A 111904-nucleotide genomic window follows, 5' to 3' on the forward strand; every position below is an offset into this window, starting at 1 on the left:
GACGACACGGCGTACGCGATCTCACGCGAACTCGACTCCTCACGATCGAACATCGAGGTAACGCTCCGCGACGGCGCCCCAAGATCTGTGCCAGAACCGAGTTTGCTGAGCGCTTTGATTGCCCGACTGAAGGCGGCCCCGGAAGACCGGGTGTCCGTGAGGGCGGCGTTCGGCGAGGACGGCGTCCTTGTGTCACCGCCTCCGTCTCCACATCGGGTCGGGCGACCTTGGCGATCTTGTCGCCCTCGCTGTCACATGCCGTCAGGATCAGGGCTGCGGTCAAGGCAAGCGCGACGCCCATGGGCAGACAGCGGCGCTTCAAGTCGGGCCCCCTGTAAGGCAAAAACGCAGTCAAGGGCCCTGACCGTAGCGGTCTTGTCGGAGGTTTCGCCACTGCGAACCAACTCCACGGCCAGTGAGTGCCAGGTGCTGCCCGGCAAGATCCTGTGGATCGGCTCGATTGCGGCCCGCTCAGAGGCGGGCCGCAGTCAGACGTCCGTCATACAGAGTCGGGCGCATGGCCGGTACTCGCCGGGGCCCCGACCAGTGCCTGCAAGCTGCGGACCAAGCGCGTGGCGTCTGTGCTGGAGAGCGGGGCGAGGAACCGGCGTTCCATCTCCTGGCGGGCCAGTTCGGCGCCGCGAAGGCGCTCCCGTCCGGCCGCCGTCAACTGCACGATGTTCTTGCGCCGGTCACTGGGACTGCGGCGCCGCTCGACGAGCTCCTTGCCCTCCAAAGTGTCGATGAGGGCCACCATCGTGGTGCGGTCGATGCCCAACTTGCCCGCTGCTTCCAGTTGGGACAGCTCGTCATGCGCGTCGAGGACGGCGAGAACCGCCAGTTCACGGCCGTCGATCCCGTGCGGCGCCAAGGCCCGCGCGGACTCCTCGGCCAGCCGTAGGTGCGCGTGCTTGAACAGATAACCGAGGCGCGAGGTGAGGACCTCGGGCGGTGCGTCGCGAGTCATGGCCGAAGCGTATCCAACGACTGATAGTCAGCTCGACTGATGATCCGCTACGGTGATGATGCCGTCGTCAACGGCGGCGCGTCGACTCGAAGGGCAGTGGCAGACCATGTCCGACCAACATCTCCCCTCGGTGATATTCGGAATCAAGACCACCCCGATGCGGGTCCCGTACCAGGACATCCTCCGTGCGTGGCAGGAGGCCGACGAGCTGCCCGAGATCGCGGACGCCTGGCTGTGGGACCACCTCATGCCGATCGCCGGCCCCAAGGATGGACAGATCCTCGAAGGATGGACGCTGCTGAGCGCCCTGGCCGCCAAAACCCAGCGGCTGCGCCTGGGTCTGCTCGTGACGAGCAACCGGATCCGCCCGCCCGCCGTCCTCGGAAAAATCGCGACCACAGTCGACGTGATCTCCGGAGGCCGCCTGATCATGGGCCTCGGCGTGGGCGGCACCGTGCAGCCACCCGACGCGGGCGGTATCGCCGGTGACAACCCGGCCGTCGCGGAGTACGCAGCGTACGGCCTCACGCTCGTCCCGCCCGCCGAGGGCATCGCCCGCCTGGAGGAAACCATCGCGATCCTCCGCGGCATGTGGACGCGGGACGTCTTCGACTTCGACGGGCGCTACTACACCCTGACCGGCAACCACAATGAACCGAAACCCGTTCAGCGGCCGGGCCCACCCCTGCTGATCGGCGGTTGGGGAAACAGGACGCTCCGCCTGGTCGCCGAGCAGGCCGACATCTGGAACATCCCCGGGCCGCCGCACAACACCGTGGACCACATCATTGAGCGCAGCGCCGTTCTGGACGACCACTGCGCCGCCATCGGCCGTGATCCGCGGACCATCACCCGCTCCGTGCAGTACATCGTCTCGTACGACGACCCGGCCACCGACCGCAAGGTCATCAGCGAACTCATCGCCGCGGGCGTGACGCACATCGTACTGAGCCTGCGGAGCCCCTATCCCTCACAAGCCGCCCGATGGCTCGCCGGCGAGATCATCAGGCCTGTGCGCAGCGCGATCGGAGCGGTCTGATGGCAGTCTGATGACTTGGCCGTCCGCCGCCCGGCAGGAAGCTTGTGTCTGCCGAGGTCGTCCGAGCTGACTCTGTTAACCCGCCGCGACATCTGTCCCTACGGCGCGTTCAACTCACCGGCATTTCTCCGCCTTGGTCTCGACGAAGACCTTGGATGCCTGCCACAACCCCTCAGTTGTGGGGTACTTGACCATGATGATCTTAAAGTAGCCGAAGTCCGCGATGCTTGGCTTGGTCATCAGAACCTTCCCGGTCTTGACTTCCTTGCTGTAGAACTCGCTCGAGTCGACGCAGAACGCCACCTCTACGGAATTGCCGTTCGAGGCGGACCGGGCCGTCGCCTTGTAGTGGCGCCGAGTGCCGGTGGCTGTCCAGCCGCCGTCCACCCTGCTGGCGATCTGCGTCTTCGCGTAGTGCAACCCGTCGCCCGTGGAATAAGCGATCACGGCGGCGTTGTCGCTCGTGCGTTTGTCGACGCCCTGGTAGATGGCGCGGATGTAGTTGGCGGCGTCGTCCATCGCGGCCGCTTCATTCTTGTTTGTCGGTTTGGTCCAGTCGAAGACGAGGTTCATGTCCTTGGGGAGAGACACGTCCACGCCGTCCGGGTTGAGCTTCGCCGCTGCGGCTGAGGGAGCCGCCGATTTCGGCGCTGTCGTTGTGCTCTGTTCGGGACTGGCGATCCTGCCGCTGTCGGTGGACTTGCTTTCTTCGCTGCCGCAAGCCGTCAGCAGCAGGGCTGTGGTCGCGGTGAGTGCGGCGGTGACGGACAGAGTGCGGCGCTTCACAGTGGGCTCCCCGTGGGACGGATGCACCCTCAAGAAGTGCTGGGCGTATCCGTGCGGCGGCGGTCGTTTGAGGTGGTGGGCGAAGGGATCCCGCGGCCGGCTCAGAGAGTTGAACCGGCCGCGACTCGTGTGTTTTCGTTCAGCGGTTGACGGCCTGGATCTCCTGGACAGTGATCGCCTGTTCGCTGCCGAACGTCCCGTCGGGCAGGTTGCCGCCCGGGACGCCGGTGCCGGTCCAGGTGATGTGCCAGGTGATGGTCGCCCTCAGCTGGTACGTCCCCTCTCCCGAGGAGCGGAGGTACTTGATCCCACATGGCGGGGTCTGGCTGGCCTTGCCCTGGGCGTAGGGCTCGCCGATGGAGTCGTCGGCGTTGATGGCGCACTCGCCGGAGGCGGGGTAGACCTGGGCGTCCTCGGTGCCCGGCTCCAGCTTGAGGGAGACCGGCTTGGCGGTGGTCGTGGCCTGGATGTTGAGGCCGGGGGCGTTGAGGGCGGCGGTTGCCTGGACCTCGTTGAAGACGGCTTTGTCGAGCCATGCCCAAGTCGGCAGGTTCACCTTGGTGTTGGCTGCGGGGGCGAGGGTGACCTTGGTGTCGGGGAGCTGCATGTGCTGGTAGGCGAGGCCTGCGAGTATTTCCGGGCGGATGGCCTGTTCGTACTGGGGCGGTGGGGCTTCGCCGTTGTCGACCCAGAAGGGGAGGTCGCTGCACGCGCTCCGCTTGAGGACGTCGGGCTCGTTGGGGTTCTCGACCCCGGCCCAGAACATCCCCTTGCCGTCCTTGTCGACGTTGTAGTCCTTGTAGCCGGGGGTGTCGGTCCAGCCGAACCCGTCCTCGTAGTGGCTCTTCGCCTGACCGAGGGCCGAGCCGGCGGTGCCGCCCATGCCGGGTGTGTTCAGCTGGTCCTCGATGCTTTTGGACATCTTCGCCTTGAAGTCCTTGGCGCCGAGGTAGGGGGCGTACCAGCAGGCTGGGGGCGTCCAGTTGACGTCAGTCGACGTTACGTTGCCGGTGCCGCCGCCTTTGGCGACGGAGCCGGAGTACTGGATTTGGGCAGCTGCGTAGATGCCGGTGCTGTCGCTGCCGCCCTTCTCTTCTGTGCCTCCCGAGCCCGTATTCACTGGTTCCGCAAAGGCGTTGGGCGCTGCAATGGCGAGAGCGCTGAAGGCGAGGGCGAGTGCTGCGGCGCCGGCGCTGAGGGTCGTACGCCCTGATGTGTTCACTGGCACTTCGCGGCCGCAGTCTCGATGTACACCTTGGACGCCTGCCACAGGCCTGTATCCGTAGGGAACTTGACCATGATGATCTTGTAATAGGCGAAGTCCTTGAGGCTGGGCTTGGCCTCCAGGACCTTCCCCGTCTTGACATCCTTGCCGTAGAACTTCCCGGTGTCCGCGCAGAACGCGACCTCGACGGAGTTCCCGTTCGGGGCGGACCGTGTAGTGGCGTCGTAGTGACGGCGGGTGCCGGTGGCGGTCCAGCCGCCCTTGATCCATTCGTTGATCTGCACTTGCCCGTAGTGGAGTCCGTCGCCTGTGGCGTAGGTGGACAGGGCTGCGTCCTTCGTTGTGCGCTTGTCGACGCCCCGATAGATGGCGCGGAGGAAGTTCGCGGCGTCAACCATCGCCGCCGCCTCGTTCTTGTTCGTCGGCTTGGTCCAGTCGAAGACCAGGTTCATGTCCTTGGGCACAGACACGTCCACACCGTCCGGCTTGTCCTCCGCCTCCGCTGCCGCTGTTGCCGAAGGCTCCGCCGACTTCGTCGGGGTCGGCGTGCTCTGTTCGGCGCCGGCGATCTTGTCGTTGGCGGTGGACTTGTCGTCTCCACTGCCGCAGGCCGTCAGCAGCAGGGCTGCGGTCGCGGTGAGCGCGGCAGCAACGGGCAAGGCTCGGCGCTTCAAGGTGGGCTCCCCGTGAGATGTCGATACAACTGAGAGCCCTGACGTTATCTGGGGGGTCTGTGCGCCTGCCACGCTGAACCGGCTTCACAGTGGGGGCCTTTGTGAATCTATCGGGGCGAATTAGATGCGTCCTGTGTCCTGATCGTGTTCACCCAGAAGCGTGCTCATCCCCGAACGATTGGGCAGCGTACGACGGCGAGCCGTCTTGTTCGTTTCGCGGGAGTTTTCTGCCGGGCGTGTATGCCTCCGCCGGACCACAGGACACGATCCGGCTGCCGCTTACGCGTCCCGCGTCGGGAAGGTGCTGGTATCGACCTTCACGCGTTCACCTGTGGCCAGAGTGAAACTGACCGGCTCTCCGTACGGGGTCTCGACCGTCCGTCCGTAGCCGGAGGAGTGCGGTTCCGACAGCAGAGTGACCGTCCTGCTGAAGGGGTCGGCGATCATGTAAAAGTCGATGCCGAACCGCCCGTACTTCTGTACGTTCCGGACGTAGTCCTTCTCGTCGTCCGGCTCGGACGGGACTTCGACGACGGCCAACACGTCAAGACAGGAGTAGCTGTTCTTCCGGCGCTCGGCGTCGAAGTCGACGATCGTCAGATCCGGCGCCGCGTCGTTCTCGCCAGGGAAGGTGACCAGGACGTCACCGAAGACGCGTTCCCGAGCGATGCCCGCGGCTTTGACGGCGTCCTTGACGTCAGACACGGTCCAGTCCTGCTCGGGGCTCTGCGGGGTCATGATCACCCTTCCGTCGAAGATCTCGACCTTGTATCCCTCGGGGATACCGCCTCGCTCGATCAGATCGCTCATGACAGTCATGGCAGCTCACCTCCTGAGAGCAGTATGGCTGGACGGAGCCGGGTCCTTCGGCGTGGCGGTGCCTCGATCTGCGTATCGAGGCCGGCCCGCTCTGGCCGCCCTGCACGTGTTCACTTCACCGGTATCCTGCAAAATGTAGGATTTGCTCCATAGATGCCTCTTACATGCTTACGGATGCCCGGAACAACCTGGGCAAGGTCGTCAATGAAGTGCGGCATGGCGGTAGGACTGTGGAGATCACGGATCACGGCACTCCCCGTCGCGGCTGTGATTCCGATAGAGCTGCTCGACTACTTCCAGCAACTCGAAGACGAGCGTGATCTCGCGGCCGCGGAGGAGAGCAAGACCGGCGTCAGGCGCTGGGTGTCCCATGCGGATGTTGCCGCGCGCTTCGGTTTGAACGCTGACGGGACGCGCAAGCGGTGACACGTCCTCCTCACCGCACGAGGCCGTTCATGATCGCGGTTTCGGTGACCCTCCGTGGCCCTGGCGCTGAAAGTGATCCAGAACCCAGGTTCAGAGACCGCCGACGGTAAGTCGTTTGTCGGTTCGAGCGGTAGCTGTCCGGCGCGCGTATGCCCCACCGGAGCACAGGACGCGATCCGGCTCCCGACCTTTTACGCGTCCCGCGTCGGGAAGGTGCTGGTATCGACCTTCACGCGTTCACCGGTGGCCAGAGTGAAACTGACCGGCTCCCCCTTCGGGGTCTCGAGCGTGGGTGTGTAGCCGGAGGCGTGGGGTTCCGACAGCAGTACAAGGCTCTTGCGGGTGTCAGTCGTTTCCTGATCTTGCCCGAGCAGGTGATGGCCCCGGAGGCGGGCTCGCGAAGATCCTTTGCTCGCCCTTGATGCTTGTCTTGTCTCGCTCTTAAGCGAGCTCGCTAAAGTCCCCCGTTGGCATGCCCATGGGGGGCACGGTGAGGGTGGAGCGGCTTGTCGGACAGTCTCGGGCGATGCGTGACATCAATGAGTGACATCAAGATCTATGAGTGACATCAAGGCGGACACCAAGCGGATCAAGGAGTGCTCGCGTGCGCTCCAGCGGATCTACGACGCCTTCACCAACCGTGCGAACCCCGCCGAGGAGTTCGCGACCGCCGAACTCGGCAACCAGCTCGTCGCCGACGCCTTCCAGGACTTCGCCGACAACTGGAAGATCCACCGCAAGGATCTCGCCGAGCAGATCAGGACGCTGGGCACCATCACCTGGGACGCCGCGAAGAGTTACGACGCGATCGACTCGGAGCTGGCCGCGGCCCTGCGCCGACAGGACGCCAAGGCGGGGAAGTGAGGCGTCCCCCCGTCCATGAGTGGTCCGTGTTGGGGGAGGACGGTGACCCGGTCCCTGGTGACCCTGACGCCATCGCGCTGCTTGGCCAGTCGCTGCGTGACGTCGCCGACGACATCCGGGGCGAGGCCGGCGACGTGGAGGCGCTGTCCGCTGTCGAGTCGTGGAAGTCCAAGGCCGCCGACACTTTTCGCGACACCGCGAAGGACACGTTGGGGCCACTGCGTAAGGCGTACCACCGCTACGACAAGGCCGCGCAGGCCATGGGCACGCGTGTCCGGGACGACAGCACCGCCGACTGGGCCTCCGCCCTGGAACACGCCCAGCACCTGGCCGACCGGGCGCTGCGGGACGGCCATACCGCCCACGATGACCACGAGTCGGCCAAGGCGGCCATCGACAAGCTGCCGGACGGCACCCCTGACGACGACCCCGAACTTGCCCGGCTGAAGGAGAAGCGGGACCGGGCCGCCGACGACCTCACGGCCGCGCAGACAGCGCTCCAGCACGCGAAGAACGTGCGGGACAGCGCCGCGAAGAAGGCCGCCGGTGTGATCCAGCGCGCCATCACCCACGACGGGATGCACGACTCCGGGTGGGACAAGGCCGGTGATCTGCTCGGTGACATGGGGGACGCCCTGGAGGACGTGGGCGAGGTCGTCGTATCGGATCTCGCGTCCATCGGTAATGCCATGGTGGACGACCTCGGCTCCACGATGACGGTTCTCGGGGGCCTCGGCCTCGCCGCCCTCGGTGCCGGCGAGGAGGTCGGCGGTGGGCTGTTGGACGCCACGGGCTTCGGGGCGGCCATCGGCATCCCCATCAACGTCGCCGCCGCCGCGCAGATCGGTGTGGGGCTGTCCCTGGCAGGAGCCGGGATGGCGAACATCATGCAGGACGCGGCGGGGCCGGACCGGGTGGACATGACGTCCGACGGGAACGGTGGGGGAGGCGGAGGAGACGGTGACTGGGACGCATCGGCGGAGGCGGGTCGTACGAAGCCGTCGGGTGAGCCTGATCCGGCGGCCCGGCCACGTGGGAGGCCGGAATCGCTCAGCAGGAACGATGACGCCGAGACGGTACGGGCGAAAGGCCGGGAGGTGCATTCCGCCGATACCCTGGCAAAACAGGGCTACGACGTGGAACAGACGCCGGGTACGATCAACGGGAAGAATCCTGATTTCCGTATCGAAGGCCAGGTATTCGACAACTACGCTCCGACCGCCAAGAATCCCCGTTCTATCTGGTCCGCCGTTCAGAAGAAAGTGGACGCAGGCCAGACGGACCGGGTGGTCCTAAATCTGGGAGACAGCGACGCCGACCTCGGAGCATTGCAGTCGCAGTTCCAGGACTGGCCCATGGACGGGCTGAAAGAGGTCGTGGTCATCGACCGTGCCGGCAATGTAGTTCACCTCTATCCGTAGGATCAGCATGGCAATCTCTTACGACCTCGAGTACGCGACGGAGTCGTCGGCGACCGAGGTCGCGGCTCGGCTGGCTGAGATCGGTAAGGGCATCGGTGTATTCGATGCCACGGTCACTCCCGACCTGCTCCTGGACCCGGGCGTGAACACCCGGCACGGCACCTCGATCCGGGTGACCCAGGAGCGAACACCGCACCCCTGGCACCCCGTTGTCGCCGATCTGAACTTCACGCCGACGGTCTCCGCAGCGTTCCGCATGGCCAAGGGCGTCGAGGTCGGCGTCCAGCAGGACGACATGCTCCGCCTGGTGCTTCCTTTGCTGGAGCAGATCGACGGTGAGGCCGTACTTCACTTCCAGTACGAGTCGATCTGGCTGCTTCGGAAGAACGGCGAGCTGATTCTGAGCGAGAACGACGACCTCTGGCGACCCCACCGGATCCCCTTCGTGCTCCAGCCCTACAAGCGCGAGACTCATCGTTTCGAGGACTGAGGGCGATTCCGGTCGCTCACCTGCTGAGGTATTCGGCGCCGAGTTCGCGTTAGGGGTCGCGATCCTTCATGACATGCCAGATCGCGATGGCGAGCTTGTGCATGACGGCGACCAGCGCCCGCTTACCTCCTCGCCTGGCCGCCGGCCGGTAGTAGTAGTCGCGCAGGTAGGAGTTTTTGTTCCGGATGGTGGTCATGGCGGTCATGGCGGGCGGTCATGGCGGCGACACCCGGCAGACGCTTGAGGTTGCTGTTGCCGACGCGAGTGCGTCCGGACTTGCTGACACCGGCGGATTCGTTCTGGCCGGGGCAGACTCCGATCCAGGAGGCGAGGTGGTGCGCGGTGCCGAACTGGCTCATGTCGCCACCCGTCTCGGCGAGGATGATCTCGCGGCGAGGCGGCCAGTGCGGCCAGTGCGGGGAATGGTGTCCAGGTTGTCCAGGGCCTGCACCTATGAGCACCGGGAAGCGGTGGCGGACCACTGGAACCCGGACAACATGGAGGCCATGGAGAAGAGCAAGAACTCGCGAGTAGGAGCCATGATGAACGCCAGATACAGCCAGGAGACAGGCCCCAACTACTCGTGCTCCTGACCGGTACCCACCTCCCGGTTCTCCCGCCTCCCCGCTCCCCACCCCTGGAGGGAACCATGGATCTACAGACCACCATCGCCGCTTTCCCCAACGTCGCCCCCCTCGACGGCCTGGACGGGGCATGGCGGTGGAGTCTCAACCCCGTACTGCACTTCGCCGGCGCTCTGACCGACGACGGAAAGCGGCTCCTCCAGACCAACCAGCGCGGCAAGCACGATGAGAACCTCGCTTGTGAGGTGCTGTCCTTCGCCCGCGCCCATGAGCAGGAACTGCTGGGGGCGGGGCGTTTCCTCGGCTTCATGGAGGGCCTGCGGGTCCCCGGCTACGAGTTCGACGCCGTCGCGGTGGCCGTCCCCGAGGTGCACGGGCATCACAAGGCCCAGAATCCCGACCTCACCTCGGTGACCTACATCGTCTTTCCCGCGTACGCCTGCGAGTTCTCCGGTGGAGAGACCCTCGCCGAGACGGAGGCCCGGTACACAAAAATGCTCCATCCCGCAGAAATCGGGCGCGAGTCGGTGCCGTTCGTGAAGATGAGCTTCGACAACCACCGTACCGGTGGCGGGAGTACCAATCCCGGGCGAGCGTTGACGTACCCGCGGATCGTCCGCCAGGAGATCCCCGAGTTGGCGAACTCCTCCGGCGGGTTCGTGGAGTTCGAGAACCGCTTGGGCAAGGTCTGGCGAGTGGAGTGGGACGGTGGCTGGACTGTGTCGGGAGAGGTGCCGGGAGGGCCGGAGCGGCGTGAGCTGAGTCTGGACGAGGTCTTGGAACTCTTCGAAGTGGCGCTGCAGGAGGGCACGGGCCAGTAGTGAAGTTCCTCGTAGGACGGAACCGGTCCACCCCCGTCGCGTGAGCGAATCGTGCAGGCCTCATGAGTGACCCGTGGCGAAGGTGGGCGCGGTGGCCGCGGTTTGCTGACCTGCGGATGTCGGGTCGGCAACAGATTCGCGCGTGCACAGCGGGGGCGGTAACCGGATCGCTGTGCCCAACGGGGAACCGTACGGCCGTAGTTGCACGTGAATAACGTTGTGCTCCTCGCTGTTCACGATCCAGAACGCGCCTTGAGGGGCTTATGTGCGGCTGATACGGTGCCATCGCTTGACACTCACTCCAGCGCTGGCTGATTGGCCGGGTCGGCCGGTACGTCCCAGCGAGGGCGGATCGCGTGGATCACGCGTATCGCGGGTGAAGTGTCCTATTTGGCGATTGAATTGGCAGAATTTTTCTTGGGTGTACGGGGAGCTGTTGCGTGAAGATCCAAGAGCGTACGGGTGCGGGCGGCGGCCGTTCCTCGGTGCCCGCTCAGCCGATGTCCGGTGAGCGGCTCCCGACGCCGCCTCGCGAGCGCAAACCGGCTCTTGCCGCTCTTGCGGTCCTTCTGATCCTGGTCGGTGCGCTGGGCGCGACGATGCTGGTGCTGCGGGCGGGGGACCGGATCGAGGTCGTCAAGGTGACCAAGCCGATTCCGGCCGGAGGCTCCGTCAGCAAGGCCAACACGGCGTCCGTCCTGGTGGCGGCCGACAAAGGCATCGACTACATCCCGTGGGAGCAGTTGACCGGCCTGATGAAGCTGAAGGCCGTCAGCGCGATCCCTGCGGGAGTCGTTCCCGTCGGGCAGATGTTCACCGGCGAGACCGGCCTCGTCGCCGGTCAGGCCCTCGTGGGGCTCTCCCTCAAGGAGGGGCAGTACCCGAGCAGCATCAAGCAGGGAGACCTCGTCGCCGCCTACCGTGTCACCTCCAACGGCACCGGTACGGGCTCCAGTACGGGTTCCAGCAGTTCCTCCTCGACCGGCGCCGGCACCAGTTTGATCGTGGACAAGGCGAAGGTCACCGAAGTGAAGAACGCCGATGACAGTGAAGTGATAAGCAGCACCAACCTCCCCGTCACCCTCACAGTCGACGCCACCAAAGCCGCCGACCTCGCCCAGGCCGCCGCCACCGGCCAAGTGGCCCTCGTGCTCATCCCCAGCAGCTGAAGGCGGCCCCGGAACCATGGCGCTCATCGTTCTTGCCGCCGACAAGGGCTCACCCGGTGTGACCACCGCGGCCGTCGCGCTCGCGGCGGTCTGGCCTCGGCGGGCCCTGCTCGCCGAGACCGACCCGGCCGGCGGCGACCTCGTCTACCGCAGTGCCGCCGCGCACGGCGGGATGCTCAACCCGAACACCGGCATGCTGTCCATCGCCGCGACCGCGCGGCGCGGCCTCGTCCCCGATCAACTCTGGGACCACGTACAGCCGTTGAGCGGCGGGCTCGAAGTGCTCGTCGGGCTGGGAATTGCTGAACAGGCCGCCGGGCTCGCCGGGCTCTGGCCCACTCTCGGCAGTGCCTTCGCGCAGCTCGCCGACTCCCCGAACGCGCCCGCCGACGTCATCGCCGACTGCGGACGCATCAGCGGGGACACCCCTGTCGTCGAGCTGTTCCCGCATGCCGCGCTCGTGCTGCTCATCTCGCGGACCGAACCGGAAGCCATCGCGCGTGTGCGCGACCGTGCCGCCGCCCTCTCCACCAAGCTGCACGGCGGTCCGCGCGGCGCCGCCAGCCTCGCCACCCCTCTCATCGGGGTCATCCTCGTCGCCGACCCGAACAACTCGGGCAAGTTGGTCAACCAGGTCAACGACATGCTCGTACACGCGCAGACAGGTGCCCGTGTCGTCGGCACGCTCGCCGAAGACCCGGCCGGGGCCGAGCAGTTGGCCGGGCGCAAGCGCGGGCGGCTCGACAAGTCGATGCTCATCCGGTCGGCCCGCAAGGTGACTTCGGATCTGTATCAGCAGTACGGCGCGGCGTGGTCCGTACCCAGTCAGGTCCAGCAGCAGGCCGGCGGTCACCTGCCCGGCCAGCAACAGGGCCAGCAGCATGGCCAGCAGCCGGGGCAGCAGACCGGGTACTCCGGTCATGCCGGAGCCGGGCGATGACCGCTGTCGACCACTCGTTGGTCAAACGGTTCCGGCAGGACGCCGGTGACCGGATCGCCGAGCAGCGTCGGCTCGACCAGGCCTCCAATGTCACGCCGATGTCCGGCGAGGACGAGCGGCAGTACGCGCGGGCCGTCATAGCCCAGATCCTCGAGGACTACGCCCGCACCGAGATCAATGCCGGGCGTACGCCGCTGGATGCCGAGACCGAGGAGCAGTACGCGGCTGCCGTGCACGCCGCGCTGTTCGGCGTCGGGCGGCTGCAGCCGCTGCTCGACAACGTCGACGTCGAGAACATCGACATCAACGGGTACGACCAGGTCTTCGTCGGGTATTCCGACGGGCGTGAGGTCGCCGGTGACCCGGTGGCCGAGTCCGACGAGGAGCTCATCGAGCTGATCCAGGTGCTCGGCGCCTACTCCGGACTCTCCTCCCGTCCCTTCGACTCCGCGAATCCGCAGCTCGACCTGCGGCTGCCGGACGGGTCCCGTCTGTCGGCCGTCATGGATGTGACCCGGCGGCCGGCGCTCTCCATCCGTCGTGCGCGGATGGGCAAGGTCTTCATCTCCGACCTCGTCGGGAACGGCACCGTCACTCCGGAGGTCGCGCACTTCATGGCCTGTGCCGTGCGCGCCCGGAAGAACATCATGATCGCGGGTGCTACGAACGCGGGTAAGACCACGCTGTTGCGCGCCCTCGCCAACGAGATCCCGCCGCACGAGCGACTCATCACCGTCGAACGTGCGCTGGAGCTCGGCCTCGACCAGTTTCCCGAACTCCACCCCAACGTCGTCGCGTTCGAGGAGCGGCTGCCCAACTCCGAGGGCCAGGGCATGATTTCGATGGCCGAGCTGGTGCGGCGGTCGCTGCGTATGAACCCGTCCCGCGTCATCGTCGGTGAGGTGCTCGGCGACGAGATCGTGACGATGCTCAACGCGATGTCGCAGGGCAACGACGGCTCGCTCTCCACGATCCACGCCAACAGCTCGCACGAGGTCTTCAACCGTATCTCCACGTACGCGCTCCAGGCGCGCGAGCGGCTGCCCATCGAGGCCAGCCAGATGCTCGTCGCGGGCGCCGTGAACTTCGTCGTCTTCATCCAGCGGCGCAACAACTACCAGACGGGCGGCCGGCTCCAGCGCATGGTGACGTCGGTCCGCGAGGTCAACGGCGTGGACGGCCGCGTGCTGTCCAGCGAGGTCTTCGCCGAGACCCCGGACGGCCGCATCGTGCCGCACGCGCCCATCTCCTGCCTCGACGAACTGGTCGCGCACGGGTACCGGCTGCCCGGCGGGAACTGGGGGTGACCATGACCATGATCATGACGACACACAGCGGTAATGCGTCGGCGTACGCGTCGGCCTACGCGTACGGGGACACGTACTCGGTGGCGGTCGGCTCGCTCGGCTCCATGGGCGGACTGTTCTCCATGGAGGTCCTGTACGCGCTCGTGGCCGGCATCGCCGTCGGCGGCGGGCTCGCGCTGCTCGCGATCGCGATCCGCGGGCTGCCCGCAAAGCCCGAGCACGAGAAGCAGAAGGCCAGCGAACGGGCCAACGAGCTCATCCGGTTCGCGGGGCAACGCGGTTCGCTCGCCGCGCTCGTCGGACTCGCCGTACTGGTGCTCACCCGGTGGGCGGTGGCCGGTATCGCGGCCGGCGTCCTCGTCTTCTTCTGGGACCGCCTCTTCGGTGGCGCGGCGGAAGAACGGGCCGGAATGCGGCGCGTCGAGGCCCTCGCCTCCTGGACGGAGTCGCTGCGCGACACCATCGCCGGCGCGGTCGGTCTGGAACAGGCGATCCCGGCGTCGGCCCGCGCGGCGGCCCCGGTACTGCGTCCGCACCTGGATGCGATGGTCGACCGGCTCCGCTCCCGTACCCCGCTCCCCGACGCGCTCCAGCAGCTCGCGGACGAGATCAACGACGCGTCCGCCGACATCATCGTGGCGGCGCTCATCCTCAACGCGCGGCTGCGCGGCCCCGGTCTGCGTCAAGTCCTGGGCGCACTCGCCAAGTCGGCGCGCGAGGAGGTCGACATGCGGCAGCGCGTCATGGCGCAGCGGTCGTCAACTCGTCGGTCCGTACAGATCGTTGTCGTGGTGTCGGTCGGCTTCGTCCTCGGACTCGCCATCTTCAACCGGGAGTTCGTCGAGCCGTACGGGACGCCGATCGGGCAGGTCGTACTCGCGTGCGTCTGCGGTCTGTTCGCGCTCGGCTTCTGGTGGCTGCGCAAGCTGTCGACCATCGAGACGCCGGAGCGCTTCCTGGTACGGGACGACGCGTCGGTGCAGTTCGTGCGGCCCAGGACACCTGCCCAGGCCGCGCCGGGGCAGCCCCCGTTCGGGGCCGGGGCCGCCGGTGCTGAAGAGGGGGTACGTCGATGAACGACCTGACCATGCCCGTGCTGGTCGGCGCCACTCTGGGCCTCGGGATCTACGTCCTCGTACGGGCGTTGATGCCGTCGAAGCGGAGTGCGGTCTCGCAGGTCGCGCGCATCGACGCGATGCGGGCACGGGGAGCGGCGTACGAGTCGGCCCATCGCACGCAGGACGCCGGCCGGATCGGCTCGTTCCGGGCCCAAGTGGGCGCCCGTGTCTCGGACTTCTACTTCCAGCAGGGCTGGGAGCAGCGCTCCCTGCGGGCCGACCTGGCTGTCCTGGACCGGAGTTGGGAGAACTTCCTCGCGACGAAGGTGCTGCTGGGCGCGGCCGGTCTGTTCTTCGGCCCGTTTCTCTTCGTCATCGTCTACACGCTGAGCATGGCCAGCAGCCCGGCCATCCCGGTCTGGCTGGCGCTGCTCTTCGCGCTGGTCTTCTTCTTCCTGCCCGACCTGGAGGTACGGCGGGACGCGGCCGAGAAGCGACGCGACCTGCGGCGGGTGATCGGGGCGTATCTCGACCTGGTGTCGATGAGCCTGGCCGGCGGCCGGGGTCTGCCCGAGGCGCTGATGGCGGCGGCGGAGGTGTCGGACGGCTGGGCGACCCAGCGCATCCGCAACGCCCTCGCGGACGCCCGTATCACCGGTACCAGTCAGTGGCAGGCGCTCGGATCACTGGGCGAGGAACTGGGCGTCGAGGAACTCAAGGACCTCTCCGCCTCCCTCGCCCTGGTCGCGGACGACGGCGCGAAGGTGCGCGAGTCGCTCGCCTCCCGCGCGGAGACCATGCGGCACCGCGAACTGGCGGAGATCGAGGGCAGCGCGGGCGAGAAGTCACAGTCGATGCTCGTGGCGCAGCTGCTGCTGTGTGCGGGGTTCCTGGTGTTCCTGATCTATCCGGCGGCGATGCGCGTGTTCCAGGTCTGAGCCCGCCACACAGAACTGCCCCCACAACTGCCCCCCACGACAGCTTCCTTCAACTTCAGCTTCTGCTCTTCCCTGAGAGGACAACTCACCATGAACGGATTGAACGGACGGAACTTCAGCACCGGTATCCCGGCGATGGACTTCCTGGTCACCTTCTTCCAGGCCCGCGTGGAGCGCGCTCGCTCCGGCGAGCTGGACCGCGGTGCGTCCGCGGTCGAGTGGGTCATCATCTCCGCGGTCGTCGTGGCGATCGTCGGCGTGGTCGCCGCGATCATCAACACCGCGCTGAGCGACGGCGCCAACAAGGTCGGCGACTGCATCAAGGGCGCCAAGGCGAGCGGCACCTGCTGATCGCGCGTACGAAAACGGGGTGTACGGGGCCGAGTTGACGGGGTTGTTGCTCGTGGGTGGCGCAGACAGATGGGTACGCCGCAGGGTGGAGGCCGCACGCAAGTGGGCGTCCGCCCGCGGTGACGCCGGCACGGGCGGGAGCCGGGACTCCGGCTCCGGCGCCTCCGGTTCCCGCACGCCCGGCTCTCCTCGTACGTCCGGCTCTCCCCGCACGTCCGACTCCGGCATGACCGCGATCGAGTTCGTGCTGCTGACGCCCGTACTCTTCTTCATGATCTTCGCGACCGTGCAGTTCGCGCTGTACTTCTTCGCGGACCACGTCGCCCAGGCGGCGGCCCAGGCCGGCGCCCGCAAGGCCCGCGCCATGGCGCACGACCAGCCGGGTGTCTGGCGGGGCGAGGCGCAGGACGTGGTGGACAGCTACATCCAGCAGCTGGGCCCGAGCCTGGTCCTGGCACCGAACGTGACGATGCTCCAGCCGGAGCAGAACACGGTGGGCGTGGAGATCACGGCACGGGTGCCCACGGTGTTCCCGGGGTTCGATCTGACGGTGCACGCGCAGTCGGTGGGTCCGGTGGAGCGGTTTGTGCGGGACGGGGGGAACTGATGGGCTACTTCTCCTCCCTGCGGGACCGGTGGGACCGGCGTGACCCAAGTGATCTGGGTGACCGGGGTCTGTCCACCGTCGAGGTGGTGATCCTCGCCCCGGTGATGATCATGTTCATCCTGGTGCTGGTGGCCTTCGGCCAACTGGTCGACGGGCGCGGGGCAGTGGACGGAGCGGCGCGCGACGCGGCCCGTGCCGGGTCGATCCAGAAGGATCACGTCACGGCGATGGCCGAGGCCAGGCAGGCGGCGGAGGCGGACCTCACGGATATCTGCTCGGGCCCCGTCACGGTGACCCAGACAAGCGCCGGCTTCGAGCCCGACACCATTTTCACGGTCGAGGTGAGCTGTGAGGTGCGGGGTCTGGCGATGCTGGGCCTGGACATCCCCACGACGCTGACGGCGAGCTTCAGCTCACCGCTGGACCCGTTCCGGAGGACGGCGTGACGCTGAGACCGAGGATGCCCTCTGCCGTACGTGACTGGTCCGGACGTCGGTGCTCCCGTATGGACGACCGCGGCTCGGGCGCCGGTGCCGTGATCATCTTCGCCCTCCTCTTCCTCTCCCTCTCCGCCTTCGTGATCGACGGCGGCATGTCCATCTCGAAGCGGGAACGGGCGGCGGACATCGCGGAGCAGGCGGCGCGTTACGCCGCCCAGGACATAGACCTCGACGCCCTCTACGCCAACGCGGCGGGCGGCGCCCCGATCAACTTCCAGAACTGCGACGCACGCGTGAAGGCCTTCGCCCAGGAGATGGGCATGTCGGCCGCGGACACGGGCGCGTCCCATTGCGTGGTGGCGAACGCCAACGAGGTGCAGGTAGAGGTGCAGTTGACGTACTCGCCGGTGTTCACAGGCCTGTTCTACGGCGGGGATGTGACGGTACGGGGCGAGGCGGTGGCGGAGAACGAGGTGGGGTGAGGACGGCTCAACTCACTTGTTGCCGTTGCCGCCAGTGCCCCCACTGCCCTGCCTGGTGTCCTTGGTGGTCATCTTTTCGTTGACCTGCTTGGCGAGTTCGTCGTCCAGTTTCTTGAACTCGCGTACGACGGCGTCCGACATGTCGGCGAGGGCGTCGAGCTGCTGGGTGATGTCCTCGCGGCCGTCCTCCCAGTTGGACTCGAAGTCCTCCAGCGCGTCGTTCACGCTGCCGTCGCCGATGTCGTCCTTGTAGGACGCGAAGAGCTTCTTGGTGTGGTTCAGCCGCGTCTTGATGGAACGCAGCCGGCTGCCGTAGTCCTCCAGCTCGCTCAGCGGAAGCGTGAGGTCGGACTTGCCCTTGCCCATGTGTGAGTCCCCCTGGACCGCCTCGTAGTCTGATCGGCGTCTGACCGACGTCCGACCGGCACCGTACAACGGAACGGGGCCGGCACGGCAGATCGAGCGAACGGGGTGGAGCAGAGGACATGGCCCGCTACAGCGAAGCGCAGACGGTCGAGCGAGGCGGCTTCCGGATCAAGGTCCCGGAGTCGTGGTGGGAGTTCGACGTACGCCCCGAGTCACGCGACGACTCCATCCGCCGCATGGTCGACGAACGGATGCGGCAGCGCCCGGAGTTGGCTCAGCACCGCGACACGTACACGACGTTCCTCCAGAAGGCGGCGGTGGACGCGTGGAAGTCGGGCGCGCTGTACTGCGGTTGCATGGCTGAGAGCTTCGGCGGCGACACCCCGATCACCGGCTCGGTGACGGTCTCGATGGTCGGCGGCCGCGCGCAGGACGGTACGCCGCTCTCGACCGACCCGGCGGTCATCGCGGGCCAGTTGGCGGTCAAGGAGGCGAAGCGGGAAGGGGACAGCTGGCGGAAGGCGACGACCGTCGACATCCCCGGCGTCGGCCCGGCGGCGCGTACCCACGGCATCGAGGACATCGCCGTACCGGGCGACGAACTCGGCCGCACCATCCGCGCTGTGCTGATGCAGACGTTCATCCCGGTCCCGGGCCAGGAGGGCAAGGTGGCACTGGTGGCGGGCAGCAGCCAGGTGCTGGACCTGGCGGAGTCGTTCTTCGACATCTTCGACGCGATCACCTCGACGTTCCGGTTCGCCGAGTAGCTGCTTCACATCGAATGGCCGAAGCAGAAGGTGCTCCCGCCACCATGCGACTGATTTCGATGGAAGGAAAGTCGGCTGTGGCGCCCAATTGGGACTGGGACTGGGACACCGGCGAGGGCGTGTCGCATATCGACGACCCCGCCGAGGTTGACGCCGCCTTCGAAAGGGGTGAGTGGCCACTGGGTTCGGCGGTGATCGGGTTGGCCTTCAATTGTTCGCTGGAGGAGGCGTTGCCTCGGATCCTCCGGGCGACGCAGTTGCCGGACATCGCTCAGCGCGGGTTCGCGTTCACCGCGGCCGGTGCCGCGGCACGGCTCAACGGCAGGCTGACGCCGGAGTTGTACGAGGCACTGCGCGCGGAGGGGCACGGAGGCCTCGCCGAGTACGCCATCGACGACACGCTGGCCTTCGTACCGTTCCGCAGGCTGCCGCCGTGGCTCAAGTGGCGAAAGCTGTGGACTGGAGTGCGCGACAAGTTGGAGAGTTGGTGGCTGCGGTCCGGGGAAACGGTCGAAGAGGCATGGCAGGCCCTGCGCCGACGTAGCTGACCTCGGGAGGAGGCGAACAAGGTGTCCGGGTGGAACTGGGACGGCGACGAGAGCGTGCTGCGTTTCGACGATCCCACTGAGTGGGACAAGGCGTACGAACGGGGCGAGGACTCACTGGGGTCCGCCGCGATCGGGCTGGCCTTCAACTGCTCTTTGGCCGAGGCCTCGCCGCGCATCATCAGGGCGATGCAGTTGCCGGACGTCGGCCAGCGGGGGTTCGCGTTCACCGCGGCGGGTGTCGTGGCCCGACTCAATGGTGAGTTGACACCAGAGCTGTACGCCGCGCTGCGGGCGGAGGGCCCCGGCCGCAAGAGCATCGCCGGGAACGCCATCGACGACACTCTCGACTACGTGCCGTTCCGGCAGCTGCCACTGTGGTTCAAGTGGTGGACGGTCGTGTCAAAGGTGCATGACAAGCTGGAGACCTGGCGGCTGGAGTTTACGTACGCGGCTGAGGACGCCTGGCGGGCGCTGCGTGGACGCCGTTCCTGAGCGGGCGGGTCCAATAGCCGCGCCGGGTGACGCAGTGGCCGACGACGCACTGATGGTGCGGGCGGACGGTGTCGTCGCCGGCCGTGGATACGTGGGCCGGGAGAGAGCCGCTGAAGTGGCGGCGGCGGTGCCCGAGTCGAGCACCCGAATTCTCGACTGGCTGCGGAACCTGTCCGGCGATGGCGACGGCGACTGGCGAAGGTTCGAACGGCTCGCGGGAGTGGCGGTCCACCTGCATCCGGACGGGCTTGCCCCGATCCTCACGTCGGTGCTCGCCTCAGGCGCGCGGGGCGTGACCGCGGAGGACCTGGTCGACATGCTCGGTGAACTGCGGGCCCCCGAAGCGGTGGAGGCGATCAGTTCCCTCGTGCAGGGGAGGAAAGACTCCGACGGGCCCATGTACGCCCTGTGTGTCAAGGGAATCCAGTCGCTCGGAGAGATCGGTACCCCTGAGGCGAACCGGTTCCTGAAGGGCATCGCCACGAGCGAGCCGAGCGCATGGCCGGCCCCGCTGAGGTGGCACGCGGCGGAGGAACTGGGCATTGAGGATGAGCTCGGGTTCGACGAGGACGAGATGCTGGGCGGGTATAGGCAGCCTGGTGTCACTTGGAGGACCGAGGGATTGGGTTGATCGAGGGATCAGGAGGTCGTGAAGGGCCATGGACATTCGTGCCGTAGTGACCGGCTTTCGTGGCGCGGAGCCTCTCCCCGGCTTGCCCGACAGCTGGCACTGGTCGCCGGCGCCCGGCATCGACTTCGCGGGGGCGCTGTCCGCCGACGGGAAACGGCTGCTCCAACTGAGCGGCCGTAACTCCTACGACCAGGACCTCGTCGTCAGCACCCTCCGCTTCGCCCGGGATCGCGAGGACGCGATCTTCGCCCGCAACCCCTTCCTGGGCGCCCTCGGCGGCTTCGAACCGCCCGCCGGACGTCGTTTCGACGCGGTCGTGGGCATCGCGCCCGAGGTCCACCGCTTCTACGGCGTAGAGAATCCGGACCTGACCCCGCACGTCCGGCTGACCTTCCCGGCGTATGCCTGCGAGTTCTCCGGCGAAGAAACTCTCGACGAAGCCATCACCCGGTACCGCATGCTGCGCCTGAACCATCTTGACCGGGAGCCGCTCCCTTACCTCAAGATGAGATACGCCAACACGCGGACCCGGGGCAGGAGCACGAACCCGGGGCGGGGCCTCACCGAGCCGACGCGGCTTGTGGAGGAGCTGCGACTGATGGACGGTGGAACCGGGAGCTTCGTCGAGTTCGAGAACCGGCACGGCGATGTGTGGCGTGCCGAATGGCATGGCGCGTGGTTCGTCGCCGAGTGGAACACCCAGAACGGCACACCAAGGGAAACCGGCCTCGATGAACTCGTCGAGTTCGCCATCGCGCGGCTGTGACACGCGTTTGACGTACGGAAAGTGAATTCAGATTGAGAAATGCGGAGTTCCTTGTCGAACTCGACGAGGGAATGCTCGACTACTTCCGGCAGATCGCCGAGGAGATGGTCAGCCGGTTCGGAATCTCCCGAGCCGAAGCCGTGGCCAGGATCAACTCGAAGTACAAGGGTGCCCGGATCGATCCGTACCCCGACCTCATGTGTCATGAGACGCCGGAGTACTGGGCTTACGGTCTCTACTTCCAGCCAGTCGGCGGACAGTTGCCATACGGCGCGCCTGACGAGAACCTCTCCGCATGGGAGGTGCGGCCGGCTCCCTCCAGGAACTCGCATGTCTGGACGATCAGGGAGTGGTTGGCGTCCCCGGCGTCATCGACCTCTCGAACAACACAGGATCGAGTCAGGATGAGCAGAACCTTCAACTACCGTTTCCAGAGCCCAATGGGTGGTCTCGCTGCCGACCTGACGGCAGAATGCGTCCCTCCTGGCACTGGTGAGGAATTCTTCCTACAGGTTGCTCGATACGTGCGTCTGTCGCTGCCCCAGGGCGTCTATTGGCGGGACGCGTCCTGGCTGGCCTTCGGTCTGACGGTTCATGCGCCCGATCTGATCTCCCGGAACCCTCAAGGCATGCTGGTCCGAGTCACATCGGTTGATTTCCCGCTCGCGCACTTCCGGTCGGAAGTGGCGGCCCTGGCCATGGACGGTTGGATACGGCAAGAATTCGACCTGCCCGATCGTGGGCTACGGGCGTTCTTCGACTCGGAGAGGGGAAGCTACGGCTTCCAATGGGGAGAGCATGCCGAGCCGTTCCCGGACGATCTCCCGAAGTAGACCCAGAGGAGAAACGAGGCTGAACGGAATGTCCGAGCAGATCATCCGCATCTCGGAACCAAGGCTTGCGCGTGCGGTGTTCGGTCCACTTGGTGGCGTGATCGAAGTCGGCGCGGTGAACTCCACCGGCACCTGGGAACTCGCCGACGTCTCGGTGGGTGATTTTCTGGCGTGCAGACCGGGCGACGTGGAGCGATTGCTCTACGGCATTCGGTCGGTCTGCCGATTCAGCGATGCGGCGATGGCTGTCACCGACGAGCTGGGCCGGTTCCGCGACCATGAAGTGCCAGCGGCGTTCCTGCTCCTGTGGTCAGCGGGGGTCACAGGAGTTCCGCAGCCTCTTGAGGAACTTGCGGAACCTGCCGTGGTGCGACGCATGTGCCGTATGGCTGCGGATCTGCAACTGACGTACTTCTTGCAGGCCTTGGTCACAGCAGCCGTCGCGGCAGGAACGGAAGTCCGGCAGGGGGCGGCCGGAATTGTCGAGATCCTCGGCGTCGCAGCGGACTTGGCGGATGACAAGGGTGGCAGTACGCCGTTGGACGTCTTCAGGATGTGGCGCGTCGCCCATCTGCCGGGCATCCTTCGCCCCGAGTCGGACGCGCCGGAGAGCGGAAAGGCAGGCTTCCGGGCGTACGACGAGATGCTGGAGGACGTACTGAGGACCACTCCCTGATCTGGAGTACTCGGCACGCTTTCGCTCACTGGTCAGGCGAAGAACTTCAGTATCTCCTGCGGAGGGCGGTCGTCTCTCTTCCACTGAGCCAACAAGTGGCCGGCCATCAGCGGAAACCCTTTGAGTATGTCCAGGTCGTCGCCGGTCCTCCCGTCCCCCGAGATGTTCCCGTCGCTGAGACTCATGCGAACCGCTGCGACGGGATTGCCGTTGGCGTCCGTAGGCCGGATCGAGTCGACTGCCTCATCCTCATCGAGGGTCAGGAACAACTCGTGGGTGCCGTCGACCTCGGCTTTGTAGAGGAAGGTGGAAGACGAAAGCTCTTGCATGAGGGTCAACCGGAAGAAGTACATTGCTGCTCAGATGAACCGGAACGTTCCGGTGACGGCGTCGAAGATGTCGTGGAACGCCTCCGCCAGGTCCAGCACAGGGCTGGCCCCGGAGACTAGGACGACCTGATCGGTGGTTCCCGGGACCGGGAAATACGTCTGGGTCAGCACCATCCGGAGGGTACGGCTGTCGCCCTGCGCGACAGGTACGTCCTCGACGCCGAATGTCCGGGCGGCGACGCCGACTTCCGGTATATCGACGGTGGTGACCGTACGCCAGGCATCACCCTCTCGGCGAGGTGTGATGGTGCGGAGGCTGTCGGCGATGGCGCGGGGGTCGGTGGACAGGGCGACGCCCTGCGTGTTCTTGGCGCCGAGTACGGAGACAGTCACGGTCGCGGAGAGCGGGACGCCGTCGAAGTTCTCCGCCATACAGCCCAGATATAGGGCACCTGACTCATGGGCGTCCTTGGCCATCTTGCGGAGCATTGCCGTCAAGTCGGAACGGTAGGGGGCCAGTTCGGGGACTCCACGAACCCGTTCGTCGACCAGAGCACGAACGGTTGCCTCCCTGCCCTCGGGGCGGACGTCGAACTCCCACCAGGAATCGGGAACTGCTAGAGAGAAACTGGGCATTAGGAACTCATTTTCTTTCCGGCTAGTCCATGGTGATTCCGAGATCCTGTGTCAGGATCTCGATAAGCTTTGTTTCGGGAACGTCTGGGGTCCTATAATTAAGCGCCCTAATGTGTGTTACGAATTCGGCTGGAAGGGACACGTGATACTTGGTCACGTAGTGTGCCAGGTCCTCGCGCCAGATCCAATCACCATCCGTGTAAAGCGACCCGATGCCGGTAAGGATGGGGGCTTCAGGGTCCAAGACGTCGTGTCCTGCGCTCATTTCACTCCAGATCCCTGTGCCGTTTCTGAGGTAAGTGACGAAATTCTTTTCGTCTGGCTCACCGGTCGAGTTTACGGCGTCCTTGATCGATCCAGACAGAGGAAGCCCCCAGCCGGGGGAGAGTTCGATAAAAAAGCCTGCGGGGCGAATCATGAGAACTCCTCGATCGTGCCACTGCCCATTGTTCAGGCCATCGGGAGGAATGTAAGCCATACTCCCCCGTCCTTGATGTGAGGTGTGAACGGACCTTCGCCGATGCTAGGCACACCCACCGCGTTCGTCGGAGCCTTGACGGGCACACCCAGGGAGTTCGCCATGCCTTGGACGATATGGGGTTGGGCTACTCCCGAATGGCAGGTGAGCATCCTGACGGGTTCGCCGTTGTAGCCGGGTGTTTGTCGGATGGTATCAAGGATATGGTTCGGGTGAACAGCGTGGCCGCCCGCCCTCAATCCTGCACGGTTCGCCTGACCGGCAACCATGCGTCCGTCCGTCGTTCCGTGAATGATGACGTCTTGATATCCGGGTAGTCTTTTTGCGACATCAAAATTCCTGAGAGTTGCGGGGTCGTATCCAATGGCGACTGCACCATCCTTGCGATAGATCGGGATGTCGGAAGGGAGTGCGTCATCGGCAGCTCTGCCCGGTGGGCCTACATGTGGTGAGTCGGCTTTCCACCATTCCCTCTTGCCCATCATGCTGAAGGTCGAGAAGCGGACGTCTCGTAGCCCGCGAATGCTGTTCGCGAGGTTCTTCAGACCGCCGCCGATACCACCCATGAATCCGACACCCAGGGCTTTGAGGCCGCCGATCTTCCACAGCTTCCCGATCTTGGCAAGGCTGGTGAAACCTTTTGTGGCAGGTATGCAGTCCAGTACAGCCCATGCCAAGTCCCCCCAGCCCGCAGTCCCGTTGAGTACTTTTCGTACCGTGTCTGCCAGAACCACGAGTGCGGCGGCGAACACAAGCCACCCCAACGGCCCGCCGATGATCATCACGATGATGCCGACGACGGTCACGACCCATTTGCAGACCGTGACGATCTCGTCCCAGTTGTCGGTGACCCAGTCGCCGATCTCCTCCCACCAGTGACGGTTGGGGATACCGGCGTCGGAGGCCTCCTCCAGCTTCTTCACCGTGCGGCGGGCGGCCTCTTCTCGCAGCCCCCGCGCCTGATTGGCGAGTTTCTTCGCCGCGTCCAGGGCGCTTTGCGCGCTCGCGACATCCCGCTCGGCGGAGGCCTGCTTCTCCTTGGCGTGCTGGGCGTTGCGCGTAGCCCGGCGGACCTCGGCCTCGTCGGGCTTCGGGACGTCCTTGCTCGGGCTCTTGGCAGGGTCGTAAGAATCCGTCTTCTCGGTGGCCGTGCGTACCCAGTCGTTCGCGCCGGAGAGGGCCGACTGCGCCGAGGTGAGATCCGCCTGTGCCGTGCGTCCGTCACGGAGGGCCTTGTCCGCCTTCTCCTGGGCGACTTCCAGGTCCGGCCAGAAGGAGGCGAGGGCGTCACCGGCGAGGTCGTACGACTTCTTGAGCTTGCGGAGTCTCTTCGGCGTGTCAGCGAACTCCTCCGCGAACACCTCCGCCGTCTTACCGGCCCACGAGAGGATCTCGTCCTCCGTGGCCAGGCCCTTGATGCTGCGCAGCGCCTCGGAGACGTCCTCGGCGAAGTCGTGCAGCGTGCCGGCGAGTTTGCGGATGCGTTGGGGGTCGCCCGGAGTGGGGTCCTGGTCCAGGTCGAGTATGTGCCAGTCCGCCGGCCTGTGAGACACGCGTATCCCGCCCCCGTAGCACCTGCAACGCTTATATCCGTACGCGCGTGTGAATCTATCGCACGTCCGCTGTGAGGCTGCTGATGAACGTGGTGAAGCTGCGGGTGGGGAAGGAAAGGGTGCCGCGGGCGGGTTCTTTGGAGTCGCGTATCGCGATCCGGGTACGCAAGTCGGCTATCTCCACGCAGGTGTTGCCTTCGGCGCCGCCGGAGAAGCTGGACTTCCGCCAGTTCAGGGACTGGGTCATGGGACGCGCCTCACAGTTCCTTGGACAGCCGGTGGATGAATTCCCGGGACGCCGTGGGATCCAGCGTTGCCCCCTCCACCTTACGGAAAAGGGTTCGGAGCGTACTCAGTTGGGGCTCTACGTCGATGAACGCGGTGTCGGCTGCACCGTCCCGGAACCCGGTGTCGAGTTGGGGTACCCGCCCACCCATGTACATCATCGAGGCGCCAGCGCCACCGAAGCCGTCCTGGTCGGTGGGGATAACGCGCACGGTGACGTGCCCCTGCTCGATCTGGTCCAGGATCTGCCCGAGTTGAGCGCGGGAGACCTGGCGGTCGGCCACCCGGATGCGCAGTGCGAACTCGTGGACGATCGTCTCGTACGGGGTCGGGGCGTCTCCCTGTACGACAGTGCGGCGCCTCATGCGGTGTTCGACCCGAGGCGCCAACTCGCTCTCCGGTAGCTCCGGGCGCATGTAACCGAAGACCGCGCGGGCGTAGTCCGGGGTCTGGAGGAGCCCGGGAACCTGCGTGATGACGATCTCGCGCAGGAAGGTCGCGTGGTGCTCGGCCTCCGACACGTCCAAGTTCACCTGGGGTAGAACTCCTCGGTACTTGTCCCACCAGCCACGCGCGCGGTCGCCCGTCATTCCCGTCAGAGCGTCGATCAACGCGGTGTCCGTGCAGCCGTAGTGGGCCGCCAACTGGCGGATGCGGTCCGCGCTGACGCCCGCGATGCCGGCTTCCATCTGGCTTATCTGGGCTGAAGTCGAGTTGAGGAACGCTGCCACTTCACGGGCTTTCAACCCGGCGGCCTCGCGCAGCCTGCGCAGTTCCGTCCCCAGACGCACCTGTCGTGCGGTGGGGTGGCTCCTTGGTGCCACGCACTCTCCCAATTTCAACAGCCGCGAAGAAATGCCTCGTTCGGGTGTCAGGCTACGGCAAAGGGTTGCATGGGCAGAAATTACTGCCTTACCGTCGGTGCTGCGACGCACACGCTGCGGAATCACTGGGACCCCGGAATCGCACCGCCCCGTCCTGCCCCGACGGCTGCGGCACAGCCGCCGCCCGCACCCCCAGCGACCGATCAATCAACTCCCCTCCCCAGTAACGGAGTCACGGCATGCCCGCAACCGAAGGAATCGCCCTCACCGCGAACGAACCCTGGGAGTACGTCCTCCACATCCCGCACGACCTCCGCGCCGTCACCGTCTGCCGCCGCACTGTCCGCCTGGTCCTCACGATGCACGGCCTGATCCGCCTCACCGACGTCGCCGAGCTCCTCGCGACGGAGCTGGTCAGCAACGCCGTACGTCACACCAAGGGTCCTGTCGCCCTGCGCCTGCGGATGAGGGCCGGCGTACTGCGCGTCGGAGCATGGGACGCCGACCCCGAGCCACCCGAACCGCCGCCCTCGGTAGAGGCGTTGACGCAGCTCACGCACATGGAGGAGGGGCGGGGGCTGGCTCTGGTCGGCTCGTGTGCCGACCTGTGGGGCTGGCAGCCGCTGAGCAGGGATGGCAGGCGAGGGAAGTACGTGTGGGGTGACCTCGTCGCGGCATAGCTCGTTGATCGAACCGAACAGCAGATGGAAAGGAGAGCGGATGGTCGGCTCGCCGCACGAAGGCCTGCACCGGATCTGTCAGAAGGACCCGGCGGGCTTCACGCGCACCCTGCAACGTGTGCTGCATATCCCCATTCCCGAGCCGCGTGAGTTCGCGGTCCTCAACGCGGACCTGACGGAGATTGAGCCGATCGAGCGACGCGTGGACACGTTGCTCAGAGCGGAGACCGACGAGGGTACGTACCTGTTGGTCGTCGAGTCACAGGGAGAGCAGGACAAGGAGAAGCGGAGCAGTTGGGCGTACTACCTCAGCTACCTGTACGCGAAGTACCGCTGGGAGCCGGTGCTGATCGTCCTGACCCAGAGCAGGTCCACGGCCCGATGGGCGGCCCAGCCGATCCGTCTGGGCCTGCCCGGCTGGCACTCGCTCACCGTACGGCCGCTCGTGCTGAGTCCGGAGAACGTGCCGCTCATCGCCGATGAGGCAGAGGCTAAACGGGATGTGTTCCTCGCGGCGTTCTCGGCGATGACGCATGGTAAAGGCCCGGGCGCCGCTGACATACTGAAACCGCTGGCGGCAGCCCTGGAGGCCACCGACACCGAAGGCGCGGGAATGCTCGCGCAGTTCGTGGAGTCATGTCTGGGTGATGCCCAGGCCAAGCAGATCTGGAAGGAACTGATGATGCCGGTCAACTACTTCTTCCGGCACGAGGTCGCCGAGAAGGTCCGGGAAGAGGGCCGGGAAGAGGGCATCGAGAAGGAACGCGCATCGATGGTCCTCCGGATCCTCGAATGGCGCGGCATCTCGGTTCCCGACTCCGTCCGTGGCCGGGTGGAGGCCTGCTCAGACCTGGGCCAGCTCGACATCTGGGCCCAGCGAGCGGTCAGTGCGACGACCGCGGAGGACCTGTTCGCGGGAGACACGGTCTGATCCGCCCCGGCCGTCGGCACTCGGCCCTCAGCGGTTGACCGACTGGATCTCCTGGACGGCGATGTCCTGCGTCGTCTCGAACGTGCCGTTCGGGAGTCTGTCGCCGGTGCCGTCGCTGCCCTGCCAGGTGATCTCCCAGGTGACAGAGGCCTTCAGTTGGTAGGGGGTGCCGTCGGTTGCGCGGAGGTACGTGATTCCGCACGGCGGGGCCTCAGATGCCTTGGCTGCCGTGTACGGCGTACCGATCGAGCCGTCCTCGTTGATCGTGCAGTCGCCCGACGGCGGGTAGGTGGCGGCGTCGGCTGTACCCGGGTCCAGGTGGAGGGCGACCGGCTTGGCCGTCGTCTCCGCCCACAGGCCGGTGTTGGGAAGCTCGGCGCGGACCTTGATGTCCTGGAAGGTGCCCTTGTCTAGCCAGACCCAAGTGGGCAGGTTGACCGTCGACTTGGCCGTCGGCCGGAGTTCGATCTCGGTGCTGGGGACCTCGATCTTGTCGTAGGCGTACTCCGCCAGGGTCTTTGGGGTGGGGGCATGGGCGATCTTGGGGATCACCCCGGCCGGCTCCCAGAACATGATGCGGTTGCAGTCCCAGGAGAAGGGGTCGGTGGTATCCGCCGCTACGCCACGCCAGAAGTAGCCCTTCTTGCCGACGTTGTAGTCATCGAAGCCTTTGACGGTTCCCCCACTTCCGTCGGTGGTGTCGTAATAGTTGAACGTCGACTTGCCGTCCCGGAAGAAGTCCGTCCACAGTTTCGACCCGTACCAGCCGATGCGTGTGCTGATGTTGCCGGCGGCCACAGTCTCCGAGAAGGTCTTGAGCTGCTCGGGCGTGAAGCCCGGCTCGTACCAGCAAGGGGGCGGTGTCCATGTGGTGTTCACCGCCGCGAGGGCACCGCGCTTGCCGCCGGTGGGACCGCTGACCTGGGTGACCTTGATGTTGGAGTAACTGGCGGACGCGTACAGTTCGTTGCCGTCGGCGCCGCCTGTGGGGGGCGTGGCGGGGGGTGGGGTTGTTGAGTGGTCCCCGGGGAGGTCCGCGTGTGCGACGCCGCTGGTCCACAGCAAGAGGGCGGCAGCCAAAACCGGCATCAGGCGCAGCGACTGAGAGGACGCCCTCATGCTGCCCTGCACTCCTGGGACTTGCCCACGACCTCGATGACCATGGCCTTCCAGGGCTTGGAGGAAGAGGTGGGTGGATTCATGAGCAAGGTGTATTTCTCGTAGCTTGCCAGGCTTTCCTCCGTTCGGAGGATCTTGCCCGTCTTGATTTCTTTTCCGAAGAACTTGCCCTGATTTCGGCAGAAAGTGACGACGATGTTCTTGTTGCTCAGCGCGGTCGCTTTCGCGTTGTAGTACTCGTCGGTCCCGGTGACGGTCCAGCCGCCCTTCACCATGGTCTGGATCTGGGTCTTGGCGTACTTGGCGGCAAGACCATCGGAGTAGTACTTGTACGCCGGGTCTTCGGGGTCCTGTTGAGCCATGCCGTGGGTCAATGCCCGCATGTAGTTCTCCGCGTTGGCGAGCGCGGCCGCTGACTTCGCATCGGACGGTGTATCGAAGTCGAAGACCAGATTCACGTCTTTCGGCACGCTCATGTCCGGTGCCCCCGCACCCCCCGGATCCGACACCGAAGCCGAACCCGAAGGACTACTCGCCCCCGAATCCGCCCCCTTGATGTCGTCCGGCGAGGACTTCTCGCCCCCGCCGCATCCGGTGAGCAGAAGAGCCGTCGTTGCGGTGAGCGTGGTGACGGTGACGGACAGGGCGCGGCGGGCCACGGTTGATCTCCCCCGGGGTCGGACTGGCGTGTGTACGGCAGAGAACGAAGCTATCAGTGGTGCGTAGAGGGCATTTGTGTGCCGCCAGGGGGTTGTGTGGGGACCGTGAGGAGTGTGTCGTGGCGGTTGCGAACGGTCCTGATGTCGACCGACACCCACGTCCGAAATAAGATCCCGATAGGCTCAGCACACCCCCACGTCTCGCTTCCATTCCGCCCCACACGACACGAACCCAGGACACCCGCCATGCCGCGACGCAGCACTTCAAGCCGGACGGGAAGCCCCACGGGCAGCCGGACGGGAGGCTCGCCGGGTCCGGGTAACGCCCCGGGTTCAGGGAACGGTCCGGGGGCGGGGGGTTCGTCGACGCCGAGGAACCGCACCCCCCAGCCCCTCCCCAGGCGGCGGCGCAGTTTCGGGGACTTCGTCAAGGCGTTTCTCGCGTTCGTCGCCCTCGCAGGCCTGCTCGTCGGGGTGCCCTACGCGCTCGCCGTGGTCATCGGGTGGCCGTTCCCGGACGGGGCGCCCTCCCTGGACTGGCTGCAGGAAGAGATCACGGTCAGGACGTTCCAGAACATCCTCGGCGTCATCGTCTGGATCGCCTGGGCCCAGTTCACCGCGTGCGTGCTCGTCGAGGTGAAGGCCGCGCTGTCCGGGGTCGGGATGCCGGGGCGGGTGCCCGGCGCCGGGCCGAGTCAGCTGCTCGCGCGGCAACTCGTCGCCGCGCTGCTGCTCGTGGGTGCCACGGCCGCCTCCTTCACGCCGGGCCTCTCGCAGCTCGGCCACAGCATCGAGGGCAACCAGCAGGGCACCGTCGCCTCCGCGCAGGCCACGCCCGGCGGTTCGCTGAGCGGGATGTTCGCGCAGCAGCAGGAACAGGCGGCCAGTACCGCCGCCGCGCTCGGCCAGCAGGCCGCCGACGCGGCCAGTCACGCGGAGGTCGGGGGGCCGTCGGTCAAGGCCGGCGCCACGAAGTTCTACCGGATCCAGCCGCCCGAGGGCCGTCATCACGACTCGCTCTGGGAGATAGCGCAGCGCCACCTCGGTGACGGACGCCGGTACGGCGAGATCTACCAGCTCAACAAGGACCGTGTGCAGCCGGACGGTTCGCGGCTCTCCGAGGCCAGTCTGATCCGCCCCGGCTGGATCATGGAGATGCCCGGCGACGCCCGCGGCGGCGACCTCGTCGAGATGCCCAGCACCGGCGCCACCGCTTCAACTACCGCTCCCGACGCCGGTTCCACCGTTTCCCCGCACGTCGCGCAGCAGATCAACCAGTACGCCCAGACCGGCGACCACGCGCAGGGAACCGGCGGCGGCCAGCAGGGCGGCACCACCTCCCTCGATACCAACACCACCCGTATCAGCCTCCCCCAACAGCGCCCCGAGACCGGCGGTACGCACGCGAACCCTGCTGTTCTGCACGAGCAGCGCACCGCGACCCCGGCCGAAGAAGCCACCGCCACCACCACTGAGACCACCTCCGCCGAATCCGACGCCGGTTTCTCCTTCGGCCTCCCCGAAGCCCTCGTCGGCGCGCCCCTCCTCGCCGCCGGTCTCCTCGGCGCGCTCGGCCGCCGGCGCCGGCAGGCCCTGTGGCAGTCGGCGCTCGGTGCGGTCGGCGGGCGGCGCGGTATGGAGCCGCCCACGCCCACCGGTGCCGCCGCCGACGCCCAGGACGCGCTCCTCATCGGCGCCGACCCCGAAGGCGTACGCCTGCTCGACCGCTCGCTGCGCGGACTCGCCGCCTCCCTCGCCGGCGAGTCCCGGCCGCTGCCCACCGTCTACGCGGCCTGGCTCAGCAACGGTGACCTGCACCTCCAGCTCGCCCAGCCCGCCGGGAAGCCCCCGGCCCCCTGGCAGCTCGGCCAGGACCAGACCTTCTGGCTGCTGTCCCGGACCGACGCCGAGCGGTACGAGGATGTCGACACCGCCGCTCCCTACCCGGGCCTCGTCAGCCTCGGCACGATGGACGACTCACGCCTGCTGCTCAACCTCGAGTCGGTGCCCGGCATCGTCTCCCTGAGCGGCAGCGAGTCCGACCGGGCCGCCGTATTCGCCTCCGTGGCAGCCGAGTTGGCCACCAACGGATGGTCGGACCGCATGACCATCACCCTCGTCGGATTCGGCGAGGACCTCACCCCCCTCGCCCCCAACCGGCTGCGCCACCTCGACGGCATCGAGGCCCTCGTCGAGACGATGGAGGCCGAGACCAGGCAGCGGCGCGGGGCGCTGGGCGCGGCCGGGCACGACTCCGTGCTCACCGGTCGCACCGGCCCGGCCCAGCACACCCGTTGGGCCCCGCACCTCGTGCTCCTCGCCGCCGAACCCTCCGCCGACGACGCCGTCAAGCTCGCCGAACTCGCCGCCGACGCAAGCCGGTTGGGCATCGGCTACCTCGTCGGCACCGAGGGCGGTGACCTGCCCGGCGCCGCCTGGGAGATGGAGATCACCGGCGAGGGCAAGCTCCTCGCGCCCCTCCTCGGCCTTGAACTCGACGCCCAGGTACTGCCCGTTGCCCAACAGCGGGCGATCGTCGAGCTGTTCGTCAACGCCGACCCCGACAACACCCCGGACGGACCGACGACCACGCCCCCCTTCCTCGTCGACATCAGCGAGCAGGGACGGCCGGCGGTGTACGCGCGGCTCGTGGGCCCGTACGAGATCATCGGCCTAGACACCCCGGACGGGGAGCGCAGCCCCCTCCAACACGAGGCGCTCGCACTGCTGTTGCTGCACCGCGAGGGCGTGCACCCGCGTGTCCTCGCCTCGGCGCTCTGGCCGCGCGGTGTCACCGACGACGTACGCGAGGCGCTTCTCGAGCGGCTGCGCGTCTGGCTCGGCACCGACCCCGACGGCACCCCCCGCCTGGCCACGGATTCCAACGGGCGGCTCACGCTGGCCAAGTCGGTCGTGTCCGACCTCGACGTCCTGCGCTCGCTCTACCACGAGGCCACGCAGGGCAAGGGCGTCGACAGCCGCGTCGTACGCGGACGGCTGCTCACCGACGCGCTCGCGCTGGTGCGCGGGCCGCTGCTCGCCGACCGTCCCGAGGGACGTTATGGCTGGCTCACGCACGAGATCATCGACGCCCAACTCCCGCTCCTGGTCGCGGACATCGGGCTCGCGCTCGCCGAGTTCCACCTGGTGAAGAACCGCGCCGAGAGGGCCATCGAGGCGCTCGACGCGGCCCTCAACTCCGCCCCCGGCGACGAGCGGCTGTGGCACGAACTCCTGCGCGCCACCCACTCCACCGGCGACACGGGCAAGCTGCAGCAGGTCGCCGCCGACCTGATCCGCCGCAGCGGCGCCCGCGGCCTGCCGCCGCGCACCGAGGCACTCCTCGACGAGCTGCTGCCGACCTGGCGCGACGGCACGACGGCCGTGGGATGAGCGTCGACCAGCTGATCGTGGTCGCCGCCGCCCTCTGGGGCGCGGCGGCCGGAACGCTCGTCCCGCGCGCCGCCTACCGCTTCTCCGTCCCGCCCGAGGAGACCTGGCGGGACCGCTGCCCACAGGGCCACCCCCTGGGCGGCGGACTGGGAAGCGGCTGGCTGGGCCCGGCCCGGTGCGCGAGCTGCGCCGCCGCGGTCCCCGGCAGGGGCCAGAAGGATGCCGGGGACGCCGGGCACGTCACGACCGGTGCGACCGGCCCGGCGTACGACGAGAGCGGCGGCCGTACGAGTGCGTCGTACGGGCCCAGCACCCCCCTCCTCGCCCTCGCCACCGCGCTCGTGTGTGCCGCGCTCGCCGCCGCGACCGGTACCCGGCCCGAACTCGGGGCCTGGTTGCTGCTCGCGCCCGTCGGGGTGCTGCTCGCGGTCGTGGACTTCCGGGTGCAGCGGCTGCCCGACCTGCTCACCCTCCCGCTGGCCGCCGCCGCCCTCGTCCTGCTCGGCGTGGCCGCGCTGCTGCCCGAGCACGCCGGTGACTGGCCGACCTCGCTGCTGGGCGCTCTGCTGCTCGGCGGCGCGTACTTCGTGCTCTTCCTCATCAGCCCGGGCGGCATGGGCTTCGGCGATGTGAAACTCGCCCTCGGGCTGGGGGCTGTCCTGGGCTGGTACGGCTGGGGGAGTGTCGTGCTCGGCACCTTCGCCGGATTCCTGTTCGGCGGGCTGTACGGGCTCGCCCTGGTCGTCGCCCGGCGCGCGGGCCGCAAGACGTCCATCCCCTTCGGCCCGTTCCTGATCGCGGGAGCGTTCGTCGGGCTGCTGATCGGCGCGTATACGGCCTGACGTGAGGCGCGGCAGGGCACTGACGTAGGCTGGAACGGTCCGCCCCACGCCATCCGAAGGGACGCCCGGTGACCGAGAACGCCGACCATAAGTCGTTTGATGTCACAGCCGTCCTCGACCGTGCCGCCGCAGGCGGGCGGATCACCCCCGAAGAGGCGCTCGTCCTCTACCGCGACGCCCCGCTGCACGCCCTCGGCTCGGCCGCCGACACCGTACGCCGCCGTCGTTACGCGGGTACGGAGCACATCGCGACGTACATCATCGAGCGCAACATCAACTACACGAACGTGTGCGTCACGGCGTGCAAGTTCTGCGCCTTCTACGCCGCCCCCAAGGACACGGCCAAGGGCTGGAGCCGCGACCTCGACGACATCCTGCGCCGCTGCGCGGAGACCGTCGAACTCGGCGGTACGCAGATCATGTTCCAGGGCGGCCACCACCCGGACTACGGCGTCGAGTACTACGAGAAGCACTTCGCCGCGATCAAGGCCGAGTTCCCGCAGCTCGTCATCCACAGCCTGGGGGCGAGCGAGGTCGAGCACATGGCCCGGATCTCGAAGGTGTCGGTCGAGGAGGCCATCACCCGTATCCACGCGGCCGGCCTCGACTCCTTCGCCGGCGCCGGCGCGGAACTCCTTCCCGCGCGCCCCCGCAAGGCCATCGCGCCCCTCAAGGAGTCCGGCGAACGCTGGCTGGAGATCATGGAGACCGCGCACGGGCTGGGCGTCGAATCGACGTCCACCATGCTCATGGGCACCGGCGAGACCAACGCCGAGCGCATCGAGCACCTGCGGATGATCCGTGACGTACAGGACCGGACGGGCGGCTTCCGCGCCTTCATCCCGTACACCTACCAGCCCGAGAACAACCACCTCAAGGGCCGTACGCAGGCCACGATCTTCGAGTACCTGCGCATGATCGCCATCGCCCGTCTGTTCATGGACAACATCGCCCACATCCAGGGCTCGTGGCTCACCACGGGCAAGGAGGCCGGCCAACTGTCCCTGCACTACGGCGCGGACGACCTCGGTTCGATCATGCTGGAGGAGAACGTCGTCTCCAGCGCCGGTGCCAAGCACCGCTCCAACCGGATGGAGATCATCGACCTGATCCGCAAGGCGGGCCGCGTCCCCGCCCAGCGGACCACGACGTACGAGCACATCGTCGTCCACGAGGACCCGGCGAACGACCCGGTCGACGAGCGCGTCATGTCCCACATCTCGTCCACCGCGATCGAGGGCGGCACGGCCCACCCCGAACTGAAGCTGCTGGCTTCCAACTGACCGACCGGATGCCCCCGACCGATCCGATGCACGCTGCCCGGACGCCGACCGACCCGATGCCGACCGGCCAACAGGCGTGCCCGTGCTGACGATCCACGCCGCCGACGAGGTCCGGGTCGGCTGGGACATGGAGCCCCTCGAGGAGGGTGCCGTCGCGGTCGACGGCAACCGGGTCGCCGCTGTGGGCCCGCTCTCCGAGGTGGCCGAGCGGTTCCCGGGCGCGCGGGTGCGCCGCTGGCCGGGCGTGCTGGGCCCCGGGCTCGTCCACGAGGGCCCGCTCCCGGACGCCCCGACGCCGCGCGAACGCGTACACGCCGTGCTGAAGGGGGGTGCGGTGGCGGTGCTGGAGGCGTACGTCACCTCACCCGACCTCCGCTCGGCCGCCGAGCGCAACGAGGTCGCCGTACTCGCGTCCACGCGGACTCCGGCACTCGTGGAGGGCGAGCGGGCGGACCTGGCCGTGTTCGACGGGGGCACGTGCGTGGCCACGGTCTGCGCGGGCCGCTTGGTGCACCGACGCGCTTAGAGAGCTGCTCCTCCATCGGGTGGCGGCGAAACGGACCTGTCTCTCAGGGGCCCGGGGAACCGCGCGCAAAGCCCCCACCCACCCGCACCCGGCAACCGACCGACCTCACCCCGCCCCATGCCCGTGCCGCCGGGAGGCTGTGCGGTACGTACTGCCACAATGGGCCCGTGACCCGCGCATCCCTGAACAAGCAGCCGCACGAAGTCGCCTCGATGTTCGACGACGTGGCGGAACGGTACGACCTCACGAACGACGTGCTGTCGCTCGGCCAGGACCGTGTGTGGCGCAAGGAGGTCGCGAAGGCGGTCGACGCCCGCCCGGCACAGAAGATCCTCGACCTGGCCGCCGGTACGGCCACGTCCTCCCTGCCCTTCGCCCGCACGGGCGCGTACGTCGTCCCCTGCGACTTCTCCCTGGGGATGCTCAGGGTCGGCAAGCGGAACCACCCGTGGCTGCCCTTCACGGCGGGCGACGCCACCAAGCTGCCCTTCCAGGACGACACCTTCGACGCGGTGACGATCTCCTTCGGGCTGCGCAACGTCCAGGACACGGGCGCCGCCCTGCGCGAGCTGTACCGGGTCACGCGCCCCGGCGGACGGGTCGTGATCTGCGAGTTCTCGCACCCGACCTGGGCGCCCTTCCGCACGGTGTACACGGAGTACCTGATGCGGGCCCTGCCCCCGGTCGCCCGCACGGTCTCCTCGAACCCGGACGCGTACGTCTACCTCGCCGAGTCCATCCGTGCCTGGCCCGACCAGCCCGCCCTGGCCGAACTGCTGGGCGACGCGGGCTGGTCGAAGGTGGCCTGGCGCAACCTCACGGGTGGCGTCGTGGCCCTGCACCGGGGCTTCAAGCAGCCGTAGCCGCCGGCTCTTCTCCGCCCGCGATCACAGGTCGAGCCGGTAACAGTGCCCCTCCTGGCCCAGCGTCGGTGTGACGAACACCTCCGTGAGCCGCATGCCCAGCCGCCGGGTGACCGCGATGGACCGTTCGTTGCGGGCGAGGACCATCGCGACCACGCTGGACACGCCCGCCGAGCGCACCCTCTCCAGGGTCAACTCGGCCGCGGCGGTGGCGTACCCCTGGCCCCAGTGGGCCCGTCCGAGCCGCCAGCCGATCTCGATCTCCCCCTTGGGGCCCCACTCCCGCGGCCATGGCTGGGCGCCCGTGAAGCCGATGACCTGGTCCGACTCGTCGAGCATGGTCCAGAAGCAGAATCCGTACTCGGCGTCGTGTCGGCGCTGGCGGGCGGTGAGTTCCTCGTAGTGGGACAGTTCCGCCGACCTGCCCCCGTGGAACTCCATGACATCGGGGTCGTCGAAGACGCGATGCCAGGCGAAGGCGTCCTCGTCGGTCGGAACGCGGAGACGTACTGCGGGGAGCGCTCGGTCCACGGGGCAGCCCTTCAGCCGGGTGATCAGTACTGCTGAATAGACTGCCCATGTCCAGTGCCGGTCGGCACGTAGATTTCCGAGTCTTGGGGAGAACCCGTCGTGACCGAGCCCCTCTCCGAAAACACCGCCGATGTGATCGTCGTCGGAGCCGGGCCAGCCGGTTCCACGACCGCGTACTACCTGGCGAAGGCCGGACTGGACGTGCTGCTGCTGGAAAAGACCAGCTTCCCGCGCGAGAAGGTGTGCGGCGACGGTCTCACGCCCCGGGCGACCAAGCAGCTCGTCGCGATGGGGATCGACATCTCCGAGGAGGCCGGCTGGCTGCGGAACAAGGGCCTCCGCATCATCGGCGGTGGCGTCCGCCTCCAGCTCGACTGGCCGGAACTCGCCTCCTTCCCCGACTACGGCCTCGTCCGCAAGCGCGACGACTTCGACGAACAGCTCGCCCGCCAGGCCCAGAAGGCGGGCGCGCGCCTGCACGAGCGCTGCAACGTGGGTGCTCCGATCACCGACGCCCGCACCGGCCGCATCACCGGCGTACACGCGAAACTCGGCGAGGACAAGCGCGAGGTCACCTTCCACGCCCCGCTGGTGGTCGCGGCCGACGGCAACTCCACCCGCCTGTCCCTGGCGATGGGCCTGCACCGCCGTGAGGACCGCCCGATGGGCGTCGCGGTCCGCACGTACTTCACCTCGCCCCGCCACGAGGACGACTACCTGGAGTCCTGGCTGGAACTCTGGGACCGACGAGGGGACGAGGACCGCCTGCTCCCGGGCTACGGCTGGATCTTCGGCATGGGCGACGGTACGTCCAACGTGGGCCTCGGCGTGCTCAACACCTCCGACTCCTTCAAGGAGCTGGACTGGCGCGAGGTGCTGAAGGCCTGGTGCGCGTCGATGCCGGAGGACTGGGGCTACACCCCCGACAACATGACCGGCCCGATCCGCGGCGCAGCCCTCCCCATGGCCTTCAACCGCCAGCCCCACTACACGAAGGGCTTGTTGCTCGTCGGCGACGCGGGCGGCCTGGTGAACCCCTTCAACGGCGAGGGCATCGCCTACGCAATGGAATCCGGCCAGATCGCCGCCGACGTCATCGTCCAGGCCCATGCGCGGGCCACCCCGGCCCAGCGGGAGATCGCCCTCCAGCGCTACCCGCGCGTGCTCAAGGACACCTACGGCGGCTACTACACGCTGGGCCGCGCCTTCGTGAAGCTCATCGGCAACCCGAAGATCATGAAGATCGCGGCCGAACGCGGCCTGACCCACCCCCTGTTGATGAAGTTCACCCTGAAGATGCTGGCCAACCTGACCGACCCGACGGGCGGCGACGCGATGGACCGCATCATCAACGGCCTGAGCAAGGTGGCCCCGAAGGCGTGATCAGGAGCTGAGGGCCTGCTGCTTGGCTGACCGTCGCGCGAACACCGCCTCGCGACGGTCCGCCACCTGCCGCAGCGCGTCCTTCCGCTCCCGCCGGGAGAGCCGGTCCAGATACACGCGTCCGTTCACATGGTCCGTCTCGTGCTCCAGACACCGGGCGAAATACCCCGTCCCCTCGACAACCAGAGGGTTCCCGTCCTGATCGAGCCCGCGCACGACAGCGCGATCGGGGCGCGGTACGTCCATCACGGCCCCCGGCACGGACAGGCACCCCTCGCCCTCGTCGAGGAGGCGCCGGTCGTCGGCGTCGAGCGGCTCCAGTACCGGGTTGACGATGTGCCCGACATGCCGGACACCTTCGTCGTCCAGGCAGTCGTAGACGAACAGCCGCAGTCCGACGCCGACCTGGTTGGCCGCGAGCCCGGCTCCGTCGGCCACGTACATCGTCAGGAACATGTCGTCGATGAGAGCGGCGAGTTCGGGCCCGAACTCGGTCACGTCCCGGCACGGCTTGTGCAGGACCTCTTCGCCCACTTCGGTGATCCGCCGAACGGCCCCACGTCGTGACTCGGGCGTGAGCCGCGGGTACGAGTCGACGGGCCTGCCCTGTACGAAGACACGAGGCATCGCTGTCTCTCCTTCTGCTGTGTGAGTGCTGAGAAGTGCCGAGACCTCAGCCTCACACAGCCACCCCCCTCAGGGGACGGAGAAGGGTCGCTGCCGATCAGTGGCAGCGACCCTCACCCGTGGATTCTCGGCAGTCCGCTCAGAGAACGCGCACCGCACCCGACGCCGGGTAGCCGGACAGGTCCTGGACGACAACGCCCTTGGACGGGTTGGCCGCGTCCAGGTACTGGCCGTTCCCCACGTAAACCGCCACGTGGTACGCCGAACCCTTCGTACCCCAGTACAGGATGTCCCCGACCTCCAGGTTGGAGAGCGAGACCTCGGTGCCGACCGTCGACTGGTCCTGCGAGACCCGGGGGAGGTCCACGCCGACCTGCTTGAACGCGGCCTGCACCAAAGAGGAGCAGTCCCACGCGTTGGGGCCCGTGGCGCCCATGACGTAGGCGTCGCCCAGCTGCTCGTTGAGGAAGGCGATGACGGTCGCGACGCTGCCGCTCGCGGGGGCGGCCACCTGCGACGTCTGCGAACTCGAGGCGGAGCTCGATTCGGAGCTGGACGCACTCAGCGTCGCGCGCTCGGCGGAGCGAGAGACAGCGGCCTCTGCAGCGGCCTTGCGGGCGGCCTCGGCCTTCTCCTTGGCCTCCGCCTTCTCCTTCGCCTCCGCGAGGTCCTTCTTGGCCTCCTGGGCCGCCTTGGCGGCTGCGGCGTCGCGCTCGGCCCGGAGCTCGTAGTTCGCGGCGGCCTGCTGCGTGGCGTCCGCGGACTCGGCGATCTGGGCGGACAGGTCGGCCGTAAGGGTGGGCAGTTCGAGTGTCTGCGTCACGGACTCGGCGGCGTTCGCCGCACTGGACGCACCCGCCACTGCCAGGGTGCTGAGAACGCCACCGGCGACTCCTGCGCGCATGGCCAGCGACGAGCTGCCGGCACGCCGGGGCTTCCGGTGGCTTCGTATGTGAGCGGTAGCGGTGTGGGACATGGGTACTAGCGGTACCAGGGGCTCCTCCATACCTTCAAGAAACGTGTGGTGCGCCACAGTTGTTCAACGGAGCCCCCAAATTCCCTGTGCGTCACTCTTTATTGACGCCGTAACGGGCATTGCGGACATCGGTGATCATGGCTGTGATCATGCACTTTCGTCGGTACGCCCGAATTGCCCGCTGCTTACCATCGGTTGCGGTCCGTGGCCAACCCCCGATCTTCACAGCCCTTCACCGATGTGGCACAGGTCACGGAACGGTCACTGTCCGGGCTGCGTCTCGCGCGGGAATCCGCGATCGCCGTCGCTCGTGAACGCGTGCACGCATATGTGGGGCGTCCACATTCGCCACCCACCTCCGCCGATGTGTGAACGCGGTTCACTATCAAGCGGCCCTGTCCATCTCCAATTTGCATGCAAGAGAAGTCTCTTGATATGGAGACGCCGCTTCTGACCAGCGGTAACGGGAGAAAATGTCACCTCTGGTGATCACGTGGACGCTTCGCGTGTGAAGATCACCGCTCATCCGACTTCATGATCCTTCGTCAGGTGGTGGAGATCACAAAGGTTCGGCAATACCCCGTGTCGCAGATCACAGACCGCCGGGCATAGGATGCGTGGCAGTTGGGCTTGTGACCTGCTTCACATGTTCTCGATCTTCGCCGGGACGGGCGGAGTTCGCGGGGCGGACGAGGTGGCGCGGACCCGATGCAATCGCCAGCAGTCAGTGCCGACTGAGAGGAGCGAGGAGCGGTGAACGCGTATGCGCCCATCCTCGTACTGGGAGCCCTCGGGGCAGGCTTTGCGATCTTCTCCGTGATCATGGCTTCGCTGATCGGCCCGAAGCGGTACAACCGGGCCAAACTCGAAGCCTATGAATGCGGGATCGAGCCGACACCCACGCCGGCCGGCGGTGGGCGGTTCCCCATCAAGTACTACCTGACGGCGATGCTGTTCATCGTCTTCGACATCGAGATCGTCTTCCTCTACCCCTGGGCCGTCACCTTCGACGCCCTGGGTGTTTTCGGGCTCGTGGAGATGTTGCTCTTCGTGCTCACCGTCTTCGTGGCGTACGCGTACGTATGGCGGCGCGGCGGCCTGGAATGGGACTGAGGGGCCTCTAAGCATGGGACTCGAAGAAAAGCTGCCGAGCGGATTCCTGCTGACCACCGTCGAGCAGGCCGCGGGCTGGGTGCGCAAGGCGTCCGTCTTCCCCGCCACGTTCGGACTCGCCTGCTGCGCCATCGAGATGATGACCACCGGCGCGGGCCGCTACGACCTCGCCCGCTTCGGCATGGAGGTCTTCCGCGGCTCACCCCGCCAGGCGGACCTGATGATCGTGGCCGGCCGGGTCAGCCAGAAGATGGCGCCGGTGCTGCGGCAGGTCTACGACCAGATGCCCAACCCCAAGTGGGTGATCTCCATGGGGGTCTGCGCCTCCTCGGGCGGCATGTTCAACAACTACGCCATCGTGCAGGGTGTCGACCACATCGTCCCGGTCGACATCTATCTGCCCGGCTGCCCGCCGCGGCCCGAGATGCTGATCGACGCCATCCTCAAGCTCCACCAGAAGATCCAGACCTCCAAGCTCGGCGTGAACGCCGAGGAGGCGGCCCGCGAGGCCGAGGAGGCCGCGCTCAAGGCACTCCCCACGATCGAGATGAAGGGGCTGCTGCGATGAGCGACGCGAACGGCACCGGAGCGGACAGGCCCGCCGAGGGGGTCAACCCCGAGAAGGACCTCGCCGCCTCCAACCTCCCCGGCCAGCGCGGCGACGGCGGCGAGGAGATCCGCGTCCAGCGCGGCATGTTCGGCGCCAACAACGGCGGCGACACCTCCGGCTACGGCGGTCTGGTCCGCTCCGTCCGCCTCCCCGGCGCCTCGGCGAGGCCCTACGGGGGCTGGTTCGACGAGGTCGCCGACGAGCTCGAGGGCGCCTTGGAGGAACAGGGCCTGGTCCCCGAGAACGTGATCGAGAAGACGGTCGTCGACCGCGGCGAGCTGACGTTCCACGTCGAACGCGCGTACCTGCTCGCCGTCGCCCAGACCCTGCGCGACGACCCCGCCCTGCGCTTCGAACTCTGCACGGGCGTGAGCGGAGTCCACTACCCGCAGGACAAGGGCCGCGAGCTGCACGCCGTCTACCACCTGCGCTCGATCACCCACAACCGGCTGATCCGCCTCGAGGTCAGCGCCCCGGACAGCGACCCGCACGTCCCGTCCCTGGTCTCCGTCTATCCGACGAACGACTGGCACGAACGCGAGACGTACGACTTCTTCGGGATCGTCTTCGACGGTCACCCGGCCCTGACGCGGATCATGATGCCGGACGACTGGCAGGGCCACCCGCAGCGCAAGGACTACCCCCTCGGCGGCATCCCCGTCGAGTACAAGGGCGCCCAGATCCCGGCTCCGGACCAGCGGAGGTCGTACTCATGAGCACGCAGCACGCAACTCCGCGCGAGACCACCGAGGGGACCGTCTACACGGTCACCGGTGGCGACTGGGACGAGGTCGTCCAGTCCGCGGCCCGCGCCGACGACGAACGCATCGTCGTCAACATGGGCCCGCAGCACCCCTCCACGCACGGCGTGCTCCGCCTGATCCTGGAGATCGACGGCGAGACGGTCACCGAGGCCCGCTGCGGCATCGGCTATCTGCACACCGGCATCGAGAAGAACCTCGAGTTCCGCACGTGGACGCAGGGCACCACCTTCGTCACGCGCATGGACTACCTGACCTCCTTCTTCAACGAGACCGCCTACTGTCTCGCCGTCGAGAAGCTCCTCGGCATCGAGGACCAGATCCCCGACCGCGCCACCCTGATCCGCGTGCTCCTCATGGAGCTCAACCGGCTGTCCTCGCACCTGGTGTGCATCGCCACCGGCGGTATGGAGCTCGGCGCCACCACGATCATGATCTACGGATTCCGTGATCGTGAAATGATTCTCGACATCTACGAGCTCATCACGGGCCTGCGGATGAACCACGCGTACATCCGCCCCGGCGGACTCGCCCAGGACCTGCCGCCCGGCGCGGTGGACCACATCCGCGAGTTCGTGAAGAAGATGAAGAAGAACCTTCCCGAGTACGACAAGCTCGCCACCGGGAACCCCATCTTCAAGGCCCGTATGCAGGACGTCGGCTACCTCGACCTGGCCGGCTGCATGGCTCTGGGCGCCACCGGCCCGATCCTGCGCTCCACCGGCCTCCCGCACGACCTGCGCAAGAGCCAGCCCTACTGCGGCTACGAGACGTTCGACTTCGACGTCCCCACCGCCGACTCCTGCGACTCCTACGGCCGCTTCCTGATCCGCCTGGAGGAGATGCGCCAGTCGCTCAGGATCGTCGAGCAGTGCCTGGACCGGCTGCAGCCCGGACCGGTCATGGTCACCGACAAGAAGATCGCCTGGCCCGCGCAGCTCGCCCTGGGGCCGGACGGCCTGGGTAACTCCCTGGACCACATCAAGAAGATCATGGGCACCTCCATGGAGGCCCTGATCCACCACTTCAAGCTGGTGACCGAGGGTTTCCGCGTCCCGCCGGGACAGGCGTACGCGGCCGTCGAGTCACCCAAGGGCGAACTCGGGGTGCACGCCGTTTCCGACGGAGGCACCCGGCCCTTCCGGGTCCACTTCAGGGACCCCTCCTTCACCAACCTGCAGGCCATGGCGGCGATGTGCGAGGGCGGCCAGGTCGCCGACGTCATCGTCGCCGTCGCGTCCATCGACCCCGTGATGGGAGGCGTCGACCGGTGACCACCACCCCCGAGGGCGTCAGCCTGGGCATGCCCCAACTGCCCGCGCCCGCTTACCCGGACGACGTTCGAGCCCGGCTCGAAGCGGACTCCCGCGAGGTCATCGCCCGCTACCCGGACTCCCGGTCCGCCCTCCTGCCGTTGCTGCATCTCGTGCAGTCGGAGGAGGGCCATGTCACGCGCACCGGCATGCAGTTCTGCGCGGACATGCTGGGCCTGACCACGGCCGAGGTCACCGCGGTCGCCACCTTCTACTCCATGTACCGCCGGGGCCCCTCCGGTGACTACCAGGTGGGTGTCTGCACCAACACCCTGTGCGCGGTGATGGGCGGCGACGCCATCTTCGAGAGCCTCCAGGAGCACCTCGGAGTCGCCAACGGCGGGACGACCGAGGACGGCAAGGTCACCCTGGAGCACATCGAGTGCAACGCGGCCTGCGACTTCGCACCCGTCGTGATGGTCAACTGGGAGTTCTTCGACAACCAGACCCCGGCCAGCGCCAAGCGCCTCGTCGACGACCTGCGCGCAGGCGCGGAGGTCCACCCCACGCGTGGTGCCCCCTTGTGCACGTTCAAGGACACCGCCCGCATCCTGGCCGGCTTCCCCGACACCCGGGACGGGGCCGTCGAGGCGAGCGGCAGCGCCGGTCCCGCCTCGCTGACCGGGCTCAGGCTGGCCAAGGGCGAGAGCCCCGCGCGCGTGGTGCACCCCAGGGACGGCTCCCCCAGGAGCGCACAGCCGCACGAGCCGTCGCCCGCCGAGCACCTCAGCTCACACGACGCGCCGCAGGACACGGCGGCTTCAGACCCCTCCCACCCGGCGGGGCCCGTCACCGAGGAGGGGGAGTGATGACATTGGCACCCGAGATCAACGAGACCAGCCCCGAGAAGCTGCTCGCACCCGTGCTGTCGGCCTTCTGGGACGAGGACAGGTCCTGGAGCCTGGACGTCTACCGGAGGCACGAAGGGTACGAGGGTCTCCGCAAGGCCCTCGCGATGACCCCGGACGACCTCATCGCGTACGTCAAGGAGTCCGGTCTGCGTGGCCGCGGCGGTGCGGGATTCCCCACGGGAATGAAATGGCAGTTCATTCCTCAGGGTGATGGAAAACCACACTATCTAGTTGTCAACGCCGACGAATCGGAGCCGGGAACCTGCAAGGACATCCCGCTCCTCTTCGCGAACCCGCATAGCCTCATCGAGGGCATTGTGATCGCGTGTTATGCCATCAGGTCTTCGCATGCCTTCATCTATCTGCGCGGTGAAGTCGTACCAGTGCTGCGGCGGTTGCACGAGGCCGTACGTGAGGCCTACGCGGCGGGCTACCTCGGCAAGAACGTCCTCGGCAGCGGACTCGACCTCGAACTCACCGTGCACGCGGGCGCGGGCGCGTACATCTGTGGTGAAGAGACCGCACTGCTCGACTCGCTCGAAGGCCGCCGGGGTCAACCGCGGCTCCGTCCCCCCTTTCCTGCTGTCGCAGGGCTCTATGCGTGCCCGACTGTTGTGAATAACGTCGAGTCGATCGCGTCGGTTCCCGCGATTCTGCAAAAGGGCAAAGAATGGTTCCGGTCGATGGGCAGCGAGAAGTCCCCGGGCTTCACGCTCTACTCGCTCAGCGGCCATGTCACCAATCCGGGCCAGTACGAGGCCCCGCTCGGCATCACGCTCCGCCAGCTCCTCGACATGAGCGGCGGGATGCGCTCCGGCCACCGGCTGAAGTTCTGGACGCCGGGCGGCTCCTCGACGCCGATGTTCACCGACGAGCACCTCGACGTCCCTCTTGACTACGAAGGAGTGGGCGCCGCGGGTTCCATGCTCGGCACAAAAGCACTCCAGTGCTTCGACGAGACCACCTGCGTCGTCCGGGCCGTCACCCGCTGGACCGAGTTCTACGCCCACGAGTCCTGCGGCAAGTGCACGCCCTGCCGTGAAGGAACGTACTGGCTCGTGCAGTTGCTGCGCGACATCGAGGCCGGCAAGGGCGTCATGTCCGACCTCGACAAGCTGAACGACATCGCCGACAACATCAACGGCAAGTCCTTCTGCGCCCTCGGCGACGGCGCCGCCTCGCCGATCTTCTCCTCCCTCAAGTACTTCCGCGAGGAGTACGAGGACCACATCACGGGCCGGGGCTGCCCCTTCGACCCGGCCAAGTCCACGGCCTGGGCCGACCGCACGGAGGTGAACGCATGACGGTGACCACGAGCGCTCCCTCCGGAGGGGGCGACGCGGCGGTCCCGCCGGAAGATCTCGTCTCGCTGAAGATCGACGGTATCGACATCAGCGTGCCCAAGGGCACCCTGGTGATCCGCGCCGCCGAACAGCTCGGTATCGAGATCCCGCGCTTCTGCGACCACCCCCTCCTCGACCCGGCCGGCGCCTGCCGCCAGTGCATCGTCGAGGTCGAGGGCCAGCGCAAGCCCATGGCGTCCTGCACGATCACCTGTACGGACGGGATGGTCGTCAAGACTCATCTCACCTCGCCGGTGGCCGAGAAGGCCCAGCACGGTGTGATGGAGCTGCTGCTCATCAACCACCCGCTGGACTGCCCGGTCTGCGACAAGGGCGGCGAGTGCCCCCTGCAGAACCAGGCCATGTCGCACGGCCAGGCGGAGTCCCGCTTCGAGGGCAAGAAGCGGACCTACGAGAAGCCCGTGCCGATCTCCACACAGGTCCTGCTCGACCGCGAACGGTGCGTGCTGTGCGCCCGCTGCACCCGCTTCTCCAACCAGATCGCGGGCGACCCGATGATCGAGCTGATCGAGCGCGGCGCGCTCCAGCAGGTCGGCATTGGTGAGGGCGACCCCTTCGAGTCGTACTTCTCCGGGAACACGATCCAGATCTGCCCGGTCGGCGCGCTGACCTCGGCGGCGTATCGCTTCCGCTCCCGCCCCTTCGACCTTGTCTCCTCACCGTCGGTGTGCGAGCACTGCTCCGGCGGCTGCGCCACCCGCACCGACCACCGGCGCGGAAAGGTCATGCGGCGCCTGGCCGCACCCGACGCCGAGGTCAACGAGGAGTGGATCTGCGACAAGGGGCGCTTCGGCTTCCGGTACGCGCAGAAGCCGGACCGGCTCCAGACGCCCCTGGTACGCAATGCCGCAGGTGTCCTTGAGCCCGCTTCCTGGCCCGAGGCGCTGGAAGCGGCGGCCCAGGGACTCCTCACGGCCCGCGGTCGCACGGGCGTTCTCACCGGTGGCCGGCTCACCGTCGAGGACGCCTACGCGTACAGCAAGTTCGCGCGCGTGGCCCTCGACACCAACGACATCGACTTCCGCGCGCGTGTGCACAGCGCCGAGGAGGCCGACTTCCTGGCCGCCCGGGTCGGCGGACGCGGACGCGACCTCGACGGTACGGGTGTCACGTACACGTCGCTGGAGAAGGCGCCCGCGGTCCTGCTGGTCGGGTTCGAGTCCGAAGAGGAGGCGCCCGGCGTCTTCCTGCGGCTGCGCAAGGCCTGGCGGGGGCACGGACAGAAGGTCTTCGCGCTCGCCACGCACGCGACACGCGGCCTGGAGAAGGCCGGCGGCACGCTGCTGCCCGCCGCCCCCGGCACCGAGACCGAGTGGCTGGACGCGCTCGGCAGCGGATTCGGGCTGGAGGAGAACGGGACGAAGGCAGCCGAGGCGCTGCGCACCGAGGGTGCGGTGATCGTCGTCGGTGAGCGGCTGGCCGCCGTGGCGGGCGGGCTCACCGCCGCCGTACGGGCCGCTTCCACGACCGGCGCCCAGCTGGTGTGGATCCCGCGCCGGGCCGGCGAGCGCGGCGCCGTCGAGGCGGGCGCGCTGCCGTCGCTGCTGCCGGGCGGACGTCCGGCGACCGACCCGCGCGCGCGGGACGAGGTCGCCGCCGCCTGGGGCGTGGCCGAACTGCCGCACCGCTTCGGCCGCGACACCGGCCAGATCGTCGAAGCGGCCGCCGGGGGAGAGCTGCGGGCCCTGGTGGTCGCCGGCGTCGAGGTCGCCGACCTGCCCGATCCGGCACGCGCGCGTGAAGCCCTTCACGAGGTGGGCTTCCTGGTGTCGCTGGAACTGCGGCCCAGCGAGGTCACCGAGCACGCCGACGTCGTACTCCCGGTCGCCGCAGTCGCCGAGAAGGCGGGCACCTTCCTCAACTGGGAGGGCCGGGGCCGCCCCTTCGAGGCCGCGCTCAAGCCCGACCAGATGACGCGGCGCCTGGCGCCGTCCGACGGACGCGTGCTCCAGATGCTGGCCGACGCCATGGACGTACACCTGGGGCTGCCCGACCTGCGGACCGCGCGGGCGGAACTGGACCGGCTCGGGTCGTGGGACGGGGCGCGGGCCGCCAACCCGCTGGAGATCGGCGCCCAGTTGCCGCGGCCGGCCGCCGGCGAGGCGGTGCTCGCCGGGCACCGGTTGCTCCTGGACCAGGGACGTCTGCAGGAGGGCGACGACGCGCTCGCCGGGACCCGGCACGCCGCACACGCGCGCGTGTCGGCCGCCACGGCCGCCGAAGCCGGAGTCAAGGACGGAGACCTGCTCGCCGTCACCGGTGCCACCGGCACGGTCGAACTCCCCCTCACAGTAACCGAGATGCCCGACCGGGTGGTCTGGCTGCCGCTGAACTCCACCGGAGGTGGCGTCGCCTCCGACACCGGGGCGCTGCCCGGCGCACTCGTCCGCATCGGCCCGGCGACCCTCGCCTCCGAGGCCCCCAAGGAGGTGGAGGCATGAGCCCGTACCTCGCCGCTGAAGACCTCTCCATGTTCGGCACCGACCCGTGGTGGCTGGTCGTCGTCAAGGCCGTCTTCTGCTTCGCCTTCCTGATGATCACCGTGCTGTTCTCCATCGTGTGGGAACGCAAGGTCGTCGCCTGGATGCAGCTGCGCATCGGTCCCAACCGGCACGGCCCCTGGGGCATGCTCCAGTCGCTCGCCGACGGCATCAAGCTGATGCTCAAGGAAGACCTGGTCGTCAAGCGCGCGGACAAGGTCGTCTACATCCTCGCGCCGATCGTCGCGGCCATCCCGGCCTTCATGGCGATCGCGGTCATCCCCTTCGGGCCGGCGGGCAACGAGGTCTCGATCTTCGGCCACCGTACGACGATGCAGCTCACCGACCTGCCGATCGCGATGCTCTACGTCCTCGCGGTCGCCTCGGTCGGTATCTACGGCATCGTGCTCGCGGGCTGGAGTTCCGGCTCCACCTACCCGCTGCTGGGCGGTCTGCGGTCCTGCGCGCAGATGATCTCGTACGAGATCGCCATGGGCGCCGCCTTCGCCTCGGTGTTCCTCTACTCCGGGTCGATGTCGACCTCGACGATCGTCGAACAGCAGCACGACCGCTGGTACATCGTCCTGCTGCCGGTCTCCTTCGTGATCTACATCGTGACGATGGTCGGCGAGACCAACCGCGCCCCCTTCGACATGCCTGAGTCCGAGGGCGACCTGGTCGGCGGCTTCAACACCGAGTACTCGTCCATCAAGTTCGCGATGTTCATGCTCGCCGAGTACGTCAACATGGTGACCGTCTCGGCCGTGTCGGTGACGCTCTTCCTGGGCGGCTGGCGGGCCCCCTGGCCCGTCAGCACCTTCTGGGAGGGCGCCAACCACGGCTGGTGGCCGATGGCCTGGTTCGTCCTCAAGGTGCAGCTGCTGCTGTTCTTCTTCATCTGGCTGCGCGGCACGCTCCCGCGGGTCCGCTACGACCAGCTGATGAAACTCGGCTGGAAGGTCCTCATCCCGGTCTCGCTGGTCTGGCTGATGCTCGTCGCGACCGTACGGACCCTGCGCAACGAGAACTACGACTTCGCCGACATCGCCCTCTACGTCGGCGGCGGCGTCATCACCCTGCTCCTGCTCTCCTTCGTCGCCGACATGTTCCGCGACCGGGCCAAGGCCGAGCAGCCGGCCGACGCCGAGCCCCGCGCCTTCGACCCGATGGCCGGTGGATTCCCCGTACCGCCGCTGCCGGGACAGGAGTCGCCGGCGGTGCCGCGCAGGCGCCCGCGCCGGGAGCGCGAGTTGATTGTCAGTGGTGGGTCGGATACTGGCAGTGACGGATCTCTGGATGGAAAGGAGGCGTCCGATGGCTGAGGAGCCTAAGGAGACCGGGCAGACGAAGCCCGGCTTCCAGAACCCCGTGGCCGGCTTCGGCGTGACCTTCAAGGCCATGTTCAAGAAGCGGCTGACCGAGCAGTACCCCGAGCAGCAGAAGACCACCGCTCCCCGGTTCCACGGACGGCACCAGCTCAACCGCCATCCCGACGGCCTCGAGAAGTGCGTCGGCTGCGAACTGTGCGCCTGGGCCTGCCCCGCAGACGCCATCTATGTGGAGGGCGCCGACAACACCGACGAGGAACGCTACTCGCCGGGCGAGCGGTACGGCGCCGTCTACCAGATCAACTACGCCCGCTGCATCCTGTGCGGCCTGTGCATCGAGGCGTGCCCCACGCGCGCGTTGACGATGACCAACGAGTTCGAGCTGGCCGACAGCAGCCGCGCCAACCTCATCTACACCAAGGAACAGCTGCTCGCCGGACTCGAAGAGGGCATGGTCGACTCGCCCCACTCGATCTTCCCGGGCACCGACGAACAGGACTACTACCGGGGGCTGGTCACCGAGGCCGCGCCCGGCACGGTCCGTCAAGTGGCCGTCTCCAGGGGAGAGAAGCCCGAGGAAGAGGGGGTAGGAACATGAGTGCGCTCGCCGCCTACTCCACCTCCACGGGTGAGGCGTTCCAGTTCTGGGTGCTCGGTACCGTCGCCGTCGCCGGAGCCCTGTGCACCGTCTTCATGAAGAGGGCCGTGCACAGCGCGCTCTGCCTCGCCGGAACCATGATCATCCTGGCGGTGTTCTACCTGGCCAACGGCGCCTACTTCCTGGGCGTCGTCCAGATCGTCGTCTACACCGGCGCGATCATGATGCTGTTCCTCTTTGTGGTCATGCTCGTCGGTGTCACCGCTGCGGACTCCCTCAAGGAGACCATCAAGGGCCAGCGCTGGCTGGCCCTGCTGTGCGGCCTCGGCTTCGGCATCCTCCTGGTCGCGGGCGTCGGAAACGCCTCCCTGAAGGAGTTCGCCGGCCTCGGCCAGGCCAACGCGAACGGCAACGTGGAGGGCCTGGCCGCCCTCATCTTCACGAAGTACGTGTTCGCCTTCGAGATCACCGGCGCCCTGCTGATCACCGCGGCCGTCGGCGCCATGGTGCTCACGCACCGCGAGCGCACCGAGCGCGCCAAGACCCAGCGCGAGCTGGCCGAACAGCGCGTACGGGACGGCAAGCACCTGCCGCCGCTGCCCGCACCCGGTGTGTACGCCCGGCACAACGCGGTGGATGTCGCGGGCCTGCTGCCCGACGGCACCCCGGCCGAGCTGTCGGTCATGCAGACACTGCGTCAGCGCGGCCAGATCCGTGATGTGTCCGCCGAGGCCATCAGCGACCTCAAGGCCCTGGAGCAGCGCGCCGAGGACCGCCTGGAGCGCACCAACAGCGGCCCGGCCGGTGGTTCGGCCGGCGGCTCGAACAGTGGGGAGGCGTCGAAGTGAACCCGGTCAACTACCTCTATCTCGCCGCCCTGTTGTTCACGATCGGCGCCACCGGTGTCCTGATCAGGCGCAACGCGATCGTCGTGTTCATGTGCGTCGAGCTGATGCTCAACGCCTGCAACCTCGCGTTCGTCGCCTTCTCCCGGATGCACGGCAATCTCGACGGCCAGGTCATCGCCTTCTTCACGATGGTCGTCGCCGCCGCGGAAGTCGTCGTCGGGCTCGCGATCATCGTGTCGCTGTTCCGTTCCCGCCACTCGGCCTCGGTCGACGACGCCAGCCTGATGAAGCTGTAAGGGGTCGCTGAATCGTGGAGAACCTGATTGCGCTGCTGGTGGCGGCGCCCCTGCTCGGAGCGGTCGTGCTGCTGTGCGGCGGCCGGCGGCTCGACGCCGTCGGCCACTGGATCGGCACGGCCCTCGCGGCCTCCTCCTTCGTGATCGGCGTGATCCTCTTCGCCGACATGCTGGGCAAGAACGCCGAGCACCGCACCCTGATGCAGCACCTGTTCAGCTGGATCCCCGTCGAGGGCTTCCAGGCCGACGTCGCCTTCCAGCTCGACCAGCTGTCGATGACGTTCGTCCTGCTGATCTCCGGCGTCGGCTCGCTGATCCATGTGTACTCGATCGGGTACATGGAGCACGACGAGCGGCGCCGCCGCTTCTTCGGCTATCTGAATCTGTTCCTCGCGGCGATGCTGCTGCTCGTCCTCGCCGACAACTACCTGCTGCTGTACGTCGGCTGGGAGGGCGTCGGCCTCGCCTCGTACCTCCTGATCGGCTTCTGGCAGCACAAGCCCAGCGCCGCGACCGCCGCGAAGAAGGCCTTCCTGGTCAACCGCGTCGGCGACATGGGTCTGTCGATCGCCATCATGCTGATGTTCACCACCTTCGGGACCTTCGCCTTCGGGCCGGTCCTCGAAGCCACCGGTGAGACGAGTGAGGGCAAGCTCACCGCGATCGCCCTGATGCTGCTGCTCGCGGCCTGCGGCAAGTCCGCCCAGGTGCCGCTGCAGTCCTGGCTCGGGGACGCGATGGAGGGCCCGACCCCGGTCTCGGCCCTCATCCACGCGGCGACGATGGTGACCGCCGGTGTCTACCTCATCGTCCGCTCAGGCGAGATCTTCAACGCGGCGCCCGACGCCCAGTTGGTGGTCACCGTGGTCGGCGCCGTCACGCTCCTCTTCGGTGCGATCGTCGGTTGCGCGAAGGACGACATCAAGAAGGCGCTGGCCGGCTCGACCATGTCGCAGATCGGCTACATGATCCTCGCGGCCGGCCTCGGCCCCATCGGCTACGTCTTCGCGATCATGCACCTGGTGACCCACGGCTTCTTCAAGGCCGGACTGTTCCTCGGGGCCGGCTCGGTCATGCACGGCATGAACGACGAGGTCGACATGCGCAAGTACGGCGGCCTCCGCAAGTACATGCCCGTCACCTTCGTGACCTTCGGGCTCGGTTACCTCGCCATCATCGGCTTCCCGGGTCTGTCCGGCTTCTTCTCCAAGGACAAGATCATCGAGGCGGCGTTCGCCAAGGGCGGCACCGAGGGCTGGATCCTCGGCAGCGTCGCTCTGCTCGGCGCGGCCATCACCGCGTACTACATGACGCGCGTGATGCTGATGACGTTCTTCGGCGAGGAGCGCTGGCGCAACCAGCCGACCGCCTCTCCGGCCGAACCGAGCGTGGAGCCCGCCGCCGAGCACCACGGCGAGCACGCGGAGCCGCACCCGCACGAGTCGCCCAAGTCGATGACGATCCCCATGATCGTCCTCGCCTTCGGGTCGGTCTTCGCGGGCGCGTTCTTCAGCCTCGGCGACCGCTTCGTGCACTGGCTGGAGCCCGTCACCGAGCACTCGCACGGGAACCCGCCGGTCAGCGCTCTCACGGTCACGCTGTCCACCATGGTCGTGCTCGTCATCGGCGTCGGGGCCGCGTACGCCCAGTACGGGCGCCGTCCGATCCCGGTCGTCGCCCCGCGCGGGTCGCTGCTCACCCGGGCTGCCCGGCGCGACCTCCTCCAGGACGACTTCAACCACGTCGTCCTCGTCCGCGGCGGAGAGCACCTCACCCGCTCCCTGGTCTACGTCGACCACACCCTGGTCGACGGGGTCGTCAACGGTACGGCGGCCTCCATGGGCGGCCTCTCCGGACGGCTCCGCAAGCTGCAGAACGGCTACGCGCGGTCGTACGCGGTCTCGATGTTCGGCGGTGCGGCGATCCTCATCGCCGCGACCCTGCTGATGAGGGCGGTCTGATACCGATGTCCTTTCCCCTCCTGACAGCGACGGCGGCGCTCCCGGCCCTCGGGGCGATCGCCACGGCGGCCGTCCCGGCCGCGCGGCGCACCGCCGCCAAGTGGCTGGCGCTGCTCGTCTCGCTCGCCACCCTGGCGCTCGCCGCGATCATCCTGGTCCGCTTCGACCCGGGCGGCGACCGCTACCAGCTCACCGAATCACGCGCCTGGATCAAGGACTTCGGGGTGCGGTACGAACTGGGCGTGGACGGCATCGCCGTGGCGCTCATCGCACTGACCGCGCTGCTGATCCCGTTCGTGATCCTGGCCGGCTGGCACGACGCCGACCCCCTGGAGACGGGGAACACCCGGTGGCGGCCCACCCAGGGCTTCTTCGCGCTGATCCTGGCCGTCGAGGCGATGGTGATCATCTCCTTCGAGGCCACCGACGTCTTCCTCTTCTACATCTTCTTCGAAGCCATGCTCATCCCGATGTACTTCCTCATCGGCGGCTTCGGGGACCGTGCCCACGAGCACGGCGAGGAGACGGCCTCCACCCAACGCTCGTACGCGGCGGTGAAGTTCCTCCTCTACAACCTCGTCGGCGGCCTGATCATGCTGGCGGCCGTGATCGGCCTCTACGTGGTGGCCGGGAACTTCTCGCTGACGGAGATCGCCGCGGCGCGGGCCAACGGCTCGCTGGACATGGCCACGAACACCGAACGCTGGCTGTTCCTGGGCTTCTTCTTCGCCTTCGCCGTGAAAGCGCCCCTGTGGCCGCTGCACACCTGGCTGCCCAACGCCATGGGGGAGGCCACCACGCCGGTCGCCGTGCTCATCACGGCGGTCGTCGACAAGGTGGGCACCTTCGCGATGCTCCGCTTCTGCCTCCAGCTGTTCCCGGAGGCGTCCAAGTGGGCGACGCCCGTCATCCTCGTACTGGCGCTGGTCAGCATCATCTACGGGGCGCTGCTCGCGGTCGGCCAGCGGGACATCAAGCGGCTGGTCGCGTACGCGTCGATCTCGCACTTCGGGTTCATCATCCTGGGCATCTTCGCGATGACCAGCCAGGGCCAGTCGGGCGCGACGCTGTACATGGTCAACCACGGCATCTCCACGGCGGCGCTGATGCTGGTGGCAGGCTTCCTGATCTCGCGGCGCGGCTCGCGGCTCATCGCCGACTACGGAGGCGTCCAGAAGGTCGCCCCGGTGCTCGCGGGCACGTTCCTGATCGGCGGGCTCGCCACCCTGTCGCTCCCGGGCCTCGCGCCCTTCGTGAGTGAGTTCCTGGTGCTGGTGGGTACGTTCGCGCGCTACCCGGTGGTCGGCATCATCGCCACCTTCGGCATCGTCCTCGCCGCGCTCTACACCCTCGTCCTCTACCAGCGGACGATGACGGGCCCGGTGAAGGCGGAGGTCGCCAGGATGCCGGACCTCAGGATGCGTGAACTCGTGGTCGTGACGCCGCTGATCGTGCTGCTGATCTTCCTGGGTGTCTATCCGAAGCCGTTGACGGACATCGTCAACCCGGCGGTCAAGCAGACCATGTCCGACGTCCATAAGAAGGACCCCAAGCCCGAGGTGGAGGCGGCCAAGTGAGCGCATCAGCCGTCCACAGCCTGTGGACAACGGCGGCCGATCCGATCTCCAAGATCGACGCGCCGAAGATCGAATACGGGCAATTGTCGCCCACCCTGATCGTCATCGGCGCGGCGATCGTGGGGATCCTGGTCGAGGCGTTCGTGCCCCGCAAATCCCGCTACTACGTGCAACTGTTCGTTTCCGTCGTCGCCCTCACCGCCGCCTTCGCCGCGGTCGTGGGGCTCGCGGCGGGCGGGTACGGCACCACCAAGGCCGGTATCGCGGCGATGGGCGCGATCGCCGTCGACGGACCCGCGCTGTTCCTGCAGGGCACGATCCTGCTGGCGGGCCTGGTCGGACTGTTCACCTTCGCCGAACGGCGCCTCGACCCCGAGGCGCACGGCAACCGCGTCGACTCGTTCGCCGCGCAGGCCGCGTCCGTGCCGGGCAGCGACAGCGAGAAGGCCGCGGTCAAGGCCGGGTTCACCACCACCGAGGTGTTCCCGCTGCTGCTCTTCGCGATCGGCGGCATGCTGATCTTCCCCTCGGCCAACGACCTGCTGACCCTGTTCGTGGCCCTGGAAGTCTTCTCACTCCCGCTGTACCTGCTGTGCGCCCTGGCCCGCCGCAAGCGGCTCATGTCGCAGGAGGCCGCGGTCAAGTACTTCCTGCTGGGCGCCTTCGCCTCCGCGTTCACCCTGTTCGGCATCGCACTGCTGTACGGCTACGCGGGCTCGGTGTCGTACGGGACGATCGCCCAGGTCGTCGACGGCACCGTCAAGAACGTCGACCCGGCACTCGCCGACACCATGGGCAACGACGTGCTGCTGCTCATCGGCGCCGCGATGATCGTCATGGGCCTGCTCTTCAAGGTCGGCGCCGTCCCGTTCCACATGTGGACGCCGGACGTGTACCAGGGAGCACCCACCCCGGTGACGGGCTTCATGGCCGCGGCGACGAAGGTGGCGGCGTTCGGCGCGCTGCTGCGACTGCTGTACGTCGTGCTGCCGGGCCTGCGCTGGGACTGGCGGCCGGTCATGTGGGGCGTCGCGGTCGTGACCATGCTGGGCGGCGCCATCGTCGCGATCACCCAGACCGACATCAAGCGGTTGCTGGCGTACTCGTCCATCGCGCACGCCGGGTTCATCCTCGCCGGTGTCATCGCGATGACACCGGACGGGGTCTCGTCCGTCCTGTTCTATCTGGGCGCGTACTCGTTCGTGACGATCGGGGCGTTCGCCGTGGTCACCCTGGTGCGGGATGCCGGAGGGGAGGCGACCCACCTGTCCAAGTGGGCGGGACTCGGGCGCCGCTCCCCGCTGGTGGCCGCGGTGTTCGCGGTGTTCCTCCTCGCCTTCGCCGGCATCCCGCTGACCTCCGGGTTCGCCGGGAAGTTCGCCGTTTTCAAGGCGGCCGCCGAGGGCGGTGCCGGGGCGCTGGTCGTGGTCGGTGTGATCTCGTCGGCGATCGCCGCGTTCTTCTACATCCGGGTGATCGTGCTGATGTTCTTCAGCGAGCCTCGGGCCGACGGGCCCACCGTCGCCGTGCCGTCGCCGTTGACCATGACGACGATCGGGGTGGGGGTCGCGGTCACCGTGGTGCTGGGTGTGGCGCCGCAGTACTTCCTCGATCTGGCGAACCAGGCGGGCGTTTTCGTGCGCTGAGCAGCGGGTTTCGCGGATCGCGCCGGGCCCCGGTCCCCTTTTGGGACCGGGGCCCGGCACGTGTCCACGGCGTCGGCCAGGGAGAGGGACGCGACGGTGGCCGCCGCGCGAAGGAGCCCACTCGGGCTGGAGGCCCGGTCCGGTGGAGGAACCCGGTGACGCGAGCGGGCGGTGTGGCGGGGTGGCCTGTGGATAACTCCGGGACTGTCGGTGCTGGCCCCTATGGTGGACGCAGTGGTCGAGGCGCGACGTACGGGGGACACGACGATGAGCGTGATGGGCGGGTCGGGTGTGATGACGGCAGCGGGTGAGGAGCCGGGCGCGACTGCGGTGGCCGGACCGGCCGGGGCAGTGGACGGCGAGGCGCTGGCCACGCTGCACCGGGTCTTCGGATACGACTCCTTCCGCGGTGAGCAGGCGGCGGTCATCGACCATGTGGTGGCGGGCGGTGACGCCGTTGTCCTCATGCCGACCGGTGGCGGAAAGTCGCTCTGCTACCAGATTCCGTCCCTGGTCAGACCTGGTACGGGGATCGTCGTCTCGCCGCTCATCGCGTTGATGCAGGACCAGGTGGACGCGCTGCGGGCGCTCGGTGTGCGGGCCGGGTTCGTGAACTCCACGCAGGATTTCGACGAGCGGCGGGCGGTGGAGGCCGAGTTCCTCGCCGGTGAGCTGGACCTGCTCTACCTGGCTCCGGAGCGGCTGCGCCTGGAGTCGACCCTGGACCTGCTCTCACGCGGGAAGATCGCTGTCTTCGCCATCGACGAGGCGCACTGCGTCTCGCAATGGGGACACGACTTCCGGCCCGACTACCTGGCGCTGTCGCTGCTGGGCGAGCGCTGGCCCGAGGTCCCCCGGATCGCACTCACGGCCACGGCCACGCACGCGACGCACCAGGAGATCACCCAGCGGCTGGGCATGCCCGACGCCCGTCACTTCGTGGCGAGCTTCGACCGGCCCAACATCCAGTACCGGATCGTGCCCAAGGCCGACCCCAAGAAGCAGCTGCTGTCCTTCCTCAAGGAGGAGCACGCGGGCGACGCCGGCATCGTCTACTGCCTCTCGCGCAACTCCGTCGAACGCACGGCGGAGTTCCTCTCCGCCAACGGCGTGGAGGCGGTGCCGTACCACGCGGGGCTGGACGCGGGCACGCGTGCGGCGCACCAGTCGCGCTTCCTACGGGAGGACGGCCTGGTCGTCGTGGCGACCATCGCCTTCGGGATGGGCATCGACAAGCCCGACGTCCGGTTCGTCGCCCACTTCGACCTGCCCAAGTCGGTCGAGGGCTACTACCAGGAGACGGGCCGCGCGGGGCGCGACGGTCTGCCGTCCACTGCCTGGATGGCGTACGGGCTGAACGACGTCATACAGCAACGGAAACTGATCCAGGGCTCCGAGGGCGACGAGGCCCACCGGCGCCGGTCCGCCGCGCACCTGGACGCGATGCTGGCACTGTGCGAGACGGTGCAGTGCCGACGCAGCCAACTGCTCGCCTACTTCGGACAGGACCCGGAGCCGGGTGGCTGCGGCAACTGCGACACCTGCCTGGCGCCGCCCGAGACCTGGGACGGCACGGTCGCCGCGCAGAAGGTGCTGTCGACGGTGTGGCGGCTGGAGCGCGAACGGCGGCAGAAGTTCGGCGCGGTGCAGATTGTGGACATTCTGCTGGGCCGGCGGACCGCGAAGGTGATCCAGTTCGACCACGACCAGCTCTCCGTCTTCGGCATCGGGGAGGAGCTCGCCGAGGGCGAATGGCGCGGTGTCGTACGGCAGATGCTGGCCCAGGGCCTCCTCGCGGTCGAGGGGGAGTACGGGACGCTGGTGCTGACCGAGGCGAGCGGATCGGTGCTGCGGCGCGAGCGGGACGTGCCGATGCGGAAGGAACCGAAGAAGGCCGCGACCTCACGGTCGGCCGGTGGCGGCGGCCGGGGTGAGCGCAAGGCGAAGGCGGCGGCGGTCGAGTTGCCGGCCGAACTGCTGCCGGCGTTCGAGGCACTGCGCGCCTGGCGCGGTGAACAGGCCCGTGAGCAGGGAGTTCCGGCGTACGTCATCTTCCATGACGCCACGCTCAGGGAGATCGTCAGCGTCTGGCCCGGCTCGGTGGCGGAGCTGGGCGGAATCAGCGGAGTGGGCGAGAAGAAGCTCGCCACATACGGGGAGGGCGTGCTGAAGACGCTGGCGGCGCTGGGCGGGGCGCCGGTGTCCGGGGCGGAAGAAGGGCCCGGCCCCACGGGCAGCGACGGCGGCGGTACGGGCCCCGGGCCGGAGTCCGACCAGCGAGGGCCGGACGACTGGCCCGAGATGGAGATGGAGCCCGAGCAGGAGGACTGGATGTAGAGGGAGTTGAGGAAGTTGCGGAAGTCGAGGGAGGAGGCCCTGCAGTAGGGAGGCGAGGGGGAGCGCGGGGCGGCGACGCGGGGCAGGGGACGAGGGGAGCGCGCTGCGGCCAGGCAGGGCCGGGACTCGCCGGATTGTCTGAGGGGCGCCGGAGCGTTTGCCGCCCCGGCCCGCCCCCCCCGGCCACGTCCCTCAGCTTGACGCGGTGATGGTGCCCGTCACCTCGCCCAGGCCCACGCGGGTGCCGCCCGGACCCGGGGCGCAGGCGGTGAGGGTGACCTCGTCGCCGTCCTCCAGGAAGGTGCGCTTGCCGGTGGGGAGGTCGATGGGGTCGCTGCCGTTCCAGGTGAGTTCGAGGAGGGAGCCGCGTTCTCGTTCGGTGGGGCCGCTGACCGTGCCGGAGCCGTAGAGGTCACCGGTGCGCAGGGAGGCGCCGTTGACGGTCATGTGGGCGAGTTGCTGCGCGGCCGTCCAGTACATGCTGGAGAAAGGGGGCTCGGAGATGGTGTGGCCGTTCACGGCGACGGAGATACGCAGGTCGAAGCCGCCGGGTTCCTCCTCGGCGTCGTCGAGGTAGGGAAGCAGGGGGTGGGTCCGGGCGGGCGGCGGAACCCGGGCATCGTCCAGGGCGTCCAGCGGGGTGATCCAGGCCGAGACGGACGTGGCGAAGGACTTGCCGAGGAACGGGCCCAGCGGGACGTACTCCCAGGCCTGGAGGTCGCGGGCGGACCAGTCGTTCAGGAGGCAGAGGCCGAAGACGTGGTCGCGGAAGTCGGACAGGGCCACGGGGCTGCCCATGGGCGACGGTGTGCCCACCACGAAGCCGACCTCCGCCTCGATGTCCAGGCGGACCGACGGGCCGAAGAGCGGCACCGGATCGGTGGGGGCCTTGCGCTGGCCCGAGGGGCGTACGACCTCCGTGCCGGAGACCACGACCGTGCCCGAGCGGCCGTGGTAACCGATCGGCAGGTGCTTCCAGTTGGGAGTCAGCGAGTCGGCGGCATCGGGGCGGAACATCTGGCCGACGTTCCGGGCGTGGTTCTCGGACGCGTAGAAGTCGACGTAGTCCGCGACCTCGAAGGGGAGGTGCAGCGTCACGGAGGACAGGGGGTGCAGGAGCGGGGCGACCGTCTCCTGGTGGGACGGGACGGTGACCCAGGCGGTGAGGGCGCGCCGGATGTCGGACCAGGTCGTGCGGCCCGCGGCGAGAAGCGGGTTGAGGGTCGGACGGGCCAGGACGGAGACATAGGGGGAGCCGAGCGCGGCGGCTGCCGCACCGGCGTCCAGGACGTGGTCGCCGAGACGGACGCCGACCCGGCGGTCCGTGGAGCCGGCCGGGGAGAACACGCCGTACGGCAGGTTGTGCGGGCCGAAGAGGTCGCCCTCGGGGACATCGAAGGGGGGCATGGGGTACTGCCTCGCTCTCGTGTGTCGTCAGTCGAAGCCAGTTGTCGGGCACGGCCGTTGTCGTGGCCGTCTGGATGGCTGGTGCGGCGCGGATCCGTCCGCGGCCGCGGGCTGGGGGTCGTGTCGTGTGGTCATGTGGTCGCGCCACAGGTTACGGGTGAGCTGCGGGCTCAGGGCAGTGTCCCCAGTGTCTAAAGAGTTCGTAATGTCCTGATGGGTGTCGTCTGGAGCTACTGATTCCGGCAACGCCTGGTCGCTGTGGGCCCTCACCTACCATCCGCATCCCTACCGCTACCTCCCCGCCCGGGCCCGTCACTACCTCGTGCGGCGCGTCCTCGGACCCCTCGGGGCGTGGCGGCTGCGCGACCGGTTCGAGGGGAAGGTGGAGGTGAGCGAGGTCGCGCGGATCGTCCGGGCGGGAGCAACCGGGGGTACGGAGGCCAAGGGAGCGCTGGAGGTGGGCCGTTCGGGCAGCGGAGTGAGCTTCGTCGGGGGCCGGCCGGTGTTGACCGTACGCGAACTCGGCGGTCGTACGCGGGAGTTGTCGGCCGACCATGTCATAGCCGCGACCGGCTAGCGCGTCGACAGCGCCGCGATGGACTTCCTCGGGCACGAGCTGCGCACGGAGCTGGCGGTGAGCCGGGCAACGCCGAGGGTCGGTGCCGGATATGTGTGTGGGGGCTGGGCCCTCGCTCGATCTTGTGAACCAGGGGTTCACCGCATCGAGTTGTCGTGCTGATCGTGGCCTCCCGGGGCGGTGTCCGCGGCAGGAACTGGCCCACGCGCCGGGGCTGTTGCTGCCGGGACGGCGAACCTCGTCCGGTTCGGGCGGCGGCCGAGGGGTCGAACGATCCGTATTCTCTGGATCATGCCCGCTCCCACCTCATACGCACTTATCGCCACGGATCTTGACGGAACGCTCCTGCGCGCCGACGACACGCTCTCCGACCGGTCACGGACCGCCCTGGCGCGCGCCACGGCCGCCGGTGCCCGTCATCTGGTCGTGACGGGTCGCCCCGCGCCGAGAGTCCGGCCGCTGCTCGACGACCTCGGTGCCGGGGGGCTCGCGGTGTGTGGGCAGGGAGCGCAGTTGTACGACGCCGGCGCGGACCGGCTGCTGTGGTCGGTGACCCTGGACCGGGAGCTGGCGGAGACCGCGCTCGGCAAGATCGAGGCCGAGGTCGGGCAGTTGTACGCCGCCGTCGATCAGGACGGGGTCGACGGGCTCACGCTGATCGAACCCGGGTACCTGATGCCGCACCCGACGCTGCCCGCCGTACAGGTGCCGTGCCGGGACGATCTGTGGGCCGCGCCCATCAGCAAGGTGCTGCTTCGCCACCCGTCGCTGTCCGACGACGAGTTGGCGTCGGCGGCGCGTGGAGCGGTGGGTTCGCTCGCGACCGTCACCATGTCGGGGCCCGGCACCGTCGAACTCCAGCCATGCGGCATCACCAAGGCGACGGGGCTCGCGTTGGCCGCCGAGTATCTCGGGCTGTCCTCGTCCGCCACCATCGCCTTCGGCGACATGCCCAATGACATCCCGATGTTCGACTGGGCGGCCCACGGTGTCGCCATGGCCAACGCCCATCCCGAGCTCAAGGCGGTTGCGGACGAGGTCACCCTCTCGAACGAGGACGACGGGATCGCGGTGGTGCTGGAGCGGTTGTTCGGGCGGGGGAAGGGCTGGGGGGACTGGGAGGCGCCGGTACCAGGGTCGGCACCTGCAGTGGCACCAGCATCGGCCTCGGCAGCGACACGGGTCGGCCGGCAGTAGGCCCGGGTAGGCGGCAATGGGCCCGGGTGGGGCGGGCGTCGTGGGTCTGGCCCAGGGGACGCCCGCCCCACCCGGGCAGGGACGGTCGGCCTAGTAGGCCCCGTACACGTTGTCTATCGATCCGTATCGCGCGGCCGCGTAGTTGCAGGCGGCGGTGATGTTGGCGATCGGGTCGTAGGGGTCGAACGAGGTTCCGGCGACGTGGTACGCGGCGAAGGTCGGGTCGATGACCTGGAGGAGCCCCTTGGAGGGGGTGCCGGCTGCCGCGTTCGAGTCCCAGTTGTTGATGGCGTAGGGGTTGCCCGACGACTCGCGCATGATGTTGCGGTAGAGGCCGTCGTACGTCCCGGGGATTCCCTTCTGCGCCATGATGTCGAGCGATTCGCGGATCCAGCCGTCCAGGTTGTTCGCGTAGTACGTCGTCGACGACGCGGCCGACGACGCGGCCGACGACGCGGCCGACGACGCGGCCGACGACGCGGCCGACGGGGCGGCCGAGGCCGTCGTCGCGGTCAGGAAGGGGATGGCCAGGGCTGCGGCGGCCGTCGCGGTGATGGCGAGTGTGCGCGTGAGTGCGAGCGGGCGGCGAAGGGTTCTCGCGCGGTTGTGCTGACCTCGTGCGGGCATGGTGAGTCCTCTCCGGCGCCTACGAGGTGAGCTGTCGGGTTCGGGCGGGAGATGCCCGGCCGGGCGCGTTGCGGCGCGCGGCTTCACCCCTAGCCGCTCCGGTGTCGATGTCCGGACCGGCGGCTTACCTGGGTCCCCCGCTCCTGCCTGCGTGAGTCACATGTGGGTGGGTGGTTGCTGCTCTACGGGCGGCGGCAGGATTCGGCGATCCGCCCGGTGTGGCGCGAAACGTATGCGAGAGCACACGGGTGGAACAAGGGGCGGAAATGCAGGACTTACTCATATCGTCCGCCCGTTGGGGATAAAACGGGCAAATAGTAAAGGGCGAGTGAGGGAGTAACTTGCCTTTGTGAACGGGAAGTTTGCGGGGAGGAGGGGGTGTGGGCTGATTGGCGACGTGACTCGAATCACGGGTGGGGGGTAGATGTGGTGATGATGGGGCGAGTGGTGGGTTTGGGGTGTTTCGAGGGTTTTGGGGTATGTGTCGGTCGCCGGAAGGGGTCGTGCGTTGTTCCGGTGAGGATCGCGGCAGCGAGGTGTGGAGTGTGGGGCGCGGTGTGCTTATAAATGTCCATGCTTTGGACTGATCAAAAACATTCCGGTCGTGATCCGATACCGCCCGGCCTGGACGGGCGGGCGCTCGCGGTGATCGAAACGTGACCGGATACGCTGACTCGAGTGAGGGCAGCGACCTATCGACACACCGTGTGACCGCCAGTAGACACAGCAGACAGGAGATCCCTCGTGACCGTCGTCGGGCCGTTCGGGCTGAGCGTGCGGGACCAGGCTCTCGAAGCCGATGTCCAGGCCGGATTGGCGGCTGTCGAGGAAGGTTTGCTCGAAGCCACCAAGAGCGAGGTCCCCTTCATCACGGAGGCCGCGCAGCATCTCGTACGGGCGGGCGGTAAGCGGTTCAGGCCGCTGCTCGTGATGCTCGCGGCGCAGTTCGGGGACCGGCACGCGCCGGGGATCGTGCCGTCCGCGGTGGTGGTGGAGCTGACCCACCTCGCGACGCTGTATCACGACGACGTCATGGACGAGGCCGAGGTGCGGCGCGGGGTGCCCAGCGCCAACACGCGCTGGGGGAACTCCGTCGCGGTCCTCACCGGGGACTTCCTGTTCGCGCGCGCCTCGCACATCCTCGCCGACCTCGGGCCCGAGGCGGTCCGGGTGCAGGCGGAGGCGTTCGAGCGGCTGGTGACCGGGCAGATCCTGGAGACCGCGGGGCCGTCGGACGGGCGGGACCCCGTCGAGCACTATCTGGACGTGCTCGGCGGCAAGACCGGATCGCTGGTGGCGGTGGCCTGCCGGTTCGGGGCGATGATGTCCGGTGCCGACGACAGTGTCGTGGATGTGCTCACCCAGTACGGGGAGCGGCTCGGGGTCGCCTTCCAGCTCGCGGACGACGTGCTGGACATCGCGTCCGACTCCCACGAGTCGGGGAAGACGCCCGGGACGGATCTGCGCGAGGGCATTCCCACGATGCCTGTGCTGCGATTGCGGGAGCGGGTGGCTCGACTGGGGCTGGCCGAGGACATCGCGCTGTGTGAGCTGCTGGACTCCGACCTGAGTGACGACGCGCGGCACGCGGAGGCCCTGGCCCGGCTGCGGGTGCATCCGGCGCTGGAGCAGGCTCGGCGGGACACGGTGCGGTATGCGGAGGACGCGCGGGCGGCGTTGGCGCCGTTGGTGGAGTGCGATGCGAAGGCCGCGCTGCTGGAGATGTGCGACGCGGTGGTGCATCGGGCCGGGTGAGGGTTCGCCCCCGCCGCCCTTACCCGTCCCATCCTGTCCCTGGGGGCTGCGCCCCCAGACCCCTCTCCGCGCTGAACGCGCTCGTCCTCAAGCGCCGGACGGGCTGGAAATGCGGGTGTCCCCTACGGGTCAGGGGACGCGAGGTGCCCCCATGTCATCCCGTGGCAGTACGTGGAGTTGAGCCCAAGGTCTGACGATTCCCCACCTCCGATTTGGTGAGATGGAAACCACCACTCCTCACCGGTTCGGGTGAGAATGGCGGCTCAGGGTGGACAGAGTGTGGGACGGACAGCCGCCGCCGACGACGGAGGTAAGGCACACATGGCACCGTACGAAGAGGCCAAGGCGGGGAACCGGATCGAGGCCGACACCGTGGCCGGGATCGAGGCCGAGGACGTGCCGTCCCGGCGCCGCAAGGCCGCGCGTTACGCCGCCCCGGCCGTGGTGATCGGTCTGACGGTCGCGACGATCGGGCTGGTACCGGCGTTCGCCGGCTCCGGTGACCCCGATCTGCCGAAGATCAGCGCGCAGGAACTCATCGAGAAGATCGCCGCCTCGGACGTACAGCAGCTGTCCGGCACGGTGAAGATCAGTACGGATCTGGGGCTGCCCGACCTCGGCGGTCTGGAGAGCGGGCTGCTGTCGGGCGGTGGTCTCGGCGGGGATTCCGACGGCTCGGGTTCGGCCGCCGATCCGAGCGCCAAGCTTCTCGAACTGGCCTCCGGCACGCACACCGTACGCGTCGCCCTGGACGGACCCGACAAGCAGAAGATCTCTCTGCTGGAGAAGGCCGCCGAGTACAGCGTGATCCACAACGGTGACGAGGTGTGGGCGTACGACAGCGCGTCGAACGAGGCGTTCCACGCGACGGCCCCCGAATCCGCGGGCAAGCACGAGAAGGGTGAGGGCGAGGGCAAGGACCGGGTTCTGCCCGGCGACGACGTGCCCGCCACGCCCGGTCGGCTCGCCGAGGAGGCCCTGAAGGCGGTCGACGACACGACCTCAGTGACCGTCGACGGGACGGCCCACGTCGCCGGCCGGGACGCGTACAAGCTGGTCATCAAGCCGAAGGAGTCCGGCTCCACGGTCGGGGCGATCAGTGTCGCCGTCGACTCGAAGACCGGGACGCCGCTGAAGTTCACGCTCACCCCGGCGAGCGGCGGGGCCGCCGTCTTGGACGCCGGGTTCGTCGATGTCGACTTCGCCAAGCCCGCCGCCTCCACCTTCGACTTCACCCCGCCCAAGGGGACCAAGGTCACGGAGGAGGGCGGCCCGGGCAAGGCCGACGAGGCGCCGGGCAAGGACTTCGGGAAGGACTTCGGCAAGGAATTCGGTGAGGAGTTCGACGAGGGCCTCATGGGGCCTGACGGTCACGGGTGGGCGAACGGCTCCGAACGTGACGGCGCCGGCGAGGGCGGCAAGGTCATCGGCGAGGGCTGGAACTCCATCGCCGTGTTCGACTCCGGTGCCGAAGGCGGCATGCCGTCGGGCGACGCCTCGTCCGACGCCGGGATGTTCGGCGGCTTCCTCGGCTCCTTCGGCGACAAGGTCTCCGGCGACTTCGGCTCCGGCACGGTCTTCAAGACCCGCCTGGTCAACGCCCTGATGACGGACGACGGCAAGGTCTACGTCGGCGCGGTCACGAAGGACGCCCTGGTCAAGGCGGCGAACGCGGCCAAGTAACTCCCTTAGGGGAACCGCCGTAGGGGAACCGAGTAGAGGCACGACGATTGAGGGAGCCCATGGAGGAACCGTCCGCCGCGGAGCCGGAAGAGGCGCACCGGGACGACGACGCGGTCATCGTCACCCGCGCCCTCACCAAGCGCTACCGCGGCGGACAGCTCGCCGTCGACGCTCTCGACCTCACCGTCCCGGCGGGCAGCGTCTTCGGCTTCCTCGGGCCCAACGGCTCGGGCAAGACCACGACGATCCGCATGCTGATGGGCCTGATCGAGCCGACATCGGGCGCGGCGCGGGTGCTGGGGCGACCGATGCCCCGCGCCACCCGCGCCGTCCTGCCGCAGGTCGGCGCGCTCATCGAGGGGCCCGCGCTGTACGGCTTCCTCTCGGGCCGCGACAACCTCGTACGGTACGACTCCGCCGACCCGACCGCCGATCCGCGCACCCGGCGTGCGCGCGTCGGCGCGGCGCTGGACCGGGTGGGTCTGACGGCCGCCGCAGGCAAGAAGGCGAAGGCGTACTCGCTGGGTATGAAGCAGCGGCTCGGTCTCGCGGCGGCGCTGCTCCAGCCGCGGCGGCTGCTCGTCCTCGACGAGCCGACCAACGGGCTCGATCCGCAGGGGATGCGTGAAATCCGCTCCCTGGTACGGGAGTTGGCGTCAGACGGCACCACCGTCTTCCTCTCCTCCCACCTCCTCGACGAGATCGAGCAGGTCTGTACGCACGCCGCCGTGATGGCGCAGGGGCGGCTGATCACCCAGGGCGCGGTGGCCGAGCTGGCCGCCGGAGCCCGGGGTCGGCTGGTCGTGACGACGCCCGACGCGGCGGACGCGGCCCGCGTACTCAAGGAACAGGGCGTGGGCGACGTGATCGCGACCGAGGATCGGGTGACCGGCGAGGTGCCGGAAGGCGATCGTGAACTCGCCGATCTGAACGCCGCGTTGGTCGGCGCGGGCGTCCGCGTCCGGGGCTTCGGCATCGAACGGGCGTCCCTGGAGGACGCGTTCGTGGCGCTGACAGGGGAGGGCTTCGATGTCGCGGGCTGAGACCACCAATACGTCTGCTACCTCTCCTTCCTCTCCTCCCTCTCCTACCCCGCGTACGGACACCGTCCGGGCTACGCGAACTCCCCGCACCCCCAGCCCCCTCTGGAGCCTGAGCCTTTTCCGCAGCGAGCTCGTCACCACCTTCCGGCGCTGGCGGACCCTCGCACTGCTCGCCGTGCTCGCCGCCGTACCGATCGTCCTCGGTATCGCCGTGAAGATCGAGACGAGCGACGGTTCGTCAGCGGTGGGTGGCGGTCCCGAGGGCGGCGGGGGGCCGGCGTTCATCTCGCAGATCAGCAACAACGGTCTGTTCCTGGTGTTCACGGCACTGGCCGCGACCCTCCCGTTCTTCCTCCCGATGGCCATCGGCGTCATCGCGGGCGACGCGATCGCCGGCGAGTCGAGCGCGGGCACGCTCCGCTATCTGCTGGTCGCCCCGGCCGGCCGTACCCGTTTGCTGCTCACCAAATACGCGACCACACTGACGTTCTGCCTGGTCGCGACGCTGGTGGTGGCGATATCGGCGCTCACGATCGGCGCGTTCCTCTTTCCGCTCGGCGACCTGATGACCATCTCCGGTACGAACATCAGCTTCACGGAGGGTCTCGGGCGGGCGTTGCTGATCGCACTGGTTGTCGCCGCGTCACTGATCGGGGTGGCGGCGCTCGGCCTGTTCGTCTCCACCCTGACGAGCAGCGGCATCGCGGCGATGGCGACGACCGTAGGGCTGCTCATCACCATCCAGATCCTCGACCAGATACCCCAACTTCACGCGCTCCAGCCGTACTTCTTCTCCCACTACTGGTTGTCCTTCGCCGACCTGATGCGCGAACCGGTCTACTGGGACGACCTGGTGAAGAACCTGGGCCTTCAGGCCGTGTACGCGGCGGTGTTCGGCTCGGCGGCCTGGGCACGGTTCACGACGAAGGACATCACGGCCTGAACTCCGAGTACGTACCGCGAGTACGTGAGTACGTATGTCACCGGGTTCGTGGCCGGGGCGCCCGTAGGCCCGCCCGTGTCTCCGCCTCCGCCATGACCCGCAGCAGCACCTCCTCCTCGCCGTGCCGGGCCACCACCTGGAGGCCGACCGGGCAGCCGTCCGGCCCGAAGCCCGCGGGGATGCTCGCCGCCGGGTGGCCGCTGAGGTTGAACGCCCAGGTGAGCGCGGTCGAGTACCGGTCTCCGGGGCCCTCGTGACCGTGCGGCGGGTTCGGGGTGGTGGGGGTCAGGATCAGGTCGGCCCGGCTGAACAGCTCCGCCAGTCGTTGGTCGTTGACCGTGCGCGGCGGGGATGCCGTACCGCCACCCGTATCGGTATCCGTACGCGCGTCCATGTCCGAGCCCGCTGCGCGCAGCGCCAGCCAGGCCGGCCCGGGGTCGTCGAGGCGCACGGGGAAATCGTCGGGTGGCAGCAGCCGTACGACCCCGGCACCGTCGAGCCGCAGCGCGGCGCCGTGCGCCACGAGGGCGGGCCCGGGATCGGCGAGGGCGAAACCGAGGGAGTCGGACCAGAGGGCGATGAGAGGGCGCGGCGCGTCCTGCTGGTCGCGGCCACCCGCCTCCCGTACCGCACCCACAGCACCTGCCGAGCTGCCCGCACCCTCCACTGCGCCCCCGGAGCCCCCGGCCACGCACCGCCAGTACGCCACCAGGTCAGCCGCCCGCCGGGCAACCGCGCCGACCGCGCTCAGCCCCGTCCGGTCGGGATGCGGAAGGCGCCCGTTCGTCGACTTGAGGCCGAACACCCCGCACCAGGCGGCCGGGATACGGATGGACCCCGCCCCGTCCGCGCCGGTGGCGAGAGGGACCAGGCCCGCCGCCACGGCCGCCGCGGCCCCGGCCGACGAACCGCCTGGCACCCGGTCCGCCCGCCACGGATTGACGGTCCGCCCACCGGCCCCGAGCCCCCACGTCTGCCAGGAGGCCCCGGACCCCGCCCCGACACCTGACTCGGACCCGGCCCCTGCCCCTGCCCCCGCCCCTGCCACGGCCCCTGACCCTGCCCCTGCCACGGCCCCTGACCCTGCCCCGGCCTCTGATACGGACCCGGACCTGGACTCCGGCCCTGACTCCGGCCCCGGCCCTGACTCGGACCTGGCCCCTGCTACGGACCCGGACCTGGACTCCGGCTCCGAACCTGACTCGGACCTGGCCCCTGCTACGGACCCGGACCTGGACTCCGGCTCCGGCCCTGACTCGGACCTGGCCTCTGATACGGACCCGGACCTGGACTCCGGCCCCGAACCTGACTCGGACCTGGCCCCTGCTACGGACCCGGACCTGGACTCCGGCCCCGAACCTGACTCGGACCCGGCCCCTGCTACGGACCCGGACCCGGACCCCGACCCGGATACGGGTTCGGAACCGGAACCGGACCCCGCCCCTGGTACGGAGGTCGCCCCCACCAACACGCACCCCGCGGCAGCCAACCGCACCGCGTCCGCCGCGCGCTCCCCGTACCGCCCCTTGACCGCGATCGGAACGCCCGCGAGCGGCAACCGCTCGCCCGCGGCCACCCGTGCGTCCACCTCGCGCGCTCGACGCACCGCCGCCTCGCCCCACACCTCCGCGAACGCGCACAACTGCGGCTCCACGAAGGCGATCCGCGCGAGCGCGTCGGTGACGACCTCGACGGCGGTCACCTCCCGCGCCCGTACGGCGGCGGCGATCTCGTCGACCGTGAGATCCGCGAAACGCCCCCCGGCCCGGCTCAACTCTCCGCGCGCCCGGAGAGCAGGATCCCGCCGCCCTCGATCCAGGTGAGGAAGATGCCGGCGCCGGCCGGCGTGTACGCGGGCACCTCCGTGCCGGTGGGCAGGGCCTTCGGGGCGCCTGTCGAGGCGGGGATCTCGACGGCGACGCGCGGGCTCGAGCCCGGCACGATTCCGTACGCCGTGCCGTCGTCGCGTACGGAGTCGATCAGCATGTCCTTGCGGCCCTCGTCCCCGTCCGCGCCCGCGGCGAGGCAGACCGCGGTGCCCTTCTGGAGGTCGAACAGCATCCAGCCGTACGCGAGATAGCGGCCGTTCGGTGAGACGGACGTCAGGACGCTGTCGCCGAGGACGGTGTCGTCGCTGTCGAACGTCTGCGTGAGCGTGCGGTCGCGGCACTCGGCGCGCAGCAGGACCTTGCCGGTCGCGGCGTCGTGCACGGTCCGCACGGTCTCCTCGGAACCGTCCGCGTTGGGGGCCTTCGAGGTGGTCCAGGAGGCGACGACCTTGCCGTCGGCGATCGTCTGGGCGGTCCCGTTGGCCAGGTCGGGGCCGAAGCCGGCGGACTGCTCGGCGGCGACGCCCTCGGGTGTCACGTCCGAGCTGGACCAGCCGCCGGATACGCCGAATCCGCCGCCGGAGCCGTTCATGAGGGGCCCCCGACCACTGGTCCCGACGACCGCGCCCGTGCCGTCGCCCCAGGTGGTGACCTTGCCGCTCGTGACGTCGATGGCCGCCGCGTGGGCGTCGAACCCGTCGACCCAGCTGACGAGGGCCTGGCCCGCGCCGCCGTCACGGACGGACGCCTCGCCCTGGGCGGTGCCGTTGTTGGCCGCCACGGGGACGTCGATGGTGCGCAGCGGCGCGACCGCGTCCTTGGAGCCGCCGCCGGCGTCGGCCGCGTACACCACCGCCTGAACGATCTCCTTGCCGTCGTGCAGCTCGTCCTTGCCGGCCAGCCCGTGCGCCCACGCGACGAAGTACTCGCGCCCGCCCGCGCTCACGGCGGTCACCGAACCGGGCGCGGTGGCGGCGGGGTCGTTGCCCGCGGAGTCGTCCAGAGACCCCGGAGGGGTCCAGGGGGCGCTGGTCCACAGCACCTTGCCCGTCGTGGCCTTGCGCACCTGCACGTACATCTCGGCCTGGTCGGCGACCACGTACGCGACGGTCCCCGACCCGGGCGCGACCGCGACGGGCGCGGTTTCGGCACCCTTGCGCACCCAGGGCAGCTCCTGGTCCCAGCCGCGGTCGGCGGCGTAGGCGGCGGGGACGGTCAACTCGGCGAGCGAACCGCCGGGTTGACCGTCCGCCTTGGGATCACCGGCGTCGGCGGCCCGCTCGGCCTTCTCGGGCTGCGCCCCTCCGCCACCGCATCCAGCGAGAACCAACCCCGCGACGACGGCCGCCATCACTCTCGTAACTCTCGTACCAGCCCTGCGCATTGACGTTCCTTCCCCCGTGCCGCAACGTACTGACGTACCGGCGTACTGACGTACCGGCGTACTGACGTACCGGCGTACTGATGTACAGCGGTACCGATCTTGGCATCCGTACGATGCCATCGTCAGCGCGGTACGGGGGAGTTGGACCATGAACTGTGCGGGTTACTTCGACAACTCCCACACGGCGTACGCGGCAGCGTCACTGTTGCGGTCGAGGGCGGTGTCGTCGATGTTGGCCGTCGTGTCGCAGGACGAGTGGTAGCAGCGGTCGAACGCCCGGCCCGACGTACCACCCCACTTGGCCGCCTGCGCGGCCGTCTTGATGTAGTCGGCGCCGCTGAACAGACCGCCGACGGGGATGCCCACGTTCTTGAAGGGCGCGTGGTCGGAGCGGCCGTCGCCCTCGGTCTCGATCTCCGTCGCGACGCCGATACCGGCGTAGTAGTCCTTGAAGGTCCGCTCGATGGTCGGGTCGTCGTCGTAGACGAAGTAACCGGGGTTCGGCGAGCCGATCATGTCGAAGTTCAGATAGCCCTTGACGCGCGCACGGTTGGCCGAGGAGAGGTTGTTGACGTAGTACTTGGAGCCGACCATGCCCAGCTCCTCCGCTCCCCACCAGGCGAAGCGCAGGTGTTTCGTCGGCTGGTACTGCGCGCGGGAGACAGCGAGCGCGATCTCCAGGACGGCGGCGGAGCCACTGCCGTTGTCGTTGATGCCGGCGCCGGCGGAGACGCTGTCGAGGTGCGAGCCCGCCATGATCACCTGGTTGGTGTCGCCGCCGGGCCAGTCGGCGATCAGGTTGTAGCCGGTACGGCTCGACGCGGTGAACTGCTGGATGGTCGTGGTGAATCCGGCCGCGTCCAGTTTGGCCTTCACATAGTCGAGCGAGGCGCGGTAGCCGGTTCTTCCGTGTGCCCGGTTGCCGCCGTTGGCGGTGGCTATGGACTGCAACTGGGTCAGATGCGCCTTGACGTTGGCCACGGGCAGGTCGGGCGCGGCGGCCAGCCTGACGTCCGGTGCGGAGACGGCGCCGGCTGCTGTACCCGTGGTGAGGAGCGCGGTGCCGGCGAGGAGGGTGGCGGCCACAGCGGTGGCTGTGACACGTCCGGGAACCGAGAGCTTCATGTGGGGGGCTCCGAATTCCTTGGGAATCCCAGGGATTCCACAGTGGATAGGTGCCTGGATGGTGAAGCTCTGGCTAACAGTTCGTCAAGAGCGCTATCTGGACAGGGGTTTCGCATATCGGACGGATGCGGATATGCGTCTGGACAGCGGGATCGGGGTAGAAATGGTCATGGGCATGACCGATGCTGCATGGCTGATGCCGCCGCCATGGCTAATGCAGCCATGACTAGTGCACGCAGAATTCGTTTCCCTCCGGATCGGTCATCACCACCCACTCCCCACCCGCCTCACGGACCTCCCGCAGCACAGCCGCACCCAGCCCGGTCAGCCGCTCGACCTCCGCCGTGCGCCGGTCCGGCCCTGGATGCAGATCGAGATGGAGCCGGTTTTTGCTCGTCTTCGGCTCCGGGACGCGCTGGAACAGCAGCCGTCGCCCGAGCCCGGTCCCGCTGTCCTCCTGGTACGGGTCACCGGGATGCCGTACGGCGGCCAGGTCCCGCCAGACGCGTCGGCCGTGCGACTCGACGGTCAGCTCGGCCGGTACGGCCCCGAGGCCCAGCAGGCGTTCGACCAGCGCGCTGTGGTCCTCGACCGTGTACGCGAGCGCCCCGCCCCAGAAGTCGGCCTGCGCGTGCGGATCGGCGCAGTCGACGACCAGTTTCCAGTGAACGGGGGCGGGGGTGGGGGTGGGGTCGGTGGAGGGGGCGGGGGGTTGTGCGGGGGTGTCCGTCATGAGGAGAACTTATAGCGCGGCCTACTGACAACGGCCCGCCGTCAGCGGCGTACGTCTTGCGGCGCCGCCTCCACCGCGACCTCCACCGCGACCTCCGCCACCGGCGGCGCCAGAACCGTCGAGTCGGCCTCCGCCCTGAGCGCCCGCGCCCCCCGCCGAGCTGTCCGCAGCGCGTCCCACGTCAGCAGGATCAGGGCCAGCCACACCAGTGCGAACCCGGCCCAGCGCTCCGGCGGCATGGCCTCGTGGAAGTAGAAGACGCCGAGGAGGAACTGGAAGACGGGGGCCAGGTACTGGAGCAGCCCCAGCGTCGACAACGGCACCCGTATCGCCGCCGCGCCGAAGCAGACCAGCGGGAGCGCGGTCACGACGCCGGTCGCCGCGAGCAGGGCCGCGTGCCCGGCGCCCTCCGTGCCGAAGGTCGAATCGCCCTGTCCGCCCAGCCACAGCAGATACGCCAGCGCGGGCAGGAACTGGACCGCGGTCTCCGCGGTCAGCGACTCGAGCCCGCCCAGGTTGACCTTCTTCTTCACCAGGCCGTACGTGGCGAAGGAGAAGGCCAGGCACAGGGAGACCCAGGGCGGCCGGCCGTATCCGATCGTCAGTACGAGCACGGCGGCCAGACAGACGCCGACCGCCGTCCACTGCGCCGGCCGCAGCCGTTCTTTCAGCAGGAGCACACCCATGGCGATGGTCACGAGCGGGTTGATGAAGTAGCCGAGGGAGGCCTCGACCACGTGCCCGGCGTTCACGGCCCAGATGTAGACGCCCCAGTTGACCGTGATGAGCGCCGCCGCGACCGTGATCAGCGCCAGCCGGCGCGGTTGCCGCAGCAACTCGCCGGCCCAGGCCCAGCGGCGCAGCACCAGCAGCGCGACGCCCACGACCGCGAGGGACCACACCATCCGGTGGGCCAGGATCTCGGCCGCCCCGGCCGGCTTCAGCAGCGGCCAGAAGAGCGGGACGAGGCCCCACATGCCGTATGCGGCGAAGCCGTTCAGCAGACCCGTGCGCTGCTCACCCGTCGGCTTGCCGACCACCGGCATCTCCCCTCGTATCAGCGCATGACCATATGGATCTGCGCTCACGACGGTAACGCCGAGCGCCCCCGGCTGTCATGTTCGTATCGGCATACGGTCATGACAGCCGGGGGTCGGCTTCCTGAGCGTCCTCGGGGGCGTGACGGGGGAGTGCGCGCCCCCGAGGGGTACCGGGGTCAGGCCTTGAGCGCGGCGGCGATCGACTCGGCGATCGGCGTGGTCGGACGGCCGGTCAGGCGGGAAAGGTCGCCCGGGGTGCCGGCCAGCTGGCCCTGCTCGATGGCGACGTCCACGCCCGCGAGGGTCGCGGCGAGGCCCTCGGGCAGGCCGACGCCGACGAGGATGCCGGTCAGGACCTCGGCGGAGACGGCGTTGTAGGCGACGTCCTTGCCGGACTGCTTGGACACCTCGGCGGCGTACTCGGCGAAGCTCCACGCGGTGTCGCCGCTCAGCTCGTACGTCGAGTTCTCGTGGCCCTCGCCGGTCAGCACCGCGACAGCGGCACCGGCGTAGTCGGCGCGCGCGGCGGAGGCGACCCGGCCCTCGCCGGCGGCCTGGGTGACACCGTGCTCGAGGGCGACGGCGAGCTGCTCGGTGTAGTTCTCGTTGTACCAGCCGTTGCGCAGCAGGGAGTACGGGACGCCGGACTCGAAGATCGCCGCTTCGGTGCCGCGGTGGTCGTCGGCGAGCGCGGCCGTCAGGGCGCCCGGGGCGCTGGTGTACGCGAGCAGCGCGGCGCCCGCGGCCTTGGCGGCCTCGATGACGACCTTGTGCTGACCGACGCGGCCCTTGTCGAACTCGTTGCCCGAGATGAGCAGCACCTTGTCGCCGGCGGCTATGACACCGTCGAAGGTCTCCGGCTGGTTGTAGTCGGCGACCGCGATCTTCACACCGCGGGCGGCGAAGCCGGAGGCCTTCTCGGCGTCGCGCACGACGGCGGTGATCTGGTCGGCCGGAACCGTCTCCAGCAGCTGCTCGACTACGTGGCGACCGAGTTGGCCGGTGGCTCCGGTGACGACGATGCTCATGGCGTTTCTCCTTGTGCGGGTGAGGACTGGCACTAACCTTAGGAGAAGCGCTAACTCTTGGAAAGTACCCACTTTGAAGTAAGGTACTCACATGGGAGTAAGTGCAGCAGTGATCACGCCGGTGAATTCGACAGCAGGAGCAGGAAGGGTGGTGGCGGGCGGCGAGGTCGAGGGCATGTGCCCGCACCGCGTCGTCCTGGAGCACGTCACCAGCCGCTGGGGTGTGCTCGTCCTCCTGGAGCTGCTGGAGCGCCCGTACCGCTTCAGCGAGCTGCGCCGGGCCATCGGCAGGGTCAGCGAGAAGATGCTCACGCAGACCCTCCAGACGCTGGAGCGCGACGGTCTGGTCCACCGGGACGCGAAGCCGGTCATCCCGCCCCGCGTCGACTACTCGCTCACCAACCTCGGCCGCGAGGCCGCCGCCCAGGTCAAGGCCCTGGCCGGCTGGACGGCGCAGCGTATGCCGGACGTCGAGGCGGCCCGCCGGGCATACGACGAGGCCCGGGCCGAAAGGGCCCGGGCCGAGTAGTCGCGCGTACTGCGTACCGTCTGCGCAAACCGATCCGCATACCGTCTGACAGGTCTGCTTATCCGACGACGGTCCAGGTGTCCCCGCCGGCGAGCAGTGCTCCGAGGTCGCCCTTGCCGTTCTGGACGATCGCCGTGTCGAGCTGCTCGGCCATCTGCGTGTCGTACACCGGCCGGTCGACGGAGCGGAAGACGCCGATGGGCGTGTGGTGCAGGGTGTCCGGGTCGGCGAGCCGGGAGAGCGCGAACGCGGTGGTCGGGGACGCGGTGTGCGCGTCGTGCACGAGCACCTCGCCCTCGTTCTCGGCGGTGACGGCGACGACCTTCAGATCGCCGGTCGCCCGGTCCCGTACGACACCCTTGGCGCCGTCGGCCCCGAACCGGATCGGCTGCCCGTGCTCCAGCCGGATCACCGCCTCCTCGGCCTGCTGCTTGTCCTTGAGGATCTCGAAGGCGCCGTCGTTGAAGATGTTGCAGTTCTGGTAGATCTCGACGAGCGCCGTACCGGGGTGGGCGGCTGCCTCGCGCAGCACGCCGGTGAGGTGCTTGCGGTCGGAGTCGACGGTACGGGCGACGAAGGACGCCTCCGCGCCGATCGCCAGCGACACCGGGTTGAAGGGCGCGTCCAGCGACCCCATGGGCGTCGACTTGGTGATCTTGCCGACCTCGCTGGTGGGCGAGTACTGGCCCTTGGTCAGCCCGTAGATCCGGTTGTTGAAGAGCAGGATCTTCAGGTTGACGTTGCGCCGCAGGGCGTGGATCAGGTGGTTGCCGCCGATGGAGAGCGCGTCGCCGTCACCGGTGACCACCCAGACGGACAGGTCGCGGCGGCTGGAGGCGAGCCCGGTGGCGATGGCGGGAGCGCGGCCGTGGATGGAGTGCATCCCGTAGGTGTTCATGTAGTACGGGAAGCGGGAGGAGCACCCGATCCCGGACACGAAGACGATGTTCTCCTTCGCCAGCCCCAGTTCGGGCATGAAACCCTGGACGGCGGCGAGGACCGCGTAGTCCCCGCAGCCGGGGCACCAGCGCACTTCCTGGTCGGACTTGAAGTCCTTCATGGACTGCCTGGCCTCGGCCTTGGGCACCAGAGTGAGTGCCTCGATCGAGCCGTTGGCGGCGCCTTCCGTTGACGTCTCAGCCATCGATGGCCTCCTTGAGAGCCGTGGCGAGCTGTTCGGCCTTGAACGGCATACCGTTGACCTGGTTGTACGAGTGGGCGTCCACCAGGTACTTCGCCCGGATCAGCGTGGCGAGCTGGCCGAGGTTCATCTCGGGGACCACGACCTTGTCGTAGCGCCTGAGCACCTCGCCGAGATTGCGCGGGAACGGATTGAGGTGGCGCAGATGGGCCTGCGCGATCGCCTCTCCGGCCGTCCGCAGCCGGCGTACCGCCGCCGTGATCGGCCCGTAGGTGGAACCCCAGCCCAGCACCAGGGTGTCGGCCGCGGCGGACGGGTCGTCGACCGTCAAATCCGGTACGTCGATGCCGTCGATCTTGGCCTGCCGGGTACGGACCATCAGGTCGTGGTTGGCCGGGTCGTACGAGATGTTGCCCGTGCCGTCCTGCTTCTCGATGCCGCCGATACGGTGTTCGAGCCCGGGGGTGCCGGGGATGGCCCATGGGCGGGCGAGAGTCTGCGGGTCCCGCTTGTAGGGCCAGAAGACCTCGGTGCCGTCCTCGAGGGTGTGGTTGGGCCCCTGCGCGAACCGCACCCGCAGATCGGGGAGTTCGTCGACCTCGGGGATGCGCCAGGGCTCGGAGCCGTTGGCGAGGTATCCGTCGGAGAGCAGGAACACGGGGGTGCGGTAGGTGAGGGCGATACGGGCGGCCTCGATGGCGGCGTCGAAGCAGTCGGCGGGTGTGCGCGGAGCCACGATCGGAACCGGCGCCTCGCCGTTGCGGCCGAACATGGCCTGAAGGAGATCGGCCTGCTCGGTCTTGGTCGGCAGCCCGGTGGAGGGCCCGCCCCGCTGGATGTCGATGACCAGCAAGGGCAGTTCCAGCGACACCGCGAGCCCGATGGTCTCGGACTTCAGCGCCACACCCGGCCCGGAGGTGGTGGTGACGGCCAGCGACCCGCCGAAGGCGGCGCCCAACGCGGCCCCGATACCGGCGATCTCGTCCTCCGCCTGGAAGGTGCGGACCCCGAAGTTCTTGTGTCTGCTCAGCTCGTGCAGGATGTCCGAGGCCGGCGTGATCGGATAAGAACCCAGGTAGAGGGGCAGATCAGCCTGCTGACCGGCCGCGATGAGCCCGTACGACAGGGCCAGGTTCCCCGAGATGTTGCGATACGTGCCGGTGGGGAACGCGGTCGAGGCCGGAGCGACCTCGTAACTGACGGCGAAGTCCTCGGTCGTCTCCCCGAAGTTCCAGCCGGCCCTGAACGCGGCGAGGTTGGCGGCCGCGATCTCGGGCTTCTTGGCGAACTTGGCGGCCAGGAACTTCTCGGTGCCCTCGGTCGGCCGGTGGTACATCCACGACAACAGCCCCAGCGCGAACATGTTCTTGCTGCGCTCGGCCTCCTTGCGGGAGAGCGCGAACTCCTTGAGCGCCTCCACCGTGAGGGTGGTCAGCGGCACCGGATGCAGGCTGTACCCGTCGAGCGAACCGTCCTCCAGCGGACTGGCCGCGTACCCCACCTTCTGCATGGCCCGCTTGGTGAACTCGTCCGTGTTGACGATGATCTCCGCGCCGCGCGGCACATCTGCGAGGTTCGCCTTCAGCGCGGCCGGATTCATCGCCACGAGCACGTTCGGCGCGTCCCCGGGCGTGAGGATGTCGTGGTCGGCGAAATGCAGCTGGAAAGACGAAACGCCCGGCAGGGTCCCTGCGGGCGCTCGGATCTCGGCCGGGAAGTTCGGCAGAGTGGACAGATCGTTCCCGAAGGACGCGGTCTCGGAGGTGAAGCGGTCCCCCGTGAGCTGCATACCGTCCCCGGAGTCCCCCGCGAACCGAATAATCACCCGATCGAGGCGGCGTACGGTCTTGACGCCCGCCGCGTTGCGCTGTTCTCCCACGACGGCTCCGACGTCTGAGCCGGCCTTCTCCGCTGAACTGTCCGCTGGACTGCTGACCTGGCTGGTCACTGAACTGGACCTCCTTCGAGGCGGCGGCCTGGGAGCGGTCCTCCCGCGGACCCTCCCAGGATCAACAGTACGTCGGTAAGGGCGACCTTCCCTTGACGATCGCATGATGGACGCCTGTTTGAGACGGTTGGGCGCCCCGAGTTGTCATGATGTGCCGCCCCGACGCTGACACGGTGTCAGGTGATCATGAGTTGAGGTAGGTCAGAACGGCCAGGACACGCCGGTGATCGCCGTCGCTCGGGGACAGCCCCAGCTTCAGGAAGATGTTGCTGACGTGCTTCTCGACGGCACCGTCACTGACGACGAGCTGCCGTGCGACGGCCGAATTGGTCCGGCCCTCGGCCATGAGCCCCAGTACCTCGCGCTCCCGGGGGGTGAGCCCGGCGAGTACGTCCTGCTTACGGCTGCGGCCCAGCAACTGGGCCACGACCTCCGGATCGAGCGCGGTACCCCCCTGGGCGACCCGCACCACCGCGTCCACGAACTCCCGCACCTCGGCGACCCGGTCCTTCAGCAGATACCCCACGCCCCGACTGGACCCGGCGAGCAACTCGGTCGCGTACCGCTCCTCCACGTACTGCGACAGCACGAGCACCCCGAGCTCCGGATGCGATTTCCGCAGCTGTACGGCGGCCCGGACCCCTTCGTCCGTATGGGTGGGCGGCATCCGCACATCCGCCACGACCACGTCCGGGAGCTCGCCCTGCGCGGCGAGCTCGGTGATGGTCTTGATCAACGCGGCCCCGTCACCCACCCCGGCGACGACATCATGCCCGCGGTCGGTCAACAACCTGGTCAGGCCCTCCCTGAGCAGCACCGAATCCTCGGCGATGACCACCCGCACCCTGTCCTCCACGATCCCGGCCCCCCATACCCCGTCCGAACACCAGGCACCAGCATCGCACTGCCGACCTGTTCGGCGTCCGGCGTTCGAGAACGAGCGCGTTCAGCGCGAATGGGGGGTCTTGGGGTGATCCCCCAACAACTGGCTCATCCCCTCCACGGCAGCTCCGCCGTTACCCGAGTAGGCCCACCGACCGGTGAATCCACCACCAGAATCCCGTCCACCGCGTCGAGCCGCCCCGCCAGTCCCGCCAACCCGGACCCGCCGGAGGCATCCGCGCCCCCCACCCCGTCATCCACCACCTGCAGCATCAGCCGGTTCTCCACCCGCCACACATCCACCGACGCCCCCGACGCCCGCGCGTGCTTGCTCACGTTCTGCAGCAGCTCCGACACCGTGAAGTACGCGATCCCCTCGATCGCCGCCGCCGGCCGCTCCGCCAGATCCACTTCCACCCGCACCGGCACCGCACACCGGGAAGCCACCGCGGACAGCGCCGCGTCCAGCCCACGGTCGGTCAGCACCGCCGGATGGATCCCGCGCGCCAGGTCCCGCAGCTCCTGCAGCGCCGTCTTCACCTCACCGTGCGCCTCGTCCACCATGCGCGCCGCGGCCCGCGGATCCTCCGTGAGCTTCTCCTTCGCGAGCCCCAGATCCATCGCCAGGGCCACCAGCCGGGCCTGCGCCCCGTCGTGCAGATCCCGCTCGATACGCCGCAGATCAGCGGCGGCGGTGTCGACGACGACCCCCCGGCCGGACTCCAGCTCGACCACCCGCTTCGCCAGCCGCGACGGCCCGAGCAGCCCCTGCACCATCAGCCGGTCCACGACGGTCAGCGCCCGCACTATCCAGGGCGTGGCCATGGTGAACAGCAGCCCGACCAGCGCGGTCACCGTGATCTCGAACGGGTTGTCGAGGTGGATGCTGTGGGTCTCGTCGCCGTACAGCTGGAGACCGTCCTGTCCGCCGTACATCGGGAACAGCCAGAACCACAGCGGGTACGTGAGCAGCGCCCAGCCGTACACCCAGAACATCACCGCGACCACGAACGAGAACATCGCCCACGGCAGATGCAGCACCGAGTACAGCAGATGCCGCCACGAGGTACCGCTCTTGAGGACGGCCCCCATCCAGCCCGCCGCCCCGGCCTTGCGTGCGCGCACCGGCTCCGGTTCCGGCATCTCGAGTCCGAGCAGCCCGCGCGCCATCTTCCGCTCCAGCACACCGAACCCCCGGCATCCGGCCAGACCCACGGCCAGCACCGGAATCCCGAGGAAGGTGATGAGGAGAATCGAACCGGTGAGCGCAAAGGTGAAGGCGTAGGAGAACATCAGCACGCTGACCGGCAGGCTCAGCAGCACGTACCCGAGCTCACGCCAACTCCGCGCCTCGACGGGCGCCCGCAGGGCGGCCGGCAACCGAGGCCGCCGCCCCTGCCCGGCGCCCCCGTCGGCCGCCCCGTGGAATCCGGCCCCGGGGCCGCCCCGCTGCCCGTACCCCTGCCCGTACTCCATGGTCATGGTCCCCGTCCGTTCCGCTGGTCGTCTGGTGAGATTCATCTGATCGTCTGATCGGCTCGTCTGCCATCAGCCTGCTCGCACCGAGCCCCACGGACCATGGAGCACGTAGGCGTCTTCCCCCGGGGGTTTTCCCTACCTACGCCCGGACACCTGTGTGTCGGATATCTGCGCGCTGGACGCCTACGCCTCGATCCGTTCCCGCCACGGCAGCTCGGCCGTGACCGTCGTGGGCCCGCCCTCGGGCGACTCGATGACGAACAGCCCGTCCACCGCGCCCAGCCGCTCCGCGAGCCCCGCCATCCCCGTACCGCCGTCCAGCCGAGCCCCACCGCGCCCGTCGTCCCAGACCTGGATCAGCAGCCGGTCGTCGGTACGCCAGACGTCGACAGACGCGTTCCGCGCACCGCTGTGCTTGCTGATGTTCTGGAGCAGCTCGGAGACCGTGAAATAGGCGATCCCCTCGATGGCGGCGGCCGGCCTGGCCGGCAGATCGGCGGTCACCTGCACCGGCACGGTGCACCGCGAGGCAACCGAGGACAGCGCCGCGTCCAGCCCACGGTCGGTCAGTACGGCCGGATGGATCCCGCGCGCCAGATCCCGCAGCTCCTGAAGCGCGAGCTTCACCTCGCCGTGCGCCTCCTCGACCATCGCGGCCACATGTTCGTCGGCCTGCCCCTCGAGCAGCTTCTCCTTGGCCAGCCCGAGCCCCATCGCGAGGTTCACCAGCCGCGCCTGCGCCCCGTCGTGCAGATCGCGCTCGATACGCCGCAGATCGGCGGCGGCGGTATCGACGACGACCCCCCGGTCGGACTCCAGTTCGGCGATACGGCGTTCCAGCTCGTCGGAGGGGGACAGCAGCCCGCGCACCATCGCCCGGTCCACGTTCGTGAGCCCCCGGGCCAGGAACGGCAGCACCGGCCACAGCACGAAGAGCGACACGAGCACGAGGGAGAAGGTGAAAACGCCCCACGGCAACCGGACGAAGTCGTACAGCATGGTGCGCCAGCCGACCGGGTCCTTCAGCGCGAGCATCAACCGCCCGAAGAACCCGAGCTTCCGGCCCCGGGCACCCCGCCCGCGCCCCAGCGGCAGCGGACTCGGCTCGTCCACCTGAACCCCGAGCAACGCCCTGGCCCGCGCCCGCTCGAACCGGCCCAGCAGACGAGCGCCCAGCAGCCCGGCGGCGAGCATCGGAAGACCGATCACCGTGAGGGTGAGGAAGGAACCCACACTCACCACGGTCACCACGTAGACAAAGCCGAACAACGCCATCGGCAGATTGGCCAGGAGGTGAACGATCTCCTTCCACGTGCGCGGGTCGAGGGCGAAACGGACAGGGGGCAGTCGGTCGCCCTCGGTTTCCGCGCTGGTGGCGGTCATACGTGCGGTCATGACCGTCAGCCTGCCCGCCGCCGCGCGACGGCGCCATGAGGCGGTCCGCCCCGCGACCCGGGGGGAAACCCCACCTTGTGCGCGATCTCGGGCATGGCCATGTGTGACGGGCTGCTTACGGTCTCTTTAGCAGGCCCTAGACTCCCGTCCGTACGGATCTCCGACAGATCTCACGAGGCCAGGGAGCGAGGGACGGACATGCCGGTACCGACCGCCGCAGCCACGACGGGGTACACGGAGTACCCGGAACACATCGCAGCGTCGGAGTACTTCCACTCCTACTCCGTCGTAGGACTGCTCGCCGCCGTCGGCGTGCTCTTCGTCGCGGTCGCCTTCGGGGCCGGCCGACTGCTGCGCCCCGTGGTCCCGACCCCCGAGAAACTCCTCACGTACGAGTGCGGTGTCGACCCCGTCGGCGAGGGCTGGGCCCACACCCAGGTCCGCTACTACGTCTACGCCTTCCTCTACGTCATCTTCGCCGTCGACTCGATCTTCCTGTTCCCCTGGGCGACCGTCTTCGCGGCCCCCGGCTACGGCGCGGCCACCCTCGTCGAGATGTTCGTCTTCCTCGGCTTCCTGGCCGTGGGCCTGCTCTACGCATACAAGAAGGGCGTCCTGACATGGACGTGACGCCAGAAACGAACCCCCCGAAGCCCGCGCCCGTGCCAGTGCCCGTGCTTCTGCCGGAGCCGAAGCGCCTGGGCGCCCTCGCCCGCCTGGCCCCGGAGCCGATGAAGGTGGTCCTGAACTGGGGCCGCCGCTATTCGCTCTGGGTCTTCAACTTCGGCCTCGCCTGCTGCGCGATCGAGTTCATCGCAGCGTCCATGGCCCGTCACGACTTCATCCGCCTCGGCGTGATCCCCTTCGCCCCCGGACCGCGCCAGGCCGACCTGATGGTGGTCTCCGGCACGGTCACGGACAAGATGGCCCCGGCTGTACGACGCCTGTACGAACAGATGCCCGAACCCAAATACGTCATCTCCTTCGGCGCTTGCAGCAACTGCGGCGGCCCGTACTGGGACTCCTACTCCGTGACGAAGGGCGTCGACCAGATCATCCCGGTCGACGTGTACGTCCCCGGCTGCCCGCCCCGCCCCGAGGCGCTGCTCCAGGGCATCCTCAAACTCCAGGAGAAGATCGCCCGCGAGTCCCTGGGCGAGCGGTACGCGTCCGGAACGGCGGCGCGCCCGTCCCCGGCCGCGCTCCAGAGCCCCCTCGTGAAGCCGCCAGCCGCGGGGGAGGCCGGCAGATGACGACCACCGGCTGGCTGCCCGCCCCCACCGAGGAACTCTTCGGTACGGAGGCCACGGCCGAGGAGTCCTACGACGTCCTGACCGTCGACGTCCCCCCGGCATCCTGGACCTCGGCCCTGCTGACAGCACGCGACCTCCTCTCCTGCACCTACTTCGACTGGCTCAGCGCGGTCGACGAACCGGGCACCGGCTTCCGCATTGCCGCCCACGTCGTCGCCCTCACCCCGGTCCGCCGCCTCCTTGTACGGACTACAGTCCCGCACGAGTCCCCTGTGCTCCCCTCCCTCGTGAACGTCTACGCGGGCGCCGCCTGGCACGAACGCGAGACCCACGAGATGTTCGGCGTACGTTTCGAGGGCCACCCCGGCCTGGACCACCTCCTCCTCCCCGAGAACTTCGAGGGGCACCCTCTCCGCAAGGACTTCGTCCTCGCGGCCCGCGTCGCGAAGGCCTGGCCGGGCGCGAAGGAACCGGGGGAGTCGGAACACGGTGGACCCAAGCGCCGCCAGATGCTCCCGCCCGGCGTCCCCGACCCCAACGAGTGGGGCCCCCTGAAGGGCCAGCTCCCCCCGGCCCCGACCCGCCCGGCCCGCGCCGCCACCGCCCGAGCCACAGGCGACCGCCCGGTACGCCGCACCCGAACAGCCTCAGACGGCTCGGCAACCCAGACCCCGGCAAGTCAGACGCCGACAGCCCAGCCCCAGGAAGCCCGGCCCCCGGCGACGGAGGGTGCACCTGCGGAAGGCACACCCACGACAGGCACGCCCCCAGAGACCCCGTCAGCCCCTCCAGCCTCACCCACCGCACCCCGTCGAGCGCGCAGCGCGAGCCAGGGATCGGCATCCCAGCGCGTGCGGACACCGGCGACCGAGGCCCCCGAGACACCACCCACGGCCGACGCCCCTTGGCACCACGCCCGCCCCGCCTTCGACGAGCCCACCCCGAAGACCACGGACCCGGCCGAATCCCCCGCCCCTGAAGAGGCCACCCCCGAGAACCCCACCCCCGAGAACCCCTCAGGAGGCTCGCAGTGAACGACGTGCTCGACGTCGCCCTGCGACTCCTGATCGTCTTCGTCGTCTTCCTCACCTTCCCCCTGATCGTCGGTCAGACCGAACACAAGGTGATGGCCCACATGCAGGGCCGCCTCGGCCCGATGTACGCCGGCGGCTTCCACGGCTGGGCCCAACTCGTCGCGGACGGCGTCAAGTTCGCGCAGAAGGAAGATGTTGTCCCGGCCGATGCCGACCGCCGTGTCTTCCAGCTCGCCCCCGCCGTCGCTCTCCTTCCGTACCTCCTCGTCCTCCTCGCCATCCCGATCGGCCCGGGTGACGGCGCCGTGGGCGAGGTCGTCGACGCGGGCATCTTCTTCGTCCTCGCCGTCATGGGCGTCGGCGTCCTCGGCTCGCTCATGGCCGGCTGGGCGTCGGCCAACAAGTTCTCCCTCCTGGGCGGCCTGCGCACCGCGGCCCAACTCCTCGCCTACGAACTCCCGATGCTGCTCACCGCGGCCTCGGTCGCGATGGCCGCCGGAACCGTCTCGATCCCCGGCATCCTCGACGCCTTCCAGTGGTGGTGGCTGCCCTGGCAGATCGTCGGCGCGATCGTCTTCTTCGTGGCCGGCCTCGCCGAACTCCAGCGGCCCCCCTTCGACATGCCGGTGGCCGACTCGGAGATCATCTTCGGCGCCTACACCGAGTACACCGGCCTTCGCTTCGCCCTCTTCCTCCTCGCCGAATACGCCGGAATCGTCGTCCTGTGCGGTCTGACCACCGTCCTCTTCCTGGGCGGCTGGCACGGCCCCTGGGCCGCCGACGGCCTGGGCTGGGTCTGGACCCTCCTGAAGACGGCAGTGCTGGCCTTCGTCGTGATCTGGCTGCGCGTCACCTACCCCCGCCTGCGCGAGGACCAGTTGCAAAAGCTCTCCTGGACCCTCCTCGTTCCCCTCTCCCTAGCCCAGATCGCCCTCACCGGCATCGTGAAGGTGGTGATCTCGTAACCATGGCTGAACCTCTCCCGCCCACCGGGTCCCGCATCCCCGGCCTCGGCCTGGCCAAGGGCCTGGCCGTCACCCTCCGCACGATGACGAAGAAGACCGTCACCGCGCAGTACCCGGACGCCCAGCCCGACCTCCCGCCCCGCTCGCGCGGAGTCATCGGCCTCTTCGAGGAGAACTGCACGGTCTGCATGCTGTGCGCTCGTGAGTGCCCGGACTGGTGCATCTACATCGACTCCCACAAGGAGACGGTCCCGGCCGCCGCCCCCGGTGGCCGCGAGCGCAGCCGCAACGTCCTCGACCGTTTCGCCATCGACTTCTCCCTCTGCATGTACTGCGGTATCTGCATCGAGGTGTGCCCCTTCGACGCCCTCTTCTGGTCCCCGGAGTTCGAGTACGCCGAGACCGACATCCACGAACTCACCCACGAACGCGACAAGCTCCGCGAGTGGATGTGGACGGTCCCGGCCCCACCCGCCCTCGACCCCGCCGCCGAGGAACCGAAGGAGATTGCCGCCGCCCGGAAGACGGCGGAGAAGCTGGCCGCCGCGACGCAGGCCGAGTCGGCCGAGCCCGCTGATCCCCAGGGAGGAGACTCGTGACCCTCACCGCAGCCACCGCCACCGCGGCGCACGCCACGACCGCCGCCTCCGAGACCCACGGCTTCCTCTCCCCGACCGGCGTCGAGATCGCTTTCCTGCTCGTCGGCCTCGTCACCTTCGGCGCCGCGCTCGTCACCGTCACCACCCGGCAGCTCGTGCACGCCGCCCTGTGGCTGGTAGTGGCCCTCGGCGGCCTCGCCGTCGAATACCTCCTCCTCACGGCCGAGTTCATCGCCTGGGTACAGGTCCTCATCTACGTCGGTTCCATCGTCGTTCTCCTCCTCTTCGGTCTGATGCTCACCAAGGCCCCCATCGGCCGCTCCCCGGACGCCGACTCCGGCAACAGGTGGGCCGCCCTCGCCGTGGCCCTCGCCTCCGCCGCCGCACTGGTCTGGGTGGTCGTCGACGCCTTCCGCACGACGTGGATCGACCTGGACGGCGCCCCCGCCGGCTCCACCGCCGTCACCGGCGCGAGCCTCTTCCAGAACTGGGTCCTCCCCTTCGAGGCCCTCTCCGTCCTTCTCCTCGCGGCCCTGGTCGGGGCGATCGTCCTGTCCCGCAAGTCGAAGGCGGAGTCGAGCTCTCCCCCTGTGAACTCCCGGGCCGCGACCGATGGTTCCCCATCTGTCCCGGACTCCCGGAATCACCCGATCGAGCGAACCGACCCGGCCGAGCAGGAAGGTGCCCGCTGATGCACCTCGCCTATCCCGCCGTTCTCTCCGCCCTCCTCTTCTGCACCGGCCTCTACGGCGTCCTGGCCCGCCGCAACGCGATCCTGGTCCTGATGTCCGTCGAGCTGATGCTCAACGCCGTCAACCTCAACCTCGTCGCATTCGACGTCTGGCTCAGCAGGACCACCCGGGAGACCCTGCACTCCGGGCAGGCACTCACCCTGTTCACCATCGCCATCGCCGCCGCCGAGATCGGCATCGGCCTGGCGATCGTCCTCGCCGTCCACCGGGGCCGCGGCACCGCGGACATCGACAAGCTCCGCGACACCGCCGAGCCGCACGGCCCCGACGAAGCCGCCCTCACGGAAGACGAGAAGGCTGAGGCCACCGCGTGACCACGACCACCCTCGCCGTCCTCGTCCCCCTCCTCCCGTTCCTGGGCGCCGCGGCCGGCCTGCTCCTGGGCCGCACCGCCCCCGGCTTCGTACGCCCCCTCGCCGTACTGCCGCCCCTCACGGCACTCGCCCTCGCCGTGATCGTCGCCGCACGCCAGGGCGGCGACCGGGCCGTCGACGCCACCACCGAACTCACCCCCACCGGCTCGGTCCCCGTCGAACTGGCCCTGCACATCGACGGCTTCGCTGTTCTCGTCGCCGTCCTCGTCGCCCTCGTCGCGACCTGCGTGCAGATCTACTCCACGGGCTACCTGCGCGACGACCCGCGCTACCCCTCGTACGCCGCTCTCGTCTCCCTCTTCACCTCCGCGATGCTGCTCGTCGTCTACTCCGGCGACCTGATGGTGCTGCTGGTCGGCTGGGAGATCATGGGCATCTGCTCGTACTTCCTGGTCGGGCACTACTGGGAGACGCCGGAAGCCCGCGCAGCCTCCCTCAAGGCCTTCCTCGTCACCAAACTCGGTGATGTCCCCTTCCTGATCGGCCTGTTCGCGCTCGCCACCGACGCCGGGTCCTTCCGGATCACGAAGATCCTCGCCACCGTCGCGACCGGTGGACTCGACCACCCGACGCTGGTCGCCCTGCTGCTCCTGGCCGGCGTGGCGGGCAAGTCGGCGCAGTTCCCGCTGCACACCTGGCTCCCCGACGCGATGGCGGGCCCCACTCCCGTCTCCGCGCTGATCCACGCCGCGACGATGGTCGCCGCCGGTGTCTACTTCATCGCCCGCCTCCTCCCGGTCTTCGCGGCCTCCTCGGCCGCACTGGTCGTCCTTGCCGTCATGGCCGCCGTCACGATGGCCGGCTCCGCCCTCGCGGCCCTCGCCCAGGACGACATCAAGCGCGTCCTCGCCTACTCGACGATCGGCCAGCTCGGCTACATGACCGGCGCCCTCGCTGTCGGCGACCGCGGCGCCGCCGTCTTCCACCTCCTCACCCACGGCGCCTTCAAGGCGCTGCTCTTCCTCGCCGCCGGCGTGATCATCCACGCCGCCGGCACCAACTCGCTGGCCGCCATGTCCCGCATGGGCCACCTGCGCGACCGCGTCCCCGACGCCTACTGGACGATGACCGTGGCGCTTCTCGCCCTCGCCGCGATCCCGCCCTTCAGCGGCTTCTTCTCCAAGGAGTCCGTCCTCGGCGCCGCCGAACACGTGACCGCCGGCCACGCCGAGGGCATCCCCGAGGCCGCCGGCTGGATCGTCCTCGTCGCCGGCCTGGTCTCGGCCCTGCTCACCGCCGCCTACGCCACCCGCCTGTGGCTGCTCGCCTTCCGTGGCCGCGGCCCCGACGCCCCCGACCACGGCAGGCAGCCCGTCGCGATGACCGCGGTGCTCTGGGTGCTCGCGGTCCCGTCCCTCGCCCTGGGCGGGTTCGCCTACGGCAGGCTGCCCGACTGGTTCGACGGCCACGACCTGAACCCGACCCTCACCACTTCCGTCCTCGGCACGGGAGTGGCCCTGATCGGCGGCATCCTCACCTACGGAGCCTGGCGCCACACCACCGCGTCGGCGGCCCGCGTCCCCCTGGGCGCGGTCGCCGCCCACCCGGACGCCGACGGCGGCCTGGTCGAGGCCGAGGCCATCGCCGCCCATACCCCCGCCTACGGAGACGTGGCCAGCGCACCCGACCCGGCGGACCCCGGCCGCCTCCTGCTCGGCCCGCTGCACCGCCACGCGGCCTTCGGCTTCCACCTGGACGCGCTGTACACGGCGCTGTTCGTCCGCCCGGTCCAGGCCGGCGCGACCCTCGTCCGGTTCCTCGACCGTGAGGTCGTCGAAACCTACGTACGCGGTGCCAGTGCCGTGCCCCGCCTGCTGGGTACCGCCGTACGGCGCGCCCAGACCGGCAACGTCCAGACCTATGTGAGCGCGCTGCTCGCCGGCACCGTCGTCCTGGTGGTCGCCGTCCTCCTCGTCGCCACGGGAGCGTGAGCAGGCGTGATCGATATCAACGAGTCAGTGATGCAGTTCCTTCTGGCATTCCTCGTCGTGGGCCCGCTGATCGGAGCCGTCGCCGCTCTCCTGCCGGCCCCGCCCGGGCTGAAGGGGAAGTCGCCGGAGCAGGCCGTGCTGCGGCACGGGGTGACCGTCACCGGCGTGGTGCTCATCGCCGCGATCGCCCTGGCGCTCGGCTTCGACCACGACCACCCGTCGAAGATGCAGGCCACGACCGACATCAGCTGGATCCCCGCACTCGACGTGCGGATCCACCTCGGCGTCGACGGCATTTCCCTCCCCCTTCTTGTCCTGAGCGCGCTCCTCACCTTCCTCTGCGCGCTCTACTCCTACTTCAAGCTGCCCTCCGGCCCCTCCCCGAAGGCCTTCGTCGCACTCCTTCTCGTCCTTGAGTCCGGCACCCTCGCCACCTTCGCCGTCCTCGACCTGCTGCTGTTCTTCCTTGCCTTCGAGATGGTGCTCATCCCGATGTACTTCCTCATCGCCCGCTGGGGCGGTGAGCAACGGACCCGGGCGGCCTGGAAGTTCATCCTCTACACCCTGCTCGGATCCGTGGTCATGTTGTTGGGCCTGCTCCTGATCGGGACCAAAGCGGGCACGTTCGACATCATGGCACTCGCCACTGACAACGGCTCAGGCCTGACCACATCAGTGCAGGTCACCGCCGTTTTGGCGATCGGAATCGGGCTCGCGGTCAAGACCCCGATGTGGCCGCTGCACAGCTGGCTGCCTGACGCCCACACCGCCGCCCCGACCGTCGGCTCGGTCCTGCTGGCGGGAGTGCTGCTGAAGATGGGCACGTACGGGTTCGTGCGCATCCTGCTGCCGGTCGCGCCCGACGGATTCCGGACCTTCGCGCCCTACCTCGCCGCCTTCGCCGTCGTCGGGATCATCTACGGCTCCCTGGCCTGCCTGGCCCTCGCCCGACGGGGCGCGAAGGGCGACCTCAAACGGCTCATCGCCTACTCCTCCGTCGGCCACATGGGCTTCGTCCTGCTCGGCATCGCCACCATGACCCCGACCGGCGTGAACGGCGCGCTCTTCGCCAACATCGCCCACGGCCTCATCACCGGCCTCCTCTTCTTCCTGGTCGGCGCGCTGAAGGACCGCACGGGCACCACCGACCTCGACACCCTCGCCGACCGCACCGGCGCCGCCCTCTACGGCCGGGCCCCGCGCCTCGGCGGCCTTCTGGCCTTCGCCGCTGTCGCCTCGCTCGGACTGCCCGGCCTCGCCGGGTTCTGGGGCGAGATGCTGGCCCTGTTCGGCGCCTTCAACCCCGCCGACGACCTCAGCCGCCCCGCCTTCCTCACCTTCACGGCGATCGCCGCGTTCGGGACCCTGCTCACCGCCGCGTACATGCTCGTCGTCGTACGCCGCGTCTGCATGGGAGCCGCCCCACAGCCGGACGCCCCCCGGCTCGCCGACGTGCAGACGTACGAATTCGCCGCCTGGGCCCCGCTCGTCGCCCTCACCGTCGTCGCCGGACTGTGGCCGAAGGCCCTCCTCGGCCTGACCGACCCGGCCGTCCAGCAGCTCCTCTCAGGAGGCCCCCGATGAGCTCCCTGGCCCAGTCCGTCGTCCAGTCCGTCGACTGGCTCGCCGTCGCACCGCCCACCGTCGCCGCCCTCGTGGGACTCGCCGTGCTGGTCATGGACCTGTTCCTCGGCGACAGCAGAAAGGCACTCCTCGGCTGGATCTCGGTCGCCGGCCTGGTCGTCTCCGCCCTCCTGCTGCTGCCGCTGCTGGACGGCGACCGCTCCACCTTCTGCCTCACCGGCGGCACGGACGTGTGCAGCTACACGGCCGACCGCTTCACCCTCGTCATCCAGTTCCTGGTGCTCGGCGGCGCACTGCTCGCCGCGCTCATCTCGGTCACCGCCCTCAAGGACGCCGACCGAGTACTCCCCGAAGGGGAGTACTGGTTCCTGCTGCTGTCCTCCGCAGCCGGAGCGGCCCTGCTGCCCGCCTCGCGCGACCTCGCGACGCTGATCGTCGCCCTGGAGGTCGCCTCCCTGCCCGCATTCGCCCTCGTCGGCATCCGGCACGGCGACCGCAAGTCCTCCGAAGCTGCCCTGAAGTTCTTCCTGTCGTCCGTGACGGCGACCGCGGTCAGCCTCATGGGCATCAGCTTCGTGTACGCGGCCACCGGCACCCTCTACCTCACCGAGATCGCCGACCGGATCCAGCACGTCGACCCGCAGCTCCACACCCTCGCCCAGGCAGGCGTCGTCCTCACCCTCATCGGCTTCGCCTTCAAAACGGCCGCCGTACCCTTCCACTTCTGGGTCCCCGACACGTACGTGGGGGCGCCCCTGCCGATCGCCGCCTATCTGTCCGTCGTCGGCAAGGCCGTCGGCTTCTCCGGCCTGATCCTCGTCACCGTCGTCGCCTTTCCCTCGTACGCCGACGTCTGGGGCCCGGCGCTGGCAGCCCTCGCCGCGCTCACCATGACCGTCGGCAACGTCGGCGCGCTGCGCCAGCAGTCCACGCGCGCGTACAGCGCCGTACGCCTGCTCGCCTGGTCCTCCGTCGGCCAGGCCGGCTACCTCCTGGTCCCGATCGCCGCCGCCGCGTACTCCGACGACGCCCAGAAGTCGATCGGCTCCACCGTCGCGTACGCCCTCATGTACGCCGCCGTGAACCTCGGCGCCTTCGCGGTCGCGGCCCTGGTGGCCCGTACGAAGCCCCTGAACCGCCTCAACGACTACCGAGGCCTGTACGCCACCCGCCCCTTGCCGGCGCTCGTCCTGGGCTTCTTCCTGCTGTGCCTCGCCGGACTGCCGCCGGGCATCATCGGCCTCTTCGCGAAGGTCACCGTCTTCTCCGCGGCCGTCGACGCCGGACTCGGCTGGCTGGCCGTCATCATGGCCGTCAACGTGGTGATCGCCCTCTTCTACTACCTCCAGTGGACGGCCCTGCTCTTCCGCGCCCCCGAAGGAGACGAGGAACACCACCGCGCCCCGGCTCCCCTCACGGCGGCGATCGCCCTGACCGCCGTTCTCGGCATCGCCCTCTCCGGCGCCCCCCAACTGGTACTGCGGTTCGCCGACGCCGGCCTGTTCTGACCCCCGCGGGCCGCCCGCGCGCGTGGACCTCACCCGAACGGGCCACGCGCGCCTGAGCGCACGCAAGGGAACTGTGCATCCCCGCCTGGCGTTGACCAGTACAGAAGGGTCCACTGGACCTGACACCAGGGTTCCCCTGCCGCACTACTTGGAGGGCGTACCGTGCACCGCCGGCACAACGGGCTCAGGACAGCCCTTCTCCTCGGGGGACTGTCCGCACTCATCATCGTCATCGGCAGCTTCTTCGGCCGTGCAGGCCTGGTGATCGCGCTCTTCGTCGCGATCGGCACGAACGCGTACGCGTACTGGAACAGCGACAAACTGGCTCTACGCGCGATGCGCGCCCGCCCGGTGAGCGAATTCGAGGCCCCGGCCCTGTACCGCATGGTCCGGGACCTCTCCACGCAGGCCCGCCAGCCCATGCCGCGCCTGTACATCTCACCGACCGAAGCACCCAACGCGTTCGCGACGGGACGCAATCCGCGCAACGCGGCCGTCTGCTGCACCGACGGCATCCTGCACATCCTGGACGAGCGCGAACTGCGCGGCGTCATCGGCCATGAGCTGAGTCATGTCTACAACCGCGACATCCTCATCTCGTCGGTCGCCGGCGCACTGGCCTCCGTGATCATGTTCCTGGTCAACTTCGCCTGGCTGATCCCGATCGGCCGCTCGAACGACGACGACGGCCCCGGCATCCTCGGCATGATCATGATCCTGATCCTGGGTCCGCTTGCGGCCACCCTCATCCAACTGGCCATCAGCCGCTCCAGAGAGTACGAGGCCGACGCGTCGGGCGCACAGCTCACCGGTGACCCCCTGGCCCTCGCCAGCGCCCTGCGCAAACTGGAAGCGGGCACGAAGCAACTCCCGCTGCCACCCGAGCCGCGCATCGAGACCGCGAGCCACATGATGATCGCGAACCCCTTCCGCCCGGGCCAGGGACTCTCCAAGATGTTCTCTACGCACCCGCCGATGGCGGAGCGCATCGCCCGGCTCGAAAAGATGGCAGGTCGCCACCAGTGAAGACAATCCTCAACGTCATTTGGCTCGTCCTGAGCGGCTTCTGGCTGTTCCTCGCCTATCTGGGCGCCGGCTTGCTGCTGTGCATCACCGTGATCGGCATTCCGTTCGGCATCGCCTCTTTCCGTATCGGTGCGTACGCCCTGTGGCCCTTCGGGCGTACGACGATTGAGCGTCGCGACGCGGGCGCCCCCTCCTGCGTCGGCAACGTCCTGTGGCTGGTCCTCGCGGGCTGGTGGCTGGCACTGGCCCACGTCGTCACCGGCGTTCTCCTGTGCGTCACGATCATCGGCATCCCGTTCGGCATCGCCAACTTCAAGCTCATTCCCGTCTCACTGCTGCCGCTGGGCCGCGAAATCGTGCCGACGGACCAGCCGTTCAGCTCGCGCTGGTAGCACGGCCGGGCGGGGCGCCACCGTCCCCGCCCGACCATTTATCCACAGCCGGGCGATGGGATCGCACCCCCGCCCGCGGGTTATCCACAGGCCGGCTCGATTGTCAGTGGCGGCCTGCATGATGAACCCATGACCGAGATCGAGCAGTTGCTGACACGGGTGGCGGCCGAAGCCCGCAACACCCGTCCGTGGGGGTGGCCTTCACTCCCCGCTCCCGTGGACCCGGCCACGCTCGACCGCGCCGAGGCCGCTCTCGGCTTCTCCCTGCCCCCGCTCCTCGCCGCGCTCTACCTCCGGATAGGAGACGGCGGATTCGGCCCGTCCTACGGTCTGGTGCCCCTGCTCGACAGCCCGCCCGCGGGCGAGCCGCCCGCGGTCGCCCAGTACCTCGCCAAACGCGCGGAGGCCCGCAAGGACCCGGAGTGGCCCTGGCCCGAGGGCATCCTGCCGATATCCCACTGGGGCTGCGGGATGTACGCCTGCGTGGACTGCAGCACTCCACAGGGCACGGTCCTGCTCTTCGAGCCGAACGCCGACGACGCCGACCACGCCTGGTACACCGACGCCCCTGGCCTCGCGGAGTGGCTGCACACCTGGCTCGACGGCACCGGCTGGTACGAGGAGTCCAACGACGACACGGACCTGGAACCCTGGCCCGAATTCCGCATACGTACGGCTACCGCGACGCCGCCGTCCCAGTCGCAGTAGCCGACGCCGGTCCGTCAGCGCTGAGGTCAGGCCGACGACCGCGAAGCCGACCACCACCGTCGTACGCCGTACGCGACAGCCCCCAGCCCCAGCACGCCCGCGCCCACGACCACCGACACCCACGGAAGCGCGAACGCCAGCGTCACACAGCCGGCGAGCCCCACCGCCGGTACCACCCGGGACATCACAGCTGAACTCAGCGTCCAGGCGGAGGCGTTGGCCACCGCGTAGTACGCCAGAACCCCGAAGGAGGAGAAGCCGATAGCACCCCGGACATCCACTGTCGCGGCGAGCACCGCGACCACCGCGCCCACGGCCAGCTCGGCCCGGTGCGGCACCTGGAAGCGCGGATGCACGGCGGCCAGGGCGCCGGGCAGATGGCGGTCCCGTGCCATGGCCAGCGTCGTTCGTGAGACGCCCAGGATCAGGGCGAGCAGCGAGCCGAGCGCGGCCACGGCCGCACCGGCCCGGACAACCGGCACCAGCCCGGGCACGCCCGCAGCCCGGACGGCGTCGACCAGCGGGGCGGTCGCGTGCCCGAGTCCACCCGACCCCAGCACGGAGAGGACGGCCACGGCCACCGCCGCGTACACGCCCAGAGCGATGCCCAGGGCTGAGGGGATCGCGCGCGGAATGGTGCGCGCGGGATCCCGTACCTCTTCGCCGAGGGTCGCGATCCGGGCGTACCCGGCAAAGGCGAAGAACAGCAGCCCGGCCGCCTGAAGGACACCGCCGACACCGTCGGAGGCGCCGATCTCCAGCCGTCCGGCGTCAGCGGCGTCGGAACCCAGGGACACCACCACCACGGAAGCGAGGACAGCCAGGACCACTGCCACGATCGCCCGCGTCAGCCAGGCGGACTTCTGGACACCGCCGTAGTTCACCGCGGTCAGCGCGACCACGGCCACGACCGCCACCGCGTGCGCCTGCCCAGGCCAGAGGTACGTGCCCACGGTGAGCGCCATCGCCGCACAGGAGGCCGTTTTCCCGACGACGAACGACCAGCCCGCCAGGTAGCCCCAGAAGGCGCCGAGGCGCTCACGCCCGTACACGTAGGTGCCGCCGGATGCGGGATAGAGGGCGGCCAGCCGGGCGGACGACATGGCGTTGCAGTAGGCGACCACGGCCGCCACACCGAGCCCGAGCAGCAGCCCGGACCCGGCCACGCGTGCCGCGGGTCCCAGGGCTGCGAAGACGCCGGCGCCGACCATCGAACCGAGTCCGATGACCACGGCGTCCCCAACGCCAAGGGTGCGTCGCAGTTCAGCGGAGGAATCCACACCGGGCTGTGTCATGCGCCGCACCCTACTGACCGCTGCAACCGCCAAGTGCAGCGCCGACGTCGTACACGGCAACACAACGGGAACAACGCACCAACCAGAACGTACCGACGCCGCACGTCACAGTGCCGGGACAGTTCGAGCACAGCACAGAGGGGCAGGTTCAGGGCATGAGCATCATCGGCTGGATCATCCTGGGGCTGTTGGCCGGAGCCATCGCCAAGTTCCTGCTGCCGGGACGCGACCCGGGCGGTTTCATCGGCACGACGGTCATCGGCGTCGCGGGAGCGTTCATCGGCGGCTGGATCTCGGCGCGTTTCTTCGACTACCCCGTCAGCAAACAGTTCTACGACGGCACCACCTGGGCGGCGGCGATCGGCGGCTCGCTGGTGTTGCTGATCGCGTACCGCATTCTCTTCGGCAACTCGCGCGACTGAGCCCGCACCTGCTCCGCACCGACGGAAGGCCGTGGGGTGGGCACCGCAGGGTGCCCACCCTTCTCCGGCCACTCCTGAACCGCTCTTGGACTACCGGTAGTTCACGAACTGCAGTGCGAAATCGAAGTCCTTGCCCTTGAGGAGGGCGATGACGGCCTGAAGGTCGTCCCGGTTCTTCGAGCTGACGCGCAGCTCCTCACCCTGGACCTGAGCCTTCACGCCCTTCGGGCCCTCGTCCCGGATGATCTTCGCGACCTTCTTCGCGTTCTCCTGGGAGATGCCCTCCTCGATCGAGGCGAAGAGCTTGTACTCCTTGCCGGAGAGCTGGGGCTCACCGGCGTCCAGGGACTTCAGCGAGATGCCGCGCTTGATCAACTTGGTCTCGAACACATCGAGGACCGCCTTGACGCGTTCCTCGGAGTTCGCCTCCATGAGGATCTTCTCGCCGGACCACGAGATCGAGGCACCCACGCCCTTGAAGTCGTAGCGCTGGGAGATCTCCTTGGCGGCCTGGTTGAGGGCGTTGTCGACCTCCTGCCGCTCGACCTTCGAGACGATGTCGAAACTGGAGTCGGCCATGTCCTGTGGCTCCTTGTATCGGGTGCTTATCGGGGTCTGCGGGGTGCGTACCGGCATGCGTGGCGGCAGCAGCCGAGCCCGGCGTACGTCCGGGGCCGCATCCGCATAAGCCTAGCCACCCCCTTCCCTCCGAGCGCCGCTCAATCGGGTGGCGAAGCACCCCTGTGCATCAGGTATCGTTTACGTCGTTGCCAAGGAGCACCGCCGAAAGGCGGTTCGAAGGGCAGCAAACCCTGGCGGTGTGCCCGAGCGGCCAAAGGGAGCAGACTGTAAATCTGCCGGCTTCGCCTTCCGTGGTTCGAATCCACGCGCCGCCACATTGGGGAGACCCTCTTCATCTCTGCGAGTACGCAGAGATGAAGAGGGTCTTTTCGTTATGGGCGCATGCTGAGGCCATGAGGGAGAGTGACCCCATGTCATCGATCTCACGACCGTCGTTCGCGTCGTCGGCCCGTCGCCGGAGCTGTCCCGAGTGCCGGCGGGAGATCGCTGTCGTCGCCGGGAGGTTCGCGCGGCACGATCCGGCGGGGGCCCGGGGGAGTGGTGAGCTCGTCTCGTGTCCGGGGTCGCGGCGGCAGGCGGAAGTCGGGGCGGCCCAGCCGTCGTTGGACGGGTACGTCCAACCTGAATTCCCTGGCCAGCTGCCCCTCTTCTAGCTCCAGCCCGGGACGGCCGCTCGCCCTCAGTTGCCCGCCACCGACTTCACCGCCACCGGAATCGGTGTCGATCCGCCGATCAGCTCCAGCGTCAGGCCCGCCGTCGCCGGAGTGTCCAGCAGTTCCGTGATGACGGCGGCCACGTCGTCGCGGGGGACCGCGCCGCGCCCCGTCTCGGCCTCCAGGCGGACTCGGCCCGTGCCCGCGTCGTTCGTCAGGGCGCCGGGGCGCAGGATCGTCCAGTCGAGCGCGTCCAGGCCGCTGACGTACGCGTCCGCCTCGCCCTTCGCGCGCTGGTAGACGTCGAAGACGTCGTCGCCCCGGTGGGCCGGATCCGCGCCCATCGAGGATACGACCAGGTGCCTGCGTACCCCCGCCAGGACCGCCGCGTCCGCGAACAGCACCGCCGCGCCCCGGTCCACGGTGTCCTTGCGGTCCGTCCCGCTGCCCGGGCCCGCGCCCGCCGCGAAGACCGCCGCATCGGCGCCCCGCAGCAGCGCCGCGACCTCCTCGACCGAAGCCGACTCCAGGTCGCACACAACCGGTTCCGCGCCGACGGCCCGCAGATCGTCGCCCTGTTCGGGGCGGCGGATGATGCCCGCTGCCTCGTCACCGCGCGCGGCGAGCAGACGCTCCAGCCGCAGCGCGATCTGACCATGTCCTCCAGCGATGACAATGCGCATGCCTTCGACCGTACGCCCCGACGAACCCGTCCGCCGCACAGCCCGTCCGACGTCCGCCCACCCTGCCGAAGCCTCACACTCTCCTCACCTCACGACGGCTCCGTACGCCCCTGCCGCGGCAGGTCCAGCGCCGCCACCACGGGCGTGTTGCAGTACTCCCGTACCGCGCTGGTGCGCGCCACAACGCGCCCCCGGTGCACCACGATCCGGCTGTAGGCGAGGGACAGCGCGCCGGCCAGGCGGTCGCCGCGTACCGCCAGCAGTTCCGCCGGGAATCCCGCCTCCACGCGCACGTCCGGCAGACCGAGCGCCGCCCGCGCCGACGCGCTCACGGCGTCGTACGCCTCCTCAGGGCGCAGGCCGTGCCGGGAGGCGAGCAGATAAGCGGCCTCCAGGGGGTCCCCGCGGCCCACCGGGTTCGACACGTCGCGCAGCGCGCCGCTGCCCGCCGCCACCCGCACCCCGGCCGCCCGCAACAGCCGTACCGGAGCCGTGGCGCGGCGTTCCGCGCCCCCGCAGCCGCCCTGCGGGAGGCACACCACCGTCACGCCCGCCGCGGCGAGTTGGTCCGCGGCCCGCGAGGCCGCCTCGGCGGGCAGCCGGCCCAGGCCCCCGCAGGGGCCGATGGTCACACCGGGGCGCAGGCCGCCCGCCATCGCCGCGAGACGGGCCAGCCGGGCCGGATCGTCGCCGTCCGTGTGCAGGTCGACCGGGCAGCCGTGTTCCGAGGCGAGTTCCAGGACCGCCTCCACATAGCCCGTCGGATCGGGGTCGCGGTCGGGGCAGCCGCCCACCACCGACGCGCCCATCTTCACCGCGTCCCGCAACATCGCCAGACCGTCCGCCCCGGCGGCGCCGGTCAACACGCGCGGCATCGCCACCGTCGTCAGCTCTGTGAGGCCGCTCAGCGCCCGCCGCGCCAGCAGTACGGCGGCCAGGGCCCCCAACCCCGATACGTCGCCGATACGGACGTGTGAGCGCAACGCGGTCGCCCCATGGCCGAGTTGGAGCAGAGCGGCCTCCGTGGCCCGGCGCTGGACGTCTTGCGGGTCGTAGGAGACCGGGCCGTCGGCGTCGGCGGACAGGGACGTGTCGCCATGGGCGTGCGGTTCGGCGGGGGCCGGCAGGAGGAGGTAGCCGCTGAGGTCCACGCGCGTGGCGTACGCCCTGAGGCTCCCGACCGTGCCGACCGCCTCGATACGACCGCCACCCAGCCGTACGTCCACGGTCCGGCCGTCGGTGAGCCGCGCCCCGCACAGCAGGAGGGCGGCCGGGTCCCCGGAGGGGGCGGGGGACGAGGACGAGGAGTGGTGCGGCTGCGGTTGGCTGTCGGGCATCGCGCTCCTGTGCTCGGGGGCGGCTGCGCAAGCTGGGACACAAGATCACGCAGAGTGAGTCGAGCCTAGGGCGGGCGTCCGCCCCTGTTGCGGAGGAGCGAAATAGTCGTACCGGTGTGGTCCGGCGGACGGGAGAGATCCCTGGCGGGGGGTGTGGGAGGGGGTTGCGGGAGGGGGCTCAGGGGCTGTTGGGGGAGGGGTTTTCAGGGCAGCGATGAAGTGCCCCGAGGAGCGCGGATGGAGGGGGCGGCAGAGCCCGGAACGGGGGCCTGAACAGGGCGGGGCGGGTGCCGCGAAACGGATTTGGGTGAACGGCAGCCGAGCGTGTAATGTCTTCATCGCTCGCCCCAATAGCTCAGTCGGTAGAGCGTCTCCATGGTAAGGAGAAGGTCTGCGGTTCGATTCCGCATTGGGGCTCTGGTGTGAAAGGTCCCCGTCGCAAGACGGGGTCCGATCGCATCACAGCGGTGTAGCTCAGTCGGTAGAGCAAGCGGCTCATAATCGCTGTGTCACCGGTTCAAGTCCGGTCACCGCTACTGACAGTAGCCGATTGCGGGGTCGGTCCTTCGATCGGCTACTCTTTTATGCGTTCATCGTCCCATCCGTTCGTCAAGGAGCACTCCTGTGGCTGCCACCGACGTCCGCCCGAAGATCACGCTGGCCTGCGTGGAGTGCAAGGAGCGGAACTACATCACCAAGAAGAACCGGCGTAACAACCCGGACCGACTGGAGATGAAGAAGCACTGCCCGCGTTGCAATGCGCACACCGCGCACCGCGAAACGCGATAAATCAGGCTCGTACGTCGAGGCCGTCCCCTGTTGGTTGGGGGGCGGCCTCGCGTCGTTACATCAGGAGGTGCCGAGTCCATGGCGCTCGACCAGTCCTTCGTGGGGCGGTCCTATCCGCCCACCGAGCCCTATGAGGTCGGCCGGGAGAAGATCCGCGAGTTCGCCGAGGCCGTGGGAGACAGCAATCCCGCGTACACGGATCCCGAGGCCGCCAAGGCCCTCGGTCACGCCGACGTGATCGCCCCGCCGACCTTTGTGTTCGCGATCACATTCAAGGCGGCGGGAGACGTCGTGGCGGACCCGCGGCTCGGCCTGGACTACAGCCGGGTGGTGCACGGCGACCAGAAGTTCGCGTACGTCCGTCCCGTCCGCGCGGGCGACCGGCTCACCGTCACCTCGACCATCGAGACCATCAAGTCCATGGCGGGCAACGAGATCATCGACATCCGCGGCGAGGTCCACGACGAGTCGGGCGAGCATGTCGTGACCGCCTGGACCAAGCTCGTCGCCCGCGCGGCCGAGAAGGGCTGACCCATGACGGCCAATTCCGCGCACGGCTTCGCGCACGACTCCGCGAGGGTCTCCTACGCCGACGTAGAGGTCGGCACCGAGCTGCCCGCCCAGGCGTTTCCCGTGACCCGCGCCACCCTCGTCCAGTACGCGGGCGCCTCCGGGGACTTCAACCCCATTCACTGGAACGAGAAGTTCGCGGTCGAGGTCGGTCTGCCCGACGTCATCGCGCACGGCATGTTCACGATGGCCGAGGCGATCCGCGTCGTCACCGACTGGGTCGGCGACCCGGGAGCGGTCGTCGAGTACGGCGTCCGCTTCACCAAGCCGGTCGTCGTCCCCAACGACGACCAGGGCGCCACCATCGAGGTCAGCGCCAAGGTCGGCGCCAAGCTCGACGACAACAAGGTCCGCGTCGACCTCGTCGCCATGTGCGCCGGCCAGAAGGTGCTGGGCATGTCGCGGGCCGTCGTACGGCTGGGCTGAGCACGGCAGTTCGGGGATTCCCGGCTTCGGTAAGGGGCGTTCGCCATGGGTGGGCGCCCCTTACTCATTCGTTTCGCTGCAGCACCCCTTGACGTAGTTAGTGATTGAGTACTAACTTACTCGCATGGTCAGGATGAGCGCGGAAGAGCGGCGTGAGAGCGTCGTTCGCGCGGCGATCGCCGAGTTCGCCCAGAAGGGCTTCTACGGCACTTCCACCGAGGTGATCGCCAAGCGGGTAGGTGTCTCGCAGCCGTACCTCTTTCGGCTCTTCCCGGACAAGAAGGCCATCTTCGCCGCCGCCTCGCGGCAGTGTCTGAACGATGTGTGCCGGGTGTTCGCGGAGGCCGCCGAAGGGCTGGAGGGCGAAGAGGCCCTGCACTCCATGGCCAACGCGTACACGCGGATGATCACCGAACACCCCGAGCGACTGCAGATGCAGATGCAGGTACACATCACCGTCGCCGCTGCCGAGGCCGAGGGTGACCACGAGTTCGGCGAGGCCGTGCGGGACGGCTGGATGAAGCTCTGGGACATCGTCCAGGTGCCCCTCGGGGACGAGACGACGACGTTCATGGCGTACGGAATGCTCGTCAACACTCTCGCGGCCATGGGGTTTCCGCCTGGACACCGGGTCTGGCGGGACATGTATCCCTCGGCGCGGATCAAGGGTCAGGTCGAAAGCTGAACGGCGTGCGCACGGGTGCAGCGTGTTTTTTTGCCCGTCGAAGTTAGTGATCAATAACTATTCACAGGGGGAACTATGTCACCACAGGAGAGCAAGCAACGCGAACAGAGCAGGACCGACGCACCACGCGGCGGGGTCGTCTGGGCCCTCGTCATCACCTCCGTCGCCGGGTTCATGGCGGCCCTCGACAACCTCGTCGTCACCACCGCACTGCCCTCCATCCGCAGGGACCTCGGGGGAGCGCTGGACGACCTGGAATGGACCGTGAGCGCCTACACGCTCACCTTCGCCGTGCTGCTGATGTTCGGCGCGGCCCTCGGCGACCGCTTCGGCCGGCGCCGGCTCTTCCTCGCCGGGATCACCGTCTTCACCGGCGCCTCCGCCGCCGCGGCCATGGCACCCGGCATCGACTCGCTGATCGCCGCCCGCGCGGTCCAGGGCGTCGGCGCGGCCATCATGATGCCGTTGACGCTGACCCTGCTCACCGCGGCCGTTCCGGCCGCCAAACGCGGGATGGCGTTCGGCATCTGGGGTGCCGTCAACGGGCTCGCGGTGGCCTCCGGGCCCCTCATCGGAGGCAGCCTCACCGAGCACATCTCCTGGCACTGGATCTTCTGGCTGAACGTTCCGCTGGGCCTTGCCCTGCTGCCGCTCGCCCGGCTGCGCCTCGCCGAGTCGCACGGCACCGGTGCCCCGCTCGACGTCGTCGGCACCCTGCTCGCCAGCGGCGGCCTCTTCGGCATCGTCTACGGCCTGGTACGCGGCCCGGCCGACGGCTGGACCAGCTCCTACGTCCTGACCGGACTGGTCGCCGGCGGCGCGCTCCTGGTCGCCTTCGTCGTCCACGGCGTCCGCGCGAAGAACCCGATGCTGCCCATGCGGCTCTTCCGCTCTCGCGCCTTCGCCGGGATCAACGCGGCCTCCCTGCTGATGTTCCTCGGCATGTTCGGGTCGATCTTCCTGCTCAGCCAGTACATGCAGGGCGTGCTCGGCTACTCGCCCACCGAGGCGGGCCTGCGGATGCTGCCCTGGACCGGTATGCCGATGCTCGTGGCCCCGATCGCCGGGATCCTCTCCGACCGGATCGGCGGCCGACCGGTCGTCGCCACCGGTCTGTTCCTCCAAGCCGTCGGCCTCGGATACATGGCCTCGGTGGTCACAGCGGACGCCTCCTACGCCGTCCAGCTGCCCGGCCTGATCATCAGTGGTATCGGCATGGCCCTGTTCTTCGCCCCGGCCGCCAACCTGGTGATGTCCAGCGTCCGACCGAGCGAGCAGGGCATCGCCTCCGGCGCCAACAACGCCCTGCGGGAGGTGGGCGGCGCCCTCGGAATCGCCGTCATGGGATCGATCTTCGCGGCCCAGGGCGGCTACGAGACCGGCCAGACCTTCGTCGACGGTCTCCGGCCCGCCCTGGTGGTCGGCTCCGCGGTGGTCGCCCTCGCCGGCGTCGCGGCCCTGCTCATCCCGGCCGCCCGCCGCGCCGCGCCGGCGACGGAGTCCGCCGAGCCGGCTCCGGTGCTGGAGACGGCCGCCCACTGAACGAACGCAGGACCGCGGCACGCGCGCGTACGGCCCCGAGGCTCGCCGGCGGGGCCGTACGCGCGCGTGAGTGCTTGTCGGCCGGGGCTGTCAGTGCGGTCTCGTAGTCTTGGCGGGTGCAGGAAATCCACGACGCGCCCCTCGCCCCGCTGACCACCTTCCGGCTCGGCGGTCCCGCGGACCGGCTGATCACGGCGACGACCGACGCCGAGGTGATCGCCGCCGTCCGCGAGGCCGACGACTCCGGGACCCCGTTGTTGGTCATCGGCGGCGGCTCGAACCTGGTCATCGGCGACAAGGGCTTCGCGGGGACGGCTCTGCGGATCGCCACGACCGGGGTCGACCTCGACGGCACGCGCCTGGAACTGGCCGCAGGTGAGGTGTGGACCGACGCCGTCGCACGCACCGTCGAGGCCGGCCTCGCCGGGATCGAGTGCCTCGCCGGGATCCCCGGTTCCGCGGGTGCGACGCCCATCCAGAACGTGGGTGCGTACGGGCAGGAGGTGTCCTCGACGATCACCGAGGTCGTCGCCTACGACCGGGTCACCCGCGAGACCGTCACCCTCTCGGGCCCCGACTGCGACTTCTCGTACCGCCACAGCCGCTTCAAGGCCGACCCCGAGCGCCATGTCGTCTTGCGCGTCCGCCTCGCCCTGGAGGACGCGGACGGGCTGTCGGCGCCCCTGAGGTACGCCGAGACGGCCCGCGCCCTGGGCGTCGAGCCCGGCGAGCGGGTGCCGCTGGACGCGGCCCGCGACACGGTCCTCAAGCTGCGCGCGGGCAAGGGCATGGTGCTCGACCCCGAGGACCACGACACCTGGTCCGCCGGGTCCTTCTTCACCAACCCGATCCTCGCCGACACCGAGTTCGCCGCGTTCCACGCGCGCGTGGCGGAGCGGCTCGGCCCCGACGCGGTACCGCCCGCCTACCCGGCCGGGGAGGGCCGCACCAAGACCTCGGCGGCCTGGCTGATCGACAAGGCCGGCTTCACCAAGGGATACGGCACCGGGCCCGCCCGTATCTCCACCAAGCACACCCTGGCCCTCACCAACCGCGGCCGGGCCACCACGGAGGACCTGCTCGCCCTCGCCCGCGAGGTCGTCGCCGGTGTCCAGGACGCCTTCGGGGTCACCCTCGTCAACGAACCGGTGACGGTCGGCGTCAGCCTCTAGGGGCTCCGAGGGGGCTACGAGACCAGCCAGTCGTCGATCCCCGACAGCAGCTTCGCCCGTACGTCCTCCGGCGCCGCCGAACCCCGTACCGACTGGCGGGCCAGTTCGGCCAGTTCCGCGTCCGTGAAGGCGTGGTACTGGCGGGCGATCTCGTACTGGGCGGCCAGCCGGGAACCGAAGAGGAGCGGGTCGTCGGCGCCCAGCGCCAGCGGGACGCCCGCTTCGAAGAGCTTGCGCAACGGCACGTCCTCGGGCTTCTCGTACACCCCCAGGGCGACGTTCGACGCCGGGCACACCTCGCACGTGATCTGCCGGTCCGCGAGGCGCTTCAGCAGACGCGGGTCCTCCGCGGCCCGCACACCATGGCCGATCCGGGACGCGTGCAGATCGTCCAGGCAGTCGCGGACCGACGACGGGCCCGTCAGCTCGCCGCCGTGCGGGGCCGACAGCAGACCGCCCTCACGCGCGATGGCGAACGCCCGGTCGAAGTCCCGGGCCATGCCCCGCCGCTCGTCGTTCGAGAGCCCGAAGCCCACGACACCCCGGTCCGCGTACCGCACGGCGAGGCGGGCCAGCGTGCGCGCGTCCAGGGGGTGCTTCATCCGGTTTGCGGCCACCAGGACCCGCATCCCGATCCCCGTCTCCCGCCCCGCCGTCTCCACCGCGTCCAGGATGATCTCCAGCGCCGGGATGAGACCGCCCAGACGAGGGGCGTACGACGTCGGGTCGACCTGGATCTCCAGCCAGCCCGAACCGTCCCGCGCGTCCTCCTCGGCCGCCTCGCGCACCAGCCGCTGGATGTCCTCGGGCTCGCGCAGACAGGACCGGGCCGCGTCGTACAGGCGCTGGAAGCGGAACCAGCCCCGCTCGTCGGTCGCCCGTAGCCTCGGCGGCTCGCCGCTGACGAGGGCCTCGGTCAGCGCCTCGGGCAGCCGCACACCGTACTTGTCGGCCAGTTCCAGCAGGGTCGCCGACCGCATGGACCCGGTGAAGTGCAGGTGCAGATGGGCTTTCGGCAGTTCAGAGACATCACGTACGTGCTCCATTCTCGGATCCTGCCGTACGTCCGGCTCGTATCGGTAGCGCTTTCCCTGAACGTGGTCTTGCTCGCACTGAGAGACGAGAGAAGGCCGCTTCCGAGAGGAAGCGGCCTTCTCGCATCACGAGGTGCGGAACGGGATTCAGTCCGTCGCCTCGGCCAGCAGCTTCTGTACGCGGCTGATGCCCTCGACGAGGTCCTCGTCACCCAGCGCGTACGACAGACGCAGGTAGCCGGGTGTGCCGAACGCCTCACCGGGTACGACGGCCACCTCGACCTCGTCCAGGATCAGCGCTGCCAGCTCCACCGAGTCCTGCGGGCGCTTGCCGCGGATCTCCTTGCCCAGGAGGGCCTTCACCGACGGGTAGACGTAGAAGGCGCCCTCGGGCTCCGGGCAGACCACGCCGTCGATCTCGTTGAGCATGCGCACGATGGTGTGGCGGCGGCGGTCGAAGGCCACGCGCATCTCCGCGACGGCGTCCAGGTTCCCGGAGACGGCGGCGAGGGCGGCGATCTGGGCCACGTTCGACACGTTGGACGTGGCGTGCGACTGCAGGTTCGTCGCGGCCTTGACGACGTCCTTCGGGCCGATGATCCAGCCGACCCGCCAGCCCGTCATGGCATACGTCTTGGCGACGCCGTTGACCACGATGCACTTGTCGCGCAGCTCGGGGAGGATCGCGGGGAGCGAGGTGAACGTCGCGTCGCCGTAGACGAGGTGCTCGTAGATCTCGTCCGTCAGCACCCACAGACCGTGCTCCACGGCCCAGCGGCCGATCGCCTCGGTGTCCTCGGCGCTGTAGACCGCGCCGGTCGGGTTGGAGGGCGAGACGAACAGGACGACCTTCGTCCGCTCGGTGCGGGCCGCCTCCAGCTGCTCCACGCTGACCCGGTAGCCGGTGGTCTCGTCCGCGACGACCTCGACCGGGACACCGCCCGCGAGACGGATCGACTCCGGGTACGTCGTCCAGTACGGGGCCGGGACGATGACCTCGTCGCCCGGGTCGAGGATCGCGGCGAACGCCTCGTAGATGGCCTGCTTGCCGCCGTTGGTCACCAGGACCTGGGAGGCGTCCACCTCGTAGTTCGAGTCGCGGAGCGTCTTGGCGACGATCGCGGCCTTCAGCTCGGGCAGACCGCCGGCCGGCGTGTAGCGGTGGTACTTAGGGTTCGAGCAGGCCTCGATGGCGGCCTGGACGATGTAGTCCGGGGTCGGGAAGTCCGGCTCGCCGGCGCCGAAGCCGATCACCGGGCGCCCGGCGGCCTTCAGGGCCTTGGCCTTGGCGTCCACGGCGAGGGTGGCGGACTCGGAGATCGCGCCGACTCGGGCGGAGACCCGGCGCTCGGTGGGAGGGGTTGCAGCGCTCATAGTGCCCATCGTTTCAGACCGGAAACCTCCCCGGCACACGGGTTTCACCTATTGGTCAGCCCGGACGTCGGCGGCCCGTCCGACGTGCGCGTGGCCGGGCGGATGGCTGAACAAGCGTCCGGATCCGGGGCCTGGACTGGGCGATCTTCCGCTCGCGACCGCCCAGCGGGCGCTTTCTGTTCGACGACCGGCTCCGAAGCACGTACACTCTCACCTCGTTGGCCTTCAGCGGTCCGCGCTTGTCCGGTGCACACCGAGCATCCGGATGAGTACGGTACGTTGGAGTAACCACAAAGGGTCGTAGCTCAATTGGTAGAGCACTGGTCTCCAAAACCAGCGGTTGGGGGTTCAAGTCCCTCCGGCCCTGCTACACACGCCTGTCACCAGGCTGTGTGCGGATGTACGTACTGCAATGCATCGCCGTGCGGCTCAGACCGGGCGCGGCACGGCCACGACCCGGGAACAGGTGAGGACGAATGGCGGACGCCGTGGGCTCCATCGATATGCCTGATGCCCAGGATGAGGCGCCCGAGTCGGACAAGAAGACTCGTAAGGGCGGTAAGCGCGCCAAGAAGGGCCCGCTGAAGCGTCTCGCGGTTTTCTACCGTCAGATCGTCGCGGAGCTCCGCAAGGTCGTCTGGCCGACGCGTAACCAGCTGACGACGTACACGACCGTGGTGATCGTCTTTGTGATCGTCATGATCGGCCTGGTGACTGTGATTGACTTTGGACTCAACAAAGCCGCCAAGTACGTCTTCGGCTGAGCCAAGAGCGAAGGGCGCCGGGTGCGGCGCCCCTTTCGCATGTTCCACCCACATGTATCCAGGAAGAAGCAGCCACCGTGTCTGACCCGAACCTGAACGACGCCATCGTGCCGGACGAGTCCGTGGATGACGAGCTCGACATCGTCGAGGGCGTTGACGAGGTCGAGGACGAGGTCGACGCTGCGGACGCCGCCGTGGGGGAGCCTGCCGAGGAAGACGCCGTCCACATCGAGGACGACGAGGACGAGGACGAGGACGAGACCGACGAGTCCGAGGACGACGCCGCGGCTGAGGAAGCCGAAGAAGAGGCCGAGCCCGTCGACCCCGTCGAGGCCCTCCGCGAGGAACTGCGCACGCTTCCCGGCGAGTGGTACGTCATCCACACGTACGCCGGTTACGAGAACCGTGTGAAGACCAACCTCGAACAGCGTGCCGTTTCGCTCAACGTCGAGGACTTCATCTTCCAGGCCGAGGTGCCGCAGGAAGAGGTCGCCCAGATCAAGAACGGCGAGCGCAAGACGGTCCGCCAGAACAAGCTTCCCGGTTACGTTCTCGTCCGCATGGACCTGACGAACGAGTCCTGGGGCGTCGTCCGCAACACCCCCGGCGTCACCGGCTTCGTGGGCAACGCGTACGACCCGTACCCGCTGACCCTGGACGAGATCGTCAAGATGCTCGCGCCGGAGGCCGAGGAGAAGGCCGCCCGTGAGGCCGCCGAGGCCGAGGGCAGGCCGGCTCCGGCCCGCAAGCTCGAGGTCCAGGTGCTGGACTTCGAGGTCGGCGACTCGGTCACCGTCACCGACGGTCCCTTCGCGACGCTGCAGGCCACCATCAACGAGATCAACGCCGACTCGAAGAAGGTCAAGGGCCTCGTCGAGATCTTCGGCCGCGAGACCCCGGTCGAGCTTTCGTTCGACCAGATCCAGAAGAACTAGCACTTCTGGAACAGATGCCTCCGACCAGGTCAGACAGGCTCTCGCAGCCAGTCTGACCTGCTCGGTTTTTGGCCGCGCAAGGATACCCGTTATCGTTGTGCGGTATGCCTCCATCCGGATGATCCGGAAAGGGGGCTGGAAACTCTCACTAGGACCCGGAGAGAGCAATGCCTCCCAAGAAGAAGAAGGTCACGGGGCTTATCAAGCTCCAGATCAACGCCGGTGCGGCCAACCCGGCCCCGCCGGTCGGCCCCGCGCTCGGTCAGCACGGCGTCAACATCATGGAGTTCTGCAAGGCGTACAACGCCGCGACCGAGTCGCAGCGTGGCTGGGTGATCCCGGTGGAGATCACGGTCTACGAGGACCGTTCCTTCACCTTCATCACCAAGACGCCGCCGGCCGCGAAGATGATCCTCAAGGCCGCGGGTGTCGAGAAGGGCTCTGGCGTACCGCACAAGACCAAGGTCGCCAAGATCACCGAGGCGCAGGTCCGCGAGATCGCCACGACCAAGCTTCCCGACCTGAACGCCAACGACCTGGACGCCGCCGCGAAGATCATCGCCGGCACCGCCCGTTCGATGGGCATCACGGTCGAGGGCTGAGCCCCAGCTTTGTCAGTCTTGTAGTACGTGGCAGGGCCTGCTCGGCCCGTACCACGACTCCTCAGAACACACAGGAGCAGTAGTGAGCAAGCGCAGCAAGTCTCTCCGCGCTGCGGACGCCAAGGTCGACCGGGACAAGCTCTACGCCCCGCTCGAGGCCGTCCGTCTCGCCAAGGAGACCTCCACGAGCAAGTTCGACGGCACCGTCGAGGTCGCCTTCCGCCTGGGTGTCGACCCGCGCAAGGCCGACCAGATGGTCCGTGGCACCGTGAACCTCCCGCACGGCACCGGTAAGACCGCCCGGGTCCTGGTCTTCGCGACCGGTGACCGTGCCGAGGCCGCGACCGCCGCGGGCGCCGACATCGTCGGCTCCGACGAACTGATCGACGAGGTGGCGAAGGGCCGTCTGGACTTCGACGCCGTCGTCGCCACCCCGGACCTCATGGGCAAGGTCGGCCGCCTCGGCCGTGTCCTCGGCCCGCGTGGTCTGATGCCGAACCCGAAGACGGGCACCGTGACCCCGGACGTGGCCAAGGCCGTGACCGAGATCAAGGGCGGCAAGATCGAGTTCCGCGTCGACAAGCACTCGAACCTGCACTTCATCATCGGCAAGACGTCCTTCGAGGACGCCAAGCTGGTGGAGAACTACGGCGCCGCGCTGGAGGAGATCCTCCGTCTGAAGCCGTCCGCCGCCAAGGGTCGCTACATCAAGAAGGCCGCCGTCAGCACGACGATCGGCCCCGGCATCCCGGTCGACCCCAACCGCACCCGCAACCTCCTCGTCGAGGAGGACCCGGCCGCCGTCTGAGCCTCCCGCTCACCCCGGTAGCCGCGCGTTCGCGTTCTACGACGGGCCCCGCAACCTTTCGAGGTGCGGGGCCCGTTGTCGTACCGAGGGGTTAGCGTGAAGATCACGGGGTGAACGAGGGGGGTTGGGGACCGGATGAGGGACAGCGGCGTACGGGGTGTACGGGGCCTGCGGCGAGGGGTCCGGCCGGTCGCGGTGACCGCCGCGCTCGTGGTGATGTCGGCGTGCAGCTTCTCCGGTGGAGCCGACGACGAGGGCGCCGAGCCGACCCGGGGCGCGGATCGCATCGACGCCCGTACGGCCGCCGCGCTGCGCGCTGTGGAGAAGGCCACCGACGAGGCCGGTTCCGCGCGGGTCAGCTCATCGTCCGTCATGGGGGACCTGCTCTCCCTGCGGACGGCCGGCGTCCTCGGCTGGGCCGGCGAGCCGGTCGGCAAACTCAGCATCACGTACACCGGCGGTGAGCTGGCTCAGTCCATGCGGGCGCTCAACAGCTCCTCCATGGAGGCCAGGCTGCTGCCCGACGCCTACTACGCCAAGGTCGGTGACAAGTTCGCCGCCCAGATGCACGGCAAGCACTGGATCAGGTACGACTACGACGACCTGGCGGACCTGCCGGGCGGATCGGGGACGTATCTCAAGGACCAGCTGCACAACACCGCCCCCGTCCAGCCGGTCAAGCTGCTGCTGGCCTCCGGTGACGTCCGCAGGGCCGGGACGGAGACGGTGCGCGGGGAACGTACGACGCACTACTCGGGCACGGTGGCGGTAGCGGCTCTCGCCGACTCCGCGCTCAAGGAGCAGCTCGTCCAGGCCGGTGTCACCACCGAGACCGTCGACATCTGGGTCAATGACCGGAATCTGCTGGTCAA

General features: G+C 68.7%; 115 protein-coding genes, 4 tRNA genes, 3 pseudogenes and 1 riboswitch (1 of these 123 cut by a window edge). Of the genes and pseudogenes, 84 read left to right on the top strand and 38 right to left on the bottom strand.

Annotated elements, in window-relative coordinates:
- Nucleotides 1-499 precede the first annotated feature (499 nt).
- Nucleotides 500-967 (bottom strand): MarR family transcriptional regulator, encoded by a 468-nt coding sequence (locus tag PV396_RS20040; protein ID WP_319206398.1) that lies wholly within the window; start codon nucleotides 965-967, stop codon nucleotides 500-502.
- 106 nt (nucleotides 968-1073) lie between these two features.
- Here PV396_RS20040 and PV396_RS20045 point away from each other — a divergent pair, with 106 nt between their 5' ends.
- Nucleotides 1074-2006, top strand: coding sequence for an LLM class flavin-dependent oxidoreductase (locus tag PV396_RS20045; RefSeq protein ID WP_319206400.1), 933 nt, complete (start codon nucleotides 1074-1076; stop codon nucleotides 2004-2006).
- A gap of 114 nt (nucleotides 2007-2120) precedes the next feature.
- Here PV396_RS20045 and PV396_RS20050 read toward each other — a convergent pair whose 3' ends face one another.
- The 4 genes from PV396_RS20050 to PV396_RS20065 form a co-directional block, all read right to left on the bottom strand.
- A complete protein-coding gene (locus PV396_RS20050; protein ID WP_319206402.1) occupies nucleotides 2121-2792 on the bottom strand; it encodes a hypothetical protein in 672 nt (223 codons plus the stop codon).
- A gap of 139 nt (nucleotides 2793-2931) precedes the next feature.
- The gene (locus PV396_RS20055) at nucleotides 2932-4020 is read right to left on the bottom strand and encodes a hypothetical protein (protein ID WP_319206404.1); all 1089 of its coding nucleotides are present in this window, start codon (nucleotides 4018-4020) and stop codon (nucleotides 2932-2934) included.
- Nucleotides 4011-4691 carry a hypothetical protein gene (locus PV396_RS20060; RefSeq protein WP_319206406.1) on the bottom strand — a complete coding sequence of 227 codons (681 nt, stop codon included), beginning with the start codon at nucleotides 4689-4691 and terminating at the stop codon, nucleotides 4011-4013. The genes PV396_RS20055 and PV396_RS20060 overlap by 10 nt, the downstream gene beginning before the upstream one ends.
- 279 nt (nucleotides 4692-4970) lie before the next feature.
- Entirely contained in the window at nucleotides 4971-5510 is a 540-nt protein-coding gene (locus PV396_RS20065; RefSeq protein WP_319206408.1) for a Uma2 family endonuclease, read from the bottom strand.
- A gap of 164 nt (nucleotides 5511-5674) precedes the next feature.
- Between PV396_RS20065 and PV396_RS45170 the strand changes: the two are divergent.
- The 5 genes and pseudogenes from PV396_RS45170 to PV396_RS20085 all read left to right on the top strand — a co-directional run.
- Nucleotides 5675-5725, top strand: a pseudogene (locus tag PV396_RS45170) (hypothetical protein); the annotation flags it as partial.
- A 1-nt stretch (nucleotide 5726) separates the two neighbouring features.
- Complete coding sequence (locus PV396_RS20070) at nucleotides 5727-5936, top strand: hypothetical protein (protein ID WP_319206410.1); 210 nt, start codon at nucleotides 5727-5729, stop codon at nucleotides 5934-5936.
- A gap of 558 nt (nucleotides 5937-6494) precedes the next feature.
- Nucleotides 6495-6800, top strand: a complete 306-nt coding sequence (locus tag PV396_RS20075; RefSeq protein WP_319206412.1) for a hypothetical protein — start codon at nucleotides 6495-6497, stop codon at nucleotides 6798-6800.
- Nucleotides 6797-8221 carry a putative T7SS-secreted protein gene (locus PV396_RS20080; protein WP_319206413.1) on the top strand — a complete coding sequence of 475 codons (1425 nt, stop codon included), beginning with the start codon at nucleotides 6797-6799 and terminating at the stop codon, nucleotides 8219-8221. Before PV396_RS20075 ends, PV396_RS20080 begins: the two co-directional genes overlap by 4 nt.
- Before the next feature lie 7 nt (nucleotides 8222-8228).
- Nucleotides 8229-8711 (top strand): SitI3 family protein, encoded by a 483-nt coding sequence (locus PV396_RS20085; RefSeq protein WP_319206415.1) that lies wholly within the window; start codon nucleotides 8229-8231, stop codon nucleotides 8709-8711.
- A gap of 122 nt (nucleotides 8712-8833) precedes the next feature.
- Here the strand turns inward: PV396_RS20085 and PV396_RS45175 are convergent, their stop codons facing one another.
- The gene (locus PV396_RS45175; protein ID WP_416071444.1) at nucleotides 8834-9427 is read right to left on the bottom strand and encodes a transposase; all 594 of its coding nucleotides are present in this window, start codon (nucleotides 9425-9427) and stop codon (nucleotides 8834-8836) included.
- Between PV396_RS45175 and PV396_RS20100 the strand changes: the two genes are divergently transcribed.
- From PV396_RS20100 to PV396_RS20145, 10 genes are all read left to right on the top strand, one after another.
- On the top strand, nucleotides 9361-10116 hold the full coding sequence (locus PV396_RS20100; protein ID WP_319206420.1) for a hypothetical protein: 756 nt from the start codon (nucleotides 9361-9363) through the stop codon (nucleotides 10114-10116). The genes PV396_RS45175 and PV396_RS20100 overlap by 67 nt on opposite strands.
- 440 nt (nucleotides 10117-10556) lie before the next feature.
- The gene (locus PV396_RS20105; protein WP_319206422.1) at nucleotides 10557-11285 is read left to right on the top strand and encodes a hypothetical protein; all 729 of its coding nucleotides are present in this window, start codon (nucleotides 10557-10559) and stop codon (nucleotides 11283-11285) included.
- A 16-nt stretch (nucleotides 11286-11301) separates the two neighbouring features.
- Nucleotides 11302-12225 carry a hypothetical protein gene (locus tag PV396_RS20110; RefSeq protein WP_319206424.1) on the top strand — a complete coding sequence of 308 codons (924 nt, stop codon included), beginning with the start codon at nucleotides 11302-11304 and terminating at the stop codon, nucleotides 12223-12225.
- Entirely contained in the window at nucleotides 12222-13532 is a 1311-nt protein-coding gene (locus PV396_RS20115) for a CpaF family protein (protein WP_319206426.1), read from the top strand. The genes PV396_RS20110 and PV396_RS20115 overlap by 4 nt, the downstream gene beginning before the upstream one ends.
- A 104-nt stretch (nucleotides 13533-13636) precedes the next feature.
- Nucleotides 13637-14608, top strand: a complete 972-nt coding sequence (locus PV396_RS20120) for a type II secretion system F family protein (RefSeq protein ID WP_319207356.1) — start codon at nucleotides 13637-13639, stop codon at nucleotides 14606-14608.
- A complete protein-coding gene (locus tag PV396_RS20125; protein WP_319206428.1) occupies nucleotides 14605-15528 on the top strand; it encodes a type II secretion system F family protein in 924 nt (307 codons plus the stop codon). The genes PV396_RS20120 and PV396_RS20125 overlap by 4 nt, the downstream gene beginning before the upstream one ends.
- Nucleotides 15529-15627: 99 nt before the next feature.
- On the top strand, nucleotides 15628-15879 hold the full coding sequence (locus tag PV396_RS20130; RefSeq protein ID WP_235475647.1) for a hypothetical protein: 252 nt from the start codon (nucleotides 15628-15630) through the stop codon (nucleotides 15877-15879).
- Between the two features lie 52 nt (nucleotides 15880-15931).
- Entirely contained in the window at nucleotides 15932-16486 is a 555-nt protein-coding gene (locus PV396_RS20135) for a TadE family protein (RefSeq protein WP_416071445.1), read from the top strand.
- On the top strand, nucleotides 16486-16932 hold the full coding sequence (locus tag PV396_RS20140) for a TadE/TadG family type IV pilus assembly protein (protein ID WP_319206430.1): 447 nt from the start codon (nucleotides 16486-16488) through the stop codon (nucleotides 16930-16932). The genes PV396_RS20135 and PV396_RS20140 overlap by 1 nt, the downstream gene beginning before the upstream one ends.
- A gap of 14 nt (nucleotides 16933-16946) precedes the next feature.
- Nucleotides 16947-17408: a pilus assembly protein TadG-related protein gene (locus PV396_RS20145; protein WP_319206432.1), complete on the top strand. Its 462-nt coding sequence runs from the start codon at nucleotides 16947-16949 to the stop codon at nucleotides 17406-17408.
- A gap of 12 nt (nucleotides 17409-17420) precedes the next feature.
- Here PV396_RS20145 and PV396_RS20150 read toward each other — a convergent pair whose 3' ends face one another.
- Nucleotides 17421-17774, bottom strand: coding sequence for a hypothetical protein (locus tag PV396_RS20150; RefSeq protein WP_319206434.1), 354 nt, complete (start codon nucleotides 17772-17774; stop codon nucleotides 17421-17423).
- A gap of 119 nt (nucleotides 17775-17893) precedes the next feature.
- On the opposite strand from PV396_RS20150, the gene PV396_RS20155 reads away from it, so the two are divergent.
- Genes PV396_RS20155 through PV396_RS20185 form a run of 7 tightly spaced genes read left to right on the top strand, consistent with a single transcriptional unit; the run spans nucleotide 17894 to nucleotide 22487 of the window.
- Nucleotides 17894-18541 carry a hypothetical protein gene (locus PV396_RS20155; protein WP_319206436.1) on the top strand — a complete coding sequence of 216 codons (648 nt, stop codon included), beginning with the start codon at nucleotides 17894-17896 and terminating at the stop codon, nucleotides 18539-18541.
- A gap of 44 nt (nucleotides 18542-18585) precedes the next feature.
- The gene (locus PV396_RS20160) at nucleotides 18586-19089 is read left to right on the top strand and encodes a hypothetical protein (protein ID WP_319206438.1); all 504 of its coding nucleotides are present in this window, start codon (nucleotides 18586-18588) and stop codon (nucleotides 19087-19089) included.
- A 21-nt stretch (nucleotides 19090-19110) separates the two neighbouring features.
- A complete protein-coding gene (locus PV396_RS20165) occupies nucleotides 19111-19581 on the top strand; it encodes a hypothetical protein (protein WP_319206439.1) in 471 nt (156 codons plus the stop codon).
- Nucleotides 19582-19615: 34 nt separating this feature from the next.
- Nucleotides 19616-20212 (top strand): HEAT repeat domain-containing protein, encoded by a 597-nt coding sequence (locus PV396_RS20170; protein ID WP_319206440.1) that lies wholly within the window; start codon nucleotides 19616-19618, stop codon nucleotides 20210-20212.
- Nucleotides 20213-20240: 28 nt separating this feature from the next.
- Nucleotides 20241-20978, top strand: coding sequence for a hypothetical protein (locus tag PV396_RS20175; protein ID WP_319206443.1), 738 nt, complete (start codon nucleotides 20241-20243; stop codon nucleotides 20976-20978).
- A 32-nt stretch (nucleotides 20979-21010) separates the two neighbouring features.
- A complete protein-coding gene (locus PV396_RS20180) occupies nucleotides 21011-21811 on the top strand; it encodes a hypothetical protein (protein ID WP_319206445.1) in 801 nt (266 codons plus the stop codon).
- Nucleotides 21812-21839: 28 nt separating this feature from the next.
- Nucleotides 21840-22487 carry a hypothetical protein gene (locus PV396_RS20185; RefSeq protein ID WP_319206447.1) on the top strand — a complete coding sequence of 216 codons (648 nt, stop codon included), beginning with the start codon at nucleotides 21840-21842 and terminating at the stop codon, nucleotides 22485-22487.
- A gap of 32 nt (nucleotides 22488-22519) precedes the next feature.
- Here the strand turns inward: PV396_RS20185 and PV396_RS20190 are convergent, their stop codons facing one another.
- The 6 genes from PV396_RS20190 to PV396_RS20215 are packed head-to-tail and all read right to left on the bottom strand — an operon-like array spanning nucleotide 22520 to nucleotide 26592.
- Nucleotides 22520-22816, bottom strand: coding sequence for a hypothetical protein (locus tag PV396_RS20190; protein ID WP_319206449.1), 297 nt, complete (start codon nucleotides 22814-22816; stop codon nucleotides 22520-22522).
- A 30-nt stretch (nucleotides 22817-22846) separates the two neighbouring features.
- Nucleotides 22847-23452, bottom strand: a complete 606-nt coding sequence (locus PV396_RS20195; RefSeq protein ID WP_319206451.1) for a hypothetical protein — start codon at nucleotides 23450-23452, stop codon at nucleotides 22847-22849.
- 22 nt (nucleotides 23453-23474) lie between these two features.
- Nucleotides 23475-23870 (bottom strand): hypothetical protein, encoded by a 396-nt coding sequence (locus tag PV396_RS20200; protein WP_319206453.1) that lies wholly within the window; start codon nucleotides 23868-23870, stop codon nucleotides 23475-23477.
- Between the two features lie 32 nt (nucleotides 23871-23902).
- The gene (locus tag PV396_RS20205; protein ID WP_319206455.1) at nucleotides 23903-25483 is read right to left on the bottom strand and encodes a putative T7SS-secreted protein; all 1581 of its coding nucleotides are present in this window, start codon (nucleotides 25481-25483) and stop codon (nucleotides 23903-23905) included.
- A 55-nt stretch (nucleotides 25484-25538) separates the two neighbouring features.
- On the bottom strand, nucleotides 25539-25730 hold the full coding sequence (locus tag PV396_RS20210; RefSeq protein ID WP_319206457.1) for a DUF397 domain-containing protein: 192 nt from the start codon (nucleotides 25728-25730) through the stop codon (nucleotides 25539-25541).
- Nucleotides 25731-25740: 10 nt separating this feature from the next.
- The gene (locus PV396_RS20215) at nucleotides 25741-26592 is read right to left on the bottom strand and encodes a helix-turn-helix transcriptional regulator (RefSeq protein ID WP_319206459.1); all 852 of its coding nucleotides are present in this window, start codon (nucleotides 26590-26592) and stop codon (nucleotides 25741-25743) included.
- Between the two features lie 239 nt (nucleotides 26593-26831).
- Here PV396_RS20215 and PV396_RS20220 point away from each other — a divergent pair, with 239 nt between their 5' ends.
- Both PV396_RS20220 and PV396_RS20225 read left to right on the top strand, forming a co-directional pair.
- Nucleotides 26832-27272, top strand: a complete 441-nt coding sequence (locus PV396_RS20220; protein WP_319206461.1) for an ATP-binding protein — start codon at nucleotides 26832-26834, stop codon at nucleotides 27270-27272.
- Nucleotides 27273-27312: 40 nt separating this feature from the next.
- Nucleotides 27313-28203 carry a hypothetical protein gene (locus PV396_RS20225; RefSeq protein WP_319206463.1) on the top strand — a complete coding sequence of 297 codons (891 nt, stop codon included), beginning with the start codon at nucleotides 27313-27315 and terminating at the stop codon, nucleotides 28201-28203.
- A gap of 27 nt (nucleotides 28204-28230) precedes the next feature.
- On the opposite strand, the gene PV396_RS20230 is transcribed toward PV396_RS20225, so the two are convergent.
- Together PV396_RS20230 and PV396_RS20235 are read right to left on the bottom strand one after the other, a co-directional pair.
- On the bottom strand, nucleotides 28231-29322 hold the full coding sequence (locus tag PV396_RS20230) for a hypothetical protein (RefSeq protein WP_319206465.1): 1092 nt from the start codon (nucleotides 29320-29322) through the stop codon (nucleotides 28231-28233).
- Nucleotides 29319-29981, bottom strand: coding sequence for a hypothetical protein (locus tag PV396_RS20235; protein ID WP_319206466.1), 663 nt, complete (start codon nucleotides 29979-29981; stop codon nucleotides 29319-29321). Before PV396_RS20235 ends, PV396_RS20230 begins: the two co-directional genes overlap by 4 nt.
- A gap of 246 nt (nucleotides 29982-30227) precedes the next feature.
- On the opposite strand from PV396_RS20235, the gene PV396_RS20240 reads away from it, so the two are divergent.
- The 5 genes from PV396_RS20240 (at nucleotide 30228) to PV396_RS20260 (ending at nucleotide 36888) form a co-directional block, all read left to right on the top strand.
- Nucleotides 30228-33374 (top strand): BTAD domain-containing putative transcriptional regulator, encoded by a 3147-nt coding sequence (locus PV396_RS20240; RefSeq protein WP_319206467.1) that lies wholly within the window; start codon nucleotides 30228-30230, stop codon nucleotides 33372-33374.
- Nucleotides 33371-34216, top strand: coding sequence for a prepilin peptidase (locus PV396_RS20245; RefSeq protein WP_319206468.1), 846 nt, complete (start codon nucleotides 33371-33373; stop codon nucleotides 34214-34216). Before PV396_RS20240 ends, PV396_RS20245 begins: the two co-directional genes overlap by 4 nt.
- A 68-nt stretch (nucleotides 34217-34284) precedes the next feature.
- Nucleotides 34285-35499: a cyclic dehypoxanthinyl futalosine synthase gene (gene mqnC / locus PV396_RS20250; protein WP_319206470.1), complete on the top strand. Its 1215-nt coding sequence runs from the start codon at nucleotides 34285-34287 to the stop codon at nucleotides 35497-35499.
- Nucleotides 35500-35581: 82 nt separating this feature from the next.
- Nucleotides 35582-36025 (top strand): imidazolonepropionase-like domain-containing protein, encoded by a 444-nt coding sequence (locus PV396_RS20255; RefSeq protein WP_319206473.1) that lies wholly within the window; start codon nucleotides 35582-35584, stop codon nucleotides 36023-36025.
- A gap of 167 nt (nucleotides 36026-36192) precedes the next feature.
- Nucleotides 36193-36888 carry a demethylmenaquinone methyltransferase gene (locus PV396_RS20260; RefSeq protein ID WP_319206475.1) on the top strand — a complete coding sequence of 232 codons (696 nt, stop codon included), beginning with the start codon at nucleotides 36193-36195 and terminating at the stop codon, nucleotides 36886-36888.
- A 24-nt stretch (nucleotides 36889-36912) separates the two neighbouring features.
- Here PV396_RS20260 and PV396_RS20265 read toward each other — a convergent pair whose 3' ends face one another.
- Nucleotides 36913-37419: a GNAT family N-acetyltransferase gene (locus tag PV396_RS20265; RefSeq protein ID WP_319206477.1), complete on the bottom strand. Its 507-nt coding sequence runs from the start codon at nucleotides 37417-37419 to the stop codon at nucleotides 36913-36915.
- 99 nt (nucleotides 37420-37518) lie between these two features.
- On the opposite strand from PV396_RS20265, the gene PV396_RS20270 reads away from it, so the two are divergent.
- Entirely contained in the window at nucleotides 37519-38802 is a 1284-nt protein-coding gene (locus PV396_RS20270; RefSeq protein ID WP_319206479.1) for a geranylgeranyl reductase family protein, read from the top strand.
- On the opposite strand, the gene def is transcribed toward PV396_RS20270, so the two are convergent.
- The gene (gene def, locus PV396_RS20275; RefSeq protein WP_319206481.1) at nucleotides 38803-39429 is read right to left on the bottom strand and encodes a peptide deformylase; all 627 of its coding nucleotides are present in this window, start codon (nucleotides 39427-39429) and stop codon (nucleotides 38803-38805) included. It lies immediately after the preceding gene.
- 139 nt (nucleotides 39430-39568) lie between these two features.
- Complete coding sequence (locus PV396_RS20280) at nucleotides 39569-40435, bottom strand: C40 family peptidase (protein WP_319206483.1); 867 nt, start codon at nucleotides 40433-40435, stop codon at nucleotides 39569-39571.
- 723 nt (nucleotides 40436-41158) lie between these two features.
- On the opposite strand from PV396_RS20280, the gene PV396_RS20285 reads away from it, so the two are divergent.
- The 15 genes from PV396_RS20285 to recQ all read left to right on the top strand — a co-directional run bounded on the left by PV396_RS20285 (nucleotide 41159) and on the right by recQ (nucleotide 59488).
- Nucleotides 41159-41518, top strand: a complete 360-nt coding sequence (locus PV396_RS20285) for an NADH-quinone oxidoreductase subunit A (protein WP_005476348.1) — start codon at nucleotides 41159-41161, stop codon at nucleotides 41516-41518.
- A gap of 13 nt (nucleotides 41519-41531) precedes the next feature.
- Entirely contained in the window at nucleotides 41532-42086 is a 555-nt protein-coding gene (locus PV396_RS20290) for a NuoB/complex I 20 kDa subunit family protein (RefSeq protein WP_053743379.1), read from the top strand.
- Entirely contained in the window at nucleotides 42083-42844 is a 762-nt protein-coding gene (locus tag PV396_RS20295) for an NADH-quinone oxidoreductase subunit C (RefSeq protein WP_319206488.1), read from the top strand. Before PV396_RS20290 ends, PV396_RS20295 begins: the two co-directional genes overlap by 4 nt.
- Nucleotides 42841-44163 carry an NADH-quinone oxidoreductase subunit D gene (locus tag PV396_RS20300; RefSeq protein ID WP_319206490.1) on the top strand — a complete coding sequence of 441 codons (1323 nt, stop codon included), beginning with the start codon at nucleotides 42841-42843 and terminating at the stop codon, nucleotides 44161-44163. The genes PV396_RS20295 and PV396_RS20300 overlap by 4 nt, the downstream gene beginning before the upstream one ends.
- Before the next feature lie 29 nt (nucleotides 44164-44192).
- Nucleotides 44193-45011 (top strand): NADH-quinone oxidoreductase subunit NuoE, encoded by an 819-nt coding sequence (gene nuoE / locus PV396_RS20305; protein ID WP_319207362.1) that lies wholly within the window; start codon nucleotides 44193-44195, stop codon nucleotides 45009-45011.
- Entirely contained in the window at nucleotides 45008-46357 is a 1350-nt protein-coding gene (gene nuoF, locus PV396_RS20310; RefSeq protein WP_319206492.1) for an NADH-quinone oxidoreductase subunit NuoF, read from the top strand. Before nuoE ends, nuoF begins: the two co-directional genes overlap by 4 nt.
- Nucleotides 46354-48858 (top strand): NADH-quinone oxidoreductase subunit G, encoded by a 2505-nt coding sequence (locus PV396_RS20315; RefSeq protein WP_319206493.1) that lies wholly within the window; start codon nucleotides 46354-46356, stop codon nucleotides 48856-48858. The genes nuoF and PV396_RS20315 overlap by 4 nt, the downstream gene beginning before the upstream one ends.
- On the top strand, nucleotides 48855-50219 hold the full coding sequence (nuoH, locus tag PV396_RS20320) for an NADH-quinone oxidoreductase subunit NuoH (protein WP_319206495.1): 1365 nt from the start codon (nucleotides 48855-48857) through the stop codon (nucleotides 50217-50219). Before PV396_RS20315 ends, nuoH begins: the two co-directional genes overlap by 4 nt.
- The gene (gene nuoI / locus PV396_RS20325) at nucleotides 50212-50823 is read left to right on the top strand and encodes an NADH-quinone oxidoreductase subunit NuoI (protein WP_319206498.1); all 612 of its coding nucleotides are present in this window, start codon (nucleotides 50212-50214) and stop codon (nucleotides 50821-50823) included. Before nuoH ends, nuoI begins: the two co-directional genes overlap by 8 nt.
- On the top strand, nucleotides 50820-51671 hold the full coding sequence (locus PV396_RS20330) for an NADH-quinone oxidoreductase subunit J (RefSeq protein ID WP_319206500.1): 852 nt from the start codon (nucleotides 50820-50822) through the stop codon (nucleotides 51669-51671). Before nuoI ends, PV396_RS20330 begins: the two co-directional genes overlap by 4 nt.
- A complete protein-coding gene (gene nuoK / locus PV396_RS20335) occupies nucleotides 51668-51967 on the top strand; it encodes an NADH-quinone oxidoreductase subunit NuoK (RefSeq protein WP_037929353.1) in 300 nt (99 codons plus the stop codon). Before PV396_RS20330 ends, nuoK (PV396_RS20335) begins: the two co-directional genes overlap by 4 nt.
- Before the next feature lie 14 nt (nucleotides 51968-51981).
- Nucleotides 51982-53928 carry an NADH-quinone oxidoreductase subunit L gene (nuoL, locus tag PV396_RS20340; protein ID WP_319206504.1) on the top strand — a complete coding sequence of 649 codons (1947 nt, stop codon included), beginning with the start codon at nucleotides 51982-51984 and terminating at the stop codon, nucleotides 53926-53928.
- A gap of 5 nt (nucleotides 53929-53933) precedes the next feature.
- Nucleotides 53934-55505 (top strand): NADH-quinone oxidoreductase subunit M, encoded by a 1572-nt coding sequence (locus PV396_RS20345; protein WP_319206506.1) that lies wholly within the window; start codon nucleotides 53934-53936, stop codon nucleotides 55503-55505.
- Entirely contained in the window at nucleotides 55502-57151 is a 1650-nt protein-coding gene (gene nuoN, locus PV396_RS20350) for an NADH-quinone oxidoreductase subunit NuoN (RefSeq protein WP_319206508.1), read from the top strand. Before PV396_RS20345 ends, nuoN begins: the two co-directional genes overlap by 4 nt.
- 276 nt (nucleotides 57152-57427) lie before the next feature.
- The gene (recQ, locus tag PV396_RS20355; protein WP_416071459.1) at nucleotides 57428-59488 is read left to right on the top strand and encodes a DNA helicase RecQ; all 2061 of its coding nucleotides are present in this window, start codon (nucleotides 57428-57430) and stop codon (nucleotides 59486-59488) included.
- 192 nt (nucleotides 59489-59680) lie between these two features.
- Here recQ and fahA read toward each other — a convergent pair whose 3' ends face one another.
- The gene (gene fahA, locus PV396_RS20360; RefSeq protein ID WP_319206510.1) at nucleotides 59681-60895 is read right to left on the bottom strand and encodes a fumarylacetoacetase; all 1215 of its coding nucleotides are present in this window, start codon (nucleotides 60893-60895) and stop codon (nucleotides 59681-59683) included.
- A gap of 241 nt (nucleotides 60896-61136) precedes the next feature.
- On the opposite strand from fahA, the pseudogene PV396_RS20365 reads away from it, so the two are divergent.
- Together PV396_RS20365 and PV396_RS20370 are read left to right on the top strand one after the other, a co-directional pair.
- A pseudogene (locus PV396_RS20365) lies at nucleotides 61137-61634 on the top strand (hypothetical protein); the annotation flags it as partial.
- A gap of 129 nt (nucleotides 61635-61763) precedes the next feature.
- Complete coding sequence (locus PV396_RS20370) at nucleotides 61764-62669, top strand: HAD family hydrolase (protein WP_319206511.1); 906 nt, start codon at nucleotides 61764-61766, stop codon at nucleotides 62667-62669.
- 90 nt (nucleotides 62670-62759) lie between these two features.
- Here PV396_RS20370 and PV396_RS20375 read toward each other — a convergent pair whose 3' ends face one another.
- Nucleotides 62760-63296, bottom strand: a complete 537-nt coding sequence (locus tag PV396_RS20375; RefSeq protein WP_319206512.1) for a transglycosylase SLT domain-containing protein — start codon at nucleotides 63294-63296, stop codon at nucleotides 62760-62762.
- 3 nt (nucleotides 63297-63299) lie between these two features.
- A riboswitch (cyclic di-AMP (ydaO/yuaA leader) is annotated at nucleotides 63300-63465 on the bottom strand.
- Nucleotides 63466-64040: 575 nt separating this feature from the next.
- On the opposite strand from PV396_RS20375, the gene PV396_RS20380 reads away from it, so the two are divergent.
- From PV396_RS20380 to PV396_RS20395, 4 genes are all read left to right on the top strand, one after another.
- On the top strand, nucleotides 64041-65051 hold the full coding sequence (locus tag PV396_RS20380; RefSeq protein ID WP_319206514.1) for a polyprenyl synthetase family protein: 1011 nt from the start codon (nucleotides 64041-64043) through the stop codon (nucleotides 65049-65051).
- Nucleotides 65052-65372: 321 nt separating this feature from the next.
- A complete protein-coding gene (locus PV396_RS20385; protein WP_319206515.1) occupies nucleotides 65373-66734 on the top strand; it encodes a DUF2092 domain-containing protein in 1362 nt (453 codons plus the stop codon).
- A 59-nt stretch (nucleotides 66735-66793) separates the two neighbouring features.
- Nucleotides 66794-67777, top strand: coding sequence for an ABC transporter ATP-binding protein (locus tag PV396_RS20390; protein WP_319206516.1), 984 nt, complete (start codon nucleotides 66794-66796; stop codon nucleotides 67775-67777).
- The gene (locus PV396_RS20395; protein ID WP_319206517.1) at nucleotides 67764-68720 is read left to right on the top strand and encodes an ABC transporter permease; all 957 of its coding nucleotides are present in this window, start codon (nucleotides 67764-67766) and stop codon (nucleotides 68718-68720) included. Before PV396_RS20390 ends, PV396_RS20395 begins: the two co-directional genes overlap by 14 nt.
- Before the next feature lie 37 nt (nucleotides 68721-68757).
- Here PV396_RS20395 and PV396_RS20400 read toward each other — a convergent pair whose 3' ends face one another.
- The 4 genes and pseudogenes from PV396_RS20400 to PV396_RS20415 all read right to left on the bottom strand — a co-directional run bounded on the left by PV396_RS20400 (nucleotide 68758) and on the right by PV396_RS20415 (nucleotide 73058).
- Nucleotides 68758-69639, bottom strand: coding sequence for an amidase family protein (locus PV396_RS20400; RefSeq protein ID WP_416071460.1), 882 nt, complete (start codon nucleotides 69637-69639; stop codon nucleotides 68758-68760).
- A gap of 618 nt (nucleotides 69640-70257) precedes the next feature.
- Nucleotides 70258-70422, bottom strand: a pseudogene (locus PV396_RS20405) (amidase); the annotation flags it as partial.
- A gap of 68 nt (nucleotides 70423-70490) precedes the next feature.
- On the bottom strand, nucleotides 70491-71900 hold the full coding sequence (locus PV396_RS20410) for a hypothetical protein (protein ID WP_319206518.1): 1410 nt from the start codon (nucleotides 71898-71900) through the stop codon (nucleotides 70491-70493).
- 195 nt (nucleotides 71901-72095) lie between these two features.
- A complete protein-coding gene (locus PV396_RS20415; protein WP_319206519.1) occupies nucleotides 72096-73058 on the bottom strand; it encodes a M28 family metallopeptidase in 963 nt (320 codons plus the stop codon).
- 58 nt (nucleotides 73059-73116) lie between these two features.
- On the opposite strand from PV396_RS20415, the gene PV396_RS20420 reads away from it, so the two are divergent.
- Nucleotides 73117-73284, top strand: coding sequence for a hypothetical protein (locus tag PV396_RS20420; protein ID WP_319206521.1), 168 nt, complete (start codon nucleotides 73117-73119; stop codon nucleotides 73282-73284).
- On the opposite strand, the gene PV396_RS20425 is transcribed toward PV396_RS20420, so the two are convergent.
- The 3 genes from PV396_RS20425 to PV396_RS20435 all read right to left on the bottom strand — a co-directional run bounded on the left by PV396_RS20425 (nucleotide 73285) and on the right by PV396_RS20435 (nucleotide 75859).
- The gene (locus PV396_RS20425) at nucleotides 73285-73791 is read right to left on the bottom strand and encodes a VOC family protein (protein ID WP_319206523.1); all 507 of its coding nucleotides are present in this window, start codon (nucleotides 73789-73791) and stop codon (nucleotides 73285-73287) included.
- A gap of 41 nt (nucleotides 73792-73832) precedes the next feature.
- Nucleotides 73833-74831 carry an EamA family transporter RarD gene (gene rarD, locus PV396_RS20430; RefSeq protein ID WP_319206525.1) on the bottom strand — a complete coding sequence of 333 codons (999 nt, stop codon included), beginning with the start codon at nucleotides 74829-74831 and terminating at the stop codon, nucleotides 73833-73835.
- A gap of 176 nt (nucleotides 74832-75007) precedes the next feature.
- On the bottom strand, nucleotides 75008-75859 hold the full coding sequence (locus PV396_RS20435; RefSeq protein WP_319206527.1) for an NAD(P)H-binding protein: 852 nt from the start codon (nucleotides 75857-75859) through the stop codon (nucleotides 75008-75010).
- A gap of 175 nt (nucleotides 75860-76034) precedes the next feature.
- Between PV396_RS20435 and PV396_RS20440 the strand changes: the two genes are divergently transcribed.
- Entirely contained in the window at nucleotides 76035-76388 is a 354-nt protein-coding gene (locus PV396_RS20440; protein WP_319207366.1) for a helix-turn-helix domain-containing protein, read from the top strand.
- Between the two features lie 58 nt (nucleotides 76389-76446).
- Here PV396_RS20440 and PV396_RS20445 read toward each other — a convergent pair whose 3' ends face one another.
- The 5 genes from PV396_RS20445 to PV396_RS20465 all read right to left on the bottom strand — a co-directional run bounded on the left by PV396_RS20445 (nucleotide 76447) and on the right by PV396_RS20465 (nucleotide 83233).
- Nucleotides 76447-77532 (bottom strand): 2-oxoacid:ferredoxin oxidoreductase subunit beta, encoded by a 1086-nt coding sequence (locus tag PV396_RS20445; RefSeq protein ID WP_319206529.1) that lies wholly within the window; start codon nucleotides 77530-77532, stop codon nucleotides 76447-76449.
- Nucleotides 77525-79477, bottom strand: a complete 1953-nt coding sequence (locus PV396_RS20450) for a 2-oxoacid:acceptor oxidoreductase subunit alpha (protein WP_319206531.1) — start codon at nucleotides 79475-79477, stop codon at nucleotides 77525-77527. The genes PV396_RS20445 and PV396_RS20450 overlap by 8 nt, the downstream gene beginning before the upstream one ends.
- A gap of 184 nt (nucleotides 79478-79661) precedes the next feature.
- The gene (locus PV396_RS20455) at nucleotides 79662-80321 is read right to left on the bottom strand and encodes a response regulator transcription factor (RefSeq protein ID WP_319207367.1); all 660 of its coding nucleotides are present in this window, start codon (nucleotides 80319-80321) and stop codon (nucleotides 79662-79664) included.
- Nucleotides 80322-80467: 146 nt separating this feature from the next.
- Nucleotides 80468-81841, bottom strand: a complete 1374-nt coding sequence (locus PV396_RS20460) for a sensor histidine kinase (RefSeq protein ID WP_319206533.1) — start codon at nucleotides 81839-81841, stop codon at nucleotides 80468-80470.
- A 180-nt stretch (nucleotides 81842-82021) separates the two neighbouring features.
- Nucleotides 82022-83233, bottom strand: a complete 1212-nt coding sequence (locus PV396_RS20465) for a sensor histidine kinase (protein ID WP_319206535.1) — start codon at nucleotides 83231-83233, stop codon at nucleotides 82022-82024.
- Nucleotides 83234-83431: 198 nt separating this feature from the next.
- On the opposite strand from PV396_RS20465, the gene PV396_RS20470 reads away from it, so the two are divergent.
- From PV396_RS20470 to PV396_RS20530, 13 genes are all read left to right on the top strand, one after another.
- Nucleotides 83432-83863, top strand: a complete 432-nt coding sequence (locus PV396_RS20470; protein WP_319206536.1) for an NADH-quinone oxidoreductase subunit A — start codon at nucleotides 83432-83434, stop codon at nucleotides 83861-83863.
- A complete protein-coding gene (locus PV396_RS20475) occupies nucleotides 83854-84486 on the top strand; it encodes an NADH-quinone oxidoreductase subunit B family protein (protein WP_319206538.1) in 633 nt (210 codons plus the stop codon). Before PV396_RS20470 ends, PV396_RS20475 begins: the two co-directional genes overlap by 10 nt.
- Entirely contained in the window at nucleotides 84483-85520 is a 1038-nt protein-coding gene (locus PV396_RS20480; protein WP_319206540.1) for an NADH-quinone oxidoreductase subunit C, read from the top strand. Before PV396_RS20475 ends, PV396_RS20480 begins: the two co-directional genes overlap by 4 nt.
- Nucleotides 85517-86485: a complex I subunit 1 family protein gene (locus PV396_RS20485; RefSeq protein ID WP_319206542.1), complete on the top strand. Its 969-nt coding sequence runs from the start codon at nucleotides 85517-85519 to the stop codon at nucleotides 86483-86485. Before PV396_RS20480 ends, PV396_RS20485 begins: the two co-directional genes overlap by 4 nt.
- A 2-nt stretch (nucleotides 86486-86487) precedes the next feature.
- A complete protein-coding gene (locus PV396_RS20490; protein ID WP_319206544.1) occupies nucleotides 86488-87084 on the top strand; it encodes an NADH-quinone oxidoreductase subunit I in 597 nt (198 codons plus the stop codon).
- A complete protein-coding gene (locus PV396_RS20495) occupies nucleotides 87081-87776 on the top strand; it encodes an NADH-quinone oxidoreductase subunit J (protein WP_319206546.1) in 696 nt (231 codons plus the stop codon). The genes PV396_RS20490 and PV396_RS20495 overlap by 4 nt, the downstream gene beginning before the upstream one ends.
- Nucleotides 87776-88150, top strand: coding sequence for an NADH-quinone oxidoreductase subunit NuoK (gene nuoK, locus PV396_RS20500; RefSeq protein ID WP_319206548.1), 375 nt, complete (start codon nucleotides 87776-87778; stop codon nucleotides 88148-88150). The genes PV396_RS20495 and nuoK (PV396_RS20500) overlap by 1 nt, the downstream gene beginning before the upstream one ends.
- Entirely contained in the window at nucleotides 88147-90141 is a 1995-nt protein-coding gene (locus tag PV396_RS20505; RefSeq protein WP_319206550.1) for an NADH-quinone oxidoreductase subunit L, read from the top strand. Before nuoK (PV396_RS20500) ends, PV396_RS20505 begins: the two co-directional genes overlap by 4 nt.
- 6 nt (nucleotides 90142-90147) lie before the next feature.
- The gene (locus PV396_RS20510) at nucleotides 90148-91725 is read left to right on the top strand and encodes an NADH-quinone oxidoreductase subunit M (RefSeq protein WP_319206552.1); all 1578 of its coding nucleotides are present in this window, start codon (nucleotides 90148-90150) and stop codon (nucleotides 91723-91725) included.
- Nucleotides 91722-93233: an NADH-quinone oxidoreductase subunit N gene (locus tag PV396_RS20515; RefSeq protein ID WP_319206554.1), complete on the top strand. Its 1512-nt coding sequence runs from the start codon at nucleotides 91722-91724 to the stop codon at nucleotides 93231-93233. Before PV396_RS20510 ends, PV396_RS20515 begins: the two co-directional genes overlap by 4 nt.
- A gap of 162 nt (nucleotides 93234-93395) precedes the next feature.
- Entirely contained in the window at nucleotides 93396-94259 is an 864-nt protein-coding gene (gene htpX, locus PV396_RS20520; protein ID WP_319206556.1) for a zinc metalloprotease HtpX, read from the top strand.
- Nucleotides 94256-94651, top strand: coding sequence for a YccF domain-containing protein (locus PV396_RS20525; protein WP_319206557.1), 396 nt, complete (start codon nucleotides 94256-94258; stop codon nucleotides 94649-94651). The genes htpX and PV396_RS20525 overlap by 4 nt, the downstream gene beginning before the upstream one ends.
- Before the next feature lie 129 nt (nucleotides 94652-94780).
- Nucleotides 94781-95359 (top strand): SMI1/KNR4 family protein, encoded by a 579-nt coding sequence (locus PV396_RS20530; RefSeq protein WP_319206559.1) that lies wholly within the window; start codon nucleotides 94781-94783, stop codon nucleotides 95357-95359.
- A gap of 26 nt (nucleotides 95360-95385) precedes the next feature.
- Here PV396_RS20530 and PV396_RS20535 read toward each other — a convergent pair whose 3' ends face one another.
- Nucleotides 95386-96654 (bottom strand): APC family permease, encoded by a 1269-nt coding sequence (locus tag PV396_RS20535; RefSeq protein WP_319206561.1) that lies wholly within the window; start codon nucleotides 96652-96654, stop codon nucleotides 95386-95388.
- A gap of 155 nt (nucleotides 96655-96809) precedes the next feature.
- Between PV396_RS20535 and PV396_RS20540 the strand changes: the two genes are divergently transcribed.
- Complete coding sequence (locus tag PV396_RS20540) at nucleotides 96810-97076, top strand: GlsB/YeaQ/YmgE family stress response membrane protein (RefSeq protein ID WP_319206563.1); 267 nt, start codon at nucleotides 96810-96812, stop codon at nucleotides 97074-97076.
- Nucleotides 97077-97166: 90 nt separating this feature from the next.
- Here the strand turns inward: PV396_RS20540 and PV396_RS20545 are convergent, their stop codons facing one another.
- Nucleotides 97167-97655, bottom strand: coding sequence for a YajQ family cyclic di-GMP-binding protein (locus PV396_RS20545; protein ID WP_319206565.1), 489 nt, complete (start codon nucleotides 97653-97655; stop codon nucleotides 97167-97169).
- Between the two features lie 235 nt (nucleotides 97656-97890).
- On the opposite strand from PV396_RS20545, the gene PV396_RS20550 reads away from it, so the two are divergent.
- Nucleotides 97891-97972: transfer RNA gene (locus PV396_RS20550), tRNA-Tyr, on the top strand.
- Nucleotides 97973-98068: 96 nt separating this feature from the next.
- A complete protein-coding gene (locus PV396_RS20555; RefSeq protein ID WP_319206567.1) occupies nucleotides 98069-98311 on the top strand; it encodes a hypothetical protein in 243 nt (80 codons plus the stop codon).
- A gap of 26 nt (nucleotides 98312-98337) precedes the next feature.
- Here PV396_RS20555 and PV396_RS20560 read toward each other — a convergent pair whose 3' ends face one another.
- A complete protein-coding gene (locus tag PV396_RS20560) occupies nucleotides 98338-98994 on the bottom strand; it encodes an NAD(P)H-binding protein (protein WP_319206569.1) in 657 nt (218 codons plus the stop codon).
- Nucleotides 98995-99083: 89 nt separating this feature from the next.
- Nucleotides 99084-100331, bottom strand: a complete 1248-nt coding sequence (locus tag PV396_RS20565) for an amidohydrolase family protein (RefSeq protein ID WP_319206571.1) — start codon at nucleotides 100329-100331, stop codon at nucleotides 99084-99086.
- A 344-nt stretch (nucleotides 100332-100675) separates the two neighbouring features.
- Here PV396_RS20565 and PV396_RS20570 point away from each other — a divergent pair.
- The 8 genes from PV396_RS20570 (at nucleotide 100676) to PV396_RS20605 (ending at nucleotide 105515) form a co-directional block, all read left to right on the top strand.
- Nucleotides 100676-100748, top strand: a tRNA-Thr gene (locus tag PV396_RS20570).
- A gap of 46 nt (nucleotides 100749-100794) precedes the next feature.
- Nucleotides 100795-100867: transfer RNA gene (locus tag PV396_RS20575), tRNA-Met, on the top strand.
- Between the two features lie 88 nt (nucleotides 100868-100955).
- On the top strand, nucleotides 100956-101120 hold the full coding sequence (gene rpmG / locus PV396_RS20580; RefSeq protein ID WP_003948671.1) for a 50S ribosomal protein L33: 165 nt from the start codon (nucleotides 100956-100958) through the stop codon (nucleotides 101118-101120).
- 78 nt (nucleotides 101121-101198) lie between these two features.
- Nucleotides 101199-101651, top strand: a complete 453-nt coding sequence (locus PV396_RS20585; RefSeq protein WP_319206573.1) for a MaoC family dehydratase N-terminal domain-containing protein — start codon at nucleotides 101199-101201, stop codon at nucleotides 101649-101651.
- Nucleotides 101652-101654: 3 nt separating this feature from the next.
- The gene (locus PV396_RS20590) at nucleotides 101655-102116 is read left to right on the top strand and encodes a MaoC family dehydratase (RefSeq protein ID WP_319206574.1); all 462 of its coding nucleotides are present in this window, start codon (nucleotides 101655-101657) and stop codon (nucleotides 102114-102116) included.
- A gap of 124 nt (nucleotides 102117-102240) precedes the next feature.
- Nucleotides 102241-102801, top strand: coding sequence for a TetR/AcrR family transcriptional regulator (locus PV396_RS20595; protein WP_319206575.1), 561 nt, complete (start codon nucleotides 102241-102243; stop codon nucleotides 102799-102801).
- Between the two features lie 75 nt (nucleotides 102802-102876).
- On the top strand, nucleotides 102877-104343 hold the full coding sequence (locus tag PV396_RS20600; protein ID WP_319206576.1) for a DHA2 family efflux MFS transporter permease subunit: 1467 nt from the start codon (nucleotides 102877-102879) through the stop codon (nucleotides 104341-104343).
- A gap of 116 nt (nucleotides 104344-104459) precedes the next feature.
- Entirely contained in the window at nucleotides 104460-105515 is a 1056-nt protein-coding gene (locus tag PV396_RS20605; RefSeq protein ID WP_319206577.1) for a UDP-N-acetylmuramate dehydrogenase, read from the top strand.
- Nucleotides 105516-105529: 14 nt separating this feature from the next.
- On the opposite strand, the gene PV396_RS20610 is transcribed toward PV396_RS20605, so the two are convergent.
- Both PV396_RS20610 and PV396_RS20615 read right to left on the bottom strand, forming a co-directional pair.
- Nucleotides 105530-106561 carry an adenosine deaminase gene (locus PV396_RS20610; protein WP_319206579.1) on the bottom strand — a complete coding sequence of 344 codons (1032 nt, stop codon included), beginning with the start codon at nucleotides 106559-106561 and terminating at the stop codon, nucleotides 105530-105532.
- A gap of 135 nt (nucleotides 106562-106696) precedes the next feature.
- Nucleotides 106697-107923, bottom strand: coding sequence for a pyridoxal phosphate-dependent aminotransferase (locus PV396_RS20615; RefSeq protein ID WP_319206581.1), 1227 nt, complete (start codon nucleotides 107921-107923; stop codon nucleotides 106697-106699).
- A 294-nt stretch (nucleotides 107924-108217) separates the two neighbouring features.
- Between PV396_RS20615 and PV396_RS20620 the strand changes: the two genes are divergently transcribed.
- The 6 genes from PV396_RS20620 to PV396_RS20645 all read left to right on the top strand — a co-directional run.
- Nucleotides 108218-108290, top strand: a tRNA-Trp gene (locus PV396_RS20620).
- A gap of 109 nt (nucleotides 108291-108399) precedes the next feature.
- Complete coding sequence (secE, locus tag PV396_RS20625; protein WP_006383475.1) at nucleotides 108400-108687, top strand: preprotein translocase subunit SecE; 288 nt, start codon at nucleotides 108400-108402, stop codon at nucleotides 108685-108687.
- A gap of 77 nt (nucleotides 108688-108764) precedes the next feature.
- Entirely contained in the window at nucleotides 108765-109622 is an 858-nt protein-coding gene (gene nusG / locus PV396_RS20630) for a transcription termination/antitermination protein NusG (RefSeq protein WP_319206584.1), read from the top strand.
- Nucleotides 109623-109789: 167 nt separating this feature from the next.
- A complete protein-coding gene (rplK, locus tag PV396_RS20635) occupies nucleotides 109790-110224 on the top strand; it encodes a 50S ribosomal protein L11 (RefSeq protein ID WP_319206586.1) in 435 nt (144 codons plus the stop codon).
- An 82-nt stretch (nucleotides 110225-110306) separates the two neighbouring features.
- Complete coding sequence (gene rplA / locus PV396_RS20640; RefSeq protein WP_319206588.1) at nucleotides 110307-111032, top strand: 50S ribosomal protein L1; 726 nt, start codon at nucleotides 110307-110309, stop codon at nucleotides 111030-111032.
- Between the two features lie 135 nt (nucleotides 111033-111167).
- Nucleotides 111168-111904 carry the 5' portion of a hypothetical protein gene (locus tag PV396_RS20645; RefSeq protein ID WP_319206590.1) on the top strand. It continues 163 nt past the right edge of the window, so only the first 737 of its 900 coding nucleotides appear in the window; its start codon is at nucleotides 111168-111170; the stop codon falls past the right edge of the window.

Source organism: Streptomyces sp. ME02-8801-2C (assembly GCF_033793965.1).
Taxonomy (GTDB): Bacteria; Actinomycetota; Actinomycetes; order Streptomycetales; family Streptomycetaceae; genus Streptomyces.

Excerpts from the sequence above, each read along its gene's own strand:
- PV396_RS20040 (WP_319206398.1), bottom strand. The coding sequence starts at position 967 with ATGACTCGCGACGCACCGCCCGAGGTCCTCACCTCGCGCCTCGGTTAT.
- PV396_RS20045 (WP_319206400.1), top strand. The coding sequence starts at position 1,074 with ATGTCCGACCAACATCTCCCCTCGGTGATATTCGGAATCAAGACCACC.
- PV396_RS20065 (WP_319206408.1), bottom strand. The coding sequence starts at position 5,510 with ATGACTGTCATGAGCGATCTGATCGAGCGAGGCGGTATCCCCGAGGGA.
- PV396_RS20070 (WP_319206410.1), top strand. The coding sequence starts at position 5,727 with ATGGCGGTAGGACTGTGGAGATCACGGATCACGGCACTCCCCGTCGCG.
- PV396_RS20075 (WP_319206412.1), top strand. The coding sequence starts at position 6,495 with ATGAGTGACATCAAGGCGGACACCAAGCGGATCAAGGAGTGCTCGCGT.
- PV396_RS20085 (WP_319206415.1), top strand. The coding sequence starts at position 8,229 with ATGGCAATCTCTTACGACCTCGAGTACGCGACGGAGTCGTCGGCGACC.
- PV396_RS20100 (WP_319206420.1), top strand. The coding sequence starts at position 9,361 with ATGGATCTACAGACCACCATCGCCGCTTTCCCCAACGTCGCCCCCCTC.
- PV396_RS45175 (WP_416071444.1), bottom strand. The coding sequence starts at position 9,427 with ATGCCCCGTCCAGGCCGTCGAGGGGGGCGACGTTGGGGAAAGCGGCGA.
- PV396_RS20110 (WP_319206424.1), top strand. The coding sequence starts at position 11,302 with ATGGCGCTCATCGTTCTTGCCGCCGACAAGGGCTCACCCGGTGTGACC.
- PV396_RS20115 (WP_319206426.1), top strand. The coding sequence starts at position 12,222 with ATGACCGCTGTCGACCACTCGTTGGTCAAACGGTTCCGGCAGGACGCC.
- PV396_RS20120 (WP_319207356.1), top strand. The coding sequence starts at position 13,637 with ATGGGCGGACTGTTCTCCATGGAGGTCCTGTACGCGCTCGTGGCCGGC.
- PV396_RS20125 (WP_319206428.1), top strand. The coding sequence starts at position 14,605 with ATGAACGACCTGACCATGCCCGTGCTGGTCGGCGCCACTCTGGGCCTC.
- PV396_RS20140 (WP_319206430.1), top strand. The coding sequence starts at position 16,486 with ATGGGCTACTTCTCCTCCCTGCGGGACCGGTGGGACCGGCGTGACCCA.
- PV396_RS20145 (WP_319206432.1), top strand. The coding sequence starts at position 16,947 with ATGCCCTCTGCCGTACGTGACTGGTCCGGACGTCGGTGCTCCCGTATG.
- PV396_RS20150 (WP_319206434.1), bottom strand. The coding sequence starts at position 17,774 with ATGGGCAAGGGCAAGTCCGACCTCACGCTTCCGCTGAGCGAGCTGGAG.
- PV396_RS20155 (WP_319206436.1), top strand. The coding sequence starts at position 17,894 with ATGGCCCGCTACAGCGAAGCGCAGACGGTCGAGCGAGGCGGCTTCCGG.
- PV396_RS20160 (WP_319206438.1), top strand. The coding sequence starts at position 18,586 with ATGCGACTGATTTCGATGGAAGGAAAGTCGGCTGTGGCGCCCAATTGG.
- PV396_RS20175 (WP_319206443.1), top strand. The coding sequence starts at position 20,241 with ATGGACATTCGTGCCGTAGTGACCGGCTTTCGTGGCGCGGAGCCTCTC.
- PV396_RS20185 (WP_319206447.1), top strand. The coding sequence starts at position 21,840 with ATGTCCGAGCAGATCATCCGCATCTCGGAACCAAGGCTTGCGCGTGCG.
- PV396_RS20190 (WP_319206449.1), bottom strand. The coding sequence starts at position 22,816 with ATGCAAGAGCTTTCGTCTTCCACCTTCCTCTACAAAGCCGAGGTCGAC.
- PV396_RS20195 (WP_319206451.1), bottom strand. The coding sequence starts at position 23,452 with ATGCCCAGTTTCTCTCTAGCAGTTCCCGATTCCTGGTGGGAGTTCGAC.
- PV396_RS20200 (WP_319206453.1), bottom strand. The coding sequence starts at position 23,870 with ATGATTCGCCCCGCAGGCTTTTTTATCGAACTCTCCCCCGGCTGGGGG.
- PV396_RS20210 (WP_319206457.1), bottom strand. The coding sequence starts at position 25,730 with ATGACCCAGTCCCTGAACTGGCGGAAGTCCAGCTTCTCCGGCGGCGCC.
- PV396_RS20220 (WP_319206461.1), top strand. The coding sequence starts at position 26,832 with ATGCCCGCAACCGAAGGAATCGCCCTCACCGCGAACGAACCCTGGGAG.
- PV396_RS20225 (WP_319206463.1), top strand. The coding sequence starts at position 27,313 with ATGGTCGGCTCGCCGCACGAAGGCCTGCACCGGATCTGTCAGAAGGAC.
- PV396_RS20230 (WP_319206465.1), bottom strand. The coding sequence starts at position 29,322 with ATGAGGGCGTCCTCTCAGTCGCTGCGCCTGATGCCGGTTTTGGCTGCC.
- PV396_RS20240 (WP_319206467.1), top strand. The coding sequence starts at position 30,228 with ATGCCGCGACGCAGCACTTCAAGCCGGACGGGAAGCCCCACGGGCAGC.
- PV396_RS20245 (WP_319206468.1), top strand. The coding sequence starts at position 33,371 with ATGAGCGTCGACCAGCTGATCGTGGTCGCCGCCGCCCTCTGGGGCGCG.
- def (WP_319206481.1), bottom strand. The coding sequence starts at position 39,429 with ATGCCTCGTGTCTTCGTACAGGGCAGGCCCGTCGACTCGTACCCGCGG.
- PV396_RS20280 (WP_319206483.1), bottom strand. The coding sequence starts at position 40,435 with ATGGAGGAGCCCCTGGTACCGCTAGTACCCATGTCCCACACCGCTACC.
- PV396_RS20290 (WP_053743379.1), top strand. The coding sequence starts at position 41,532 with ATGGGACTCGAAGAAAAGCTGCCGAGCGGATTCCTGCTGACCACCGTC.
- PV396_RS20295 (WP_319206488.1), top strand. The coding sequence starts at position 42,083 with ATGAGCGACGCGAACGGCACCGGAGCGGACAGGCCCGCCGAGGGGGTC.
- PV396_RS20300 (WP_319206490.1), top strand. The coding sequence starts at position 42,841 with ATGAGCACGCAGCACGCAACTCCGCGCGAGACCACCGAGGGGACCGTC.
- nuoE (WP_319207362.1), top strand. The coding sequence starts at position 44,193 with ATGCCCCAACTGCCCGCGCCCGCTTACCCGGACGACGTTCGAGCCCGG.
- PV396_RS20315 (WP_319206493.1), top strand. The coding sequence starts at position 46,354 with ATGACGGTGACCACGAGCGCTCCCTCCGGAGGGGGCGACGCGGCGGTC.
- nuoH (WP_319206495.1), top strand. The coding sequence starts at position 48,855 with ATGAGCCCGTACCTCGCCGCTGAAGACCTCTCCATGTTCGGCACCGAC.
- nuoI (WP_319206498.1), top strand. The coding sequence starts at position 50,212 with ATGGCTGAGGAGCCTAAGGAGACCGGGCAGACGAAGCCCGGCTTCCAG.
- PV396_RS20330 (WP_319206500.1), top strand. The coding sequence starts at position 50,820 with ATGAGTGCGCTCGCCGCCTACTCCACCTCCACGGGTGAGGCGTTCCAG.
- PV396_RS20345 (WP_319206506.1), top strand. The coding sequence starts at position 53,934 with ATGTCCTTTCCCCTCCTGACAGCGACGGCGGCGCTCCCGGCCCTCGGG.
- recQ (WP_416071459.1), top strand. The coding sequence starts at position 57,428 with ATGGGCGGGTCGGGTGTGATGACGGCAGCGGGTGAGGAGCCGGGCGCG.
- fahA (WP_319206510.1), bottom strand. The coding sequence starts at position 60,895 with ATGCCCCCCTTCGATGTCCCCGAGGGCGACCTCTTCGGCCCGCACAAC.
- PV396_RS20370 (WP_319206511.1), top strand. The coding sequence starts at position 61,764 with ATGCCCGCTCCCACCTCATACGCACTTATCGCCACGGATCTTGACGGA.
- PV396_RS20375 (WP_319206512.1), bottom strand. The coding sequence starts at position 63,296 with ATGCCCGCACGAGGTCAGCACAACCGCGCGAGAACCCTTCGCCGCCCG.
- PV396_RS20385 (WP_319206515.1), top strand. The coding sequence starts at position 65,373 with ATGGCACCGTACGAAGAGGCCAAGGCGGGGAACCGGATCGAGGCCGAC.
- PV396_RS20390 (WP_319206516.1), top strand. The coding sequence starts at position 66,794 with ATGGAGGAACCGTCCGCCGCGGAGCCGGAAGAGGCGCACCGGGACGAC.
- PV396_RS20395 (WP_319206517.1), top strand. The coding sequence starts at position 67,764 with ATGTCGCGGGCTGAGACCACCAATACGTCTGCTACCTCTCCTTCCTCT.
- PV396_RS20410 (WP_319206518.1), bottom strand. The coding sequence starts at position 71,900 with ATGGCGGCCGTCGTCGCGGGGTTGGTTCTCGCTGGATGCGGTGGCGGA.
- PV396_RS20415 (WP_319206519.1), bottom strand. The coding sequence starts at position 73,058 with ATGAAGCTCTCGGTTCCCGGACGTGTCACAGCCACCGCTGTGGCCGCC.
- PV396_RS20420 (WP_319206521.1), top strand. The coding sequence starts at position 73,117 with ATGGTGAAGCTCTGGCTAACAGTTCGTCAAGAGCGCTATCTGGACAGG.
- PV396_RS20425 (WP_319206523.1), bottom strand. The coding sequence starts at position 73,791 with ATGACGGACACCCCCGCACAACCCCCCGCCCCCTCCACCGACCCCACC.
- PV396_RS20435 (WP_319206527.1), bottom strand. The coding sequence starts at position 75,859 with ATGAGCATCGTCGTCACCGGAGCCACCGGCCAACTCGGTCGCCACGTA.
- PV396_RS20440 (WP_319207366.1), top strand. The coding sequence starts at position 76,035 with ATGTGCCCGCACCGCGTCGTCCTGGAGCACGTCACCAGCCGCTGGGGT.
- PV396_RS20445 (WP_319206529.1), bottom strand. The coding sequence starts at position 77,532 with ATGGCTGAGACGTCAACGGAAGGCGCCGCCAACGGCTCGATCGAGGCA.
- PV396_RS20460 (WP_319206533.1), bottom strand. The coding sequence starts at position 81,841 with ATGACCATGGAGTACGGGCAGGGGTACGGGCAGCGGGGCGGCCCCGGG.
- PV396_RS20465 (WP_319206535.1), bottom strand. The coding sequence starts at position 83,233 with ATGACCGCACGTATGACCGCCACCAGCGCGGAAACCGAGGGCGACCGA.
- PV396_RS20470 (WP_319206536.1), top strand. The coding sequence starts at position 83,432 with ATGCCGGTACCGACCGCCGCAGCCACGACGGGGTACACGGAGTACCCG.
- PV396_RS20475 (WP_319206538.1), top strand. The coding sequence starts at position 83,854 with ATGGACGTGACGCCAGAAACGAACCCCCCGAAGCCCGCGCCCGTGCCA.
- PV396_RS20480 (WP_319206540.1), top strand. The coding sequence starts at position 84,483 with ATGACGACCACCGGCTGGCTGCCCGCCCCCACCGAGGAACTCTTCGGT.
- PV396_RS20490 (WP_319206544.1), top strand. The coding sequence starts at position 86,488 with ATGGCTGAACCTCTCCCGCCCACCGGGTCCCGCATCCCCGGCCTCGGC.
- nuoK (WP_319206548.1), top strand. The coding sequence starts at position 87,776 with ATGCACCTCGCCTATCCCGCCGTTCTCTCCGCCCTCCTCTTCTGCACC.
- PV396_RS20515 (WP_319206554.1), top strand. The coding sequence starts at position 91,722 with ATGAGCTCCCTGGCCCAGTCCGTCGTCCAGTCCGTCGACTGGCTCGCC.
- PV396_RS20530 (WP_319206559.1), top strand. The coding sequence starts at position 94,781 with ATGACCGAGATCGAGCAGTTGCTGACACGGGTGGCGGCCGAAGCCCGC.
- PV396_RS20535 (WP_319206561.1), bottom strand. The coding sequence starts at position 96,654 with ATGACACAGCCCGGTGTGGATTCCTCCGCTGAACTGCGACGCACCCTT.
- PV396_RS20540 (WP_319206563.1), top strand. The coding sequence starts at position 96,810 with ATGAGCATCATCGGCTGGATCATCCTGGGGCTGTTGGCCGGAGCCATC.
- PV396_RS20545 (WP_319206565.1), bottom strand. The coding sequence starts at position 97,655 with ATGGCCGACTCCAGTTTCGACATCGTCTCGAAGGTCGAGCGGCAGGAG.
- PV396_RS20555 (WP_319206567.1), top strand. The coding sequence starts at position 98,069 with ATGTCATCGATCTCACGACCGTCGTTCGCGTCGTCGGCCCGTCGCCGG.
- PV396_RS20560 (WP_319206569.1), bottom strand. The coding sequence starts at position 98,994 with ATGCGCATTGTCATCGCTGGAGGACATGGTCAGATCGCGCTGCGGCTG.
- PV396_RS20565 (WP_319206571.1), bottom strand. The coding sequence starts at position 100,331 with ATGCCCGACAGCCAACCGCAGCCGCACCACTCCTCGTCCTCGTCCCCC.
- PV396_RS20585 (WP_319206573.1), top strand. The coding sequence starts at position 101,199 with ATGGCGCTCGACCAGTCCTTCGTGGGGCGGTCCTATCCGCCCACCGAG.
- PV396_RS20590 (WP_319206574.1), top strand. The coding sequence starts at position 101,655 with ATGACGGCCAATTCCGCGCACGGCTTCGCGCACGACTCCGCGAGGGTC.
- PV396_RS20595 (WP_319206575.1), top strand. The coding sequence starts at position 102,241 with ATGGTCAGGATGAGCGCGGAAGAGCGGCGTGAGAGCGTCGTTCGCGCG.
- PV396_RS20600 (WP_319206576.1), top strand. The coding sequence starts at position 102,877 with ATGTCACCACAGGAGAGCAAGCAACGCGAACAGAGCAGGACCGACGCA.
- PV396_RS20610 (WP_319206579.1), bottom strand. The coding sequence starts at position 106,561 with ATGGAGCACGTACGTGATGTCTCTGAACTGCCGAAAGCCCATCTGCAC.
- PV396_RS20615 (WP_319206581.1), bottom strand. The coding sequence starts at position 107,923 with ATGAGCGCTGCAACCCCTCCCACCGAGCGCCGGGTCTCCGCCCGAGTC.
- secE (WP_006383475.1), top strand. The coding sequence starts at position 108,400 with ATGGCGGACGCCGTGGGCTCCATCGATATGCCTGATGCCCAGGATGAG.
- rplK (WP_319206586.1), top strand. The coding sequence starts at position 109,790 with ATGCCTCCCAAGAAGAAGAAGGTCACGGGGCTTATCAAGCTCCAGATC.